Below are 110,502 nucleotides of genomic sequence, written 5' to 3'. Positions count from 1 at the left end.
TGCGTCGCAATCCTGCGCCTACCGCTCATCGCTCCTCCAGATCATCACCACCGATGCAGTGATCATCTGAAACCGCCATATAGGCATAGCGGCACGCCATGCGCCATCACCTGACCACATGCGGCACGCACCCGCGGCGGGACGATGCCGGGGCGGCCGTGGACCGTCTCAGATCTCGATCTCGCGCCCGTCCTCGGTGCGCAGCTGCAGCACGAAGCGGGAGCCGGGGCCCTCGTGGACCGGGGCGACGCCGTCGCCGAGGTCGAGCGCGGCCAGCGCCTTCTGCAGCGGCTCGGGCCTCACCTCGATGCGCTCGAAGGAGACCAGCTCGATCGTGGGCAGGTCGGTGAGGCCGGGCTGCTCGGTGGTGCCCCAGTCGATGAGGAAGGGCACGCCGTAGTTGCGCGGGGCGCGCGCCTGCGTGAGCCGCCACTGCAAGAGCTCGCCGTCGGCGGTGGTGCGGGAGAGGTCCTCGATGGGGCCGGGATCGACGCCGGCGGCACGGGAGCGCTCGGCGACCTGGTCGATGCCCTCGGGGTGCACGGCGTAGGTGATCAGGGTGGGGCGCTTCAGGCGGTTGATGCTGAAGGTCTTCGGCAGCTCCTCCCCCTCGCGCTCCGGGTCGGGGCCGATCAGCTCGAGGTAGTGCGGGCGTCGCTCGCCGCCGACGGTGAGGGCGACCAGGGCGTTCGCAGTGCCGGTGGGGTGGCTGCCACCGGGGGCGGGCGTGACGCCGGTGAGCTCGCGGAACCACTCGACGGTCTCGGCGAGATCGGGGCCGGCGATGACGATGTGGTCGAGCAGGTGGGGAACGGACATGGTGCTCCTTCGTCCGGGGTGTGGCGGGTGTGCCCAGCCTGCCACCTCGCGCGGACGGGAGGAGCATCGGCCGCGTCGGCGCGGTCATAGGCGTCGACGTGTCCGGGCACCACGAGGGGGAGGCCCGTTGCCCTCCTCCTCGCCGCGCAGTACGGTCGGATCAGCTCCACCCGCCTGCCGACGGGCGGCCCGCCCGCTGGTCAGGCACAGTCCGCGGAGGGTGCCCGGACGGTGCGGCCCGGCACTCTTCCTTGGTCGTGGGCGGCCTGTTCGCCCACCATTCCAGGAGGTCGCCAGGCCATGACATGGAAGACGGGCGAGGATCCGATCCCGGAATCGCGCGCGGCCCTGGACCGGCTGCGCGACCGGGTCGCGGGCGAGGTGGTGGTGCCCGGCCATCCGGACTACGACGCGGCGCGGGCGGTGTGGAACGGGCGCGAGGACCGCTTCCCCTACCTGGTGGTGCGCGCCGCGACGATCGACGACGTGCTGCCCGTGCTGGAGGCGGTGCGCGAGACGGGCCTGCCGCTCGCAGTGCGCGGCGGCGGGCACTCCGTCGCAGGGCTCGGCACCGTCGACGACGGGATCGTGCTGGATCTCGGCGCGCTCCGCGAGGTCACCGTGGACCCCGCGGCCCACCTGGTCACGGCCGCGCCCGGGGCGAGGGTCGGCGATGTCGACGCCGCGACCGCACCGCACCGGCTCGCCGTGCCGCTGGGCACCGTCCCCTCCCCCGGCATCGCCGGGATGACGCTCGGCGGCGGGGTGGGCTGGCTGTCGCGGAAGGCCGGGCTCAGCCTGGACCGCCTCGAGGCCGCCGACGTGCTCCTCGCCGACGGCCGACGGGTGCGCGCGAGCGAGGAGGAGCACCGGGACCTGTTCTGGGCCCTGCGCGGCGGGGGCGGGAACTTCGGCGTGGTCACCGCGTTCACCTACCGGGCCGTGCCGATGCCGGAGACGGTGCTCGGAGCGAGCCTGTACTACCGACGGGCGCAGTGGCGGCGGGCGCTCGGCGCCTTCGAGCGCTGGAGCCGCGACCTGCCCGACCAGCTCGCCGCGGAGGTCTCGATCGCCTCGCCGCCGCCCGAGGACGGACTCGGGGACGCCCCATGGCTCGCGATCCACATCGTCTGGATCGACGAGGACCACGCCCGCGGCGAGACTCTGATCGGCGCGCTGCGCCGCGCGCTGCCTCCGGACCGCGAGCTCAGCGGGCCGGTCAGCTGGGAGGCCTGGCAGGGGGCGCGCAGCGAGGCGGTGCCGACGGGGGCGCGCGGGCTCTGGCGCAACGCGAGCTTCCGCAGCCTGGACGAGGAGGTGCTCGACGCTCTCGCCGCCGTCGCCGAGGCGCTGCCCGGGCCGGGCGCGAGCCTGGACCTGCACCTGCTCGGTGGGGCGTTCGCCCGCGTCCCGGAGGGGGCGACCGCCTTCCCTCACCGCGGCGGACGACTCATGGTCTCGATCCATCTCGCCTGGCAGGACCCCGGGGAGGACGCCCGCTTCCGCGCCTTCGCCGAGCGGGCCGCGGCCGAGCTCGCCCGGCTGCGGGAGCGCGGCGAGTACGTCAACTTCCGATCCATCGAGCGGACCCGGCCCGTGCCCGAGGTGACCCGCGAGGCGTACGGGGCGGAGACCTACCGGCGCCTGCAGCGGGTCAAGCAGGTCTACGACCCGGGGAACATGTTCCGCCGCACCCTCAACGTGGCGCCGTAGCGGTCAGGAGAGCCGCAGGCCCCGCCACCGGTTCACCGCGGCGTGGATCTCGAGCGCGCGGGGCCGGGCGAGATGGCCGGGATGGCCGCGGTGGGGCGAGAGGGTCTCGAGGCCGCTGTTCTCGATCCGGTCGACGAGCAGCTGGACCGCGTCCTCGAGCGGGAGCGGGCCGTCCTCGGCGAGCAGGTCCGCGAGGCGGTCCAGGGCGTGGGCGACGGCCTGGGTCTGCGCGGGATCGAGCAGCTGGGAGACGGCGGAGAGGTCGAGGTGATCGCGGCCGAGCCGGATCGTGTCGCGGCCGCGGGCGGAGGCGGGTTTGCGGGCGTCCGGCGGCCGGAGGGAGGCCGGGTCCGGGATCCTCGGCCGCGGCGCAGTGAACACCGGACCGGTCGCGCGCGGTGCCTCCTCGGCGAGGGCGCGGGCCTCGGCGGTGACGTCGCAGGGGGCGTAGGAGTCCATCGCGATCACGTGGTCGGCGACGTCGAAGAAGGCACCGGAACCGCCCGCGACCAGCACGGTGGAGACCCCGCGCTCGGTGAGCAGGGGACGGACGCGATCCACGAACGGGGTGATCGGCTCGCGGTCGGCGGGGATCAGCGCGCGCATCCGCGCGTCGCGGAGCATGAAGTTCGTGGCGGAGGTGTCCTCGTCGATCAGCAGCGCCGACGCGCCGGCGTCGGCCGCCTCGATCAGCGAGGCAGCCTGCGAGGTGGAACCCGAGGCGTTCGAGGTGGTGAAGGAGCGGGTGTCGGTCCCCGAGGGCAGCCCGCTGATGAACGCGGAGATGTCGACGCCGGTCACGGCGCGGCCGTCCTCGGCGCGGATCGCCGCGGCATCGGCCCGGGTGATCACCCACTCGCGGCCGTCGCCCGCGCGATGCGGGTGGATGCCGCGCTCGAGGGCGCGCAGCAGCGTGGACTTGCCGTGGAAACCGCCGCCGACGATCACGGTCACCCCCTCGGGGACGCCCATGCCGCTGACCCGTCGGCCTGTGGGCAGCTCGATCTCGACGCGCAGCGAGGCCGGGCTCTCGAAGGGGATCGCGCCCTCGGTGAGCGGCAGGTCGGAGTCTCCGGAGCGGCGGGGCAGGATCGCGCCGTCGCGGACGAAGGCGACGAGCCCCCGTGCGGCGAGCTGCTCGCGCAGCGCCTCCTGGTCGCGGTGGAGGGCGACATGGGCGCGCAGCGCCTCCGCGTCGTGGCGGGCGTGGAACAGGACGGCCTCGGCGATCCGGGGCAGGTCCTCGGTGAGCAGGCGCGCGGCGCGTCGGCCCTGGATGCGACGGCCGGAGGCGGGCAGCTCGGCGGCGAGGCGCGCCTCGATCGAACCGTCGGCGACGGCGATGGTGGTGCGCTCGAGCACCTCCTGGCCCGGGGCGCCGACGTCGACCCGCTCCCCGCTGTGCGAGGCGGCCTCGGTGAGCGCCCGCGCCAGGAAGTCGGAGGTCGCGACGCGTCCGCGCCGGTCGGCCAGCAGGTCCTCCGGGAAGCCCGCCGCGGCCCGGTCCACGACCAGGCGCATCAGCGACGGCGGCGCGAAGGGGTCGGCCTGCACATGGTCGATCACGAGACGGCACGATCCCAGGTCGTAGCTGCCGCGCAGCTGCTTGTAGGAGCCGTAGCCGCGGCCGTCGAGCGAGGCGAGGAGCTGGGAGAGGCGGGCGGAGTCGGAGGTCATCGCCGGCCATGCTAGGGGTGCGCATGCCCCGCCGACGGCCGTCGTCACGAGAACAACGTCGCGACGTACTCGACGCTCACCGACCAGGTCCGGGCCGAGGAGGAGAAAGTGCTCGTCCTCGACGGCGGCGACCTGTTCCTCCGCGGCGAGTTCGAGCAGCTCAAGGACTATCAGCGCACCCTGAACTTCTCGTTCCTGTGCGGGAATTTGGTGCACGAGGAGACCGGGACGCTGCTGCCTCTCGAGACGGCTGCGTCTCCGGCCCGGGGGCCGTCACTTCTTCGCGGACTTGGCGTCCTCGTCGAGTTCGGTGACGTAGGCGGCGAAGATGTCCTGGCGCAGCGAGTCGATCTGCTTCTTCAGGGTCTTGCGCTGCTTGGCGGTCGAGCCCGGAGCGGCCAGGAGCTGCGCAGCGCGCGAGGCCGAGTCGAGCTTCGCGGACCAAGCGGCCGCCTTCGCGGCCTCCTGCTCGTCATCGGCCGACTCGGTCAGCAGCGTGACCTGCTCGCGGAGGCCATCGAGCGTCGCGAGCATCGCCTCGGGCGTGGCCTTGTCGTGGCGCCTCAGCTTCTCGAGCTGCTCCTTCACGTAGTCCCAGACCTCGGGGTTGTCCCTCAGCATCTGAACCAGCCGGATCACGAACGGCGTGGCCATGCCGAGGAAGGAGATCGCCTTCTTCAGCCCGCCGCCCTTGGTCTCCACCTGTGCGCTCTTCTTCGCCGCCATCGCTGCTCCCCTCGTCGAGTACAGCGTCACGATACGGCGTGGGACCGACGGGATCCGGGAGGCCGGCGACGGGCTGTACAAACGCCGCGCATCGCTCGTGGTCACTCGTACGTGGCGACGAACTGACTCAGCGTACGGATCGTCGACGGTGGCGTCCCGCCCGCGCCGACGAACTCCTGCCAGAGCGCCTTCGCCTCTTCCATCGTGACGAGGCCCCTCCTGCGAGCCAGACGGAGCAGACGCCATGTTCCGACGCACTCGATCGGCTTCGCCCAGGACATGGCCGCGCGGTCGTCCGTCACGAATACCGCGCGGAGCCTCCGTTTCTGGATGAGCGTGATCGACTCGGCCTCGCCCAGATGCTGTTGGGGGTGGTCTCCCGGCGATGCCATCTGGCGGCGGAGCTGCCGGATCGAGAGGTGCTCGGAGGGTTCAGGCAGGAGCGGCTCTCCCAGGAGGCGATCCGCAGCGTCGACCAGTCCGGGCAGCTCCAGCTGTTGCTCCTTCCTCGCACACTCGGCGCGGATCGACCCCGTCCAGCGGACGTTCTCGCGCAGGAGCGGTCCGAGCACAGGGATCAGCCCTGGGCGATGGAAGTTCACGAGGACCGACGTGTCGTGGAAGAACAGCAGGGGCGCGTCGGTCACCGGTGATCAGCCGATCAGCTCGGCGAGCGCGTCGTCGGAGAGCTCCTCGGCGGCCGCCGGTTCGTCCACCTCGAGGGACGTCACGGGGACGCCGAGCATCCACGCGAGCGTCCCCTTGCCGACAGCACCCTCCGCGATCTGCTCGAGGTGCGCCTCCTGGAGCCAGGTCGGGAAGCGTCGCTCCCCCGCGTCCCGCATGCGCCGGGTGATGGGATCGCCGACCTTCGCACCGGTCCAATGTCGGCGCAGCAGCTTCTGCGTGCTCCACGTCAGGACCTCGGCAACCTCGGCCGACGGGGTGAGCTCCAGCTTCTTCAGCCTCCGTGACAGAGCACCGGTGGAGATGCCCCAGGTCCAGACGAGCTCGGCGACCTCTGCAGGACGGATCTCTGCCCAGTCGATCTGTTGCAGTGTGACGGCAGGCAGCAGCAGCTCGGCGGCGAAGGCGTTCGCCTCACGCTCCTTCACATCGGCGAGCGCGGTGCCCGGGACGACGCCCTCGTGCCTGAGCGCGAGATGTCCCAGCTCATGGGCGAGCGACCAGTTCTCGTGGAACCAGTTGCCGCTCTCAGGCAGCAGAATGACCGGCCGCTCCTCGACGAGGAACGAATAGGCGGTACTGGGGCCATCGATCCGGACCACGTCGACCTCGATCTCCGCCAGACGATCGACGAACGGCCGCACGAAATCGGGATGGAGAAGGCGCCGGATCCCCTCGACGTCCGACGGGAGCTCGAGAGGCGCTCGCACCGGCGAGATTTGCGCGTAGGCGAGCCGCACGTCGGCGAGCAGGGAGTGGTCCTCGTCGAGGCCGGCGACGCTGCGCGCCCCCGTGTCGTGGTCGAAGGAATGGCGCGCGGCGAGCACAAGGCGATGAGGATCCGGCGCCCCGGTGATCAGCTCGTGCACGTCCGCATCCAGCACCTCTGCGATGGCGGCGAGCTCGACAGCAGCGAAGCCTCGCTGGTCGCGGAGCGCACGGGAGAGCGCGTCGGGAGTCATCCCGACGCGCTGGGCGAGCTCCTTCTGCTGCATCCCTGCGCCGTGCATCGCCGCACCGACACGGCCGCCGATCGTCGTCATGCCTCTACCGTACGCCCCGATTGGGATTATCCCAATCGCTATGTGGACGAGGCCACGCGGGGGGTCAGAGGTTCCCGTCCCGGTACAGCGCCAGAAGAAGCTCCTGCACCTGCGCCGAGTACTCGATGACGGTGTACGTCTCCCCGGAACCCCTGGTGCGCTCGACCTCGACCACTCCCAGCAGCTCTCGCGCCAGCGACGGCGTTCCCTTCGGCGGGCGGCGAGCCGGGCCTCGACCCACCGACCGTCCCGCCGCGCTCAGGACGAGCGCAGCACCGCGTTCGCGATCAGCAGGTCGAGTCGGCGCACGTCGATGTGCTTGCCGACGGCGATCTTGATCCGGCCCGCGCGCGTCCACAGCTCGACCTCAGCGTTGAGGTCGAGGGTGCCGGCGTTCTCCGAGGACCACATGTTGATCGCGGAGTAGGGCAGCGAGTAGATCTCGACCTTCTTGCCGCGGATCCCCTGGGCGTCGCGCACGATCAGTCGCTTCGTGGTGAACACGGCCGAGTCGCGGAACGTCTTGTACGCCGCGATCGCCCGCTCCTCGGGCACCAGCAGGGCGGTGACGTCCTGCGGGATCGGGCACTCCTCGACGAAGGTCCACGACGTGATCGCCGATACCGATGCGTCCAACTTCTTCTCCTCATCTCCCCCGGCGGCGCCGGTGCGCCGCAGTGACGAGATCGTAGATAGCGCCAGGTGGGGACGGACGAATCATCGATGGTCCCCTCGCGGACAGCGCCTCCTCTGTCCCCGCTCCCTGAGATGATCGAGCGATCACCACCCCTGCCCGGAGAGGATCCTCGTGGGACTGCTCGATCGCTTCCGCGGCCGCGCCTCGGCGCCGTCCGCGACGCCGCCTCCCGCTCCGTCGGGGGCTCCTCGTTTCGCGGTGATCGACGTGGAGACGACGGGCCTTGATCCCGAGCGTGAGCGAGTCCTGGAGCTCGCGATCCTGCGGGCCGACGAGGAGGGCCGGCCGATCGACCAGTGGGTGACGCGCTTCCACCCGGGCGGGCCGGTGCGCGCCACGCACATCCACGGCATCACCGACGCGGACGTCGCCGGCGCCCCGCGCTTCGCGGACCTCGCCGTCCAGATCGGCACCGCACTGCAGGGACTGGTGCTCGTCGCGCACAACGCCGAGTTCGACCTCGCCTTCCTCCAGGCGGAGTTCGCCCGGGCCTCGTTGCCGATGCCGCAGGTGTCCACCTACTGCACGCTGCAGGGCAGCACCGTCTACCTTCCCCACCTGCGGCGGCGCACGCTCGCCGAGTGCTGCGCGGCGCTCGGGGTGACGCATCAGCAGGCGCACTCCGCGCTCGGTGACGCCTATGCGGCGGCCGGGCTGCTCGAGCGGTATCTCGCGATGGACCGGCAGACGGGGTACGACGCCCCGCTGACCGCGTCGCGGGCGCTGCGGGGTGGAGTGGCGGGCCGGACGCCCCCGGCGCCGGCTCCTCCGCAGGGGCCGACGCGGACTGCGATGCCGCAGTCTGCGCGCCCGGCTCCCGCAGCGCAGGCCTCCCCGCCGGTCCCGTCATCGCCCAGCAGTGCGCTCAGGCCCACGTCATCGTCTGCGGCGATGCCGCGCCGAGCGGTGCCGGCTGCCCCGGAGGTGGACCTATCCCCCACCGCGATCCGGGCGTGGGCGCGCGAGCAGGGCATCCCCGTCGGCGACCGTGGGCGGTTGAAGGCCGAGCTCGTGGCGCAGTACCGAGCGGCGATGGGGCTGGAGGCCGAGGCATCGGCGGCACCCTGCGCTTCGTCGGCCCGGCCCGCGCCCTCCGCGGCACCGGCCCCTCCCATTATCACTGAGCCGCCGGCGCAGCCCGCGCCCGCTACCCCGTCGGCAGCCTCCGCATCCGCCGAGACGTCGTCGCCCCCGCTGGTGATCACCGACGAGTTCGCCGCCGCGCTCGAACACCTGCACGCCGGCCATCACCTGTTCCTCACCGGCAAGGCCGGCACCGGCAAGTCGACGCTGATCAGGCACTATCTCGAGCAGACCAACCGCTCCACGATCACCGTCGCACCCACCGGCATCGCGGCGCTGAACGTGGACGGGTACACGATCCACCGCCTGTTCTCCTTCCCGCTCGGGGTCACCGAGGAGCAGGTGCGCGGCGGCTCCTACTACCCGGGACGCTTCGCGGGCGCGCTGAAGGAGCTGGACACGCTGATCATCGACGAGGCGTCGATGGTGCGAGCGGACCTCTTCGACGCGCTCACCGCCGCGCTCGAGCAGTACGGCCCCCGGCCCGGCACGCCCTTCGGCGGGGTGCAGCTGGTGCTCGTCGGCGACCTGTACCAGCTGCCGCCGGTGGTGACCGATCACGAAGCGGGCTGGATCGAGGAGCGCTACGGCACGCCGTTCTTCTTCTCCGCCCGCTCCTTCGACGAGGGCACGTTCCCGGTGGTGGAGCTGTCCACGGTGTTCCGCCAGCAGGGCGATGACCGGCTCGTGGACCTGCTGAACGCGGTGCGGGAAGGGACGCTGCTGGAGGAGGCGCGGGCCGAGCTGAACCGTCGGACGGATCCCGGCTTCGAGCCCGGCTTGGACGAGTTCTGGCTGACGCTCGCCACCACCAACCGGATCGTCGGCGCGCGGAACCGTCAGATGCTCGAGCGCCTGCCCGATCCGGTGCAGTCCTTCACCGCGCAGATCAGCGGGGACACCGACGGATTCGAGAGGCCCACCGAGGAGACGCTGCGGATCGCGGTGGGCGCGCAGGTGATGCTGCTGAACAACGACCCTCTCGATCGCTGGGTCAACGGGACGCTCGGCCGGATCACCGCGATCGGCGCCGACTCCGACGGGCCGGTCGTCACTGTGCTGCTGCGTGACGGCCGCACCGAGCAGGTGCGCGAGCACACCTGGGAGATCACGCGCCCGAGCGTCGAGGGCGGCTCGCTGGTGCATCAGGTGATCGGCACGTTCACGCAGCTGCCGATGAAGCTGGCCTGGGCGATCACGATCCACAAGTCGCAGGGGCAGACCCTGGACCGGGTGGTCGTGGACCTCACCGGCGGCACCTTCGCCAACGGCCAGCTGTACGTGGCGCTGTCGCGGTGCACGAGCCTCGAGGGGCTGGTGCTGAGGCGCGAGGTGCTGCCGCGGGACCTCAAGACCGACCAGCGGGTGCGGCGGTATCTCGCGAGCGGCACGTCCGCGACCGAGACGCTCGGCGAGGCGTACCTGTCGGTGCTGACGGTCGGCACGACCGGGGACCGCTGGCGGCCGCGGCCGGTGGAGATCGCGGTGGTCACCGACGACGGCGACGAGGTCTCCACCGTCGTGAACCCCACCTCCGACCTGTTCTCCGCACGGGACGAGTTCGGGATCACCACGCGGGACGTGCAGCTCGCGCCGCTGCTGACGGAGGCGTGGCCGGCGCTGTCGGCGCTGCTGGCCGGGCGGGTGCCCGTCGGCGTGGACATCGACCGTCAGCTCGCCCACATCGACTTCGAGCTCAAGCGCAACGGGATCGTCGAGCCGGTGCCGCTCGGGCTCGAAGTCCCGGGCAGGCTGCTCGGCGCCGGCGAGCGCGCCCGGTTGAACGCGCCGACAGCGCTCGAGCGGGCCCGGGCGGTGCGCGACGCGGTGCGGCGCGTGCGGGCCGCGGGAGAGGAGCTGCCCGGCAGCGGGATGGCGTTCCGGCAGGTCGTGGCGGGGCACGGCTATCTGCTCGCCCGCACGACGGGGCCGACGGGGACCAGCGCCCCGACGGGCTTCGTCGTCGGCGGGAACCTCGGCGCGCAGGACGACGCCGCCGAGGTGCTCGCCAACCTGCTCGAGGGGACCTGGCAGCGGGTCCTCTCCCCCGATCAGGAGGTCCTCGAGCGCCTGCGCGGGGTCGAGGAGCATTTCGGGGTGCGGGTGCTGCCCGAGGGCTTCGAGGCGACAGGCCCGATCAGCGCGGCCGACGTGCTCGTGCCGGGGGCGCGGGTGTGCTTCTCCGGCACCGTCCACTCGCCCCGGCACGGCTGGCTGGAGAAGGAGCAGCTGCACGCCATGGCCGAGGCGCGCGGGCTCCGGGCCGTCCCGACCCTCACCAAGACCCGGACGGATGTGCTGGTCGTCGCCGAGGCCGGCTCGCAGTCGAGCAAGGCGAAGAACGCGGCGAGGTGGGAGAAGCCGGTGATCACGGCGGAGGAGTTCCTGGAGTGGGTGGGATGAACCGCAGCGACGAGGCGAGGCCTGACGTGGACGATACGGAGGACGACGACCGTTACCTGGTCATCCGGGGACGGAGATGGCGGCGCACGGACCCGGCGCTGGAGGCCGACGTGGTCCGGGCGCTGAAGAGTCATCTGGGCAGAGCCCGCTCCCAGGTCGGGCGCGCCGGCCGCGACGACGACCCGGCGAGCGTCCGCTCCGCTCGAGACCGCGTCCAGCTCGCGAAGGAAGGCCTCGGAGAGCGCGGCCCCGCATGGTGGGAGCGCCCCGAGGACGAGCGCCGCCGTCAGGCCGCGGATCGACTCGCTCGGCTCGAGCGGCTGGACCCCTCAGCCCGCGATGCCGACACGGACGACGACGGCGGGGAACAGTCCCACCATGGTGAGCGTCCAGAGGGCGTGGACGAAGAGCGCCCCGGCGAGTGAGCCGGAGGTCTCGCGGGCCCACATCGCCACCGGTCCCAGCAGGAGGGCCATCACCGCGAGAGCAGGGCTGCCGGTGCACAGCGTGACGAGGGCGTACACCGCGGTGGGGACCACCCAGCGGGCCGGGCCGGTGAGCAGCCGAGGCAGCGCGCCGCGGAAGAACACCTCTTCGGCGGCGCCCGCCACCAGCGCGACTGCGAGCACACCCCAGCGTCCGTCGGCCGCTGCGGCGACGGGGCCGGCCACCCACGGGGCAGTGGCCGGGATACCGGCCAGGACCAGACCGCCCGCCAGCGAGGCCGCGGCCAGGCCGACGCCCGCGGCGGCCACCGCGAGCTTCGGTGCGCGCCCCGGGGCCCGGCCGGCGAGATCCGAAGGTGCCAGGCGCATGATCAGCAGCCCGCCGACGGTCCAGGTCAGGGCGATTCCCAGTGCCCAGCCGGCGACGCTCCCCGGCCCCCCGCCCTCGGCGCGCAGCGACGCGGCCAGGAGCGGCGCAGCCACCACGACGGCGAGGCCGGCCACCCACCACGCGCCGGGACGGGAGGCGGGAGGTTCGGGGCTCATACGCCTAGCGTACGAGGCCGCTCGCCGCGCCGGGGCGAGACGGGTCTTGCTCGAGGGCGCCGGCTCGTATAGACCTGAGGCACGGCTCGCGGCACGGGAGCACGGACACGGAGGTAGATCATGCGCGTTCTCGTCATCGGAGCCGGGGGGTATGTGGGGAGCCGGCTGATCCCCGCACTGCTGGAGGACGGGCACCAGGTGGTCGCCGGGGCCCGGGATCTCCACAAGCTCGACGCCTTCTGGTGGGGCGACGCCGTCGACAGGGTCGAGCTGGATGCGACCGGGGACGACTCCGTGCGTGCCGCGATCGCCGCGGACCCGTCGCTGGAGGCAGTGGTCTACCTGGTCCACGGCATGGGAGGAGAGGATTTCCGGGAGGTGGATCGCGCCGCCGCCCGGCGCGTGCGCGCCGCCGTCGACGCGTCCGAGGTGAAGGCCCTCGTCTACCTCTCGGGCATCATCCCGGACGTCCCCCGCGAGGAGCTCTCCGAGCACCTGGCCTCCCGTCTCGAGGTCGAGGAGGAGCTCTCCGCGGCGCGATGCCGCTTCGTGGTCCTGCGCGCCGCAGTGGTGCTCGGCGCGGCCTCGACCAGCTTCGAGCTGATGACCCAGCTGGCCCACCGACTCCCGGTGACCGTGTTCCCGGACTGGATGGACCATCTGGTCGAGCCGATCGCCGTGGTCGACGCCGTCGCCGCGATCCGGGCCGCTGTGACCACCGAGAGCGCCCACGGCGTGTACGACATCGGTGGGGGCGAGGTCATCGCCTATCCGCAGCTCGTCCAGAAGGTCCTCGAGCTCACGGACCAGGAACGGCCAGGGTTCTCGGTCCCGGTGATGCCCCAGGCCCTGGTCACGGCGGTGGGATCGTGGCTCTCCGACATCCCCGCCCCCACGGTCACCGCGCTGATGGAGAGCCTGCGCGAGGACATGGTCGCGCGGGACGAGCGGTGGCTCTCCGAGCTGCTGCCGGACGGCCATGCGGCGCGGGTGACGATCGACGAGGCCCTGCGCCGCAGCCTGGCCGCACCGGACGTGAGCCGCAGCCCCCGGGAACGGGATCCGCTCGCGGTCATGCCCGGCGATCCCTCCTGGGCGACCAACGGCGAGGGTCAGGAGCGGGTGCTGGAGTTCAAGCAGGACTGATGTGCACGGGACGGCTCGCGACGACCCCGGCGACGAGCTGCCCCACCAGCACCACGCACAGCACGATCAGCGGCACGGCCCAGCTGTCGGCCGCGGCGTGGAGCGCGCCGATGCCGAGCGGGCCGAACCCGGCGACCAGGTACCCGAAGCCCTGCGACACCGTCGAGAGCTGGCCGGTGAGGTGCGTGGTCGGCGAGCGCCACACGATGTACGTCAGCGAGAGGCTGATCGAGGCGCCGAGCCCGAGGCCCAGCACCGTCATCCACGCCACGGCGCCGCTCGCGGGCGCGATGATCAGCCCGAGATAGGCGGCGCCGAGGAGCAGCACGGCCACGACGGGCGGCAGCCACGTCGGCCGCATCCGCGCGGCGACGGCCGGGGCGAGCAGGGCGGCGAGCGCTGCCGGGAACGCGGAGAAGGCGATCATGCCGCCGGCGGCGGTCACGTCCATCCCGGCGTCCTGCAGGATGGTCGGCACCCAGGTCACCGTCGTGTAGTAGCTGACGCTCTGCAGCCCCATGAACCCGGTGACGGCGATGGCGGTGGGGTCGGTGAGGATCGCCCGCAGCGGCGAGCGGCCGTGGTCGACCGGGGCATCGGCAACCGCACTGCCGGAGCGCAGGCGTCCGGGCGAGCGGAGCAGCTGCGGCAGCCACACGAGAAGGGCCAGCCCGGCCGGGAGCGCCCAGATCGCCAGCGCGGAGCGCCAGCTGCCGCCGAGGACCGGCAGCAGCGGCGCGGTCAGCCCGGAGGCGAAGGCCGCGCCGACGAACAGCGACATCGTGTACAGGCCCATCATCAGCCCGGCGCGGTGGGCGAAGTCCTGCTTGATCGCCGCGGGCATCACGACGTTCCCCACCGCGATCGCGATGCCGACGAGCACGGTGCCGGCGAAAAGGGCGGTCATGCTCGGCTCGTGCCGCAGCAGGTTCCCCGTCGCGAGGACCAGCAGCACGATCCCGAGCAGTCGGTGCATGCCGAGCCGCCGGGTCAGGCCCGGGGTGAGGAACGCGAACGCCCCGAACACGAACACGGGGATCGTGGTCAGCAGGCTCACGACGGTCGCCGACAGGCCCAGCGAGGCACGGATCTCGCCGATCACCGGTCCGATCGCGGCGACGCCGATGCGCAGGTTCAGCCCGATCAGGATCAGTCCGACGCCGAACAGCAGCAGGGCTCCGCGGCCGCGGGGCCTCTCGGCGGGCTCGCGCACCTCCGCGGGGGCGGGCGGCGCGCCGGCGGGGACGGGGAACGTCTCCGCCGCGGCGGTGTCCGTGGAGCCGGTCGTCATGGGGGCCTTGCCGATCACGAGGGGATGAGAGGGATGCCGGCCCCGGCGGGCCGCTGCACGGCGGGGCGCCGGGAGTCCATCACCCGTTGCAATCTACGCCCCTTGGTTGGCGGATATGCAGCCCTCGTCCGGAATCGTGCGGGCCACGGTGTGGCACGCCATGTTCCCGGTCTTCAGCGGGAAGTGCGCCGGTCGGGCAGGGGACGATGATCTGTCGGACCCCCGCCCTACTCTCACTCCATGATCATGATCCTCGGCGACGAGCCGCCGGAGCCGTACGACGAGCCGCGCGGCACCTGCCCCGTGTGCGGTTCGCCCCAGGTGATCCACCATCCGCTCGGCGGTCCGGACCCGCGCCTCGACGAGGAGGATCCGCCGTGGGTCCAGTGGCAGGGGTGCGTCCTGGCCTTCAGCGACCGGACGTGCGAGGACTGCGGTGCCGGGTGGAACGTGGAGAGCGACGAGGACGAGGAGGAGTGAGCGAGGGCTGATCCCGGCATCCGGCTCCGGTCCGGCCGGTGGATCTGCTGGTCAACAGCGCCGGCTTCGGGCTGCCGCTCGACTTCGAGCGCAATGACATCGAGGACGAGGCCCGGCATCTGCGCCTGCACGTCGAGGTGCCGATGCGGCTGATGCACGCGGCGCTGCCGGGCATGCTCGAGCGCCGCTTCGACACGATCCTGAACATCGCCTCCGTCTCCGCGGTGATGCCGCGCTCCACCTACGGCGCGGTGAAGTCCTGGCAGGTGCAGTTCTTCCGCTGGGCCAACGGCGCCTACAGGGGTCGCGGCGTGACGGTGTCCGCCGTCTGCCCCGGCTCCACGCACACCGACTTCCACGCCCGGCTGGGCCTGCCGCGCGGCGAGGAGGGGATCCCGGACTGGCTGTGGCTGGAGGCGCCGCGGGTGGTCGAGGAGTCGCTGCGCGATGCCGAGCGGGGCAAGGCCGTCTCCGTCCCGAGTCGGCGCTACACCGCGATCTGGACCGCCGCCCGTCTCGCCCCCTCAGGGCTCATGGCACGGCTCGCCGCGCGGGGGCGATGAGCGAGGCAGCTCCCGGGGAGTGCCCGTCGGCCGCCGCTCCCAAACACGGCGCTCCGAGCCGATGTCGGCACCCGTCGCCGCGAGAGAACGGCGAGGCGAGCCCGGAGTGTCTGCTGATGGGGCGTCGGGGGGCGTCGGGCTGCACCCCGCCTCTCATGCGAGCGTGAGGAACAGCTTCTCGAGCTCCTTGCGGTCCAGGTCCTTCTCCGGGCTGGTCATGCACTGCTCCATTCCGCTGGCGATGATCGCGAAACCGGCGCGGTCCAGCGCCTTGGAAACGGCGGAGAGCTGCGTGACGACGGCCTTGCAGTCCTTGCCCTCCTCGATCATCCGGGTGACGGCCGCGAGCTGTCCCTGGGCGCGCTTGAGGCGGTTGACCACAGGGGTCATGTCGTCGGGGTTCAGGTCCATGGCGCTCTCCTCGGGTCGGTCCGCACGCCCCAGACTATACCCCCAGGGGTGTCTTGCATACCCCCTGGGGTATGTGGCAGGCTCGGCGGCGGAGGCGGTCGCGCCGCGAGCCTCCGACCCACCTCTCGAAAGGCCCCTCGTGACACCCACCCTCGCGCTCACCCTGCTGCTGGCTGCGCTCGTCGGAGTCTCCCTGGGACTGCTCGGCGGCGGGGGCTCGATCCTGACGGTTCCGACCCTCGCCTACGTGGCGGGACTTCCGGCCAAGGAGGCGATCGCCGCCTCGCTCGTCGTGGTCGGCGTGACCTCGGCCGTCGCCGCCGTCAGCCACGCCCGCGCCGGCCGGGTGCGGTGGCGCACCGGGGTGAGCTTCGGGGCCGCCGGGATGGCCGGGGCCTTCCTGGGCGGGCTCCTCGGAGGACACATCCCGAGCACGGTGCTGATGGTCGCGTTCGCACTGATGATGATCGCGACGTCGGTCGCGATGCTCCGGAGCCGACGGGGCGCGCCCGCGGAGGAGGGGCCAAGCCGGGAGCCGTCCGCGAGCAGGATCGTGCTCGAGGGGCTCGCGGTGGGCCTGGTCACCGGACTCGTCGGCGCGGGCGGCGGCTTCCTGGTGGTGCCCGCGCTGGCGCTGCTGGCCGGACTGCCGATGCCGGTCGCCGTGGGCACGTCGCTGGTGGTCATCGCGATGAAGTCATTCGCAGGTCTCGCCGGCTATCTCGCCTCCGTCTCGCTGGACTGGGCCCTGGTGGGCGGGGTGACGCTGGCGGCCGTGCTCGGCTCCCTGCTCGGCGCGCGAGCGGCAGGCCACCTCCCCGAGCGGGCGCTGCGCACGGGCTTCGGGGTGTTCGTCCTCAACATGGGGGCTCTCGTCCTCGTGCAGGAGCTCCCGGGCGCCGCCGGCGCCGTCGTCGGCGGAGTCGTGGCGCTTCTCGCCCTGCTCGCCGCCGGATGCTGGATGCTGGTGTCGTCCTGCCCGCTGCGCACCGCCCGACCCACCTCGCATACCCCCCGGGGTACCTGATACCCTCGGGGGTATCCCATCCGCTGTCCATCCCGCACACCTACTGGAGGAACGATGCTTCTCGAACGGATCTATGACGAGGACCTGTCCCAGGCCGGCTACTTCATCGGCTGTCAGGCGCAGAAGGAAGCGCTGGTGGTCGATCCGCGGCGCGACATCCAGGTCTACCTCGACCTCGCCGCCCACCACGGCATGACGATCACCGCCGTGGCAGAGACCCACATCCACGCCGACTTCCTCTCCGGCACCCGCGAGCTCGCCGCCGCCACCGACGCCACGGCGTACGTCTCCGGCGAGGGCGGCGAGGACTGGCAGTACGGCTTCGAGGCCGAGCGCCTGCACGACGGCGAGTCGATCCAGCTGGGCAACATCACCGTCACCGCCCGCCACACCCCGGGCCACACCCCCGAGCACCTCAGCTACCTGGTCACCGACGGCGCCTTCGCCGACGAGCCCGGCTACTTCCTCACCGGCGACTTCGTGTTCTCCGGGGACCTGGGCCGCCCGGACCTGCTGGACGAGGCCGTGGGCATGGAGGACACCCGCTTCGCCGGCGCGAAGCAGCTGTTCGCCTCCCTGAAGAACGCGTTCCTCACCCTCCCCGATCACGTGCAGGTGTTCCCCGGCCACGGCGCCGGCTCCGCCTGCGGGAAGGCGCTGGGCGCGCTGCCCTCCACCACGGTGGGCTACGAGCGGAGGTTCGCCTGGTGGGGCCCGTTCCTGGAGAACGACGACGAGCAGGGCTTCATCGACGAGCTGCTGGACGGCCAGCCCGACGCCCACGCCTACTTCGCCCGCATGAAGCGGCAGAACACCGACGGCCCCGCCCTGCTGGGCGAGCGCCCCGCCCCGCGCGAGGTGGCGACCGAGGAGCTCTCCGGCGGCCTCGCCGACGGCTCCCTCGCCCTGGTGGACACCCGGCCCGTGGCCGAGGTGCATGCGGGCACGGTGCCCGGCGCGCTGTCGATCCCCTCCCTCGGCAAGGCCGCCACCCACATCGGCTGGGCCTTCGACCCCGAGGCCGACGACGCCCAGCTGGTGGTGCTCGCGCCCGACGCGGCCACCGCCGCCGCCTACGGCGACCACTTCGTGCGGGTGGGCGTGGACGCGCTCACCGGCTACATCCCCTCCCTGGACGGACTGGAGCTGTCCGCCCCCGCCACCGTGGCCCCGGCGGACCTCGCCGCGCTGCGCGCGCAGGAGCCGGATGCGCACCTGCTGGACGTGCGCACGCGCACCGAGCACGCCGCCGGCACGGTGGACGACGCCGACCAGCTCTCCGCCGGCAAGGTGCTCTTCCACCCCGACGACCTGCCCGCGAAGGACGCCGGGCGCCTGATCACCTTCTGCCAGTCCGGGCTGCGCAACTCCGTGGCCGCGGCCGCTCTGCGCCGCGCCGGCTACGACGTGGTGGAGCTGGAGGGCAGCTACGCCGGCTGGTCCCGCTGGGCCGCCGCACAGAACGACCTGGCGACCGCCGGAGAGGACGCCCGATGACCGCCACCCCCACCACTCGCACCGTGACCCCTGCCGAGCTCGCCCACCGCCTCAGCACGGACCCCGAGCTGATGGTGATCGACGTGCGCACCCCCGGCGAGTTCGAGACCGTCCACATCCCCGGCTCCCACAACGTGCCGCTGGACCTGCTCACCGCCCACACCGACACGCTCGCCGGCCGCATGGGCGAGCACGTGGTGCTGGTGTGCCGCTCCGGCGCCCGCGCCGGGAAGGCCTGCGAGGCGCTGCAGCAGTCCGGCCTGGAGGGCATCGACGTGCTCGACGGCGGCATCGCCGCCTACCAGGACGCCGTGGGCGGCGTGAACCGCAGCGGCGGCCGCTGGGCGATGGACCGCCAGGTGCGGATGACGGCGGGCACCCTGGTGCTCGCCGGTACCCTCGCCGGGCAGCTGGTCCACCGACGCCTGGGCCTGGCCGCAGGCGCGATCGGCGCAGGGCTCACCTACTCGGCGCTCAGCGACACCTGCGCCATGGCCGCGGTGCTCGCCAGGATGCCGTGGAACCGCACGGCCGACTCCCCCACCGTCGAGACCGCCCTGGTGCCCGGCGGCGTCGCGGCGCGCTGAGGCCACCCGCCGAGGTCCCCCGCCCCGCGCCGGAGCCCGCCGCTCCGGCGCCGGTCGGCCTCCCCCTCCACGGGGCGCGCCGGACCGTGCCCCGCACCCCGCTCACACCTCTCCTCTCTCACCTCTCACTGAAGGAGCACGCCATGTGCCGAGCCACCACCTGCAACACCTGCGGCAAGACCACCTGGGCCGGCTGCGGCCAGCACGTCGACCAGGTCATGAAGGACGTCCGCCCCGCCGACCGCTGCCCCGGCCACGCCGAGGAGGCCCCGGAGAAGGGCTTCTTCGCCCGGCTGCTGGGTCGCTGAGGCCGCCACCGCTTCGCCCTGCTGCAGGGCGACCGCGGCCTGGCCGTTGACCTGCATCCACACGATCTGTGTGGCGGTCCAGAAGTAGCTCGCGAAGGCGGCGACGAACCGCGCCCTCACCTTCGGCGGTCACCACGTCGGCCTCGACATCAAGACCGACGCCGGCCCCCGGGACTGGTGCAACGATTGGTGACAGCTAGGGAATCTCGACCACCATCGAGGTGGCAAGGTCCCTCAGCCCAATGCACTCCTCGGTCTGCAATAGGCCGCGAACGGCGTCCTCGCCTTCGAGGCCTGTGATCCGTTCCGCGTCCTCCTGCGATACGCCCTGGCGCGTCGGGGGAGCAGGAGGGGCCCTTGTGCTTCCGCAGGATCCCGGCGCGCTGCAGGGAGGTGCGGAACATCTGCAGCGGGACGGCGTGGACCTCGCGGTTGTTCATGCCGATCCAGTCCGCCCTCTGGGGCAGGACCGCACTCGCGGCCTCGACATCGGCAGGACGGAGGTAGCCGGCGCCGGTCAGCGGGATGCCGCCTTCGGCGTCGGCTCGCTCGAGGAACCAGGTCAGGGCGCGCAGGGCCGACTCGACTGCGCTGTCCGGGAGCGGGGCGAGCGGGGCGCCGAGCAGCAGAGCTCGGTCCATCAGGTCCTGGCCTGCGCGGGCGCGGCCGATCAACGTCAACGGCTCGACGAGGAGCGCGGGCACGACGTCGTCCTCCGGGACGGTCAGCACCGTCGTGCCCGACCACAGTTCCAGGTCCAGGGCCGCGACGTCGAAGAACGCCGGGTCCTCCAGGAGGGTCTTCAAGTCCTCCTCGTCCCGCAGCCCGCCACAGTCCTCGGGCGGGGCCGCGCGCCGCCCTCCGGCAGCCCGAGCAGGGGCGTCGTCCCCCTCCGCCTCCCGCACGGACTCGACGACGATCCCGAGGTCCCAGCCGTCGCCGTAGTCGTAGAGGTACTCCAGAGTGTCACCCTCCGCCTGGAGCAGCTCGCCGAGCCGCACCTCACCGGCGGGGACGCCGTCCGGGTCCTCACCCTCCTCGACGTCGAACTCGCACACGAACTGCTGCGCCCCTTCCTCGAACGGTTCGCCGCCCGCGGCGAAGCGCCACAAGTGGTAGCCCGCCCAGTCGAAGGCGGTCTGGAGCACGGCGTGCAGGTCCTCGACGGAGAGGTCGCTACGCAGCTCGAGACGGCGCCAGATCGGCGGGGTCGAGCGGTGGAGGTCGACGCGGACGGTGAGGACCTGGAGCGTTGCCGGTTGCGGGCGGCGTCGGTCGGCGGATTCCGTCCTGTCGCCGAACACCTCGTGGTTCAGGCCTGCGGTGATGTCGCGGAAACGGGCGAGGATCTCGTCCTCGGCGTCACCGGTGGAGGGCATGGGGTGATCGTAAGGGCCCGGCACCCGTCAGCGGGGCCGGCAGGACTCGACCGCTGCGCTCCAGGTGCCGAATCGGTCGGTGACGGTGGAGAGCGAGGGAGCGGCGTTCCGCGGGGCCCACTGTGCATAGTCGACGGTCGTCGCCGACGGGTGATCGATGAGGAAGCGGGTCACGTACTCCCCGACGTCGGCGCGGCTGCGATTCTTGATCTTCGACGCGTTGGGGGTGCCGCCTGCTTCGGTCAGGAGCTCGCGCCAGAGCTTGCCGGTGCGGCGCTGCAGAGTGGCCGTCGTGGGACGCCCCTCGGCGCGCGTCCAGGTGGCGTACTGGGAGGTGGTGATCCGCGGCCCGAGGGCATCGATCGCGGCACGCACGTGGTCGAGGGGGTCCGGCTCGTCAGCGGGTGTGTTCCAGTCGCGCGGCGCGGTGACAGCCTCAACCCAAGCCGAGTCGAACTGCTCGGGGGTGCGGAGCACGGAGAGCGCGGTGGTGACGGTCTGGACCCAGCTGCCTCCGTCGTGGCCGATCAGGCGCTGTCTGATGAGCGCTCCGGATGGCGCGGCGGGGCGCGCTGCGAGCCAGTCGGAGACGCCCTGGAAGGTGGTGCTGCCGTCCTCAGCTCGCACCGCGGAGATCACCGCGGCCCAGAGATCCTCGTCGCGGAAGGCGCTGCGCTTCGCGCCCTTCTCCGTGCCGATCCCGGCGGCCTTCAGGGCTTCGTTCCAGGTGCCGAAGCGGATCGCGGCGGTCTGGTGACCGGGGACGTCGTGCTCACGCGCCCAGGTGGTGAAGGCCTGGCAGGTGGTGCGGCCGGTCTCGGCATGGAAGGCGCGGAGGTCCTCGATGATCTCCGCCTCAGTGCGTCGGGTCGCCTCCCGGGGCGCGTCGAAGGCGGGCTCGTGCCGGGAGCGTCGGCGGCCCAGTAGCTGACGCATCTGCTCGACGGAGAGGCCGAGCGCTGCCGGTGCCTCGTCGAGCGGGGCCGCGGGATGGGTGAGCGACCAGTGCTCCGCGGCCTCGGCGTGCTCGAAGCGGCGCGCCCCCGCGAGTACCTTCGCGGCGGCGCTGAGGTCGGTGCTGGGCCAGGGGGTGTCCCGGGAGAGGATCTGACGGATCCGCTCGCGGGTGACGCCGAAGAGGTCGCCGATCTCCTGGAGGGTCGCGCCGAAGGCGTAGAGGCGGGCGCTGCGGCTCGCACGGAGGTCCTTGCATCCGGTGCCGGCGAGGACCGTGTCGAGGTACCCCGGCTCCCCTGGTGCGACGACGCCGAGCTCACGGTCGCGCGGCACGCGCACCAGGCGAAGCACATGCGCGTGCGGGATGCCGAACACCGCTTCCGCCTCCCACCAGGCACTGTCCTCGTGATCGCGTCGCCAGGCGCGGAGCCGACGACGCAGCGCCGCGGCGATCACGGCAGACCCGCCCGGCACGGCGTCCTCGATCGCGGTCTCCACCGAATCGGGGCACACATCGAGGAGCTCCCCGATCTCGCTGGGGACGAATCCCTGCTGGGCGAGGTCGAGCGCGCGGTGGGCCTCCGCCTCGGTGAGAGACGGGTGCGGAGTGTCGCTCGCGGGGGCGAGCAGGACGTGAAGCGCTGCGATGGACATCGGATCCCCTTCCGGTGGCACTGCACGAGGTGGTACGACGAGTGTGTCGGCGGGGTGTGACAGCCAGAGGTACCTCAGCCGGGGAGTCACCGTCCGTCAGATATGTACTCTCCTGCGAGTTCGCGCAGTGCTTCCTCAGGCAGTCTGTGCGCAGCACCAGCACGATTGCCCGCGAACACCACCCCCTCGGCTTCGAGCGCTTCCTGCTGGGTCCGCTGTTCTGTCCCGTCGTTCCATCGGAAGCCGGTCCGCGTCTGACCACTGGCGTCGAGCACTCGATATGCGTTGACGCACTCCGGGCAGTTCGTCATATGCCCGCCGAGCGGCTGTGGCGCCGTACCGACCACGTCAGCAAGGTCGCCATATGTCGTCCACCGCCCCTTCGGCATCGAGTTGAGGATCGTGTGCAGGGTGCTCCAGTCGAATCCTGACGGTGTCGTCTCTTCAGCCAACTCGGTGAGTGACTTTCCCTCAGGCGTGAACCACCACGATGGGCCGCGAATACTTCGTTCGATGCCTGCGGCCTCACGGAGAGCTGTCTGCGCAATCGACGAGGGCCGGTAGTCATTACCGTCGTATTCCCAGCGCAACGGATACCGGGAGTTGTTCGACCAGATCGCTCGACCTCGACGCGGGTCTTCTGCAATCCACTCATCAATTGCCGCCAGGGCTTCGGCGTCAATCGCAACGGGTTGCATGGTGAGTGCTGTGCCATCCGGGATGGTTGCCGCCTGCGCGAGACGGACAACTGTTGACCCCTCGCGCTTTCGACGACGTCGTGTCTGGGAAGCGGCGGCTTCTGCCCGTTGCGGGGAGATGGTGAACTCCTCCACGTCGGGGACGGGGAAGAGCTGTGAGACAGTCACGATGACGTCATCTGCGGCGGTGCGATAGGCCTGGACTCGCTGGAGTGTGACGTCGAGCCCCATCTCCGAGAGCCAGACAACGGTCGCACTGGTAGACGGCACGAAGGAACCCGCAACGAGGACTATACGAGGCTGCCTGAGCTGGTCAGGGTCCAACTCTCCGGCGTGTTCCTGGAGAGCGTCACGTGCCGCATCCTCAGAGACGGTGGCTCCGGCACGGTTACTGAGGAAGCGCGCGTGATAGCTGACAAGGTCGGTCTCAGTGAAACGGGAGGCCATCGCCGCGTACTTGATCGCCTGCATCTCCACGGTGTCCGGGGCCTTGTCGCGTTTCAGCTCAGCAAGCACGAGCCGCCCGTCAGAGTCGAGGCCGAGCACGTCAAGTCGATCACGCTGGCGGTCGCCACGGGAGTCCTGCCAGCGGTCGAACTCGAAGGCAACGACCATGACGTCTGGACCAAGGATTTCGGGGCGGGCCAGAACCCATTCCTGGAGGTCGTCCCGCTCACGGAAGCCAGCCTCTGCCAGGCTGACGGCTGGGAGCGGGAAGGCTGAGCCGCCTTTGATGCTGTACACGCGCTCCCCGCTCATTCTCCACCTCTCGAGTTATTGGACCGCCGTGGTTCACGCCGCGCTGTATTCACTGAAGACTCACAGACTTCCATCCGCCGGTGGGGTTATAACGTATTCACCTTGCTCGTCTTTCGTCACCCGATGTGCAAGGTGGTAGAGGCTCAGGTCGATGTCTCGTGGAGTGAAGGCATGGGATCCGCCTGCCCGCTCAGTGACGTCCGAGGCGAGCTCCTCCACGATCTCCAAGTACCTTTGGTAGCGGCCGTTTCCCGGACTGGGCTCTCGCCCATACGCCCGGAGGGATTCGCGGGCACGACGGTCCCAGACCGCCATGCGTCCAGGGCTGAGCGCAACGAGAATCGCAGACGCCACGGCACCGCTGCCGCCACACCCCGGAAGCTGCCAGAGCTCCTCTTGCGCGGCTCGCCCGGCTCTAGGAATCGACAGTGATTCGTCGTTGGCGAGAACCCATGCGTCGTGGGTAACCTGTCGTACACGTGAGTCGGGAGTTTCCATCAAGGATTTCGCCCATTTAGTATCCGCCCGCAAACGCTTCCAGACGACGAGCGCACCGAAATCCGCCTTACTGAGACTGTGCGCGTGCTCCGCACGAGCGGCTACCTCGCGCAGTACCTCGTCGTACGTCGTCGCCGCAGGTGACTTCGTGACTGCAGTCCAGGTCTCGAGCAGATCACCCGCGATGTCCAACGTCATCTTGCCTCTCCAGTTGCCAGCAGGGCACTCGCTGTCCCGGCCCACGCCACAGCCAGCTGATCTCTCGCCCGTGTCGCCCCCACATACAACAGCGACCGCTCCTGTAGCTCAGCCGCCTCCCGCGTCTGTTCGTCATAGGCGCTCCGCGCCACGTCGACGCTCGAGGAGTCGTCCACGCCGAACAGCACCACGTGGGTGAACTCCATGCCTTTGGCGCGGTGGAAGGTCATCACGAGCGGTGCGCCGCCGCGGTAGTTGGTGTTGCGGTCTACGGAGACGACGCGCAGGCCGCGGTGGTCGAGGGCGCGCACCAGGGTGTCGCGGGTCTTGTTGAACCGGGTGAGCACACCGATGGTCGAGGGGTCCCCTCCCTCCCCGATGATCTCTTCGGTCCACTGCCTGATGAGGCCCGCGACCTTTTCGATCTCGTCCGCGAGGTCCACAGCCGGCAGGAACGTCACCTCCGGTCCGGTGCGGATGGAGCGGAACGTGCCGCGGTCCGCGCCGTGGGCGACTTCGCTGCTCGGCAGGTCGTCGTCCTCCATCGCGGCGATGTCGAAGTCGCCGCCGCGCAGGATCGAGACGGCGAAGTCGAGGTTCTGCGCAGTGGTGCGGTAGTTGAGCTTGAGCCGCCGTGAGCGGCCTCGGATCGCGATGCCGTACCGGCCGAGCTTCACGGGGTTGGAGTAGATGCGCTGATGGGAGTCCTCAGCGATGAACATGTCGTCCTCGCCTTCGGCGACCAGAGCGCGGAGCATCTGCCATTGCGTGGGGCGCAGGTCCTGGCCCTCGTCCACCAGCACGTGGTCGGCGAGCCGCTCCCCCGTCGCTGCGGCGCGGGCGTCGAGGATCGCGGCGGCGACGGCGGAGGTCTCATCCCAGTCGAGCGCCGACTCCCGCTGACCGCCTTCGCGGTAGGCGGCGATGACCGACCACGCCTCACGCCGCTGTGCACGGCCCAGCCGGGTCCCGCGGCCGGTGCGGGAGACCCGCAGGTAGTCGGCCTCGGTCAGGATCCGATGGGGCAGCACGACCTCGCGGTACTCGTCGATGAGGAAGGCGGCGGTGACATGCGGCTGCGAGCGGTCCCGGAGAGCGCCGGCAGCGGCCGCGGCCTGGATCGCCGCATCCCATTCGCGGGCGTGACGGGAGAACTTCGGGGTCCTCGTGGTCCAGCCGAGCACGTCGGCCATCGGCGTGAGGTCCTGGGCGGAGGTCACGGCGCCGTGGGCGATGCGGTCCACGCCGGTGACATGGATGCCGGGCGCGCCGAGGGCATCCGGGCGCGGGATGCCGGGCGCGAGGGCGCGGACCTGCTGCGCGAGCGCGTCGGCGAGGGTGCGCGTGTAGGTCGTCAGGACGATCCGGGCGCGGCCGCCGTTCTCCGCAGCCTTGCGCGCGAGGCGCACGGCGCGATGGACCAGGACCACGGTCTTGCCGGTGCCCGCGCCGCCGGTGACGCGGTAGGGCCCCCGGGTGTTCACCTCGACGTAGGTCTTCTGCTCGGGGTGGAGGAAGATCCGCCACTTCTCGAAGCTGCCGGAGGCGAGCACCTCGGCGAGCGCCGTGTCGTCTTCGATGAGGCGATAGCTGGCCTGGGACTTCTCGGCGCTGAGTGACTGGAGGACGTCCTCGGTTCCCGAGGGGGTGCCCACTGCGCTGCCGCCGGTGACGCCGGTGAAGTACGCGGCGCGCACGTCTTCGAGGCTGGTGCCGGTGGCGAGGTCGAGCAGGGCGGTGCCCTGCCAGTTCTTTGTCTTCTCTGCGAGTGCGTAGAGGGTGGTGTCGTCGGCGCCCGCGGCCTGTTCTGCGAGGTGGGGGTCGAGGCCGAGGTCGTCGATGAGTTGCTGGGCGGTCACCGCGAGTACCGGGCCTGTCAGCACCTCGGGCTCCGGCCGACGGGGTTCTTCGAGATCGAGTGCGAGTTCGGTCTGTGCGGCGGTGCCGGCCGACGGCTGAGCCGTCTCTGGCTGCTCTTCCCCGGGCAGTTCCGCCGTTTCGGTGTCTGCCTCGCCGCCTGTCTCCGACGTCGATCCGGCCTCTGCCGCCTTCTCGGCCTCGGCGGCCTGCTGCTCGGCGAGCCGCTCAGCCTCGAGCTGTGCGGCGAGCGCGGCGGCGCGGGAGCGGACCTCCTCTTCGCTGTATCCGCCTCCGGTCTGCACGGCGTCGTCGTCGGAGCGGATCTCGGTGGTGCCGGAGATCGGGTTCATGCGCAGGTAGAGGGTGGGTGCCTTGGCGTAGGCGGCGTCGTGGTTGTAGACGCCCTCGACCAGCCAGACGTTCTGCCCTGACGAGTTCAGGCGGAACACCAGCACCCGGTACTTGCGGTTCACGCGGACGGACCGGATCCGGTCGTCCTTCACGTTCTGGAGCGGCTCGACGTGCAGCCCCGGGGACTCGGGCGTGGTCCGCAGCATCTCGAGGGTGGAGGTGACCTGCCCGGCCACCTCACGGGGCACCTGCTGCAGGGTGGGCAGGAAGGTGTCCGAGATGGCGATGATGCCGTCGCTCATGAGTCTCCTCCGTCGGTCAGCACCAGTGCCGCGAGAACAGTCTCGGGGTCGGGTCCGACAATCTCCCACCCCTCCTGCTCGAGGGCGGCGCGTTCACGGGCCTCGAGCTCCGAGGTGGTGACGCCGACCTTGCGCTCCGGCCAGGCGATCTCCAGCGGCGTGCCGGCGCCGTACTCGTCGCCGATGACCGGCGGTTCGATGTCGTAGCGGGCGAGGACGCCGATGAGCTGCTGCTCGACCTCCCCCTCGGCGTCGTCCATGGCAGCCTGCCAGGCCGGGGACAGCGGTTCCTCCACCTCGCGCCCACGCGCCGGAACGGCGACGTAGTCAGCGGGGAGCGCGGTCGCCTCCGGCACGGCCGGCTTGTCCTTCCGCCCAGCGTCCGGGGCGGGGTCCGTCCGTGACGGCATCCCTGCGACGGACGCGGTCGGTTCCTCGGCCGACGGGACGCGCGGGGCGCGCGCCTCGTCCGGTCCCACGTCGATGCCCGCCTCGACAAGGCTCTTCGTGGTCAGTCGCAGGGAGCTGCCGTGCGGTTCACCCTGGGCGAGGTTCGCCAGGTGCAGCCAGGCCCGCCACGACTCGGCAGAGCTCTCGCGGCGCAGCGTCTCCTCGCGGTCGTCGAGGACGAGGGTGAGGCTCCGACGCGGCGGACCGAGCAGGCCGACGACCGCGAGCTGTCGCGGCCACGCACTACGGCAAGGCGCATCGGATCGGTGAACGGGTCGGGCATTCTCCCGTCGAGCAGGTTCGCGCCGAGGCGCTCGGCCGAGTCCTCGCCGGGGGTGGTGAGCGCGGAGCGGTCCGTCGTCGGGACGAGCAGGTACGGCAGCTCCTCGCCGAGTCGCCGCAGGCGGTCGGTCTTCGCCCGACGGACGACCCGAACCAGGATCTCGAGCGGGGTCGCGCGCAGCATCGGTTCGAGCTCGCGGTACTGGACACCGCCGTCGGCCCACTGCCGGACCATGCCCTCGTCGACGAAGGGCGGCAGGTCACCGTTGGATCGCGCGCCCTCCGGGGCGACCTCGCGGGCAGCGTCCTCGTCGAGGTCGGCATTGGTGATCGAGAGGACCATGAATCCGGCGCGACGCACCCGCATTCGCTTGACCGCGTCGTCGGCGACGTTGTTATTCGCGGCGGTGGCGTGAAAGGCGCGGCCGTCGGTGAAGATCGCGATGCCTTGAACGTCGCTGCTCGGCCAGGTGAGGACGAAGTCGGGGCGGGATCCTGCAATGTCGACCTGCGAGGCGAGGGTGAAGTTCTGCCCGCCGTGCCGCACGCTGATGTCCGTGCCGCGAGTGGTGACGTCGGCGCCGTCGATGCCCTGCATCGCTTGGATGAAGGCGTTGCGGAAACGTCGTTCGAGGGGGGACTCGGTGACGGCGGCCAGCTCGACGTCGCGCTCCTCGACGGTCCACTGCATCGCTCCGGGCTGTGGGCCCTCGCTTCCGAGCAGGATGTGCAGCGCCTCGATCGCGGTGGTGCGGCGCATCTGCTCATAGGCGATGGGGCGCACGTACGGCAGCAGGCAGCGGTGGCAGGCGGTGAGGCCCTCGTCCTGGCAGGGGCACGCTTCCAGTGCGCGCAGCCCGGCGATCAGGACGTCCCAGGCCGACGGCGCGGAGGCGAGCTCGAAGAGGTATCCGGTGCCGCCGACGATGGTGTCGGAGAGCAGCACGGCCTGGTGTCCCGCCTGGTTCGGGTGGGCGATGACGTCCACCTCCAGGTTGCCGATGCTGCCGCCGAAGCGGGTCTCGATGCCGAGCTGGAGCGCGGCGACGAGGTTGACGAGCAGGTCACCGGCGGCGGAGTCGAGGATCTCCGGTGGAAGGGTGATCAGCACGGTCTCGGTCTGCAGGGTGCGGGAGAGGAGCGCGGGGCGGTTGTCACCGTCGCGCGCATAGCGCAGGTCGCACCAGGCCTGGTGGTCCTGCGGTCTGTTCCCGCCGGTGTCGGAGTCGTGGTGCCCGCAGCGGGAGCACAGCAGGAATCCGGGAGCGGTGCGCTCCTCACCGGAGATGCGGATCGTCTCGGTGCCGGACTGGGGCTTGCCCAGGTTCAGCCGGGTGAGGGTGGCGCCCCGATCCAGGCGCATCCCGAATCCGGTGCCGACGACGTTCCAGCGGTGGACGGTGCGGGCCTCGTGGTAGGAGACCGACAGCGCCTGTTCGAACTGCACCTTCTCCCGGTCGTCCTTGGCGTCGCCGATGCGGGTGCGGCTGCGGCTCATGGTGGAGTAGACGCGGGTGAGGTCGATGACGTCGCGGTGCTGGCCGGCGTCGGCGATCTCGGCGCTCTGGCAGCTGGGGCAGGCCTGGGGCGGCTGGTCCTGCTCGAACTGGTGGGCCAGGCCGCAGCGGGGGCAGAACGCGGTGGGGCGCAGCGCGGCGCCGTCGATCCCGATGTCGACCGCGTCAACGACGAGTTCACGGCCATGGGCGTAGAAGTGCGCGCCGGGGGCCAGCTCGGTCAGCGCCGCGGCGCCGGAGCGGGAGTAGCTGACGGGCTCGTGCTTCCAAGTCTCGTCCTCGTCCTTCCAGATGACGGTCGCCTCGAGCTGGACTGCGTCATCGACGAGGGTGAAGTTGGGCAGCAGGCCGTAGCGTTCGAGCACGCCGATCCAGTGGGCGCTGTCGAGAGCGGAGACCTCGGCGCTGAGCTGGCCGGCGCGGCCGCGCAGCCGGCGGCGCTCCTTGTCCTGCTCCTCGGCCGACATGCCGGGCTCGGCGCCGATCTCCTCCTGCTCGGCGGAGATCAGGAGGTCCTCGGCGCGGAGAGCGGCCATCGCCTCGGCGCGCTCGTCGGTGACGGGCTGGTTCTCGAGCTGCTCGATGTTGTCCTGGATCCTGGCCCGACGGCGCCGCAGCTCCTCCCGGCTGAGGTTCCACTCTTCGACCTTGCTGCGCAGCGCGGTCTCGAGACCGCTCGGTGCCTCGCCCTGCGGCAGAGCCCAGGTGCGCAGTTCGGTGCGGGCGTCCTCGGTGAGGCCGTCCCAGGAGTGGGTGCCGCTGGTGAAGCGGTCGAGGAACCGTTCGAGGTGCCGTTCGCCGTTGCGCTGGAGCTCCTCGATCACGTGGCCGAGGAAGGTGCCGGGCGCGGCGGAGGCGAGCACCGGGGTGCTGCGCACGGGCGGCGGCACACGGTCGTCCCCGGCGAGGGTGTCGAGGACGGAGGCGAGCAGCTGGCGGCGCAGGATCTCCTGGGCGGAGAGGTAGGCGCCGGGGGCGCGGACGGTGCCGTTGAGGAGGTCGAGGGGGTCGTAGTAGAGCCCGGCGGCGCGGCCGCGGCCGGCGACGAAGGTGACGTCCAGGGCGTTGCCGGTCTGGCGCCCGGCGCGGCCCACGCGCTGGAGATAGCTGGCGACGGTCTTCGGGACGGAGGCGAGCAGCACGGTGGAGAGGTCGCCGATGTCGATGCCCATCTCGAGGGTGGGGGTGGCGACGAGGACGTTCGGGGTGCCGGGCGTCTGGGCGCTGTTCTTGAAGCTCGTCTCGTAGGCGAGGCGGTCGTCGGTGTCCAGCAGGGAGGTGTGTTCGCGGGCGACGACGCGGCGCATGTCGCCCTGGTAGAGGCTGCGGTAGTAGGTGGCGCTCAAGCTGCTGGGGCGGAGCGTGCCGGGGCAGCGGTGGCGCAGGCACGGCCCGTCCTGCAACGGAGCGAGGACGGCGCCGGTGCCGGTGACGGTCTCGCGGCATTCGTCGCAGACGAGCATCGGGGTCGCATCCTCGGCGGTGCCGGTGGGGAGGCAGGCCTCGATGCGCTCCCGGACCAGCGCGAAGCTGCGCAGGCCGCTGGTGGTCTCGACCATGTCGAGCAGGCCGAGCTCGGTGAGCGCGTCGAAGAGGGGGCGTAGGAAGGTCGAGGCGGTGCCGCGGTCGCGGGCGAGCGCCCGGGCGGTCCAGTCGGCGTACCAGCCGGAGCGGGCGGCAGCGTCCTCGAGCTCGCTGCTTGCACCCAGTCGTCCGAAGCTGGGGAGCTTTGGGAGGCTTCGCCCCCTGGGGAACGCAGGCATTAGGTCACGGTCTGGCCGACCTGTCCAGAGGAAGTGGATCGTCCCTCCCTCGCGGCGGAAGGGCGCGAGCCAGTCGTGAGCGATCGCGCCGTGGGTGCGGAGGCGTTCGAGGATCCCGCGCACCCAGCGGCGGCGCACGGCCGTGTCGTCCCCGTCGAGCTGGCGGACACTCGCACCGAGGGCGCGTTCGGCGGCCTGGTCGAGCTCGTCGTCGCTCGCGCGCACCTGGGCGAGGGCGGAGCCGGTGAGTAACAGGGTGCGGCCCACCTGGCCGGTGAGCCCCAGCTCGAGGCCGACATCGAAGGTGAGGCGCTTGATGACGCGGGCCGTGGCGCGCTCTCGATCGCGGGTGCGGTATCCGCGGCGCCGGTCCGCGTCCTGGTGCCAGTAGGCGGTGAGCTTGTCGGAGTCGGTGATGGTGGGGTGCAGCAGCCGGTAACGCTGCTCGTCGGTGGTGGCCTTCGCGAGCATCCGCTCGACGACGGTGCTGATCGGAGCGGGCTCGGCGGTGAGCGCCTCGTGGACGACCGAGCGCATCGTGAGGCTGTAGGAGCGGGCTTCGACGAAGCCGGCGCGGTGGGCGGCGTCCTGCACGGAGTCGGTGAAGACGAGCGCCTTCTTCTCCCGCAGGTCCAGGCCCGGCGTGCCGAAGAGGCTGGTGAGGGAGACGGAGAGCAGGGTCGCGAGCCGCGTCCCGAGGAAGCGGATGCCGTCCTTCTCGCCGCAGGCGGGGCAGGTCTGGTCGTTGGCGTGCTTGTCCGCGTCGAGCCCGGCATGGACCAGCACGCGGAGCACGGCGGCGTCGAGGTCGCCCTCGAGGGGGCCGTGCCGGTCAAGGGTGGCGGAGTCGAGGTTGAGGTAGCGGCGCCGGGACGTCTCGGTGGAGACCTCGGGGTCCTCGTCGGTAGCGGTGACGTCGAGCAGGAGGGCGCGGAAGCGACCGGTGCGTTCGACAGAGTCCTTGCGGATGGTGTCGGGGCGCAGGTCGAGGTCGTCGCCGACGGCGCGGGTGGTGGCACCCCAGCCGGAGCGGCCGCAATGGCGGCAGTAGATGGCGGGCAGGGCGAGGTCCTCGTCCTCGTCCAGCGCGCCGGACCAGCGGAAAGCAGGGGCCGTGGTCACGGCGCGGTCCACGCGGGCGATTTCTCGCAGCCACAGGTGCGCCTCGAGGTTCGGGAAGGAGTTACGGGGTGCTCCTTCGCGGGCGCGCTCGTGGGAGAGCACGGCAAGCAGGGCGGTGGTGAAGTCCTCGGCAACCCGTGCCTGGGTCACCCACGGGAGCACGGTCGCGGCGAGCTCGCGCAGCCCGGTGGCGCGGGAGGTCTCGCGGAGGATCTGGCCTACGAGAGGGTGGGCCAGGAGGAGATCGCGCGGGGCGAGGCCACGCTGCGCGGCGACGGTGCTCGCGCGCTCCTCGCCGTCGGCGGTCCAGAGCACATCGAGGACGTCCGCGGCGAGCGCGTCAGCATCCAGCGGGGTGCCGGGTTCGAGATGGGGGCCGGCAGCGGTGGCCATCGAGGGCGCGGCGGGGAACTGCGCGGGCTTGAGCGAAGGCCCCTCCCCCGCCGGATCGCCGGCGTGGCCGGCGGTGAGCTCGCGGGAGGGGCGCACGAACTCTTCGAGGTCCACGCGGGTCTCGGTGATCACGGCGTCCTCGCCGATGTCGGTGCCGAAGACGGTGCGGGCGAAGTCGAGCATGGCGGTCGCGGCGTCGGCCCCGTCGCCGAGGGTGGCGGAGGTGGCGACGGGGGTGAGGTGCACGCGGCCGGGTGCGATCTGGTCGAGGACCAGTCGCAAGCGGCGCAGCAGCATGCCGACGTCGGTGCCCTGCGCGCCGTCGTAGGTGTGGAACTCGTCGAGCACCAGGTAGCGCAGCGAGGCGGCGGAGGCCTCCCAGAGGGGGCGGTCGGCGCAGCGCAGCAGCAGCTGGTCGAGCATCTTGTAGTTCGTCAGCAGCACGTCTGGCGCGCTGCCGCGGATCATCTCGCGGTCGGTGATGAGCGAGTCCGCGGTGACAATAGTGGAGGGCTCGTGGGAGGCCTCCCCGGTATAGAGCGCGGCGGTGAGGCCCTGGTAGGCGGGGGTGTCGGTGAGTAGCTTCGCGAGGCGCCCGGCCTGATCGTTCGCGAGCGCGTTCATCGGGTAGAGGATGAGCGCCTTGATCCCGCCGATCCCGGCCTTCTTCGCGCGGGCGGCGTGGTCGAGAACGGGGTAGAGGAAGGACTCGGTCTTGCCGGAGCCGGTGCCGGTGGTGACGATCGTGGGCTGCGGGAGACGGAACCCGGCCTCATCCTGCTCCCCCGGCGCCTGGGGGCTGGTGGTGAGGCGGGAGAAGGCGGCGGCCTGGTGAGCGTAGGGCTCGAACCACTCCGGCAGGCTCGGCACCAGTTCGCGTGCAGCAGCGGCGTCGCTGCCGCCGGCGAAGGGCAGGCGGGTGCGCAGGTAGGGGCCGAGGAAGATCCCGGAGCGCTCATCGATGAGGAACGCGTCCAGCGCGCTCGCGACCGACGGATCCGCCAGCGAGATCGCCGTGGTCACGTAGTCGATGACCGCGCGGCGCAGGTCCGCAGCCTGCCGGGTGGGCAGCAGCTCCGTCATGATCCGCTCTCCTCCATCCGCCGCGTGAACTCGGCGTAGGCCTGGCGCATGTCCGCTTCCCGGTCGAGGATCCGGAACGGCTGTTCGTAGACGATGGTGCGGCCCGTGCCGGTGGCACTGGGGTGCACAGCGGTGCGGTCCTCAGGCGACATATCAGCTCCTGAACACTTTCCTTTCATCCACTTCGCACGAATCGCAGATGGAACCAACTTTCCGCCCCTGTCATATACGAGCGCATTAGCCCCGAAGCCGTGATCATATTTCCAAAGGGTGCCGAAGTGCTGCCTATACATTGCGACAAGAAGATCGATGTCAATGCCGAGCATTAGCGCCATAAGTGAATCAATCTCAACTTGAGCCCTACGTCGTTGCTCCGCCCCAAGAAGCGGGCTATCGGAACTCCACGCGCTATCAACTCGGGGGAGCATTCCATCAGCACCTTCACTATTACTCGTGGCCCACTCGACCTCCTGCGTGAACGACGACGTCACAGACCTCCAAAGGTCAGCAAAGTCAGGGTGGATGCAATTTAGTGCGACAACTCGAGCGCGAAACTCGTCTATTAGCGCATGACCCGCACTTGGTACGGGGAGTCGATCGAACAGCTCGCCATAAACATTGCCCACCGCGAGCGATCGAATGAAGAAGTCTGCAATCAGGCTCGAAGCGCTTCCGGCCACGTCAACAAGATCAAGCGTCCCCAAGCCATGAATTGAATGCATATATGACACATGGGTCACCCCGGGGGGAAGTATTGCTGCCTGCAAGGTCCGGGATGTCGTAGGATCAACTCTTCGGCGCCAAACCAACGAATATCCACCCTTCAGAGCCCCGATATCCCCTCGGCGCACATCGCCATTAAGGCCCGGAGGCATGGAGGCGCCCCTTGCGCGCTTGTATTCGGTAGCGGGAACCCTCTCTCGGAGGGGCTCCTGCAGGTCAACCGCGACATAGTCGCGATGACTACCCATAGTCCGCCCCCGATCCTGGAACGCCGGATTGAGAATATCAACATTCGGCCCTTGAAGGACAACGCTTTGCCAGCGATTCACGACACCCCACCGGCGGACTATTTCCCCCGACACAATAGCCGCTTCCTCTGAAAGTCCCCCGCTGTACTCGGGGCCGAGCCCCTCGACACGTGCAGCACCCTCAATCGCCGAGAAGAATTCAAAAATCACTGAATCCATACTCGAAGGAAGCCTCGGGACTAGCGGGGCCTGAGCACCCTCCGCACCCCCGGTTGCGGACTGTACCGCCCGAAGGTCGTCGGGAGTAACCAGGTGAACTCGCTGGCGGTGCGGCGCGACGTTCCGAACCCCCTCGGCATCGACGGCAGGGGGGAGCGGACCGGAGCCATCGTGAGCCAGAGATTGCAGTGCCGTAGCTGGATCAAACAACGGATACGCAAATAGAAACCCGTCGAAGCTGGGTTCGCCGTAGACATTTACCGCGAAGGGCCTGGTGTTTCCAATCTCCTTAAACAGCTTCTTCTCGTTTCGGAAGCTCCACAGCCGCTTCAAGCGCAGGTATGACCCTCGCTTCAGACCACTCAGGCCCTTTGCTGAAAGATGGCCAGGAGGATGAACTAGGGCCAAAATTCCCCCTCTCTGGACATTCATCCAACCGAGGGCAATAAATGCGTGATAGAGGTCGGGCACCTTGCCGTCAGCGTCAGGGTATTGCGAGCTGGCGGAAAGAAAACGACTCTCAGCCGCTCCGCGCGACCTGGAACACAACGCTAGATGGAGCCATTCCGCTCGGGTGGATATTACCGCGTAAGCTTCTGCCTTTGGCGCGGATGAAAGGTATGCGGTTGGATCGAGTTCAATCGCGATAGCTGTCACCGGCTCCCCCGGGTACACCCACGGCGGGTTCCCTACCTGGAGATCGAAGCCGCCGCGGTCGAAGGCGGCGGCGAAGTCGAGCTCCCAGTGGAAGAACCGTTGCTCTGTCGCGATCTCAGTGCAGCGCTTGAGCCACTCCGTGTCCTTCACGAGTTGGTCGATGTTCGCGGCGCCGCCCACGCCGAACATCATCTCGACCATGTCGAGCTCGTCCCAGTCCCTCGCGCTGCCGAAGGCACGCTGGTCAGCCCCGGGATCGTTGTGCTTGTTCTTGTGCTTCACGACCTCGAGAGAAGTGCCGAGGATCTTCTGCACCGTCTCGAGCCACTGGTGGAACGTCGGCGGGGCGACGTCGTCATCGGTGAGGACGGGCCAGAACCACAGCGCGCACCAGGCATCCATGACGAGCCGCAGGCGCTGGTAGGCGGAGTTCGAGTCCGCCAGCGTCTCTTCGATCTGCGTGCGGGTGACCTCGCCGCCCTCGGTGGTCTCCGCGCCCCACACGGGGACCGCGCGGCGGGACTGCTCCTCCGCGGCGCGGATGCGGCGCAGCGCCAGGCCCCACAGCTCCTCGACACGCTGTGAAAGCTTCTCGAGCTGCGCGATCTGGGGCTTCGTGAGTTTGCCGGCCCAGCCCTTCGCGTGATCCCGCAGCTCCTTCGCGGCGTCCGGGGCGAGCTTCTTGATCTCCCCGTCCGAGGCGGCGGCAAGCCACCCTTCCCCCGGAAGCAGGAAGTGGAAGATCTTCCCGTCGACGCCGGCGCGGATGCCGTTGGCGTCGGGCTGGTCGTGGACGGTGGTGACCGGCAGGTTCTCCGGCGCGGTCTCGATGACGGCCTTCAGGCGTGCCTGCGCGAGGGTGTCGGCGGAGTAGACGGCGTGACGGGCACCAATGAGGGAGTTACCGGCGCGCAGGCGCAGCCCGAACCAGGGTGCCTTCAGACCCGGCGCCATGGTGTCCAGCCATAGCGACACCTCGGCGAGCTCGACTGCAGTGGAGTTCAGGTCCACCCCGTACACGTTGTGCAGGGCGATGTAGGCCTTGACCCGCTGGAGCTCCTCTGCGTACTCCTCGGGGTCGATGCGCTCGTCGAGCTCGTGCTGGCGGCGGGTGAGGTACTCGGCGGCGAGCTGGCGCACGGCCTCGATCGCGAACGCGCCGGAGCCGAGGGCCGGCTCGCAGATCGACATGTTCAGGATCTCGGCGGCGGTGGTGCGACGTCGGCGGATGGGCGCGTGGTCGAAGTTCTCGTCGTCGAACACGACCGTGCCCTCGGGGAGCTCGGTCTCGTCGGTGATGACGGGGTCGAGGAGCTCGGCGAGGCCCTGGGAGACGGTGAAGGAGGTGATGACTTCCGGGGAGTAGTAGCTCGCGGACTGCTGGCGGGCGCGGCCCGAGAGGCGGAACACGAATTCGTCGTGGCGGTAGGTGCGGGGCACCTTGCGGCCGGTCTCGTCCTCGACCATGACGAGGTGCTGGGTCATGGAGTCGTCGATGACGTCCTCCGGTACCACCCAGGAGCCGTCCTTCGGGTCGCCGCCCTTGGCGACCTCCACGAGGTCCTGCTCCGCGAAGGAACCGGTGTAGCTCATGAGGGACTCGTAGACGGCGCCGAGCTGGTTGATGCCGAGGGCGACGTAGCTGATGAAGCCGCGGTTCTTGCCCTTCTTCACGCGGGAGAGGAGCAGGTTCTCGAGCACGGCCTGGAGGGCCTGGTTGCCGAGCTTCACCTCGTCGATTAGGGCGGTGCGGTCCTTGCGGAAGAGGTCCGCGTCGAGGTTCTCGAAGACGAGGGCGCCGCTGCCGTGCTCGGCCGTGCCGTCGGCCTGTGCGTCCGTGGGGTGGTGGCCCTTGTTGATGAGGTCGAAGAGGATCTGGAGGGAGCTGTAGAGGTAGGTGCCGTGGGCGGCGTCGAGCGGGACCTCGCGCTGGGTGAGGTCGCGCAGACGGTCCACCGAGTAGCCGGCCTGGTACTCCGGCGCGCCGACGGGCAGCACGCCCAGCTCGGGGCTCGCCTCCGCGTACAGCAGGAACAGGATCCGGTAGAGGTAGCGCAGGGACTGAAGGGCGAGGGGCTGCGCCTGGTCCTGCGGGAGGGGGTCGAGGCCCTTCGCCTCACGGCGGCGGATCACCTCGTTGGCGATGATCTCGATGCTCTCGCGCACCCCGTCACGGAGGTCCTCGGAGACGCCCACGGCATTGTCGATCGACTCCTGGACGGTGGCGGCCCACCAGATCTGCGAGTTCGCATCCGGGGCGAGGGAGTCGGCGCTGAGCGCGGCGAGCATGCGCTCCACCTCGCCGCCGCGCCTGACGTCGTTACGCTCGGCGATGGTCTGGAGATCGGCGACGAGATACCGGCCCTGCGGCCACAGCTGCGCGGAGGTGAGCACGGCGAAGCGGCCGGCGAGCACGAGCAGGAACTCCGGGGCGTCCTTGCTGATCGCGAGTGCGGAGAGCACCTGCGGGACCGTGGTGAGGCGCTGCTCGTCCTCGGTGCCCTCATCGAGGATCACCTCGGCCGGGAGGTGGCCCGCCTGCTTGGCGAGGACGTCCTGGACGTCGTCGGCCGCGAGCGCGTCGAGCATCGCCAGCGGTGCCTCGTCCACGCCGCGGGTCGCGAAGCGGCGCAGCGGGCCGGTGGTGGTCACGTCCCAGCGGCCCGGGGCCGCTTCGTCGCCTGTGTCGTCTGTGTAGCCGAGGATCGCGCGGAGCTCGTCGGCGAGCGCGACGGACCGGGACGCCAGCAGCTCGCGCCGCTGGTCGGGGTGGGCGGTCTCCGGCAGCGCGGCAGCGTCGGCCTGCAGTTCGAGCAGACGGCTCACCAGGCCGGTGCGGGCAGAGGTGAAGCGCTCGCGCGGGCTGCGCCAGTCCGGATCGTCCTCGCCCGTGCTGCGCCACTCCTGCATCAGCGCCTTGGTGCGGGCGGTGAAGGTCTTCGACGCGTCGTCGGAGGTGAAGTAGTGCTCGCTGATCCAGTCCTCGACCACGTACAGGGCATCGCTGATCGCCACAGGGGAACTCCTCAGGCCTGGGGACGGGGGACGACGACGAGCAGCGGACGCACGAAGATGCGGGCCGGGAGCATGTCGTGGACGAGCTTCTTCTCCACCTCGAGGGCGTCGCGGGTGGCGAGCATGAGGGCGGAGGTGCCGCAGGTGCCCGCGGCGTCGGATTCCCAGCGCAGCTGCTCGGCCTTCCAGCGCTCGACCCGCGCGTTCGCGGCAGCGGTGATGCCAGGGGCGACCTGCTGCTCCATGAACTCACGGGCGACCGGCACAGCGGCGCACAGGAGGTCCTGGTACTGGCCGGGATCCTCCACAGCGGTGCCGATCGCGTTCGGGTCCAGGCCGATCTCCTGGAACAGGGTCGAGGGGGCGACGTGCGGTTGGGCGCGCGGGGTTCCGTCGTCGTTGGCGATGCCGAGCACGGTCGAGGAGACGATCTGGCCACGGGCGGTGGTGAGGGTGCCCTGGAAGATCACCCAGGGGCGGTCCACCTGGCCATGGATCGCGAACACCTCGTCGCTCGGGACGCCGGCGAGGACGCGATCGCTCATCCAGTCCAGGACCGGGTGGAGTGGGCCGAGGAAGTGGACGTCGGGCCAGTTGGTGCCCGAGTCGTCGTCGAGCGCCGCGCGGAGGCGGCTGCTGGCGACGTCGGTCCGGGAGGTCAGTCGCAGGGTCTCCTTGACCCGGCGGTCCTTCAGATAGGTCTGCGGGAGGTGGTCGAGTCGGCGGCCGAGGTCCTCGCCGGGGGTGAACTGGATCAGCCCCGTCGACGCATCGAGCACGAGATCTACCCCGCCCTGGGGGACGGGTCGGCCCGGCTGGGTGTGCAGCTCGGTGAGGCCGGAGACGAGGAAATCGGCGTCGGAATCGAACAGACCGGTCTCGAAGGAGGTCTCCTGGGCGGCGCGGTGGCCGTCGCGGCGCCGCCGCTGCGGGGCGGAGTCCTGGGCAAGAGTGGCCTGAATGAACGCTCCAAGGGGATGGATGTTTGCTACTTCAGGGATCACCTCGTCCAGCTCCTTTTTTCCGCGAAGGACATCGGTTATCGAGCTCTGTTCCGAGACAGGGTCGTACTTCTGCATGAGAGAAGCAGCGTCGCCCAGTTGACGGTGAGCTTCCTCTTCCTTCTCCAAGACACGCCGGAAAACGTAGATGTCGCCGTCGAAGCCCTCGACCTCGGAGAGGTCCAGGAGCAGTGCGGTGATCTGCGGGGGCGTGCGCTGGCCGTAGCGGTCGATACGGCCGTTGCGCTGCTCGATCCGGATCAGGGACCACGGGACGTCGAAGTGGATCAGCTCATGACACTGGGCGTGCAGGTTCACGCCCTCCGAAGCGATGTCGCCGGTGATCAGCACGCGGATCGGCGAGGAGCTCTGCTTGAAGGACTCCACCACGCGCTGCTGCTCGACGTCGGTCAGGCCACCGTGGAGGACCGCGATCTGGTCGTCCTTGAGCTTCAGATCGGTGAGCAGATGCTCGCGCAGCCAGGAGAGGGTCGCGACGCGCTCGGCGAAGACGACCACCCGCTCCGGGGAGGTGCGGGCAACACCCTTGTCCTGCAGGAGCTCGACGAGGCGGCGGTACTTGCCCGAGCGGGGCTCGCCGCCTGCGGGGATGCACGCGTCGTTCAGCGCCGTGAGGCGGAGCAGGGCGTCGGCCTCTGCGGCGTGAGCGTTGGTGGGCGGGACCTCGGCCAGGTGGTCCACCTCCACCTTCCCCAGCACGTCCCGGGCGCGGTTGCGGAGCGTCTCCTTCAGCGCGACCGGGGAGGAAAGGAACGCCTTGGCGAGCGTCCACGGGAACAGCTGCGAGCCCCTGCCGGACATCGGTCCGTGGCCGACGGGCGGATGGGTCCAGGTCTGCGCGATCTCCCGGGCGACCGCGAGCTCCTCCTCGGAGGCTTCCACCGGCAACATCTCCGGCGGGCGTCGCTCGGCCCAGTTCTCCCCGACCTCGTCCTTCACCGAGTCCGAGTAGCGGTGGCGGCGGATCATCAGGCGCTGCGTCGCGCCGTCGGCGATCTCCCGCGTCGGGGACACGGCCGTCGGCTCCAGCAGGCTGATCAGCTGGGCGAAGGAGTCGTTGGAGCCGTTGTGCGGGGTAGCCGAGGCGAGGACCAGCGCGTCCGTGTTCGGCGCCAGCACGTGGGCGAGCTGGTTGTTCTGCGTGGACTGGTTCGTGACGTTGTGGGACTCGTCGATCACCACCGCGTCCCAGCGGTGATGGCGCAGGTCGTGGACGAAGCGGTCCTGCTTGAGGGTGTCCATCGAGATGATCACCTTCTCGAAGAAGGTGAACGGGTTCCGGGACGCGGGAAGCTGCTGCTTCACCTGCTGCACGCCATCGGAGTCCAGGCGCACGAATGGGATCGCGAAGCGGGTCCACAGCTCGTGCTGCATCTGCTCGAGGACGTGGCGGGGGCAGACGATGAGGATCCGCCGTCCGCGGCCGCGCCGGATCAGCTCCGAGAGGATCATGCCGATCTCGAGCGTCTTGCCCAGGCCCACCGCGTCCGCGATGAGCAGGCGCGGGCGGATCCTTTCGGGGTCCAGCGCCTTCTCCACCGCTTCGCGCTGGTACGGGAGGTCGTCGGCGAGCATCTGCGTGGAGACGGTGAGCTCGGCGTGGTCGACCGGGACCGGGGTCTTGCGGAGCGTCGACTCGATCCACAGGCGCGTGCGGCGGTAGCGGGGCGAGGTGTCCGCGACGACGGTCGAGTCCTCGGGGTTCTGGGGCGTGATCGTGTCGAGGGAGGCGTAAAAGGAGGCGGTGGTGTCCTTGACGAAGTCGCTCACGCCGCGGACCGCGTAGAGGGGGCCGTCAGGGGTGTCCTCGACGGAGGTGACCAGCCATGTCTCGTCACGGACGGTGACCAGGGAGCCTGGGGAGATCACTCCGGTGTCGGGCGCCTGAACTACCTGCGACTCCACTGCGCTCCTTCCCCCATGGGCGATACCGTGACGACTCTACGACAACTGTCGTCCTGTGCGCTGGTCAGAGCGGGATACCGAGGGCACCGGGGTTCTGCGAGGAGCATCACCGACTACTGCCTTGCACTTACAAGTGCAACACCCCTACTGTGGGAGTCCATGCACGACCCGGCGCCGCGCCCCGGCGCACCGAGAGGACTGATCATGTCTGCGACCGCCCTGGCTACCGAGCGGATCACCATCAGCGACCACATCATCGACGAAGCCCGCGACACTCCTGTCACGACCGGCTCCAGCCTCATTCTGCGCTCTGCCGAGGGTGCGGACATCGAGCTTCCCGCCGATCTGCAGCAGATCCTCCTGCATACGCTCGCCTCCATCGCCGGCGACAACCAGGTCACCATTGGCCGCATGCCCGAGGAGCTGACCAGCACGGTCGCCGCAGAGCTGCTCGGGGTCTCCCGCCCCACCCTCATGAAGTGGGCGCACGCGGGCGAGATCGAGTCGTTCACGGTGGGCAGCCACACCCGGTTCCAGCGTGACGAGGTGCTGCGGGTGCGAGCACTACGCGCCTCCCAGCGTGCCGCGGCGCACGAGGCGCTGCGCGAGTTCGACGCGGAGCACGAAGAGCTGTTCGACGACTGACCTCTCGAGCGGGCGGTGTCCGGACTGTGACGCACATCGCCCGCTCCAGGGCGGTCACGGATAGCCTTCGCCCATGACGCAGCGTGTGTTTGTGGACGCCAACATCTTCGTCAGCCGAACGATCATGGACTGGCTGTTCCATCTGCGCCGTCTCAACGACGGAATGTTCCAGCTGCACGCCACCGAGGACGTGTTCGTCGAGGCCTTGCGTGCGACACGGAAGCGGAACCCTCGAGCGCCCGGAAACCTCGTGTCCGATCGGATGGAGAAGATCCGAGACTGCGTCGACGAAGTGCTCCCCACCTTTCCGGGCACTCTCGAGTTCACCGGCTCCGACGAAGGCGACTATCACGTCCACGCCGCCGCGATCTCCTCACGAGCGGACATCATCCTCACGCAGAACAGCGCCGACGACATCACCACGACGCCGGACGAGGAGCCGTACGAGATCTACACCGCGGACGACTTCTTCATGCTGGTCGTTCAGTCGAATCCGGGATGCCTGGTCCCCTGCACCGAGGGCCAGCTCGCCTACTGGGGCAGGCGCGGCGACCCCCAGCTTGACGACCACCTCATGAAGTCCGACTGCCCTCAGTTCGCCGATGCCGTTCGACGAGCGCTTCGAACTCTGGCGATGGCGCCCTGACGCAACTCCCTCCCCTGTGCGCCAGCACTTCTCCTCCTCCCTCTCCCTCGCGACTCCCATCCGTCAGGGCCACGGCATATCGTGATTTCACGACCACGATGGAGGGAGCCGACGATGCCCAGTCCTGCCCAGCTCGCCCAGCGAACCCCCGTGCCGAGCCCCCGGGAGCCTCGCTCCTCGCACCTGGACTACGAGTCCTTCTGGACGACCTCGGAACCCCAGGGATGGCTGGATCGAGCTCTCGACCAGGGAGCGGTTTGGCTTCGCGAGAGCCTTCAGCTGGACCTCGACCTCACCGTCGACGCCAGCGAACGAAGTCCTGACGGCATGAAACGGGTCCAGGTGCTCCACCGCAGCGCCAGCCGGAGCCGAGGCGTCCGGCTACGTGTGTGGAACACCAACAGCGGGGGTACCTTCATCGTCACGGTTCTAGCAGTGGAAGGTGCCCGTGACGGATGGCTGCGGATCACCGTCACGTGCGACGACCCTACAACGGTCGCGAAGAAACCCAAGCTTGCCGACAAGATCCTCGACGTCGTCGAATTCGACGACGTCATGTCCCTCCACTCACGCGCCGAGTACACCAACGCCTCCGGCCTCGACGACCTCGACGCTCTCATCGACGCCCCGGAGCGGCGACTGCCCGTGATCGTCGCCGCCCCGCTCGACGGGGACTCCTTCGATTCCTGGAACAAGCTGGTGAATCGCTGGACCCAGCAGACCGTGGGCATCGCCCACGTCATCTCCCTGGACCCGCACGCCGCGGAGGGCTTCCGGACCCGGCACGGGCAGCATGCCGTCCGCCCCGGTACTCTTCGCACCTACCCGGCCGGGGCCGACCTCTCAGATCCCGTGACCGGACGGACTGCTAGGTGGCTGAGCCATAAGTCGCTCGCCGGTGCCGATCACCTGGTGACGCGGACGATCGAGAGCTTCGTCCGTCAGCACGCCGCAGCGCAGCCGCTCCCCCTCCCCCGAGCCTCTCGCGAGTGGGCGAGAGCCTTCGATCGCATCGCGAGCGGGAAGCTCCGCGAGGCCGTCACTCCGCCGCACCTCCCCTTGGACGAACGCAGGGAGCGCTTCGCGGCGCGGCGGCGGGAGCACGCGACGCTCCAGCCCACCGCTCAGGTCGCCTCTGAGGTCACCGTCGTGGAGCCTGATCTCGCTCCTTCGACAACGGACGAGACGACACGCGAGGTGGAGCGCCTCCGACGCGAGCTCGCCGCCGCACAGTCGGCACTGCAGGACGCGACCCGGCGCCTCAACCACGTGCAGGAGACCCTGATGGTCGACAACCTATCCGAGGCGTCGCTCCTGGAGTTGGTCGACCTGGCGACCAGGGACGTCCCCGACCAGTCCGCGATCAACACGCTCCTCGAGTCCAACGACTCGCTCGAGCGCCGACTCGACGGCCTCGAAGCAGATCTGGAGGAGGCGCAAACCGAGCGCGCCGAAGCCCGAAAGGACCTGGCTCGCCTCGAGGAGGACCACGCTCGCGGGCAGCGGCAGATCTCCTACCTGCAGAAGGCGCTCTCAGAGCACTCCCCGCAAGCGGCATACGCCTTCGCCGACCAGGATGCCCCGCAGAACCCCCTCGGGGAGTGCCCTGCCACGTGGGAGCTGCTCGCGCAGAGTACGGCCCTCGAAGCGCACAAGATCATACTCACCGCCCCGCCGAAGAAGGTCGCCGCGCTCACGGCCCTCGACGCCGACGGAGCGGCGCTCACCGCGGCATGGGAGGCGCTCGGAACCCTCGCCGCGTATCGCGAGGCGGTCGAGGCCGGCACATGGGATCAGGACGTCCACGCCTACTGCGAGTCCGCCCCCGTGGAGTGCTTCCACGTCGCGCCCAGCAAGCACTCCCGCGGCGAGACGAAGGCGACGAAGAAGGACTCGCGGTTTCAGAAGGCGCGCCTGCTCCCGGTGCCGAAGAGCGTCGACGCGCGCGGGAAGACACACATGTGGGCACACTTCAAACCCCACACCTGGGCTGCGGAGAAGCGCCTCAGGATCCATTACCTCGACCAGGTCCCGACCGAGGGGAAGATCTACATCGGCCACATCGGGGAGCACCTCCCCTCGGCATCGACGACGAAGGTACGCCGGTGACCCGAGGCGGTTCACCCGTCACCACTCCCACGTACCCTGTCCCTGCCACCGCGCATTGCGCCGATTCCGTCGCATGGTCCGACGGTCAGGAGAGGAGGCGATCCCATGTCCGGTCTCTCTCGCTCCGTGGAGAACCGCGAGCTCATGGCCGGAGAAGGACCGCTCCAGCTACTACGCCGGGACCATGCGCCATACATCCTCGGGACGCTCGCAGAGCACCTCGGCGGTGTCGAGCGCACCCGGCTGGCCGCGGATCTCTACGACCTCGTCGACGCCGATCTCGAAGAGCTCCGCCTCCACGAAGTGGACCTCCCTCGCAGCGCCCAGCACTACTGCGCGACCTGGGTCGAGCAGGGATTCCTCACCCGGCGGGCCGCGCGTGCCGAGCGCACCGAGGAGTTCTCTCTGACGGAGCACGCCCACGCCGCGCTGCGCATCCTCGACCAGGTCCACCGCCCGCGGGAGGCCGTGACCCGGTCGCGCCTGGCCCTGCTCACGGACCGGCTGCGCACCCTCGCGCAGGACACGGACCCAGACAGCACGCGCCGCATCGCCGAGCTGGAGGCGGAGCGATCCCGGATCAGTGCCCTCATCGACATGATCCGCGAGCACGGCGCAGAGCCGATGCCGGCGGACCAGGCGCTCGAGGCCGCGGAGGAGCTGTTCTCCCTCGCGCTCGACGTCCCCTCGGACTTCACAAGAGTGCGCGGTGCACTGGAGGACCTGCACCGGCAGCTGCGGCTCGGGCTCGTCGAGCACGACGGCCCGCAGGGCGAGATCCTCGATCAGCTGTTCCTCGGTGTCGACGCGATCGAGGGCTCCGAGGCCGGCCGGTCGTTCTCGGCCTTCCACGCGATGCTCATCGACCCCGTGCAGGAGGCACGGTTCCACGAGGCGGTCGATGCGCTCGCCTCCCGACCGTTCGCCGCCGCGCTCGGCACCGAACGCGTGCTCTACCTGCAGTCCTACCTCTCCCGGCTGCAGCGGGACTCGCACCAGGTGCGGCACGCGATGATCGACCTGTCCCGCTCCCTGCGGGAGTTCGTGCGCTCACGCCAGTTCGAGGAGTTCCGCGCCCTGGCGGACAGGCTGCGCCGTCCGCAGCGGCTCGGGCTCGAGATCGCGCCGCATGTCCGCCCGCACACGCGGCTCGAGGTGGAGCTGACGCTGTCCACCTTCACACCGCGTTCGGTGGGTCAGTTCCGGCTCCTCTCCCCCGGCGAGGCGACCGCCGACGACCCGCTCAAGACCACAGAGGCGGGCACCCTCGATCTCGACGCGCTACGCGCCACCATCCGGGAGTCCGAGATCGACCTCGCCGAGCTCGAGACCGCGGTCGACGCGGTGCTGGCCACCCAGCCCACGGCCACGATCGGGGAGGTGCTCACCGCGTTCCCTGCCACGCAGGGACTCGCCTCCGTCGTGGGCCTGGTGGTCCTCGCCCAGCGGCACGAGCAACCCGGGCGCGAGGACGTCGCGGAGGAGCTGGTGCGCTGGGAGACCCAGCATGGTGTGCGCTCGGCCCGCCTCCCCATGTTGACCTTCACCAGCCCGCCAAGGGAGAGCTTCCATGTCTGACATCCACCGCGCCGACTCTCCCGTCATCCTCTCTGCGGACTCCGCGGAGGATCATGCGCGGCTGTGGCCCGGCGACCCGGGCACCCTGCCGCTGGATGTGCGGCGTGTGCTCGTGGCCCTGCTCCGCGGCCCGTACGTGTCGCATCAGAAGGATCCGCTGCTGTGGTCCGCACTGCTCGCGCACGAGGAGGTGGTGCGTCGGCGGCTGGGCGATCTGCTGCTAGACCTGGCGATCGACGCCGATGCGGAGGTCGCCTTCTCCCGCAACCTGATCCCCGACCCGGACTTCCCCTCTCCCGTACCGAGCGTGCTGCGCACCGCACCGCTGAGCTTCATCGACTCGGCGCTGCTGCTGCATCTGCGCCACCTCCTGCTCCAGGGCGCGGCCCGGCAGGAGCGCGTGGTGGTGGGTCGGGACGAGATCGATGCGCACATGCAGGCCTATGTCGCCTCCAGCGGGAACGACGAGGCGCAGTTCCGCAAGCGCCTGAACGCCAGCATCAAACGGATGTACGACTACTCGATCCTGCTGCGCACCGACACGGAGGACCGCTGGGAGGTCTCCTCGATCCTCGCGCTGATCCTCACGGCCGACGAGATCGGCGGGATCGAGGAAGAGTACCAGCGTCTGCGTGATTCCGCCGGCGCTACGGCCGACGGCGGGGCTTCCGCCCCGGACCCCGCCGACTCCGATGATGATGCCGATGCCGATGCCGATGCCGATGCCGACGATGTTGACGACGACGTCAACGCCGAGAAGGAGAAGGCATGACCCAGCCCGCATTCGCCGTCGAGGTCGCCGATGCGCCGATCGACGAGCCCCTGTACCTCGGCCAGATGCGCCTGTCCCGCGTGCAGTTGCACAACTGGGGCACCTTCCAGGGCGGGCACGTGCTGCCGGTCCCGCGCGCAGGCCTGCTGCTCACGGGAGAGTCCGGCTCGGGGAAGTCCTCGGTGCTCGATGCGCTCAGCGCCGTGCTGATGCGCCCGGGCGAGACCCGCTTCAACGCGGCCGCGCAGGACGGTCCCGTCGGCGACCGTGACCGGACCCCGATGAGCTACGTGCGCGGCGCGTTCCGCAAGCAGTCCGATGACGACACAGGCGAGGTCACCTCCGGGTATCTGCGCTCGGCAACCACGGTCTCCGGCATCGCGCTGAGATTCGAGGACGGGAGGGGGCGCGTCGTCACGGCGATGCGGATCCTGCACGTCACGGGGCGTTCCTCTGCCGCGACCGATCTGCGATCGGCGTTCGTGCTGTTCGACCGCGCTGTGGACCTCGCCGAGCCGCTGGCGCTGAGTAAGCAGGGGATCGATCGTCGCAAGCTCAAGCGGGCGCTGTCCCCGCTGGTCGCAGAGGACACATACACGAAGTTCGGCCTCCAGCTGCGCCGGCAGACGGGCATCGGCACGGAAGGGGCGCAGCGACTGTTGCACCGCACCCAGGCGGCGAAGTCCCTCAGCTCCCTCGACGAGCTGCTGCGCGACTTCATGCTCGAGGTGCCGGAGACCTTCGGCCTCGCCGAGCAGGCGGTCGAGCAGTTCCGGGCGCTGCAGGATGCCCACGCCACGGTGCTCGATGCGCGCGAGCAGGTGGAGACCCTGCTGCCGCAGCGGGAGCAGTGGCGTCTGCATTCCGAGGCCAGAGGCGGCCAGGCGACGCTGGAGCGGCTGCGCTCGGCGGTCACCCCGTTCCAGCACACCGTGCTCGCCCGCCTCGCCGGTGAGGATCTCGCACGTGCCATGGCGGAGCTCGAGGTGGCGCGAAGCGACGAGGCCACCGCAGAGGTCGCCGAGCGAGACGCCGCCCAGCGGGAGCAGGAGGTGCGGGCGCAGCGTGATGACCGCGGCGGCGTCGAGCTCCGGCTGCTGGAGCGCGACCTCGAGGAGGCGGGCGCTCATGCCCGTCGAGTGCAGGAGACCGTGGAGCGGTTCCGTCCCGTGCTCGCGCGCCTGGATGCGGCGCTGCCCACAAGCCCCGAGGAGCTGGCGGCCGCGCATGCGCTGGCCGGGAGGGAGCAGGAGCGGGTCGAAGCCACGATGACTGAGCTCGCCGCAGGCGCGACCCCGCACCATGTCGCGCTCGACGGGGCGCGCCGCCGCGCCCTCGAGCTGGACGCGGAGATTCGGTCCCTGCGCACGCGCAGGTCACGGGTGCCGGGCCCGATGGTGAAGGTGAGGGACACGCTCGCGGACCTCGCTGGGGAGGCGCCCAGCGCTCTGCCCTTCGTCGCGGAGCTGATGGATGTGCACGACCCCGCATGGCAGGGCGCGGCGGAGCGCCTGCTGCACTCCCTGGCGGTGACAATCCTGGTCCCGGAGCGGCTGTACTCGCAGGTTTCCCGCGCAGTGGAGGGCCGGCACTGGGGTACCCGGATCTCCTACGAGCGGGTGCGCGACATGGCCCCGCACGGGGACTCCCCCGAGCGCGCCGGTGACGGCTACCGCGATGTGCTGTCGGTGCTGCGCCTGGCGAAGTCCCCCTTCCAGGGCTGGCTGCGGCGGCGGATCTCCCGTTCGTACCCACACGTCCTGGTTGAGGACATCGCGGACCTGTCCCGTCACCAGCGGGCCCTCACCCGCGCCGGGCAGATCAAGAACCGCGACCACCACCTCAAGGACGATCGCTTCCGGATCGAAGACCGGTCCCGCTGGATCATCGGCACCGACAACGCCGAGCTGATCGAGCTGCGCCGGGTGGAGCTCCAGGAGGCGAAGGCGGCTCTCGGGCAGGAGGAGGCGGCGCTCGGAGGTCTCGAGCGGGAACGTCGCGGGCTCGAGGAGCGGCAGCGGGCGCTCGTGAGGCTGCTGGAGACGCGCTGGACCGACGTCGATGTAGCCGGAGCCGCGCAACGGATCAAGGATCTCGAGGAACGACGCAGCGCGCTGCTGGCCCACACCGACCTCGAAGCCCTCGACCTGGCTCTCGCCGAGGCTGTCCGGGAGCACGCCGTCGCACGCGAGGCGCATCTCACAGCGCAGCTCGCCGTGAAATCGCTCCAGCAGGAGGCGAAGGAGGCGCAGGCAGATCTGGAGCGGGCACGCTCGGTGCTGGAGGGCCAGCGCCTGGATCCGGCCGACGAGACCGAGCTGCAGCGCCGGCTGCTCACTCATCGGCGCACGGCGCTGAAGAGGGCGAGACTCGCGGACACTATCCGCCAGCTGGACGGGGAGATCCGTGATGATCTCGAGACCACGCGGGAGACGCTGCGCAGAACGGCCTCGGCGCTCGAGGGGGCGCGGCGGGAGTACTTGCGGCGGTGGGCAGAGCGGTCCGTGAACCTGGTCGACGACATCGACGCGACCGAAGACTTCCTGCGGATCCTCGCGCGATTGGAGAGGGACCGGCTGCCCGAGTTCGAACACCGGTTCCGGAACCTGCTGCGCAACCAGTCGCAGAACAACATCGGGCAGCTCCGCGCCGTGATCAGCCACGCGATCCGGGACGTGCATCAGCGGCTCGCACCCGTGAACCTCTCCCTGGAGGCCACGGAGTTCGACACCGAGCGCCGCACCTGGCTCACCCTGGTGGCGAAGAAGAAGCACACCGAGGAGGTGCGGGACTTCCTCACCGCGCTGCTGGACATCACGCAGGGCGCCTTCGGGCAGGGTGAGGAGACGATCGCGCAGGCGGAGCAGCGTTACGCGCGGATGGACGCACTGCTGAGACGGCTGGGCAGCGCGGAGACCAGCGACATCTCGTGGAAGAAGCGTGTGCTCGACACGCGCCGGCACGTCGAGTTCGAGGCACGCGAGCACGACGAGTCCGGTGCTGTGGTGGACGTGTACCGGGGCGCGGGCGGCCGCTCCGGCGGACAGCGGCAGCGCCTGGTGACCTTCTGCCTGGCGGCGGCGCTGCGCTACCAGCTCACGGACTCTGCCGACGGGGAACCGCCCTACGGCCTGGTCGTGCTCGACGAGGCCTTCGGCAACTCCGACATGCACTACACACGCGCAGGCCTGGAGGTGTTCCGCTCCTTCGGCTTCCAGATGCTGCTGGCCACGCCGCTGAAGATGCTGCAGACCATCGAGGAGTACGTGGGCGGCGCAGCCGTCGTCTCCAAGGGCGCCGACAGCACCTCCCGCCTCGCGGCGGTCACGTTCGCCGAGCAGGAGGCGTGATGCGCTCCCCCGCTCAGGTGCGGGAGCACCTGCGGAAGGCCTGGGCGCGGAGCACCGCGGCCTGGCTCGCCGATCCGTCGGCCGCGCGCATCGCGCTGCCGCTGCACCCGCCGACGGGGGCCGAAGTGCTCGTCGACCCGTCCGCCGCCCACGCCTGGATCGCGGCATGGCAGGGCGCGGGACGGCTCGAGGAGCACGTGGTGTGGGAAGGACGGCGATGGGCGCAACTCGGCACCCAGCGGGTTCCGGTGCGCTTCGCGGCCAACGGGGCGGGAACGCTGTGCAACCTCGCCGGCTCCCCGGCGGAGGAGGAGTGGACGCTGCTCGCGGCGCGGCGGGACGCGGCCGTCGCGGCGCTGGAGGTGCCGACGATCGACGCCCCGGGAGGAGGCCCGACCCCTCGTCGAGGCCCCGCGGTGGAGGAGCCCGGCAGCGACCCTTCGCTCCCGTGGGTCCACGGCGAGCTGGTCGCCCGGGTCGCCGCGGCTCTCGCCCGCCGGCGCACGCAGTGGCTGGCGATGCCGCAGGTCGATGCCGAGCTGAGCATCCGGGCGGCGGCATGGCTGCTCGCGCATCCGGGCAACGGGCTCCGGATCCGTCAGGTGCCGCTGCCGGGCATGCACACGAAGTGGCTGAAGAACCATCGCGCCGTGGTCGAAGGTCTGGTGGGTGCCGTCCGCAGCGACGGCTCCACCGACCTGGGACTCCGGCCGGATCCCGTGTTCCACGATCTCGTCATCCTCGACCCCGTGGCACGGGCGGAGCGTCCCGGACTGCCGCGTGCCAGCCGAATGGCCCCGGAGGCGCTCGCGGCCACCGGGCTCCACCCGCAGGTCGTGATCGTGTGCGAGAACTCCGAGACCGTGCAGGTGCTGCCGGACCTGCCCGGTGCCGTCGCCGTGGGCGGCGCGGGCTACAACCTGCCGGACCTCTTCGCCGTGCCGTGGATCCAACAGTCAACGGTGTTGTACTGGGGCGACATCGACGCCGACGGTCTAAGGATCCTCGACCGGGCCCGCCACCACCACTCCCGCGTTACGAGCGTGCTGATGGACCGTGCCACACTCGAGGCCCACAGGTCGCTGACCGGAGCAGGCGGCGAGCGTCCGCAGGTCGAGCTGACGCGTCTCATGCCGGAGGAGGCCGAGCTCCAGCGCGAGCTGCGCCGGACAGGGCTGCGCCTCGAACAGGAGCGGATCGAGATCGGATACGCGGTGCGGAGACTCCGGGAGGCGATCGAGGCAGCCTTCGGCCTACCCTGACGCCACGGCCGCGCCGCTGACCCTGCTACCGTTCGAGGACCCCTCCGCCGGTTCCGCCCCGGCGACGGCCGCCCCCGCACCCCTGCTGGATTTCGCGATTCGGGCGGTGAACCACTGCACTCGCCCCCACAAGGACGCCGCCTTCGCAGGGATCGCGGGCGTGAACGTGGTGGAGCTCGGTGCCGGCGGCAGCGCGAACCTCCCCTGGCTCCCCGCAGGGACGCGGCTGTACGCGGTCGAACCGAATCGGGCGCTGCACGACCCGCTGCGGGCTCGCTGCGAGCGCGCGGGGATCGGCCCGGTCGCGCTGCCGGTCCCCGCGGAGTCGCTGCCGCCGCCGGACGCGTGCGTGGACGAGGTGATCTGCTCGCTGGCGCTGTGCACGATCCCGGACGCCGAGGCGGCGCTTGCGGGGGTGGTGCGGGCGCTGCGCCAGGGCGGGTGTTTCCGCTTCGTCGAGCACGTCGCCGGGTCGGAAGACGATGCCCGCGACCGGGTCCAGCAGGTGCTGCGGTACCCTACCCCGACCGCATCACCCCTTACCTGTGAACACCCCGCATACACAGACAAGCTGACAGGCCCACCGTCGGGCTGCCGCTCGTGGACGGAGCAGGGCTTCCACCTCACCTACGCCCGGCCGCAGGACGTCGATCTGGTCCGCATGCCCGGCGATCCCGCCGGGTGAGGACAATGTCCTCACCCGCGGATGCGCGATCCGCCCCGGTCCCCTGACACCTCGTTCGCGCCAGGAGCTCGCATGTCCACCAGGCGACGGGACATCTCCCTCACCCAGCTGACCTACTTCGCTGCGGCCGCGGAGCATGGGAGCATGACGGCCGCAGCGGACGAACTCTTCATCGCGCAGTCCGCGATCTCCGCCGCGATCACCCACCTGGAGCACCAGCTGGGGGTGCAGCTCCTCATCCGCCAGCGCGCCAAGGGTCTGCAGCTCACCGCTGCGGGCGAGCACTTCCTGCAGCGCGCCCGGCAGATCCTCGCCGAGCTGGACGACGCCGTCGCCTCGGTGCACTCCGAGTCGCTCACGGGACGGGTGGGCGTGGGCTGCTTCCGCACGCTCGCGCCATTCTTCCTCCCCATGCTCGTGCGGGACCTGGGAGAGCGAGCGCCGGGGCTGTACGTGGACGTCACCGAGCTGACCGCGGATGAGGTGGCCCCAGCGCTCGCCGCGCACCGGATCGAGGTAGCGCTGACGTACGACCTCGGATTGGAGGCGACGGTACGCCTCGAACGGCTGGCGACGGTGTCGCTCTACGCGGCGGTCGCGCAGCACCACCGCCTCGCGGGCCGGGAGTCGGTGAGCCTCGCCGAGCTCGCGGAAGAGCCGCTGGTGCTGCTGGACCTGCCGCTCAGCCGAGACTACTTCCTGCGCACGTTCACCGATCACGGCCTCCAGCCGTCGATCCGCTACCGCTTCGAGAGCTACGAGGCGGTGCGGGCAATGGTCGCGATGGGGCTCGGGTTCACGCTCCTCAACCAGCAGCCGAAGATCGAATCCACATATGCGGGCGGGAGCTTGTACCACATACCGATCCTCGAGCCGACGCCTTCGCTCGATATCGTCCTCGCGTGGAATGATGACGGCGCTCTTCCCACCCGCCGGGCCCGCGCCTTCGCTGACACATGCCGCGCCGCGATCGGTGGCGCCGACGCCGCCACCGAGAGCACATCGCACGCCTGACCAGTACGAAGATCGAGCGCACACTCACCGCCCGGCTTTGCGACCTCCCCACCGAACCGCCGCTCCCGAGACGGAAAATCACGCTTCGGTCACGACAACTTCCTGTCCTCTACATCTGCATAACAGAGGAACTTCCCCGCATTCCGCTATTTGCAAGATCCCTTGGCGGTCCCGATTCTGGTCGGACCCATCACCCCAAGGAAGGGGAATCACCATGACCGCCCCCACCGTCCCGGACACACGCGCTGCCCAGGCGGATCGCCGCGCCGTCCGCACCAGCACCATCGCCGGTTCGATCGGCGTGCTCGTCCACTGGTTCGACTGGGCGGTCTACGCCTACATGGCGACCACGATCTCCGCCGTCTTCTTCCCCGAGGCGAGCAAGACCGCCGGTCTCCTCGCCACCTTCGGGGTCTTCGCGATCTCGTTCCTGGTCCGCCCGATCGGCGCGGTCATATTCGGCCGCCTCGGCGACAAGCTCGGCCGCACCACAACTCTCACCGTCGTCATCCTCTCGATGGCCCTGTCCACGCTCGTGCTCGGGATCCTCCCCGGCTACGCGACCATCGGCATCGTCGCGCCGATCCTCCTCATCGCCACCCGAGTGGTGCAGGGTCTCGCCGCCGGCGGTGAGTTCGGCAGCGCAGCCGCGTTCCTCGGCGAGTTCTCTCCCGCACACCGCCGCGGGTTCGGCTGCAGCTGGCTCGAGTTCGGCAGCCTTCTCGGATTCCTGCTCGCCTCCTTCGTCGTGCTCGTCCTGGAGACCGTGTTCACCGGTGACCAGATCACCGGCTGGGCGTGGCGCATCCCGTTCCTCGTGACCGTCCCGCTGGGCCTCATCGGGTTCTACATCCGCCGCCGCATCGAGGACACCCCAGAGTTCCGCGCCCTACAGGAGCTCGAGACCGTCGCCTCCTCCCCCGTGCGCGAGGTGTTCCGCTCCAACTGGCGCGAGTTCCTCAAGACCTGCGGCATGGAGACCTTCATGAACGTGACCTTCTACGTCGTGCTGGTCTACCTGCTGACCTACCAGGAGGTGAGCCTCGGGTTCGACGCCGGCCGCGCCGCGCTCCTGTCCACCCTCGGCTCCGCCCTCGCGCTCGTCGTCGTGCCGCTCGCCGGCGCCGCCTCGGACAAGGTGGGCCGCCGCCCTGTGCTGTTCACTGCTGCGATTGCGCTGACCGTCCTCTCGGTGCCGCTGTTCGCCCTCATGCGCACAGGAACCACCGGGGCCGCGCTCATCTCGACCATGGGACTCGCGCTGATCCTCGCGATCATCCTGGGCACCCACGCAGTGACCGTCGTCGAACTGTTCCCGACCCGCACCCGGCAGACGGGCCTCTCGATCGCCTACGCCGTGACCGCCGCACTCTTCGCCGGCACGGCTCCGTACCTGCTGACCTGGCTGATCGACGCGACGGGCAACACCATGATGCCCGGCTACTTCCTTGCATTCGTCGGCGTCATCGGCATCATCACCGTCGCCACGATCCGCGAGTCCCGCGGCATCGACCTCATGAAGGACGAGGACCTGGGGCGCGCCGCGCCCGCCCCTGCACCGGGGACCGTGACGGTCCCACCCGCGGCGCCGCGCGTCTAATCACCGACAACCGCCCCCTCACCGCACTCCCCCATCAGGAAGGTCAGCACCATGCTCACCTCGTCACCGGACGACGTCCCGACCACCGTCGAGTCCACCGAGGTCGTCGTCGTCGGCGCCGGACAGTCCGGCCTCGCCGCGAGCGCCCACCTCACCCGACAGGGCATCGACCACCTCGTTCTCGAGAAGGCGGACATCGCCGACCGCTGGCGCCACGGGCGCTGGGACTCCCTGGTCGCCAACGGCCCCGCCTGGCACGACCGCTTCCCCGACATGGAGATCCCCGGGGTCGGTCCGGACGAGTTCGCCACCAAGGACCAGATGGCCGACTACTTCGCCGCCTTCGCCCGCAGCGTCGACGCCCCGGTCCGCACCGGCATCGAGGTGCGCTCCGTGACGCCGCGGGACGGCGCGGCCGGCTTCACCGTCGAGACCAGCGCCGGCACGCTCACCGCAGGCAGCGTCATCGCCGCGACCGGCCCCTTCCAGGTCCCCGTCGCGCCGCGCATCATCGGCGAGGACCTGGTGCCCCATCAGATCCACTCGGCGGAGTACCGCAACCCCGAGCAGCTGCCCGAGGGCGGCGTGCTCGTCGTCGGCGCCGGCTCCTCGGGCGCCCAGATCGCCGAGGAGCTCCGGGCGAGCGGCCGACGGGTGCACCTGTCCGTCGGCCCGCACGACCGGCCCCCGCGCAGCTACCGCGGCCGTGACTTCGTGTGGTGGCTCGGGGTGCTGGGCAAGTGGGACGCCACCGCCCCGGACTCCGACCACGTCACCATCGCCGTCAGCGGCGCCCGCGGCGGACACACCGTCGACTTCCGGGAGCTCGCCGCCTCCGGCATCACCCTGGTGGGACGCACCGAGCCGGCCGAGGGCGGCACGCTCCGCTTCGCCGGCGACCTCGAGCGGAACATCCTCGCCGGGGACGCGAACCTGCTGGGGCTGCTGGCCGAGGCCGACGCCTACTGCGCGGCGAACGGGCTGGACCTGCCCGAGGAGCGGGAGGCCCATGAGCTCGGCCCCCTGCCGGACTGCGTCACCGAGCCGGTGCGCGAGCTGGACCCGCGCGCGGCCGGCATCACCTCCATCATCTGGGCGACCGGCTACCGGCAGGACTTCTCCTGGCTGCAGGTCGGCGCCTTCGACGAGACCGGCCGCCCCGCCCACCAGCGCGGCGTCTCCGCCGAGCCCGGCATCTACTTCCTGGGCCTGCCGTGGCTGTCCCGCCGCGGCTCCAGCTTCATCTGGGGCACCTGGCACGACGCGCTGCACGTCGTCGACCACATCGAGACCCGGCGCCGGTACGCGCAGTACTCGCCCGACCTGCCGGCGTCCGCGCCCCTGTCCGAGCCCGCTCCGCGTCTTCTGGAGGAGATCGCCCGATGACCACCCACACCCACACCCGCATCCGCCCCTTCAACACGAAGGACACCTACCCCGAGCAGAACCTCGACAACGACCTGTGCCAGGCCGTCGTCGCCGGCGGCGTCGTCTACCTGCGCGGCCAGATCGGCCAGGACCTCGACACCCGGGAGTCCGTGGGCATCGGGGACGTGGAGGCTCAGACGGAGAAGGCGATGGCCAACATCGACATGCTGCTGCAGGAGTCCGGCAGCCGCCTCGCGGACATCGTGAAGGTGACCGTGTACCTCACCGACATCCGCTTCCGCGAGACCGTGTACCGGGTGATGGGGCGCTGGCTGCAGGGCGTGCACCCCGTCTCCACCGGCCTCGTCGTCGACGCGCTCGCCCGCCCGGAATGGCTCGTCGAGATCGATGCGACCGCGGTGATCAGCGACCCGGCGGACGATCACGAGGCGGTGACCCGGTGACCTTCTCCCTCGTCGCCCGCGACGCCCGCACCGGCGCGCTCGGCATGGTGGTGAGCTCCTCGAGCCCCGCCGTCGCCGCCCGCTGCCTGCACCTGCGCGCCGGCGTCGGCGCCGTCGCCTCCCAGAACGTCACGAACCCGGCGCTCGGCGCCGCTGTCCTGGACCGGCTCGAGGCCGGCGAGGCGGCCGGTGCCGCTCTCGCCGCCGTGCTCGGGACCGAGCAGCACGCCGCCTACCGACAGCTCACCGTGGTCGACGCGGCCGGCCGCACCGCCGAGCACTCCGGCGAGAACGCGCTGGGCACGCGCGCCGCCGCGCTCGGCGACCAGTGCGTCGCCGCCGGCAACCTGCTGGCCGACGAGGCGGTGATCCCCGCGATGGTCGCCGCCTTCGAGGCCGCCGACGGCGAGGAGCTCGAGCACCGGCTGCTGGCCGCCTTCCGCGCCGCGGTCGCGGCCGGCGGCGAGGCGGGAGAGATCCGCTCCGCCGGTCTCGCCGTCGTCGACGACGTGCCCTGGCGCACCACCGACCTGCGCGTCGACGACGCCGCGGACCCGCTCGGCGAGATCGAGCGGCTGCTCGCGCTGTGGATGCCGCAGAAGGCGGACTACCGCATCCGCGCGCTCGACCCGACGGCGGCGCCGTCCTACGGCGTCCCGGGGGACGAGTGATGACGTCCGAGGCGGTGACGACCGAGCTGCTGGGTGCCGTCGAGACCGACGTCGACGCCCTGCGCGAGACGCTGGTGGGGATCAGCCACCACCTCCACGCCCGCCCGGAGACCGCCTGGGCCGAGCACGCCTCCGCCGACTTCCTGGCCGGGCACCTCGAGGCCTGGGGCTTCGACGTCACCGCGGGAGCGGCCGGGCTGCCCACCGCCTTCGTGGCCGAGCACGGCACCGGGTCACGGACGATAGGCCTGGTCGCCGAGTACGACGCGCTGCCCGGGCTCGGCCACGCCTGCGGCCACAACGTCATCGCCGCCGCCGCGCTCGGCGCCGCCCACGCCCTGCAGGCCGTGGCGGACGAGCTCGATCTGCGGATCCGTGTGCTCGGCACCCCGGCGGAGGAGGGCGGCGGCGGGAAGATCCCGATGCTCGAGGCCGGCTGCTTCGACGGGCTCGAGGCGGCGCTGATGATCCATCCCGGCCCGGCCGACGCCGTCCTCGCCCGCCCCCGCGCCGTGGCGCACTTCGACGTCGAGTACCGGGGCACCGCCTCCCACGCGGGCGCGTACCCACACCTCGGCGTGAACGCCGCCGACGCCTTCACCATCGCCCAGGTCGCCATCGGCCTGCTGCGCCAGCAGCTGCCCGACTCCCTGCGCGTCCACGGCATCGTGCAGGAGGCGGGCACGGCCCCGAACGCCATCCCCGGCAGCGCCCGCGGGTCCTGGTACGTCCGGGCGGACACCCTCGAGGAGCTCGATGTCGCCTTCGAGCGGGTGCGCGCCTGCTTCGAGGCCGGTGCGATCGCGACCGGCTGCACCTGGGAGCTCACGGAGACCAGCCCCCGCTACGCCGAGTTCCGCAACGACCACGAGCTCGCCGAGATCTTCACCCACCTCGCCGCCGCACAGGGCCGGGACATGGACCTCGCCGAGGACGGGCCGCGCGGCATGGCGACCGCCTCGACCGACATGGGCAACGTGTCCCAGCAGGTCCGGGCGCTCCACCCGTACCTCGGCATCGACTCGCTGCCCGCCGTGAACCACCAGCCCGAGTTCGCGGCGGCCGCCGCGACGCCGGCGGCGGACCGGGCCGTGCGGGACGGGGCGGTGCTGCTCGCGCAGACCGTGGTCGAGCTGCTCGCGGGCGGGGTGCAGAAGGGCTGACAGCGGTGGACGAGCGTCGACCGCCTCGTCCAGAGTACCAACTCCTGGTACTTTGACGGCATGGCCAGGAACACCTCCATCAGCTTGGACGAGCACTACGCGGATTTCCTCGCCGAGGAGGTCGCCTCCGGGCGCTATCGCACCTCGAGCGAAGTGATCCGGGCCGGGCTGCGCCTTCTCGAGGAGCAGGAGCTCCAGATGCGTGCGCTGCGCGACGCGCTCGCCGCCGGAGAGGAGAGCGGGCCCGCCGAGCCGCTCGACATCGATGCCTTCCTCGCCGACAAGCGGCGATGAGGACCCCGCTCTTCACTCCGGCCGCCCGTTCCGATCTCTCCTCGATCTGGGACTTCACGGCCGAGCGCTGGGACGCGGCACAGGCCGACGCCTACGTCCATGAGCTCGTCGCGGCCGCCCAGCGCGTCGCCGAGCAGCCGGAGCGCGGCCACCTCGCCGACCACATCCGAGCCGGGTACCGGCGGTACAGCATCGGCAGCCATCTGCTGTTCTTCCTGGTCGCCGAGGGCGAGGTCACCATCGTGCGCATTCTGCACCAACGCATGGACCCCACGCGCCACCTCTGATCGCCGCACGGTCCACCCCGCTAACCTCGAGCGGTGCCCTCTTCCCGCCGCTCCACCACCACCCGCCGCCGCAGGTCCTCGCGCCGCCGCTCCGGGAGCTCCTCCCGCCACGCCCCGCGCGAGCTCCCCTTCGTCGGCCCGGGCGAGCGGCTGTGGATCCTCGATGTCCCCTACGGCACGCAGGTCGAGGGCGCCTCCTGGCACCCGGCGGTGAAGATGCACGTCCACGTCGGACGCACGTTGCCGGACCACCTCAAGCCCTACTCCCCCGGTCCGCACACACTCGGCCGCTTCCTGGAGAACCTCCACAACCCCGGCTCCCCCGCGCCCGTCCCCGAGCCGACCGACGGCTTCGAGCCGCGGCAGAACCAGTACGAGGCGGCCGATGCGATAGCGGCCCGCGCGGAGGCGGGCGGGCGGATGTTCCTGCTGGCCGACGAGCCGGGCGTCGGGAAGACGATCTCCGCCGTGCTCGGCGCGAGCGCCGTCGGCGACCTGCGCGGCGCCGAGCGGGTGCTGGTGGTCGCGGACCGACCCGCGGCGATCACGATCGGGCACTGGTGCCGCACCATCACCGCCCTCGGCGACAGCGGCCTGGAGTGGGTGGTGATCACCTGGGACCGGCTGGAGAAGGTCGCCGGCCACGACTGGGACGTGATCATCGCCGACGAGGCGCATGCCCTGCGCCGCACCACCACGAAGCGGTGGAAGCTCTGGTCGCGCATCTCCGGGCACACCCGGTCGCACGATGCGGCGCCGTTCGTCATCGCGACCACCGCCACCCCGGGCCACACCCCGCTCGAGCTGCCCTATCTCGCCCCCGCCTACGCGCAGTCGCACGGGGAGCCGATGACCGCCTGGGCCTCGGCCAAGGAGCCCGCGAACACCTTCACCTCCGCGCTGGAGCGGCACGGGATCGGCCTGGAGAAGGGCCGCTACGGCGCGACCTGGACGACGGATCCGGCCCGTCGGGCGGAGGATCTCGCGCGGGTGCGCAGCTGGCTCACGGACGACGAGCCCGCCGCGATGCTGCACCGCGCGGCACCGTGGGGGCCGGTCCCGATCTCCGGGATGCCGGTCGCGCTCACCCCGGCCGAGCGCGAGGCCTACGAGGCGGAGTGGGGCGAGTTCTGCCGCGAGATGGACCTCGCGCGCCGCGGGCGCAGCACCGCGAAGGGGCGGGCGGCGCTGCTGCGCTTCCGGCAGAAGGCGGGGCTGCTCCGCGTCGACTCGACGGCGCAGTGGATCGCGCAGCAGGTCGAGGCGGAGCGGCAGGTGGCCTGTTCGGTCGAGTTCGTGACCACCGCCGCGGACCCGATCACCGAACGTCTGCGGGACGCGGGGATCGAGGTCGCGACGATCTACGGCCGGGACCGCTTCGACGTCGAGGCCGAGCGGCTGCGCTTCCAGACCGGGGAGGCGCCGGTGTGCGTATTCACCACCGTCGCCTCGATCAGCCTCCACGCCGGGGAGACCCTCCCCGGCGGCAGGCAGGCGAGCACGGAGCCGCGGGTGGGGATCTTCCACCAGGCCCGCTTCTCCGGCATCGCGGGCCGACAGGTCACCGGCCGCACCCACCGCGACCACCAGGTCTCCCCCTGGCACATCGCCTACGCCGAGGACACGGTCGAGGAGCAGGTCAGCAAGGTGATGGTGGAGCGGATCGCCGCCGCCTCCGACACCGTCGGCGGAGACACCGAGGGCCTCACCGACGTCGCGCAGCTGCTCGGCGCGGACTGGCTGCCGACGGCGAGCCTCACGGAGGGCAGCGCCTGACGGGCGGGCCCGCTGTGCGCACTACCCCGCGACTCTGCGCGCTCAACTGAACAGGCGCAGGATCAGTAACGGCAGGCGCCACAGGAGCTGTGCCACGCCCGCGATGAGGTCGAACAGCTCCAGGAACAGGGACGCCCCTTCGCTCCGGGAGAATCGTGCTCGTCCCTTGCTTCGCCGTCTCATCGCTGCTCCGCTCCCCCACGACGCATCGGTGCCGCCGGACACGGCACCATGGTGCGGACCACCCTATGTCGGGAGCAGTTCTACGGTGGAGAACGCACACCGTCCCCGCGCCCCAGGAGCCACCCGCCCATGCCCTGCACCACCCTCCTCGTCGGCCGCCGTGCGAGCGCCGACGGCTCCCCGCTCGTCGCCCGCACCGAGGACTCCTCAGCCGGCAGCTTCGATCCGAAGCGCGCCGTGGTGGTGCGTCCCGAGGACCAGCCGCGCAGCTACACCTCCGTGCTCGGCGGGCGCACGATCGAGCTGCCCGAGAACCCGCTGCGCTACACCGCGATCCCGAACGCACTGCCGGACGAGGGGATCTGGGGCTGCGCCGGGATCAACGCGGCGAACGTCGCGATGAGCGCGACCGAGACGATCACCTCGAACCCGCGCGTGCTCGGCGCGGACCCGCTGGTCGAGCGCAGCGGGGGCCAGCCTGGCGGCTTCGGCGAGGAGGACTTCGTGACCCTCGTGCTGCCCTACATCCGCTCGGCCCGCGAGGGCGTGGAGCGGCTCGGCGCCCTGCTCGAGGAGCACGGCACCTACGAGATGAACGGGATCGCGTTCAGCGACGCCGAGGACATCTGGTGGCTGGAGACCGTCGGCGGGCACCACTGGATCGCGCGGCGCGTGCCCGAGGACCACTACGTGACGATGCCGAACCAGCTGGGCATCGACTCCTTCGACCTCGCCGACGCCGAGGGGCCCGGCCGCAACCACCTCGCGAGCCCCGACCTGCGAGCCTTCCTGCGCGAGCACCACCTCGACCTCACCCTGCGCGAGGACGGGCAGCGCGAGGACGTGTTCAACCCGCGCGAGGCCTTCGGCTCCCACACCGAGCACGACCACGTCTACAACTCGCCCCGCGCCTGGTACATGCAGCGCACCCTCAGCCCGCACGCCGAGGACTGGGACGCCGGGCGCCCCGGGGCGAGCCCCGACTCCGACGACCTCGCCTGGAGCCGCAGGCCTGAGCGCCTGCTCACCGTCGAGGACGTCAAGGACGTGCTCTCCTCCCACTACCAGGGCACCGTCTTCGATCCCTACTCCTCGCGCGGCACCGAGGCGGAGCGGCGCGCCTTCCGCCCCATCGGCATCAACCGCCACAACGCGCTCGCGATCCTGCAGATCCGCCCTGAGCTGCCGGAGTCGCACCGAGCCGTGCAGTGGATCGCCTACGCCTCGCTTCCGTTCACGACGCCGATCCCGATGTTCACGAACGTCGAGGAGGCGCCGGCCTATCTCTCGACCACCAAGGAGACGGTCTCCACCGACAGCTTCTACTGGACCTCACGCATGATCGCGGCGCTGGCCGATCCGCACTTCCACGAGACAATCCCGCTCATCGAGCGCTACCAGCAGCGCACCATGGCGCTCGGCCGCAGCGCCGTCCACACGGCCGACGGGGAGGCCGCCGGGGCCGGTACGGCGGGCGAGGTGCCGGCCCTGCTCGCCGCAGCGAACACCCGGATCGCCGAGCGGATCCGCACGGAGACCGAGGCGCTGCTCGGCCAGGTGCTGTTCACGGCGAGCGAGGGGATGACCAACCGGTTCTCGCGGTCGGACGGGTGAGTGGCGCATCACGGACTCGCGCCCCTCGGCTCGGCGATGCAGACGTCCGGGGACTGATCTGACCGATCGACGGATAGACCCCGCACTGCCGTGATCGCACCGCACTGAAGTGCAGCGAGCCTCCTATCCTGGCCGAGTCCTGCCCTGTGACCTCGAGGAGACCGCCCGTCATGCCCAGCTACGATCGCCCGTTCATCGATTCCCTGCCGAAGGCAGAGCTCCACCTGCACATCGAGGGCACCCTCGAGCCTGAGCTGAAGCTCGAGCTGGCCCGCCGCAACGGTGTCGACATCGGGCAGAGCACGGTGGAGCAGGTGCGTGCGACGTACGACTTCACCGATCTCACCAGCTTCCTGGCCGTCTACTACCCGGCCATGGAGGTGCTGGTCACCGAGCAGGACTTCCATGACCTGGCCATGGCGTACTTCGAACGCGCCGCCGCCGACGGAGTGGTGCGCGCGGAGATCTTCTTCGACCCGCAGGCCCACACCAGCCGCGGCGTGCCCTTCGCCGCCGTGGTCGACGGGCTCTGGTCGGCTGTGCAGGAGGCACGGGGCCTCGGCGTGGAGGCCGCGCTGATCATGTGCTTCCTGCGTGATCACAGCGTCGAGTCGGCCGAGGAGACGCTCGCAGCCTCGCTGCCCTATCGCGACCGGATCCTCGGGGTGGGGCTGGACTCCGATGAGGGCGGCAACCCGCCCGAGAAGTTCGCCGCGGTCTTCGCCGCCGCGAAGCAGGCCGGCTACCGCCTGACCATGCACTGCGACATCGACCAGGAGCAGTCGATCGCCAATATCGCCACAGTGCTCCATCGGATCGGCGTGGAGCGCATCGATCACGGGACGAACATCCTCGAGGACGGCTCCCTGGTCGCCGAGGCGAAGGAGCGCGGGATCGGGTTCACCTGCTGCCCGCTGTCGAACTCCTTCGTCACCGAGCAGATGAAGGGTCAGGAGATCACCGACCTCCTGCGTCAGGGGCTGAAGATCTCGGTCGCCTCGGACGATCCCGCTTACTTCGGCGGGTACGTGGGCGACAACCTCGAGGCGCTGGCCATCGCCCAGGAGCTCAGCCGCGAGGAGGTCGTGCAGCTGGCCCGCAACTCGCTCGAGATCAGCTGGGCCGACCCTCAGCGCGTCGACGCGTGGGTTGCTCAGCTCGAGGAGATCGCCGCTCGATGAGAGGAAGGAGGGGCGCGGCCGGTCCGGCCGCGCCGCTCACCCCCACCCCTTCTTCGCCGACGTCTCCCCCACCCCGGCGTTGAACATGTTCAGCGGGTCGAGCTCACGGTAGTGGGCGACCAGCTGCTCAGGGGCCGGGTAGATCCGGCCGTAATTGTGCTCGGCCGGGACCGCAGCCCCGCGGTCCACCAGCAGCTGCGTCATCCGCTTCTTCAACGCGACCGGGTCCACGCCCTTCTTCGCCACATGGTCCTGGTGCAGGACGTGGCAGAAGAAATGTCCGAAGTAGGCGCTCTCGAGCAGCTGGTCGGAGATCTCCTCGGGCAGGCGCTCCAGCCAGTCCTCGTCGTCGCGGCGCAGTGCCACGTCGAAGGTGACCATCTCCGAGGCCTCGGCGCGGCGCATGACGAAGCAGCGGCTCGCGGCGCTGGCGACGCCGAAGCGGATCAGGGTCGCGCTCTGGGCCTCGTCGGCGTCGCACTCGAAGAAAGCACCCTCGTGCTCCGGCTCCGCGAAGAACTCGCGCAGGAGCTGCTGCGTCGCCTCGCGCTCGCTGCCGCTGACCACCAGCAGCAGGTGGTGGTCGAAGCGGTCGCGGAAGTCGGTCAGTCGCCGCGGGATCCTCTCCGGCACCAGGGAGAAGAGCTTCTGGGAGATCGCATCGGCGGTGGAGGGTCCGAAGCCGGGCAGCTTCGCGAACACGCCGTTGGCCCAGGCCTTCAGCGCGAACATGCGCACCAGGGTGGCGGAGCCGGCGTGCTTGAGGGAGACGTAGGTGTCCTTGCCGTACTCGGTCGCGAGGTCGAAGGCGTGCGCGCTCATGTACTCGCCGGAGATCGGCAGCGGGCCCTCGGCGGCGAGCATGCGGCGGCGCAGCGCCTCGAGATCGGAAGGGCGGTCGGTGCCGATGTAGAAGGGGACCTTGTCCTTCTCGAGCGGGAAGGTGCGGGTGCGCACGGCGAACACCATGATCTTGCCGGCGCTGCCGGAGGCCTCGTGGAGGAAGGTCGGGTCGGCGTTGAAGCGCGCCGGGGTGTCGACCAGCTGGCGCACGTGGTCCGCGTAGTCGGTGCTGGTGGAGTCGGGCGGCGGCGGGGTGACGTCGGCGGCGTCCCAGTCCCCGCGCTCGAGCCGGTCGAGGATGTGCGTGGGGTCGGTGCCGAGATCGATCCCGAGGTGGTTCACCAGGTGGATCCGGCCGTCCTCATCGACGCGCGCGAAGATCGCCTGCTCCGTATAGGCGGGGCCCTTGCGGATCTGGGAGCCGCCGGAGTTGTTCGCGATGCCGCCGACGACGGTCGCGCCGATGGAGCTCGAGCCGATCACCGAGTGAGGCTCGCGGTCGTGCGCGGCGAGCTTCTCCTCGAGCGAGAACAGGGTGGCGCCGGCCAGGCTGATCGCCTCGCGGGCATCGTTGATGAGGTGGATCCCGTCGATCCGCAGCGTGGAGAGGATGACGACGTCGCGGTCGTAGTCCTGGTCGCCGGGGCCGGAGCCGCCGGTGAGACCCGTGTTCGCGGCCTGGGTGATGACGATCAGATCGTGGTCCACGCATACCTGCAGCGCCCGCCACATGTCCACCAGCGAGCCGGGCCGCAGCACGGCGAGCACGTCACCGGCGCCGAAGCGGTCGCCCGTGGTGTACGGCGCGGTGGCACGCGCCGAGGTGAGCACGTGCTTGCGCCCCATGATCCGGGTGAAGGCCTCGACGGCCTCGGCCGATCGCTGGTTCCTCGGTGTGCGCATTTCCGGCTGCTCCTTCGCCTCGGGTGCTGCGAGCACGCTGCGGTGCTCGGGGCCGTCGCGACCCCTCGACAGCGTAGTCACCTGCGAGCGTCGCACGCGGGGCGGGCGTGACGACAGCGGCGTTCTCGGGCGGTGAGAGGCGCGGACGGCTGCTCAGCTCATGATGCCGTGCCGTCGGCCTCGGCGTTCGCGGCGCGCACGGCCTCGAGGTGGACGGACTTCACCCGGTCCACGGAGTCCGCGAAGTCGTCGTGGCCGCGGACCCAGCGAGCGACGTACGGGCAGACGGGCACGATCCGCTTGCCCTGCTCGACGCTCGCGGCGAGCGCGCCGCGGGTGAGCACGCCGGCGAGCCCGCGTCCTCCGAAGGCGTCGTCGATGACGGTGTGGTAGAAGATCCGCTGGTCATCGGGGTTCTCCGCCGGGGTGGTGAACGTCGCGAAGCCTGCCTGGCGGCCACCGACGAGGATGTCGAAGCGCTGCCGCTCGGGGTTCTCCCGCACCTCGACGGTCTGGTCGGCCGGGTCGACGGTCTCTGCGGGGGTGGTGTCCTCGGTCATCGGGGGTCCTTCCTGAGGAGGGCGCGGCGGTCAGCGGGCGCCGGGCACGGGGTGGTGGGAGAGCACGGACAGACGGTTGTACGTGGTCATCAGCACCGCGGACCACTCCAGCGCCGCGAAGGCCTGCTCTCCGAGCACGTCGCGGGCGGTCATCAGGTCGCGGTCGCGGACCATCGGCTCGGGCAGGGTCGTGACCGTCTCGCCCAGCAGCAGCGCGGCGCGCTCGACGGCATCGAAGCTGGGCGAGTCGCGCCAGACGGGCAGCTGCGCGACCTGGTCGTCCGGCGCGCCGGCGCGCACGGCGCGGCGGTGGTGGAGGTCCACGCAGAAGGCGCAGCCGTTGAGCTGGGAGATGCGCAGGTACATGAGCTCGAGCGTCGTCGTCGCGATCCCGGCGGACTCGTTCTGCTCCGCGACGGCGCGGCGCACCTCGCCGAGCAGGTCCCAGGCCTCGGGCGCGGTCCTGTCCAGGAACGGCAGCGGCCGTCTCATCACGCGCTCCCTTCGTCGGGTCCGTGCTCGCACACTAGTTCACCGGCACCCGGGCGCGGGGCGGTTCCGCAGGACGACCGAGAGGACGGACCAGTAGGTCAGGGCCGCCCGGACGATCCCGCCAGACGGTCCGCGACGGCGTCTCTGGCCCGGGCGTGGATCCGGTAGATGCAGGTGCTCGCGCAGATGTACAGAGTCGTACCGTCGGCGCCGCCGAAGGCGCAGTTCGCGGCCTTCTCCGGCACGGGGTTCTCGCCGAGCTTCTCGCCGGAGGGGGTGAACACCTGGATCCCGGAGAGGGAGGAGGACCAGAGGTTCCCCTCAGCGTCCACGCGGAAGCCGTCGGGCAGTCCCGGGCTCACCTCGACCAGCTCCCGGCCGTTCTTCGCATGGCGCCCCGCGATCACGTCGTAGGCGTGGATCGAGTGGCCGCGGGGTCGCCCAGCGGGCGGGTCCGCCTCGGCCGGGGAGAGGGAGGAGTCCGAGACGTACAGGACTCCCTCGTCCGGGGAGAAGGCGAGGCCGTTGGACGCCTCCACGTCGATCACGACCGGGGTCAGCGACCCGTCCGCAGGATCGAGGCGGTCCACGAGGATCTCGGGGGCGTAGTCGGCGCCGGGCTCGGAGGCGGAGCGATCGATCTGCACGGTGCGCCGGCCGTGGGAGCACTCGATGACGGAGCCGTCGCGGGCGAGGGTGCGGCCGTTGGTGAACTCGGCGTCGTCGCTGATCACGGTCGTGGTGCCGTCGGCCTCGGAGAACTCCACCACCCGATTGCCGGGGATGTCGCTGAAGCGCAGCACGCCGCGGGCGGGGATCCAGGCGGGTCCCTCGACCCAGGTGAAGCCGCTCACGACCTTCTCGAGGCTGGCGTCGGGGGCGAGCAGGTGGTCGAGGGTCATGAGGTGCCCCCTGTCCGGGGCGACGAGGGCGCCCGACTCTCGGGGAGATGGTGGGACCGAGCCTAATGAGGTGCGGGAGGCGCTGTGCCCGCACGGCCGCCTCCGTCCGCCTCGGCACGTGGGTTCAGCTGGGTCGCCGCGGTATTCATGGCGCCTCGCTCTCCCTCACCCCACGGCGAGCATTCCCGCGACGGCCACCATCGTCACCGCGACGACCCCGTCCAGCACCTGCCAGGAGCGCGGGCTGGAGAGGAATCGCCCCAGATAGCGCGCCCCGAACCCGAGCGCGGTGAACCACAGCGTGCTGCCGAGCAGCGCGCCGAGCACGAACTGCCAGGCCTGCGTGCCGTGGGTCGAGGCGATCGAGCCCAGCAGCAGCACGGTGTCGAGGTAAACGTGGGGGTTCAGCCAGGTCAGCGCCAGCGCCGTGGTCACCGCAGCGGCGCGGCCGGTGCCGCGGGGGCGAGCCGGCCGCGCGGTCCCGTCGGCCGTGAGCGCCTCCCCGCCGCGCAGCGCCCGACGGGCGGCGAGCGCCGCATAGCCGAGCAGGAACGCGACCCCGGCCCAGCGCGCGACCTCCACCACCTCTGGCATCGCCCTCACCAGCGCGCCGAGCCCGCCGGCGCCCGCGCTGATCAGCACGACGTCGGAGGCGATGCACACGGCGATCACAGCGCCCACGTGCTCGCGGCGGATCCCCTGACGCAGCACGAACACGTTCTGGGAGCCGATGGCGATGATGAGGGTGAGGCCGGCGAGGAGGCCGTGCAGTGCGATGGTCACCTGCTCGACGGTAGGCACAGCGGACGTGAAGCACCAGCGAGGATTCCTTCACTGTCTGAAGCACAGCTTCATCTAGGATCCGGGAATGCGCATCGACCCCTCCCTCGCCGAGACGCTCCGGATCGTCGCCGAGCAGGGCACCCTCGAGGTCGCGGCACGGCACCTGCACATGACCCCGTCGGCCGTGAGCCAGCGGCTGAAGCTGCTCGAGCAGCAGCTGGGCCAGCGGCTCCTGGTGCGGGCGAAGCCGGTGCGGCTCACCGCGCCCGGCGAGGTGGTGGTGCGCTTCGCGCGGGGGCAGGCGCTGCTCGAGCAGGAGGCGAGCGCCGCGCTCGGGCTCGACGTCCAGGGCGAGCTGCCGCGCCTCGGCATCGCCGTGAACTCCGATTCCCTGGCCACCTGGTTCCTGCCGGCCCTGGCCGACTTCGCCCGGGAGCACGACGCCCAGCTGGAGCTGCAGCGAGAGGACCAGGACGAGACGGCGCGGCTGCTCACCACGGGCGCCGCCCTCGCGGCCGTGACCTCGTCGCCGACGGCGCCGCCGGGGTTCCGCTCCGTGCCGCTGGGGATGATCGTCTACGTCGCGGTCGCCTCCCCCGCATGGCGGGAGCGCTGGGCCGGACGGGCGGAAGAGGTCGATGCCGATGTGCTCGCCCGCGCCCCGCGGATCGACTACGACGCGCACGACGACCTCCAGTCCGCCTGGCTGCGCCGACAGGGAGTGGATCCCGCACTCGCCCCGCACCATCTCGTCCCCTCCACCCATGAGCTCGCCGATGCGGTCGTCGCCGGGCTCGGCTGGGGGATGCTGCTGACCATGCAGGCCGAGCCGCTGCTGGCGACCGGGGATCTGGTCGCACTCGGTGGCGAGCCCGTCACCTCGGCGCTGTACTGGCAGGTGGCGAAGACTCCGTCGTCCCTGCTCGAGGGGCTGACGGAGGCGGTGCTGGCGGCGGCGCGGCGGGAACTGGTGCAGGGGTGAGTGGTGCACGCAAGAGCGGAATGCAGGGCACCGCAGCGTGGAACCGCCTTGCCAGCCCCAGCGACCGCAGTCACCCACATCTTGCCTGTAGAACCTACAGGTTCTAGGGTGAGGTGATGTGGCAGGTGGACATCGCTGCGATCGCCGACTGGCTGCGGGCATTGGACGACGACTCCCGTGAGCAGGTCGTCGCCGCGGTGGAACTCCTCGAGGAGCACGGTCCTCATCTGGGGCGGCCGCTCGTCGATACGGTGTCCGGGTCACGGCACAGGAGGATGAAGGAGCTCAGACCGGGTTCGTCAGGCAGGAGCGAGCTGCGCATCCTGTTCGCCTTCGATCCCGGCCGACAGGCGATCCTCCTGGTCGCGGGCGACAAGTCCGGGAACTGGAAGAGTTGGTATCGGCGAAACATCCCCCTCGCCGACGACCTGTTCGGTGAACATCTGCGAACGCTGGAAGGAGAGTGACCGAGATGGCGATGTCGATGAAGGAATTCCTCGCAGAGAACCCGGTGGACCGCACGAAGGTCGACCAGCACAAGGAGCGGATGCTCTCCGAGGTCCGCGCCCACAGACTGCGGGAGCTGCGCGAGGCGGCCGGCCTCACCCAGCAGCAGCTCGCCGACCTCATCGGGGTCACGCAGCGCCAGGTGTCCAAGATCGAGCATGGCGACCTGGAGAGCACCAAGGTCGGGACGATCCGGGGCTACCTCGAGGCCGTCGGCGGGGAGCTCTCCCTGGAGTACGTCACTGGAGATGCCCGCGTCCAAGTCGCCTGATCACACGACGCTGGGCCACATCCGGCACACGCTCGCCGCGCTCTGCTCCCAGCATCTCGCCCCTTCACGTCTGGCTGGACGCAGGGTGGATCGGCCGTCCAGGCGGTGCGCGGAGATCAGCATCGGCCCAGTCCCCGCGCGCCTGCAGAGAAGCTGGGGCTCACGGCACCTGCGGGCAGGGCGCTGACCTCACGCGGACTCGGACGGATTCGGGGGCCACCCCTCGAATCGCCCGGTGCTCGAGATCTGCAGACGCTGCTCTCGCGTGAGGTGACCGTTGAACCAGGCCGTGAACTTCGCCAGCGACGCGGCGTCGTCGACGCGGACGCCGAGGGAAGCGGCGTAGGCGCAGATGTTCTCCGGTGTCGAGGGGCGTGAGGGGTCTTCGACCGCTTCGAGAGCCGGGAGAACCAGCTCGCCGAGAAGCGCCCGTGCCGCTCCGACCACCATGTTGTTGATGGCAGCGTCGATGCGCCGCGAGGACCGCGAAGAACCTCGGTCCACCGGACCTTGGGGGCCCCGTGGGAGCCTACGAGGAAGACGAACAGCGGCTTGACATGGCCAGCTTCATCGACCGCCTGCTCCGGGGATGCCGCGGAGCGGCAGATCACGAAGTCGTCCAACATGCTGTCGATGGCTGAGCGGGTGTCCGAGGCCGCAGCTCTCGGTCGCGACGGGGACGTTGAGCGGAGCTCGCAGCGACTCTTCTTCTTCGGCATACGGCCACCATCGTCTCCGCACAGCCGCCGCGAATGGCGCTGTGGACAGCCCGGTGCAGTGCAGGAAAGCTCGGTGCCGAGAACCTGGTGCGAACGGCAGAAATATTCATGCGCTGTGCCCAGTCACGGAACTGTCACGCCCCGTTCCGATGTCTGATCGCCGCCATACGATCTAGACATACCACCGTGCATAGATGAGATGCCATTTCCATGACCCACGCTTCCCAGCCGCAGGCCCAGCCCGCGCTCGGCGCTCTCGACAAATTCCTCCTCACTCCGAAGGCGCAAGAACTCCTGGGCTGGCAGAGCAAGCAGATCGACCTTCTCGAGTCACGCCTCGATGCCGGCAGCCGTGCATACGCGTCGATGGATCGCTGGGTCAAGGAGCACGGCGGGCCCGAGATCGTCGAGAACGAGGAAGCACTTGCGAAGTCGCGGAACCAGCTCAACAAGGCTAGGAGAGACCTTCAGACAGTCCGGGCCGAGGTAGCACAGTTCAACGTCGACCTCACGATGGACAGTGCTGGAGATTTCGACCGTACGCATCCGGCGCAGGACTCCATCGCACTCGGCGGCGAGCTGCGCGATCTGCGCACCGAGATCAAGTCCGCCGTCAAGGACGGTTCTGCGATCACGATTGCCAAGGAGGCCGACACGACCGGCCTCACCCCCGCGAAGCGACGTCGAGCTGCCACCAGGATGGCCACCCTCGCCTTGCGCGCGTTCAACGCAGAGGCCGACGCAGTGATCGCGGCCGCGACAGCGAACAACGAGGACGCCAGCGCTCAGAAGATCGCCCGCTCGGCAGATGCGATCGGAAAGCTCCTCGACTCCTTCGACGGCGAAATCTCCTCCAGCTACATCGAGCTGAAGGTCCGCGAGCTGCGGCTCGCAGTCCGGCATGCGAAGGCAAAGGCGTTCGAGCGTGAGCTCGAGAAGGAGCGCCGTGCCGAGCTGCGCGAGCAGGCGAAGGCGGAGCGGGAGCTCGAGGCCGAACGCGATCGTCTGCGCAAGGAGCTCGCGCACTACGAGAACATCCGCCAGGCGATGCACGACAAGGGCGATGACGAAGGGCTCGCGCGTATGGAGGCCAAGCTCGCGGAGATCCAGCAGGGCATCGAGGACGTCGACCAACGCGCCGCCAATATCCGCGCCGGGTATGTCTACGTCATCTCGAACGTCGGAGCGTTCGGCCAGCGGATGGTGAAGATCGGTCTGACCCGCCGCCTCGACCCCATGGACCGCGTGCGGGAGCTAGGGGACGCGTCAGTGCCCTTCGGCTTCGATGTCCATGCGCTGTTCTTCGCCGATGATGCGGTAGGAGTGGAAGCAGAGCTGCATCGTCGCTTCGCCGACAAGCGAGTGAACCGTGTGAACCTGCGTCGCGAGTTCTTCTATGCCACCCCCGCTGAGGTCCGCGAGCACCTTGCTGAAGTTGCTGGGGACCTGATCGAGTTCCGCGAAGACCCTGAAGCGGCACAGTTCCGAGAGAGCCAGCAGCTCGCCACGCAGGGCCTGACCGAGTCGGCTCACCCCGATTCCAGCGCCTTCGCCGATGGCTTCGGGGACGAAGACCTCGAACTGGCGGCAAGGCTTTCACGATGATCTGAACTGGAAGTAATCGCGCCCGTCGCCCGAACCCAGCTGGCAGCCGAGCACTGACGGCGGCTCCGCCATCTCTGCGCAGTCTCATCGGGTGGCAGATCCGCCGTCGGCGTCGGTCGAGAGTCTCGAGCGGTCGCGCCGTCGGCCATGCGGCAGGAGCTGTCGGTGCTTGCGCGCTGAGGAGCCTCACTCGATCCCCGTGCTCGCGATCCCCTGCACGAACTGCCGCTGGAACGCCAGGAACACCGCCAGGATCGGCAGCACCATGTTGGTCGCGCCCGCCATCACCGCACCCCAGGGGGATGCGAAGGCCGGATTGTTAGTGAGCGTGGACAGGGCAACCGGGACGGTGAGGCTCTCGTTGCCCTGCAGCACGACCATCGGTCAGAGGAAGTCGTTCCAGCTCGCCACGAACGCGAGGATGTTCCGCCGCACCGTCGGCGTGACCCTCGGGCAGTACGTGACCATGTGCCGTGTCGCCGAGGCGCAGCGCCTGCTGCTGACCACGTCGCTGCGCGTCACCGAGATCGCCGAGGCGGCCGGGTTCGGGTCCCTGTCGAGCTTCTACGAGCACGTGAGCGCGGCGTGCGGGATGACGCCGCGGGAGTACCGACGACAGGGGCGGTGACGCGCCCGCCCCGGCGCGCTCACCCGTCGGCCGGGCTCGTCTGCCGGACCCGTCCGTCGCCGAGCGGGTCCAGACGCGGCAGCGCGGGCTCGCGCCGGCCGAGGAGCAGCAGTCCCCCGGCCGCGGCCATGAGGAGCACGCCGGCGATCCCGAGGGGACCGTCGAGGAAGTGCGAGTAGTGCGCCATCGTCTGGGTGGTGGCGGCGATCCCGAGGAGCACGCCGGAGAGGGTGTTGATACCGGCGTGCGCGAGCGCTGCGGGCAGCGGGCTGCCGCCGGCGCGGTCGGTGAGGGCTCCGAACAGCAGCGTCATCGCGATGCAGGGAAGCAGGAACATCGCCACCGCCGCCACCGGGTCCGCGCCGGGGTAGTTGTAGCCGATGAGCACGACGGGCAGGTGCCACAGCGACCAGAAGACACCGCGGACGAGCGCGGCGGGGATCCGGCCCAGCGGCGTCAGCGCCGGCCACAGCCAGCCGCGCCAGCCGATCTCCTCGCCGAGGGTCGCGAGCATCGTCACGACCAGGCCGGCGACGACGGTGGCGGCAGTGATCAGCACGAGGGCGATCGCCGGGATCTCCTGCCCGGTCTGCTCGGCGACCTGGGCCATGCCGGTCTCGAGCCAGGTGCGACCGGTGAGATCCACCGGGACGCCGCGCACGGCGGCGACCAGCTCGCCGAGCAGCAGGATCCCGACGACCAGCACGAGCCCGAGCGGCATCCACGCGAGGATCCGCGTCCAGCGTCCGCGGAACCGCAGGCCGACGCGGGTGCGCCAGGAGACCCGCTCGACGCCCTTGGCCATGATCAGGGAGGCCGCGGCGGGCGCCCACATCCCGACCGCGATCACGGGGGTGAAGGCAGGGTGGGCGATGCCGTCGGGCAGGAACCAGAACGGCGCGGCGGCCAGCGCGAACAGGCCGTAGGAGATCAGCATGAACAGGCCGATGCGCCGCCACGGGACCCGGGAATATGGAGGCGGGGCCGTTGCGGAGCCGGCCCAGCAGGAGGGCGTTGCGGGTCTCCATCCACAGCGACGCGCTGTCGGTGGAGGCGGAGCCGTCGCAGCCGAGCCCCACTGCCATCCCGAGCTCCTTCCAGCGCAGGGCGTCCATCGTGCCGTGGCCGATCATCATGTTGGAGCTCGGGCACTGGGCGGCGGAGACGCCCGCGCGGCCGAGCCGCGCGACCTCGGTTTCGCTCGGGTAGATGAAGTGGGCGAGCCAGGTGCGCTCCCCCGCCCAGCCCACCCGCTCGAGGTACTCGACGGGGCGGCAGCCGTACACCTCGGCGCAGTAGTCGTCCTCGTCGTGGTCCTCGGCGAGGTGGGTGTGCAGGCGCACGCCGGTGCGCGCGGACAGCTCGGCGGAGGAGACCATGATCCGCTCGGACACGGAGAACGGCGAGCAGGGCGCGAGCGCGACCCGGACCATCGCACCGGGACTCGGGTCGTGGTGGGCGGCGATGACCGCTTCGGCGTCGGCCATGATCGCGTCGTGGTCCTGGACGACGGACGCCGGGGGCAGGCCCTCGTCCTCGACGGAGCGGGTCATGGATCCGCGGGTGGCGACGAACCGCATCCCCACCTCGCGGGCGGCGCGCACCTGCGCGTCGACGAAGCCCGGGCGGGGGTGGACGTAGAGGTGGTCGGAGCTGGTGGTGCAGCCGCCCATCAGCAGCTCGATCATCGCGACGCAGGTGGAGATCTCGATGTCGTCGACGTCCAGCTGCGCCCACACCGGATACAGGGCGGTCAGCCAGTCGAACAGGGACCCGTTGATCGCCGGGGCGTAGGCGCGGGTGAGGTTCTGGTACATGTGGTGGTGGGTGTTGATGAGCCCCGGGGTGACCAGGCGCCCGCCGGCGTCGATCCGCTCGGCCGCCTCGGGCGTCGGCTCATCGGCCGCGCCGACGGCGGCGACCCGCCCGCCGGTGAGCGCGATCCAGCCGCCGGGCAGCTCGCGCCCGCGGTCCACGACCAGGTGCGCGGAGTGGATCAGGGTGTCGCACGGGGCGTGGGGCATGAGGGGTCTCCTGGAGGTCGGGTCATCGGGGGTCGGCCGACGGGGTCGTGCGGGGCCGGGGCGGCGCGGGACGATGCGTATCGAGGTGCCTCGGGCGCAGACCCGCTCAGCGCAGGTGCCCGCCCGCGCCCTCGAGCGGATGCGCCGCCTCCCGCACCGGGCCGGGAGGGGCGCTGAGCTCGGCGACGATCTCCTGGGCGAGCAGCACGGACATGTCGCGCCGCCACTCGGGCAGGCCGTGGATGTCGTCGTGGACGAGCCGGGCCGGCAGCGCCGCCTCCACCCGCCGAGCCACCTCCGCGTCCCCGGCGCCGAGCGGCACCTCGAGCTGCACGGGCCGCACGGTCGCGGCGGTGATCGTCAGGCGCAGGCGCCCATCGCCCAGGTCGCGGCCGATGAGCAGTGCACCGGAGCGGCCCAGGTTCGACAGGGACAGCCGCCGGAACGCCGCCCGGGACTCCAGCGACGCGCGCGGGATGAGGAAGGAGCGGATCAGCTCCCCGCGACCGAGCACGGTGCGGCCGTCGCCGAGCACGAGCTGCGCGACCGGGACGCGACGCTTCCCGCCGCCCGGCGCCCACAGCAGCGCGTCGGCGTCCAGGCCCGCGAGCAGGGAGGTCATGGGCCCGGCGGGCAGGGCGGTGGCGACATTGCCGCCCACGGTGGAGGTGTTCCAGATCTTGAAGGAGGCGACGAACGCGTCGCAGCACGGGCGGATGAGCGCGGTCGCGGGCCACTCCTCGACGCTCGGGAACCCGCCTGCCCGCGCCTGCCGGGCCGTGCCGGGGCGGAGCACGCCATAGGGCGCCTCACTGCCGGGGAGGGCGTAGAGCTGCGCGATGGTGCAGGTCGAGGCGATCTCGAGACCGCTCTCCCACAGCTCCCACGGCTCCCAGCCGGCCGAGCGCAGATCGAGCAGGCGGCGCAGGCGGTCGCTGCCGTACGAGAACAGGACCGTGCCGCCGCCGAGCCAGGCGTCCCCAGCCCGGAAGTCGTCGGGGTCGGCGGTGGCGAGCACCTCCTCGACGGTCGAGAGGTCCACGGGCTCAGACCGTCTGGCCCATGCGGCGCAGCACGAGCCGCTCGAGCACGGAGACGATGCCGTAGAGGAGCAGGGACGCGGCGGTGACAACCACGACCGACGCCCACACGCTCTCGTAGCGGGCGCGGGAGACGTCCGAGACGATCTGGTAGCCGATGCCCTGACCGGTGGCGAGCCATTCCGCCAGCAGCGCCCCGGTGAGCGCGCCCGGGATGGAGATGCGCAGCGCGGTGAAGAAGGCGGGCAGCGAGGCGGGCAGGGCGACCTTGCGGAACGCGGCGACCTTGGAGCCGCCGAACACGGAGACCACGTCCACCATCGCCGGGGACGCGGAGCGCAGCCCGAGCACGATGGTGACCAGTGCCGGGAACAGCACCACGATCCCGCCCATCGCGGCGACGGTGGCGGTGCCGCGCCCGAAGATGAGGATGAGGATCGGGGCCATGGCGACCAGCGGCACGGAGCGCAGCAGCATCGCGATGGGCAGCAGCGCATCCTCCACGCCGCGGATCAGGGTGAACGCGGCGGCGACGACGAGTGCGAGGGCGAGCCCGGCGACGAAGCCGATCGCCGCATCGGCGAGGGTGATGGTGAGGTTCTCGGTGACGGCGGCGCGGTGGGCGGCGGCGTCCTCGTCCAGCGCGAGGTAGCCGAACACGTCCAGCGGGCCCTTGCCGATGAAGCTGGAGACGTCCAGGATCCGCAGGCCGCCGGCCCAGATCGCGAGGACCACGGCGAGGGAGATCGCCACGCCGAGGGTGGAGCGGGAGAGGGACTTCAGGGCGTGGGTCATCAGGACCTGCCTCCTTCGGTGCCGGCGGACCAGGGGGTGGCGAAGCGGGCGATGAGCGCGAGGACGGCGAAGGCGCCGCCGGCGAGGAGCCCGCACACGATGGCCACGCCCCACACGCGCTCGATCTCGAGGGACTGCTGGGCGTTGACCATCGCGGGTCCGAGCCCGCGGTCCACGCCGCCGACGTACTCGCCGAGCACCGCGCCGAGCAGCGCGCCGGGCGCGGCGATCTTCAGGGAGTTCAGGACGCTGGGCAGGGCGGAGATGATCTGGACCTTGCGCAGCTGGGTGAGGCGGGTGCCGCCGTACACGGTGATGACGTCCAGCGCGGCCTTGTCGGCACTGCGGAGGCCCAGGATGGAGCCGACCAGGGTCGTGAAGAACACCGACAGGGCGGCGAGGACGACGGCGGTGCCGGAGGGGGCGCCGGAGGTGGGCGGGCCGAGGACGATGAAGATGATCGGGCCGATCGCGACCAGCGGCAGGCAGTAGCTGATCACTCCCAGCTGGGTGATGATCCGCTCGAGCGCGGGCACCACCATCACCACCCCGGCGAGCAGCAGGGCCAGCGCGTTCCCGGCCAGGTAGCCGAGGCCGGCCTCGGCGAGGGTGACGGAGGCGTTGCGGGAGTAGTAGCTCCATCCGTCGGCCGCGAACTGGGCGACGATGGCGCCGGGCGTGGGGATCGCGCCGCCCGGGGCGGCGCCCGCCCCGGACAGGACGGTCGCGGCGAGCAGCCACCACACGGCGATGACGCCGAGCGTGCCGAGCGCGCCGAGCGCCCAGCGGGGCAGGGGCTCGCGCGGCCGACGGGGCGCGGCGGCGGGGGCGGGCATCTTCTCCGCGGCGGCGGTCGAGGTGGTCATGGGATGCGTCTCCGTCCCGTCTCAGGCGCTCTCGGGGAGCGCGGCGGTCGGGGTGCCGAAGAGGACCTCGGAGGCGTGGTCGCACAGGGCGTGGAACTCGGGGGTGCGCATCATCTCGGGGGTGCGGGGGCGGGGCAGGTCCACGTCGAACACCTCGACGATCCGGCCGGGCCGTGCGCTCATGACGGCGACCTGGTCGGAGAGGAACACGGCCTCGGAGATGCCGTGGGTGACCATGAGGGTGGTGGCGGGCTTCTCGGTCCAGATGCGCAGCAGCTCGAGGTTCAGGCGCTGGCGGGTCATGTCGTCCAGCGCGCCGAAGGGCTCGTCCAGCAGCAGCACCTCGGGCTTGACCACGAGCGCGCGGGCGATGGACACGCGCTGGCGCATGCCGCCTGAGAGCTGGCCGGGCTTGGCGTTCTCGAAGGCGCGCAGGCCCACGAGGTCCAGGAGGTCGTCGATGTAGGGCTCGTTCTCGAGCTTCCCGGCGACCTCGAGGGCGAGGCGGATGTTGCCGCGCACGGTGCGCCAGGGCAGCAGGGCCGAGTCCTGGAAGGCGATGCCGAGGCGGGAGCTGGCCCGCAGCTCGGCGGGACTCATCCCGTCCACGAGCGCGGTGCCGGCGGTGGGGGTCTCGAGACCGGCGAGGATCCGCAGGATCGTGGACTTGCCGCAGCCCGACGGGCCCAGCAGCGACAGGAACGCGCCGCGGTCGGCCTCGAGGTCGGTGTCGGTGAAGGCCGTGACGGGCTTCCGGCCGGAGGTGTAGGTCTTGCTGAGGCCCTGGAGGTCGATGCCGGTGGCGCCGGCCCGGGGCAGCTCGGTGGTGGGGCGGTGCGTGCTCTGCGCGGTCATTCTGGTGCCCTTTCGGGGTGCCGGATCAGGGGTGGCGGTGCTGGCGGGGCAGTGCGTGGGTGGGGTCAGGCGGGGAGCAGGTCGGGGTTCTCCTCGTAGACCTCCTGCAGCAGGGTCGGGTCGAAGAAGGCGTCCTGGTCGACCTCGTGCCCGGCCAGGGCCAGGAGCTCGATGTTCTTCGCGGCGAGCTCGTCGGAGATGGTGAACAGGCCGTTCGCGTCGGTCTCGTCGCTGACCACGAGCTGGTTCTGGGCCTCGGCCTGGCGCTGCTCCTTCTCGGGGTCGAGCCCGAGGTCCGCGCCGTACTCCTCGTAGGCCAGGCGCGCGGATTCCTCGGGGTCGGCGAGGGCGTCCTTCCAGCCGCGCACGGTGGCGGCGAGGAAGCCCTTCAGCTCCTCGCGCCGCTCGGCGACGTTCTGGACAGTGGTGACGAAGGCGCCGGAGACGAAGGGCAGGCCGTTGTCGGCCAGCGGCAGGTTCACGGCCTCGAGCCCGGCGAGGGAGACGGTGATCGCCTCGTTGGTCAGGGTGCAGATCTGGCCGTCGACCTCGCCGTTGATCAGCGGCTGGGGGTCGAACTGGACGGTGACCCGCTCGACGTCGGCCGGGTCGATGCCGTTGACCTCGAGGAGCGCGTCGAAGAGGACCTCGTTGGTGCCGGTGGCGACGCCGATCCGCTTGCCGACGAGGTCGGCGGGGGTGGTGATGGGGGTGGCGGAGGTGGAGCAGATGGTGAAGGGGTTGCGCTGGAACTTCGCACCGAGCAGCACCAGCGGCGCCTCCTCCCCCGCGACCATCGACCCGGCCGCCAGCGGGGTCGTCATCCCGACCAGTGCCGAGTCGGACAGCACCATCGCCTCCGAGGAGGTGCCGGAGGGGCCGCCGGGGATGAGGGTGACCTCCGTGAAGCCGGCGTCGGTGTAATAGCCGCGGGAGTCGGCGAAGTACTCGCCGGCGAACTCGGTGGTGCGGATCCAGTTCTGGTTCACCTCGAGGGTGCCGAGGCTGCCGCCCGCGCTCGCGCCGTCGGCCGACCCGGAGCAGCCCGCGAGGGCGAGGGCGGGGGCGGCGAGCGCACCGGCCAGCAGCAGACGGCGGGAGGGCTCGGCGGTGACTCCGGGGAGCGCGGCGGGGGCGGCAGGACGGCGGTGCATCGAGGGCGCTTCTTTCCACTGGTTCTCGTCCGCGCGGTGGTCCTGCGCGGTATCGGGGACCGTGCGGCGCGTGGGGTCCGGGGCGGCCGACGGGGGCCGGGACCGGGCTGCGCAGGAACTCCTGCGGAGCAGGTGCTCCGCAACAGGTCATCCGATGGCGGCCACGCTATGGAACGGCTGTTTCGTGAGGGGTGCGCTCCTGTTTCGGGGGCGTAACACGGGGCCCGGGCAGGTCTCGCCAGGTCTCGGACGGGTCTCGGCGCGGTCGCGGGATTGACGTCGCGGGAGTGACTCGGGATCGACCTGGGCGGAACTCGCCACGAGCGCGTGCTTCACCGAAACACCGTCGACACATCCCGCGCCTAGCCTGGCCGCGGTCGGAGGGACGGATCGGTTCCCGTCACTCCCGCCACCCCACGCACCCACTCACCGGGCCGTCATCGCAACGGCCCGCGCTCCGCCGGGAGGCACCCATGGCCCCGCAGCACCGTTCCGACACCATCTCTCCTGTCACCTCCTTCGGTGCGTCGATGCCGGTGTGGGTGGACGAGGAGGTCGCCGCGCTCGGGCACGGCCCGGTCGGGGACGGGCAGGAGGCGTGCACGGTGCTGATGCGGCTGCTGAACAGGCTCGCGGACCGCAACATGCGCGAGGGCGGCGGCGGGCCCTTCGCCGCGCTCGTGCGCGACCCCGCCAGCGGCGAGATCGTCACCGCCGGCGTGAACCGGGTGCTGGCATCGGGCCTCTCCTCCATGCACGCCGAGGTCACCACCCTGTCCCTCGCCCAGGCGCGGCGCGGGACCTGGGATCTGGGCGCAGCGGGGGCGGCGCCGCTGGAGCTGTGGGTCAACGCCCGCCCGTGCGTCATGTGCTACGGCGCGACCATGTGGTCCGGGGTGAAGCGTCTGGTCATCGCCGTGGACGGGCCCGAGGTGGAGGAGCTGACCGGCTTCGACGAGGGCCCCATGCCCGAGGACTGGATCGGCCGCTTCGCCGAGCGCGGCATCGAGGTGGAGACCGGGGTGCTGCGCGAGGAGGCGGTCCAGGTCCTCGCCGACTACCGCGACCTCGTCGCCGGCGGCGGCGCGACCCTCTACAACGCCCGCGGCACCGGAGTGCACGCGAGCTGACCGCTCGAGCCAGGTCCACGACGGGCCGACGGGCCGGCCGACGAGGCCGTGCGCGTCGGCCCGTCGGCCGGTCCGGGCTCGCTCAGGCGACGCGGCCGGGGACGACGCCCGCGGCCTTCATCGCGAGGTAGAGCCGGTCGCGGCTCATGGGCAGCGAGGTCATCCGCACGCCCACCGCGTCGCGCACCGCGTTGGTGAGGGCGGGGGCGACCGGGGTGTAGGGGCTCTCGCTCATGGACTTCGCGCCGAGCGGGCCGAGGCGGTCGCTGGTGGTCGCGAAGAGCACCTCGGTGCGGGGCACGTCCGCGTAGGTGGGCACGTGGTACTGGCGCAGGATGTCGGTGGTGACCTTCCCGGCGTCGTCCACGATCACCTCCTCGTGCAGCGCCGCGCCGAGGGCCTGCGCGGCCCCGCCCTGCACCTGGCCGCGGCACTGCAGGGGGTTCACGACGAAGCCTGCATCGGCCGCCTGCACGCTCTGCAGGATCCGCAGCTCGCCGGTGCGGCGGTGCACCGCGACCCGCACCCCGTGGACGTTGAAGGCGACGGAGCGGGGCGAGCCGTCCCAGTGCGCCTCGGCCTCGAGAGGCGAGTCCTCGGTGCTGCTCGCGGCGAGGTCCTCCCAGGTGACGAGGGTGTCGGTCGGGCTGTGGCGGAGGCCCGCGGCCTCACCCGCCCAGTCGCCTGCGCGGTCGCCGCCGAATTCGCGGCCACCGCCGGGAGCGTGCTCACCGGCAGGCGCGAGGCCACCGGCGGCAGCGCTCTCGTCGGCCGTCGCCACCCCGGCGAGCGCCGACGCCCGCTGGGCGAGCAGCCCGAACAGCCTCTGCGCCGCGTGGAGCGTCGCCTTGCCGGCGACGACGGTGCCCGCGGAGCCGTACGCCCCGGTGTCGTGACCGATCAGCGACGTGTCCGACTGCAGGATCGTGAGCCGGTCGGGGGCGCAGCCGAGCGCGGCGGCGGCGAGCTGGACGTGGACGGTGGTGGTGCCGTTGCCGAACTCGGCCGTGCCCACGCGCACCTCGATCGTGCCGTCGGGGCGGAGCGCCAGGCGGCTGTGGGAGAAGTGGCCGCGCGGCGGGACGGTGTCCAGCATCGACAGCGCCATCCCGGTGCCGACGGCCCAGTCGGGCCCCGGCGCGCCCGCGCCGGCAGCCTCGTCGGCCGCCCGGCCGGCCCCGCCAGGAGACCCGTCGGCCGACTCCCCCAGCCCCTCACCAGACGCGGCGAGCGCCTCCTCGACCAGGTCAAGGCACTGGTCCAGCCCGTAGGAGCCGTACTCGACGTCGGCCGTGGGGGTGGGCGAGGTGGAGATCATGGGGTCGCCCTCGCGGATCACGTTCAGGCGGCGGAAGGCGAAGGGGTCCATGCCGAGCTCGCGGGCGAGGTCGTCCATCGTGGACTCGACGGCGAAGACGGTCTGGCTGAGGCCGTAGCCGCGGAACGCGCCGGAGGGGACGGTGTTGGTGTACACCACCTCGGCGTCCACAGCTTTGACCGGGCTGTTGTAGACGGCGAGGCATTCGCCGGTGCCGTGGAACATGGTGCCGGGGCCGTGGTTGCCGTAGGCGCCGGTGTTGGACAGCAGGGTGAGGTGCAGGGCGGTGAGTCGGCCATCGGTGCCGGCGCCGGCGCGGACCTTCAACCGCATGGGGTGGCGCACGGAGGTGGAGGTGAACTGCTCGGTGCGGGTGTGCTCGAGCTGCACGGGCCGCCCGGTGCGCAGGGTCGCGAGCGCCACGAGGTCCTCGGTGAACACCTCCTGCTTCCCGCCGAAGCCGCCGCCGACGCGCGGCGCGATCACCCGCACCTTCTCCTCGTCCAGGTCGAACAGGCGCACCAGGGTGCGCTTTGCCAGATAGGGCACCTGGGTGCTCGAGCGGACCACGAGCGTCCCGTCCTCGTCGAGGGTCGCGATGGCGGCGTGGGGCTCGAGGCTGACGTGCTGGACGCGCTGGGTCTCGAACTCGCGCTCTACGACCACGGCGGCGCGGGCGAGCCCGTCGTCGAGATCGCCGACGCGGGTGTGCAGGGCGGTGACAAGGTTCGTCGCAGGATCCGCGATGCCGGAGGCGCCGGTCTTCTCGCCGTGCAGGGCCGGGCCGAAGCGGGCGAGGGCCGGGTCGGTGACCGCTTCGAGCGCCTCGTAGTCGACCTGCAGGGCGCGCACCCCGGCCTCGGCGGCGGCGACGGTGTCGGCGAGGACGGCGGCGACGCGCTGGCCGACGAAGCGGACCGTGTCGTCCAGGACGCGGGTGTCCAGCGGGTCGTCGGCGAGGTGCTCGTGCTGGCCGGTGGAGAACAGGGTGGCCGGGGCGTCCTCGTGGGTGAGGACGGTGTGCACGCCGGGGATCGCGAGCGCCGCGGCGGTGTCGATGCTGCGGATCCGCGCGTGGGCGTGCGGGGAGCGGAGGATCTTCAGGTGCAGCAGCCCCGGCAGGGTCGCCGGGTCCACGTCGAGCGTGTACGGCTCGGTGCCGGTGACGACGCGGCGCGCGGCCGGGGCGCCCAGGCTGCGGCCGGCGGCGGCACCGTCCTCGACGTGGACGTGTCCGCCGATCGCGTCCTCGATCGCGGAGTAGCCGGTGCAGCGGCACAGGTTGCCCTTCAGGGAGCGGGGCAGGTCGGCGCGGTCCCCGTCGGTCAGCGCCGCGGCGGTCATGATCATGCCGGGGGTGCAGAACCCGCACTGGAAGCCCTGCGCCGTGCGGAACGCGCACTGGACGGGGTGCTCGGGCGGGGTGGCAGGGCCCGCCGGGGCGGGCGGGATCGCGTCGGCCGACGGGGCTGCGCCGGCCGACGGGGCTGCGGCGGCCGACGGGGCTGCGCCACCTGCCGGGATCTCGGTGGGTGCGGGGGCGGTCGCGGCGAGGCCGTTGATGGTGGTGACGGCGGAGCCGGCGGCGCGCACGGCGGGGACGACGCAGCTGTGCACGAGCTTGCCGTCCAGGTGCACGGTGCAGGCGCCGCAGTCGCCTCCGTCGCAGCCCTTCTTCACGCCGAGCCGGCCGAGGTCGCGCAGGTAGGTGCGCAGGCACTGGCCGGGGCGGGGCGGGGTCGCGGCGGGGGTGCCGTCGACGATCACGGGGGCTCCGGCCGGGGGTGCGGGGCGGGAGGTCTGCGGGGTGGTGGTCATGCGGGGATGCTTCCGTGCAGGGGACCGGTGGTGGTGCGCAGCGGTCTCGCGGCGGCGCGGCCGGTGCGCTCGGCGACGACCTCCGCCATGACGGAGAGCGCGAACTCGGCGGGGGTGGAGCCGCCGAGGTCCAGGCCGATCGGCGAGTGCAGGGCCTGGAGCTGGGTGGTGGTGACGCCCCGTTCGAGGAGGCGGCGGATCCGCTCGTGGTGGGTGCGTCGAGAGCCCATCGCGCCGACGTAGGCGACCGGGAGGGAGAGCGCGGTCTCGACCAGGGGGTCGTCGATCTTCGGATCATGCCCCAGGCACGCGATGACGGTGCGGTGGTCGAGCCGCCCGGCCTCGTCCTCCTCGCGGAGGTAGCGGTCGGGGCGGGCGACGACGATCCGGTCCGCGGCGGGGAACCGCTCGCTGGTGAGGAAGGTGCTGCGCGGGTCCACGACCGTGGTGTCGTAGCCGAGGGTGCGGCCCTGGGCGAGCAGCGCCGCGGCGAGGTCGGTGGTGCCGTTGACGATCAGGCGCGGGGCGGGACGCCGCACGAGGAGGAACAGCTCGGGGGCATCGGGGGCGGGCAGGCCCGGGATGCCCTCGGCGGGCAGACCGCAGTCGAAGGGCAGGGCGATGATGCCGGTCTCGCCGGCGGAGGTGCGGGCGGCGAGCTGTGCGGCGAGGCGGCGCACGAGCGCGGGGTCGACGGAGTGCACGGGCCCGCCGGTCGCGCCGGGCCCGCCGGTCGCGTCGCCCTCGTCGGTCGCGCCGGGCCCGTCGGCCCCGCCGAGCAGCGCCGCGAGCGGGCCCTCCCACTCCCCCGCCTCGTCGGCGAGCGGGACGGGCAGGGCGAGGCGGCGGCTCGGCTCGTCGAGGCTCCACAGCAGGGCTCCCGGTGCACCGTCGAGCAGCGCGTCGAGTCCCGCGGCGGGGTGCGGGGCGGCGAGGGGCTGGACGAGCACGTCGATGCCGCCGCCGCACATGAGCCCCACCTCCCAGGCGGCGGCGTCGGTGTAGCCGTAGGTGCGGCGCTCGGGCACGCCGGTGGCGAGCACCTCGAGGCCCTGCTCGATGAGGTCCGACTCGACGCAGCCGCCGGAGAGGGAGCCGCGCACCAGCCCGCCCTCCCCGATCACCATCGTGGTGCCGAGCGGCCGGGGCGCGGAGCCCTCGGTCGCGACGATGGTGGCGAGCGCGAGGGGCTTGCCGGCCTCGAGCCAGCGGGTGCAGGCCGCGGCGAGGCCACCCGGGAGCGGCGCGGCGAGGGTGTCGCTCATGCGCCCGCTCCCGCCTGCTCCGCGCCGGGCGCCGTCGCCCCGGGCCCCCTGAGGAACCGGCCGCGCGGGGACGCGTCCTCGCCGGCCGCGAGGATCTGCCCTCGCAGCACTGCATCGACCACCGCGCCCTGGAGCGCGAGGCCGTCGTAGGCGGAGAGCGGGTGACGGTGGGCGAAGCGGTCCGCGCGCAGGGTCTGGGGGCGGGCCGGGTCGTAGAGGATCAGGTCCGCGTCGGCGCCCACCTCGAGGCGGCCCTTGTGGGCGAGGCCCACGAGGTCGGCGGTCGCCCGCGCCATCCAGCCGCTCACCTGGGCGATGTCGATGCCGCGGGTGCGGGCCTCGGCGGCGATGGCGGTGAATCCGGCCTGGAGTCCGGAGATCCCGCCCCAGGCCTGCTGGAGGTCGGGGGCGCCGCGGTGCTTCTCCGCCGGGGAGGACGGCGAGTGGTCGGTGACGATCATGTCGATGAGCCCGGCCTCGAGGCCCTGCCAGAGGGCGTCGCGGTTGCCGGCGTCGCGGATCGGCGGGCAGCACTTGTACTCCGGCGACGCATCCGGCACGGCCTCCGCGGCGAAGCACAGGTAGTGCGGGCAGGTCTCGACCGTGAGCGGCAGACCCTCCGCCTTGGCCTGCTGGATGAGGTCCAGGGCGCGGGCGCTGGAGAGGTGGAGCAGGTGGGTGCGGGCCCCGGTCTCGCGCACCGCCTCGATGAGCCCCGCGATCGCGGTGACCTCGGCGGACTCGGGCCGGGAGGCGACGAAGTCGGTGTACGTCGCGGACGGCACCGCCGGGGCGGCGTCGATGGTGGAGGCGTCCTCGGCGTGGACGATCACGAGCCCGTCGAAGGTGGCGACCTCATGCATCGCCGCGCGCAGCTGGGCGGCGTCGACCGGCGGGAACTCGTCCACCCCCGACGGCAGCAGGAAGCACTTGAAGCCCATCACGCCCGCCTCCCACAGCGGGCGCAGCTGGGCGGTGTTGCCGGGGACGATCCCGCCCCAGAACCCGAGGTCCACCGCGAGCGCGTCACGGGCGGCGGACTGCTTCACGCGCAAGGACGCCACGTCGATCGTGGGCGGGATGGAGTTCAGCGGCATGTCCACGAGGGTCGTGACCCCGCCGAGCGCGGCGGCCCGGGTGGCGGTCGCGAAACCCTCCCATTCGGTGCGGCCGGGCTCGTTGATGTGCACGTGGGTGTCCACGTTCCCGGGCAGCACCTGCAGACCGTCGGGGACGACGAGGGTGCCGGGCAGGCGCGGTGCCTCGTCCGGGAGCGGGCGGATCGCGGTGATCCGGCCGTCCTCGATGTCGAGCTCGGCCGCGACGAGCCGGTCCCCGAGCAGCATCTCGTGGGCGCGGACGGTGTGCAGCTCGCCGGAGCTCGTCCCGGCTTTCGTCGCGGCCGTCGTCCCTGGTCCTGGCATGGTCCGGGGCCTCAGCAGAATCCGCCGAGCCACTCCCAGGCGGCCGGCTGGTCGGGCTCGCCGGGGCGGGTGACCGCGGCCTGCATGAGGCCGTAGGGGCGGTCCCCGGCGAGGAACACCTCGTTGTCGTTGCCGAGCTCGAAGGGGCTGAGGTCCACGAGGTAGTGGTGCTTGTTGGGCATGACCATGCGGATCTCGGCCAGCTCCGGACGGGCGGCGAGCACGGCCTCGCCGATCGCGAAGAGGGTCTGCTGCAGGGACAGGGAGTGCGTGGTCGCGAAGGTCTCCAGCAGCACCGCGCGCACCGCCGCGAAGGTCTCGTCCGGGTCGACGCCGGAGGTCCCGTCGGCCGTGATGGGCTCACGGAAGCGCCAGCGGGCGGTGACCTCGGTGGCGAGGATGCGGTCGGTGGTCTCGGGCAGGGTCGTGTACCGGTCCCGCGGGAAGCCGTGGAACTCGCTGCCGGTCGACTTCAGGACCACGAGGTCCTTGATCCCGCCGATCACGTGGGTGGCGCCGTCCTGGACGGTGACGGCGGCGGTGCGGACCTCGGGGCCGGTGCGCACGAAGGAGTGGTCGTGCCCCTCACCTGCGGCGATGATGCGCGCCCAGCCGAACTGCTCGGCCTCCCAGCGCCCGCCGGTCAGCCACGTCCCCTCGGCCATGAAGTGCTCGGCCAGGCGCAGCAGGAACCGCTCGGGACCGGCGACGCCGTACTGCTTCGCGAAGGCGTAGACGGTGTTCTTCTGCGTGTCGGTGGCGATGACGCGCGCGTTGTCGCCGGTGCGGTAGCAGTCCTCGAAGTCGCCGCGCAGCATCGAGGTGACGTTCAGGTCCGTCAGCGCATGGCGCGGGGTGGAGCGGTCCACGTGGACGAGCCGCACCTCGGCCTTGCCGTACTGGTTCCGGCCCAGCACGGCGGTGGGGGCGGAGCCGGCGGGCGCGGAGCCCGCGGGGGCGGCCGACGGGGCGGGGGTCTGACCGGCGGGGGTCTGACCGGCGGGGGTCTGCGGGGTGGTGGTCTCGAGCATGTCAGCTGCCTCGGTAGGTGGAGTGGGCGAAGGGGCTCAGCAGGAGCGGCACATGGGCGTGGCCCTCGTCGAGGGAGAAGGCCACCTCGACCTCGGGGAAGAACGTGACCTGGCGGCGTTCGGCGTAGTAGGCGCCGGTCGCGAAGCGGAGGCGGTAGGCGCCCGGCACGAGCGCGATCGGGCCGAGGTCGCGCACGCGCCCGTCGGCGTCGGTGACCCCGGTCGCGACCTCGGAGCCGCCTGCATCCAGGAGAGTCACGGCGACGCCGACGGCGGGCCGGCCGGTGCCGGTGTCGAGCACGTGGGTGGTGACGTGGCTGATGACGGCGTCCTTCCTCCGGCGGTCGGCGGGCCCCCCGCGCCGCCTGCGACAGGCTGCGCGGCCGGGTCCCGCCCTGGTTCCTCCACGCTAGGAATCGGGTGCGGCCGGACCGTTTCTCCCGTGTAAAACATGTGTTTCGCGGGTCTGCTCTGCAGATGTAACCGCCGTGAAACAGGCCCAGGCGCCCGCTGAAACACACGATCCCTAGCGTCGGACTCGCCGCCACTGCCCCGAGGCGCTGCACCCCTTGAGAAGAAGGCGAACGCCATGAAGACCCCTCGCACCTCTGCCTCCGCCCCGACCCGACGCGTCGTGATCGGCACGTCCCTCGCCGCGCTCGGCGCCCTGTCGCTGGCCGCCTGCGGCGGGGCCGATGCCGAGTCCGCCTCCGGCGGCTCCTCCGACGGCGGGGAGGCCGCGGCCGACTACGGCACGCTCGACATCAACCTCTCGTGGATCAAGAACGCGGAGTTCGCCGGCGAGTACATGGCCATCGACCGCGGCTACTTCGAGGAGGCCGGGTTCTCCGAGGTGAACCTCATCGCCGGCGGCCCGTCCGGCACCTCGAGCGAGACGATGGTCCTCTCGGGCTCGGCGATCATGGGCACCACCTCGCCGCTCGGCGTGGCGCCGCTGATCCAGGACGAGGAGGCGCCGCTGAAGATCATCGGCACCACCTACCAGAAGAACCCCTTCACGATCATCTCCCTCGGCGACGCCGCCCCGATCGCCACCCCGGCGGACCTCGTCGGCAAGAGGATCGGCGTGCAGACCGGCGTGAACGAGACCCTGTTCGACGGGTTCCTCTCCGCCAACGGCATCGACGCGACCGAGCTGCAGAAGGTGCCGGTGCAGTACGATCCGCAGCCGCTCCTGAACGGCGAGGTCGACGGGTTCTTCGGCTACCTCACCAACGAGGCGCTGACCCTGGAGCTCGCCGGCGAGGACGTGGTGAACCTGCCGCTGGCGGACAACGGCCTGCCGTTCATGGCCGAGAGCATCGTGGTCACCCAGGAGTCCATCGAGACCCAGCGCGACCTGCTGAAGGCGGCGCTGGTGGCGCTCATCCGCGGCTGGAAGGACGCGATCGCCGAGCCCGAGGAGGGCGCGCGCCTCGCGGTCGAGGACTACGGCCAGGACCTGGGCCTGGACATGGAGAAGGAGACCCGCCAGGCCGAGGAGCAGGTGGCGCTGGTCAGCACCGACGAGACCGACGCGGACGGTCTGCTGACCATGTCCGACGAGCTCATGCAGCAGAACGTGGATGCGCTGGTCGCGGCCGGCTACGACCTCGCCGTGGAGGACTACTTCGACACCAGCCTGCTCGAGGAGGTCTACGCGGAGAACCCTGACCTGATCTGACCCGGGGGAACCGAGGAAGGGGCGAGCCTGCGGGCTCGCCCCTTCTGCTGTGCGGGGTCGATGTGCTGAGTGTGCTGTGCTGTGCGCGCTGCGCTCTGTGCGGTGAGGCGCTGTGCGGTGAGCGCTGGGCTCAGCTGTCCTCGAGCTCGCCGAGGAGGTCGTAGGCGGCGGTGATCCGGCTGATGCGGCGCACCCCGTCGGCGCCGCGCCGGTTCAGCACGCCGTTGGCGAGCAGGGACACCAGCGCCATGGCGGTGGAGTAGCTGTCGAAGGCGCCGTCGGAGTCGATGGGGCACTCGAGCCAGCGGTCGGCCGCGGCGGCGTAGGGGCGGGCGGTGCCGTCCCCGACCAGCAGGCAGCGCGCGGGCGATTGCGCGATCGCGTCGGCGAGGGCGGGGAAGGTCCTCGGCCGACGGCGGAAGCCGATCAGCACCACCGCGTCCTCGTCGGTGAGCCCGGCGAGCTCCTCCCCCACCGCCTGGCCGGGCTGAGGGGCGAGGCGCACCTCGTCGCGGGCCTGGATGAGCTGCTGGTGCAGGTGCAGGGCGACGGGGTAGCTGTTGCGCAGACCCACCACGAGGATCCGACGGGCGCCGGTGAGCAGGGCGGTCGCCTCCTCGAGCGCCCCGCCGGAGAGGACGGTGAGCAGCCGGTCGTGGTTCTCCCGCTCGGCGCGGACGTGCGCCTCGAGGCTCGGCCTGAGGCCCGGCACGCCGGTGCGGGTCGGTGCCGCGAGCGGTGTCCCGGCGCGGCGCATGGCGCGGGTGTGCTCCTTGACCTCGCGGAAGTCGGCGAAGTCGAGCTTGCGGAACAGGCGGCTGACGGTCGCCTTGGACACCCCGGTCTCGCGGGAGATGTCCGCGGCGCTGAACACGGCGAGGTCGCCGAGGTGCTCGAGCAGGAAGTCGCAGATCCGGCGCTCCTGCGGGGTGAGCTCGGCATACTTCGCGTCGATGCGGGCGTCGATGCGCACCTCGCGGCGCGGCATCTCGCGCAGGCCGGCCGACGGGAGCACGCGGATCGCGGCGTTCATCGGATCCCCGCGGCGGCGAGGGTCGCGGCCTCGAAGGCGTCGAGCGCTGCGGCGACGTCCTCGGTGGTCACGGCTTCGTCGGGGTGGTGGCTGATCCCGTCGGCGCAGCGGACGAAGAGCATGCCGATGTCGGTGAGGGCCGCCATGGCCATCGCGTCGTGTCCGGCGCGGGAGAACAGCTCGAGCGGCGCATCATCGCCGCCGGCACCATCGCCGACCGAGCGGATCCCGGTGCGGACGGCGTCCATGAGGTGCGGTGCGCAGCGCACGGCGGAGGCCTCGTGGATCTGCTCGACCTCGAGGGTGAGGCCGCGCTCGGTGCAGAAGCCGCGGATCGTCCCGAGGGTCTCCTCGAGCACCGCGTCGCGCAGCTCGTCGGTCTCGGCGCGCAGGTCCAAGGACATCTCCACGCATCCCGGTACCACGTTCACGCCGCCCGGGTAGGCCTGCACCCGGCCGACGGTGGCGATCGCGCCGCGCTCGCGGGCGATCTGCTCGATGTCGAGGACGGCGCGGCTCGCCCCGATGAGGGCGTCGCGTCGGCGGTCGTAGGGGGTGCCGCCGGCGTGGCGGGCCTCGCCGAGAACGGTGAGGGTGAAGCGTCGGGCACCGGCGATCGAGGTGACGACGCCCAGGGGCCGGTCCGCGGCCTCGAGGTAGGGGCCCTGTTCGATGTGGACCTCGAGGTAGCCGGCGACCTCGTCGGGGCCGAGGGCCGCGTCGGCGATGCGGGCGGGGTCGAGGCCGAAGCGGGTGAACGCCTCGGCCATGGTGATCCCGTCCTTGTCCTCGAGGGCGAACCAGTCCTGCTCCCAGGTGCCGGCGAGCGCGCGGCTGCCCAGCAGGGTCGCGCCGAAGCGGGTGCCCTCCTCGTCGGCGAAGGCGACGACCTCGAGGGCGACGGGAAGCTCGCTCGCGCGGTCCTTCAGCCTCGCGACGGTCTCGATGGCGAGGAGCACCCCGAGGATCCCGTCGTAGCGGCCGGCGTCGGGGACGGTGTCGAGGTGGGAGGCGAGGACCAGGGCGGGCAGGCCCGGGCGGGAGCCCTCGAGGCGTCCGCGCTGGTTCCCGGCGGCGTCCTGCCAGGTGCGCATCCCGGCGGCGGTCATGAGCTCGGCGGCGACCTGGTTGTGGGCCGCGTGCTCGGGGGTGAGGTAGGTGCGCTCGATGCCGTCCTCGAGGGCGGAGATCGCGGCGAGCCGGTCGCAGTCGGCCATGATGCGCGCGGCCGCCTCGAGGGTCGCAGCGGAGAGCGCGGGGGTGGTGGGGCTCGCAGGGGTGGCGGCGTCGGCGGTCATCGCGCGGCCCCCGCGACGGCCGCGGCAGCCCCGTCGGCCGCACCCTCCCTCGCGCCCTCGTAGTGCTCGCGGGCCGCGCCGACGCCGCCACCGGCGACGACGTCCGCCCCGCCGGCGCGGAGCACCTGCTCCAGCGCCGCGAGGGTGAGGAGCACGGCGTCGCGGCGGGCGTTGTAGCCCATGGTCCCGATCCGCCAGACCTTCCCGTGCAGGGGCCCGAAGCTGGTGCCGATCTCGATGCCGTAGTCGTCCAGCATCGCGGCGCGTGCGGCGTCGCCGTCGATGCCGTCCGGGATCTCGACGGCGAGGACGTTGTGCATGCGGTGGGCCTGGTCGCCGAAGAGGGTGAGTCCCAGGCCCTCGATGCCGGCGGCCATGGCGGCGCCGTGGAGGCGGTGGCGGGCGACGACGGCATCCATCCCCTCCTCGACCAGCAGGCTCGCGCACTCGCGGGCGGCGTAGAGCATGCTCGTCGCCTCGGTGTGGTGGTTCAGGCGCTGCTCGCCCCAGTAGTCCAGGATCATCGCGAGGTCGAAGTAGTTCGAGCGGATGCGGGTGCCGCGCCCGGCGGTGCCGTCGGCGATCCCGGCCTCGACGTGGCGTCGCGCCCCGATCACCTCGACCGCGCGACCGGAGAGGGTCAGCGGTGAGCTGCCGGAGGGGCCGGCGAGGCACTTCTGCAGGCCCGCGGTCGCGGCGTCGATCCCCCACTCGTCGACCTGCAGGTCATTGCCGCCGAGGGAGGCGGTCGCATCGGTGAACAGCAGCGCGCCGTGCCTGGCGGCGATCTCTCCGAGCTCCTCGAGGGGCTGGTTCATGGTGGTGGAGGTGTCGCCCTGGACGACGGCGAGGAGCTTCGGGCGGACCGTCCGGACCGCGTCCTCGATGGCGGAGGCGGGGAAGACCTGCCCCCATTCGGTCTCGAGCGTGTGGACCTCGGCGCCGCAGCGCTCGGCGATCTCGACCAGGAGGTGGCCGAAGCGGCCGAAGATCGGGACGAGCACCTTGTCGCCGGGTTCGAGGAGGGAGACGAGCACGGCCTCGATGCCGGCGCGGGAGGTGCCGTCGATCAGGAGCGTCGCCTCGTTGCCGGTGCGGAACACCTCGCGGAAGAGGCCCTGGGTCTCGGTCATCAGCGCCGTCATCGCGGGGTCGAACTGGCCCAGCAGCGAGGCGGACATGGCCCGCAGCACGCGGGGGTCGGCGCTGATGGGGCCGGGGCCCATCAGCAGCCGCGGCGGCGGGGCGATCTGCGAGGTGCGCATCAAGGAGTTTCCGTTCTGGGGACGTGCAAGCAGTGCTGGGACATTCAGAGGTTCTGGTCCCAGTGAATGCAACAGACGTTTCAGGGGTGTTTCCGTCGCGGATCGAGGGCGGGAAGCCTGCGAGGTGGCGGGTCAGTCCGCGAGCAGGGCCTCGAGGCGGCGCAGGGCGATCTGGCGCAGCTGCTCGGCGCGCTCCTTCTGCTCGTCCTCGTCGCTGAGGAGCAGGCGCCGCTCCAGCTCGGCGAGCATCTCGGGCTGGGTGCGGCCGGCGGCGCGGATGAGGAACACGGTCCCGAACCGCTCCTCGTAGCGGGCGTTCGCGCGCACCCACTCCCCCGGGTCCTCCACCCCCGCCTGCTCGGCGGCGGAGTGCGCGGTCTCCGCAGCCCCCAGGCCCTTCGCCTTCTCCCCGATGCGGGGATGGTGGGCGAGCGCCCCGTGGACCTCATCGGGGGTCCAGCGTCGGGCGCGGTCCGAGGCCTCGGCGAGCAACGACTCGGCGCAGGGGTAGGGGCGGGCGGTGATGAGGTGGCGCACCCAGGACTCGATCGGGGCGCAGGCGCGCAGCTGCTCGGCGAGCGCGGCGGGCGGTGCGGTGTTCAGGCGCTGGAGGGCGGGCGGGGTGCTCATGCGGGGATCCTCCCCGGCGCAGCGCCGATGGTGGGCGCGGCGTCCGTGGTGGCAGCCGTGCCCGGCGCGGGGCCGACGGGAGGGGCGGTGGCCTCCTCGAGCCGGGTGGCGAGGTCGATGAGGGCGAGGTCGCTGCCGGGCGGGCCCACGAGGGTCACGGCCGTCGGCAGACCGCTCGCGGTCACGAGCGGCACCGCCACCGCCGGCAGCCCGGCCAGGCCCGCCAGGCACGTCAGCCGCATGGTCCGTGCGCGCTGGGCCTCGATCGCGGGGCCGCCTGCGGCCGCGTCCCGCACGAGCGGCGCGATGGACGAGGCTGCGGGGACCACGAGCACCCCCTCGCCGAGGCGGCGTCGGATCCGGCCGACGGCGCGGGTGCGGGCCTGCTGCGCGTCGGCGGCCTCGTCGGCCGTGACCTGGGCAGCCGCGTCGAAGCGGGCACCGACGTCGGGCGCGAGCTCGCTGCGGTGCGCGCTCACCCACTCGCCGTGGGCGGCCCAGGCCTCGCGGGCCTGGAGGAGGCGGAAGGTCTCGGCGAAGCCGGTGAGCTCGTCGGCGTCCAGCGGGTCCGCCTCCTCGATCTCGATCGCGGTGCGCCAGCGCGCGAGGGCGGTGCCGAGGGCGTCTGCGACCTCGGGGTCCAGCAGCGTCTCGAGCCCGGGGACGGTGTGCAGCGCGGGGTCCTCGAGCCCTTCCTGCTCCTCGGGCAGGAGCACGGCGGCGGCGCGGGCGAGGAGGTCCGGCGTGCGGGTGAGCAGGCCGACCGTGTCGAAGCTCGGCGCGAGGGGCAGCACCCCGACGCACGGCACGGCGTCGTGGGTGGGGCGCAGCGCCCACAGTCCCTGGTAGGCGGCGGGGACCCGGAGGGAGCCGCCGGTGTCGGTGCCGAGCCCGATGCTCGCGTGCCCCAGCGACACGGCCGACGCGGGGCCGGAGGTGGAGCCGCCGCTGATCCGGTGCGGGGCGCGGGGGTTCGGTGGGGTGCCGTAGTGGGTGTTGGTGCCGGCGAGGCTGTAGGCGAGCTCGTCGGTCGCGGCGATGCCGGTGATCTCGGCGCCCGCGTCCAGCAGCAGCTCAAGCGCGTCGGCGTGACGGGGCTCGGGGCGGGCGCCCGCGAGCAGGGCGGGGCTGCCGCCGCCGATCCTCTGCCCGGCCACCGCGATCACGTCCTTGACCGCGATCCTCTCCCCGGCGAGGGGGCCCGGTGCCTCGTCGGCCGATCCCCCGCCGGCGGGGACAGAGGCCGGGACGAGCGGTGCGCCGAGGACCCGCCAGATCCGGCGGTCCATCGCGGGCGGGGCCACGGCGACGTGGGCGACGGCGACCTTCCAGCCGTCCTCGCCGCGCCGCCACACCTGGGTCTGCTGGCCGCGGCCGCCGCGCAGCAGCTCGGTGATCGCGACGACCGCAGCGTGGTCCTCGCCGAGCGCCCGCACCTCGACCTCGACGATGCGGCGCTTCGGGGCGCCGCCGCGCCCGCCGCGGAAGGTGCTGATCGCGTCGTGTCCGCGCAGCAGCCCCGCCGCGTCGCCGCGCAGGGTGTCCGGGCCGGGGGCGAACAGGGCGTCGAGCGCCGGGAGGTCGTCGGCCATGAGCGCACGCTCGTACTCCCAGAACGCCTCGAGCAGCCCGGGGATCTCGGGGCCGTTCGCGACGGGACGGGCGCGGTCCGCGAGGACGTCGGCCGGCGACACCGAGGAAGACGTGGTGCTCATGGGCGGACCTCCGCGAAGTCGGCCGTGCGGATGCGGGCGTGGACGCCCTTGACGACGTCGACGACCTGGGAGATGTCGAAGTCGGTGGCGGCGCTGAGGTAGGCGAGCGCATGCTCGGGATCCAGGCCCCAGCGGGCCTGGAGCAGCGCGATCGCGTGACGCACGCAGTCCTTCACCGCGAGGTCGAGGTCCTCGTCCATTCCGGTGGGGATGAGGTACTCGGTGGTCTCGGCGAGGGGACCGGCCACCTCGCCGAACTGCGCGATCGCGTCCTCGCGGGCGATCACGTCGAACCGGAGCCGGCTGCGCAGGCTCGCCTCCATCGCGGTCAGCGCCACCTCCCCGTCGCCCTGGGCGAAGTGCGGGTCACCGACGTAGGCGAGGGCGCCCTCGACCTGGACGGGCAGGTAGAGGGAGGTCCCGGCGGTGAGGAGGTTGATGTCGATGTTGCCGCCGTGTCGGCCGGGCGGCACCGAGTGGGGGCGCTCCGCGCCGGGCACGGCCACACCCATGATCCCGAGGAACGGGCGCAGCGGGAAGCGGAGCGTCCGCTCGGCGCCGGCGCGCGGGGCCATGGTGCCGACGGGCCCGTTCGGAGTGTGCTCGACCCCGGCGAAGACGCTTACGGTGCCGGGACCGGCCGGGTACTCACCGGGCAGGGCGCCGCGGCCGTGGCGGTTGGAGACCACGCCGTAGGGCACACGCATCTCGTGCTCGAGGATCGTCACCTTCAGCAGGTCGCCGGGGCGGGCACCGGCGACGTGGATCGGGCCGGTGACCACATGGGGACCGTCGGTCGCCCGGTCGCGACCGGGATGGCCCGCGGCGAGCGCGATCGCGTCGGGCAGCACCTGCTCAGGATCGACGCCGTGGGCGCCGAAGAAGGCGCGCGGGTCCCGGCCCTGGTCCTCGAGGATCCCCTCGTGGCTGAGGGTGTCGATGACCGCCTCGTCGCCGGGCTCGAGGCGCAGCACAGGGGCGTCGGCCGCGCAGGGCAGTCGGCCCCACAGGCTCGTCCCCTCCTCCACGGGGAGGTGGGCGACTCCGGCCGGCACCTTCTCGCCCGCTCGCAGGATGTCCGTCAGCATGGTCCTCCTCAGCTCACGCTCCACGCTAGGGGCGGGGTTTTACGCCCTTGTTACACGGCTGTGCCGCCCGGGTTTCAGGAGGTCCGTAGCCTCCCGGCCATGACCGGAACCCCTGCCGCCGACACCGCCTCCGCCACCGCGAGCGACCCTGCCGCCCCGGAGACGAGCGCCGCGCCCGCGGCCGACCTGCGCCCGCGGCACCTGCGCCTCATGCTCGCCCTCACCTTCGCCACCGGCATCGTCGACGCGGTCGGCTACCTGGGACTGGACCGGGTGTTCACCGCGAACATGACCGGCAACGTCGTCATCCTCGGCATGGCACTGACCGGCGCGGACGACCTGCCCGTGGTCGGCCCGGTGCTGGCGCTGGCAGGCTTCGTGCTCGGTGCGATCCTCGCCGGCCGCGCCCTCGGCGGGCGCACCGGGGCCTGGACCGGCGCGACCACCGCCCTGCTCTGTGCGGTCGCGGCCGTGGTGATCGCCGCCGGCGCGATGCTGCTGGTGTGGGAGGACGCCCCGCACACGGCGCTGCTCGGCGTGACCGGAGCGCTGGGCCTGGCGATGGGGGCGCAGGCCGCGAGCGCCCGCGCCCTCGCCGTGAAGGACGTGACGACCGTGGTCATCACCTCCACCATCACGGGCCTGGCGATGGACTCGCGACTGGCCGGCGGGACCGGGGCGCTGTGGCCGCGCCGACTGCTCGCGGTGCTGCTCATGCTCACCGGCGCCGCCGTCGGCGCGCTGCTGCTGCAGGTGCACGCGGGGGCGGGGCTGCTGCTCGCCGGGGCGCTCTGCGCGGCGGTCGCGCTGGTCGGGCACGCGCGCGCCCGGGGGTGAGGGCGCGGCCGACGGGGCCGGCCTGCGCTCGAGGGTCAGCGGCGGGCGAGGCGGGAGAGGTCGGCGACGGTGTCGAGGTCGCCGCCGTCGTCGAGGGCCCCGCAGTCCACCAGGTCCACACGCTCCAGATTGCGGTGCAGCCAGTCGCGGGCGCCGCGATCGCCATGGGCCTCCGCGGCGGCGGCGCGAGCGTCGGCCGCCTCGAGCAGCACGGGGTGGCGGCGCAGGAGCCGACCGTCGGGCCCCGGGTAGGAGGCGGCGGTCGCGCGGCCGGGCCGGTGCGCGCCGAGCACCCGGCGCACCAGCGCGGGGCTCAGCCCCACGTGGTCGACCAGGGCGAGCATGAGGTGCGGGGCGTCGGCCGCCGCGACCCCGACCCGCAGGGAGACGGCCATGCCGGTGCGCCACAGAGGGCTCTCGGCGACCCGTGCCCCGGCCTCGCGCGCGACCGCGCCGACCTCGTCGGCGTAGGCGCCGGTGACGACCAGGACGTCGCGGCAGCCGCCCTCGAGCAGGCGCCGGGTCAGCACCGCGACCAGGGGCTCCCCGCCGAGCGGCAGCAGCGCCTTCGGGCCGCGGCCCAGGCGCCGCCCCTCCCCCGCGGCGAGGAGGACCGCTGTCGTGTCGGGCAGGACTGCGGTCTCTGGCAGAACCGAGGTCTCGGGCAGGGTGAGGTGCTCCGGCGACGGTGACGGATCGGGCTGGGTCATGACGGGGTTCCTCAGGCGCTCTGCAGCTCCGGGACGGCCTCGGAGACGACGAGGTCGAAGCGGTAGCCGACGTTGCGGACCGTGTGGATCGCGGACTCGATGCCGGCGCCGAGCTTGGCGCGCAGGCGCCGCACGTGCACGTCCACGGTGCGGGTGCCGCCGAAGTAGTCGTAGCCCCACACCTCCTGCAGCAGCTGGGCGCGGGTGAACACGCGGCCCGGGTGCTGGGCGAGGTACTTCAGCAGCTCGAACTCCTTGAAGGTCAGCTCCAGCGCCTGCCCGTGCAGGGTCGCGGTGTAGCTGGACTCGTCGATCACGAGACCGCCCGCGGTGATCAGCTCCGGGCCGAGGTCCGGTGCGGGGGCGAAGCGCAGCGCGAGACGGAGGCGGGCGTCGACCTCCGCGGGGCCGGAGGTGGGCAGGAGGTAGTCCGCGGCGCCCCAGTCCTGGTTCGCGGCGGCCAGTCCGCTCTCGGCCATGATCAGCACCAGCGGCAGGTGCAGGCGCGCCACCTCGAGGCGGGCGGCCATGTGTGGGGCCCAGGTGAGGTCCGAGGTCGCATCGAACACCGCGACGTCGCACTCGGGGGCGCGGCGCAGCTCGGCGAGATCCGCGCCGCTGTAGTGCACGGTGTGCGGGAGGATCGCCAGCGCCCCCAGGGCGGGGCGGCGCAGGGCGAGGGGTGCCGGGGAGATGTGCAGGACGCGGAGCGTGGAGTGCAGGGTTCGGCTCACCGGGGACCACCTTCTTGATCGGGCCGGGATGCGGGGCGGAACGCATCTCGTGGTCCCCCCACCTCACCGCAACACTTGTTTCACGCCTGTGCCAGAGAGGCGTCGTGATCGAAACGAGACCATTGCGTCCAGGGCACGGGACTGGGGCTGGGGCGGGCGGCCCGACGGCGCGGGACAGATGCGAGGACCCCTCAAGCGCTCCGCCGGGTCCGCCTCCTCGATCATCCGGGCCCTACCCCCGGTTCGTGGACACGGGGGTCGCGTTGAAGGACTCCGCCATCGGCGCCGAGGCGCGGTCGCGGCGACCAGACGGCCACCGCGCACAGCCGATCCCGTTCTCGGCGCGCCGGCCCGCTCTGGAATCCCCTACGTCGCCGATGAGCTCCGCAGGCACATCCCCCTCAGGTGACGCGCCGCGCCCCTCACCGCCCGTGCGCCACCGCCGGGATCTGCGTGGCGAGCTTCCCGCCGGAGACGTCCACGAGCGTGCCCGTGATGTATGAGGCCTGGTCGCTGGCGAGGAAGATCAGCAGGTCGGCGACGTCGTCGGGGCTCTCCCAACGGCGCAGCGAGAGGGTGTCCAGCAGTCGGTCCTGCCGCTCGGCGGGCAGGCCGGCGAAGCCGTTCATGGAGGTGGGGACCATGCCGGGGGCGTAGGCGTTGACGGTGATGTCGTGCGGGCCGAGCTCGGAGGCGAGCACGCGGGTCAGCTGCACCACGGCGGCCTTCGAGGCGGCGTAGGCGGCGCTGCCCACGCTCGGCACGATCGCGGCGAACGACGCGGCGTTGAGGATCCGCCCGCGCCCGGCCCTCTGCATGTGCGGGGCCACTTCCCGGCACATGAGGAAGGTGCCGCCGGTGTTCACGTCGAAGCACTTCTGCCAGGTCGCCCAGTCGGTCTCGACCACGGTCGAGTCCGCGACGATCCCGGCGTTGTTCACGAGCACGTCGATCGTGCCGTGGCGCTCCACGACGGCCTCGACCGCGCGGTGCACGGAGTCAGGGTCGGCGACGTCGCAGACCACCTGGTCCACGGTCGGCGCACCCTCCGCCGACTCGTCCGGGAAGGCGAGGTCGAGCGCGACCACGCGCGAGCCCTCCTCGGCGAAGCGTGCGGCGATGGCCGCGCCGATGCCGCGCGCCGCCCCGGTCACGACGACCACCCTGTCCCGCAGATCCAGCTCCATCGCCCTGTCCTCTCCAGCGGCGTCCGTGCCGCGCTCGGTGTGCGGCCCAACGGCCGCGCTCAATAGTCATACTATTGGGTGACGGCGGCCCGTGAGCCCGCGAGCTCGCCGCAGAGGAGCTGATGGCGAGGACGCCCGAGGAGGAGCGAGATGACGACGGACGCGACGACGGCGAGCGGACGAGGCGCGCAGGACGAGCCGACGCACGGCGCGAGCGCGACCGGCCCTCGCGCGGTGTGGATCACCGGCGCGGGCAGCGGCATGGGGCGCGCGACGGCGCTGCGGGCGGCGCGCACGGGCTGGACGGTCGCGCTCAGCGGCCGTCGCCGCGAGGTGCTCGAGGAGCTCGCGGCCGAGATCCGCGAGGAGGGCGGCAGCGTGCTGGTCGCGCCGCTGGACGTCCAGGACCGCGAGGCCGTACGAGGCACCGCCGAGCGGATCGCCGAGCAGCTCGGCGGGATCGACGCGCTGGTGCTCGCGGCCGGCCTGAACGCGCCGAAACGGCGCTGGGACGATCAGGACCTCGCCGAGTTCGACGCGATCGTCGCCACGAACCTCACCGCGGTGGCGAGCACCGTCGACGCCGTCCTCCCCCGCCTGCGCGAGCGCGGCGGGCAGGTCGTGGTGATCTCCTCCTACGCGGGCTGGTCCTTCCAGCCCGGCGCCGGGGTCGCCTACTCGGCGAGCAAGACGGCGCTCGGCTCCCTGGTGCGCACGCTGAACCAGCAGGAGGCCGCGCACGGGGTGCGGGCGTGTCATCTGTGCCCGGGCGATGTCGCGACCGACTTCCTCGACCAGCGCCCCTCCGTGCCGGATGCCGACGCCCGCGCCCGGATGCTCACCGCGGAGGACATCGCCCGCACCGCCTGCTTCGTGCTCGACTCCCCCGCGCACGTGCGCATCGACGAGCTGGTCGTCTCCCCCGTCTCGCAGGCATGACCGCGGGGGCGAGCGCCTTCGAGCGGGCGCTGGACCAGCTCGGCGCCGCGATCGTCGGCGGCGAGCTGGAGGTCGGCGCCGCGGACACGATCGAGGGGTTCATCGCCCGCACCGGCGCCTCCCGCAGCGTGGTCCGCGAGGTCACGCGGGTGCTGGGCGGACTCGGGATGCTGAGCGCCGGCCGACGGGTCGGCCTGCGCATCCTCCCGATCAGCGAGTGGGACCTGCTGGACCCGCGGGTGATCCGCTGGCGCCTCGAGGGCCCGGATCACGCGCGGCAGCTCGCGGAGCTGCGCTCCCTGCGCCATGCGGTCGAGCCCGCGGCAGCAGCGGCCGCGGCCCGGGAGATCCGCGACGGGCGCGGGAGCACCCGCGCACTCGACGCCGCCGCGAACTCGATGGTCGAGGCGGCCGACGGGCCCGAATCCGGCGCCTTCCTCGCCGCGGACCGGGCCTTCCACGCCGAGGTCCTCGCCCTCTCCGGCAACGCGATGCTCGGCCGGCTGCGGGCCGTGATCGAGGAGGGCCTGCGCCACCGGGCAACTGTGGAGCGGGGCGAGCAGGCCCCCGACCGGCACGACCTCGGACTGCATCAGGAGGTCGCGGCCGCGATCGGCGCCGGCGACGAGGCGCGGGCCGCGGCGAGGATGCGGGAGATCATCGAGCGGGCGACGGCGGCACGCTGAGCAGTCCGGCGACGAAGCTGACCGCGGCGGAGCCTGCGGTCTCGGAGCTGAGCAGCTGCTGCAGGGCGCGGCTGAGCGGAGGGACGCCGTCGATCATGATCTCCATGGTGCGGTCGGCCCGCCGAGCTTCGCATCCGCTCGCGATGCCATTGGGCGGGGGCCGCGGGCGCCCTCCGGTCGGAGTGCCAGGGCCGACTCCGCTCCGCAGACACCTCCCCATCGCCGTCGCCCGCGGGCTACGGTGAGCGTCGGGGTGGGAACGGCGGCGCGGGGGCGCCGACGGCCTCCTCCTCGTCCATCAGATCTCGCAGAAGGAGTCGCACCATGTCGCAGCCGCCCGAGGGCAGCAACCCGCTGGATCCGCAGCACGGACAGGGCTCCGCGCCCGAGCCGTCGAGCAGCGGATTCGGCGCCCAGGACCAGGCCCCCTCCGCGGGCGGGGCCGGGCAGGGGGCCGACCCCTACGCCGCCCCGTCGTCGGACCCCTACGGCCAGCAGCCCGCCGCGGCGCCCGGTCAGCAGGACGCCTGGGGTGCGCAGAGCGCGCCGTCGGCCCCGCAGCCGGGCGCCCAGCAGCAGGCCTGGGGCTCCGCGCAGAGCCCCGCGGCGGCGCCGCACCCCGTCGGCGCCGGCCCCTCCGGCGGGGACGCCTCCGGGGACGGCCGCTTCGGCGAGGCGGGCTTCTTCAAGGCGCTGTTCGACTTCAAGTTCGAGCACTTCATCACCGTGAAGTTCTCGTCGTTCCTCTACGTCATCGCGTTCGTCATCGCGGCGCTGATGTGGCTGAGCAACATCGTCAGCGGGATCATGTTCGGATTCGCCTGGGGAAGCATGAACAGCTACTTCGGCGAGCCGAGCTTCAGCCCGGTCCCGCTGATCCTCTCGATCCTGTTCGGCTGGATCCCCTCGGTGATCGCGCTGATCGCGATGCGCCTCGGCCTCGAGTTCGCGGTCGCGACCGTGCGCACGGCCCAGAACACCGGCCGCATCGCGGAGTCCTCGCAGCGCTGAGCCTTCTCCGGGCCCGCACGTCGTCCTGAACGGGGCGTCCGCCGCTTGGCGGGCGCCCCGTTCGCGATAGGCTCGCGACCATGGGGACGGAGTGGGGACCGCCGCCGGGGTCGACGGCGCAGCACGGCGATGAGCTGGCACGACATCTGCAGGCAGGGCGCCTCGACGCCGCTCGCCGCACGGCCGACGAGCTCCTCGCAGCCGACGGCCAGGACGAAGCGCTCGCTCTCCTCGCCGAGCACGCCGGATCGAGCCCCGCCGCGCTCGAGCTCTTCGTCGAGGTGCTCGACGGCACCGGCGTGGTGCGCCGCTTCGCCGGGGCCGCGCTGCTGGATCCCGGAGCGGTCGAGGACGTCGCCCAGGACTCCCTCATCTCGATCGCGGAGTCGATCCACCGCTTCGACGGCCGCTCCAAGGTCACCACCTGGGTGCACTCCATCGTCCGGCGCCGGGTCGCGGACCATCTGCGCCGCCAGCGGGCCACGGTCGAGCTCGAGGAACAGCACCGCCCCGCCGAGCGGATGAGCTCGCTGATAGCCGAGCGCGTCAGCGTGCGGCAGGTGCTCGCGGATCTCCCCGACCTCTACCGCGTCCCCCTCGAGCTGCGGGACCTCGAGCAGCTGCCCTACGCGCAGATCGCCGCGCAGCTGGACCGCGCCGAGGGCACCGTGAAGTCGCAGGTCAGCCGCGGCCGGGCGATGCTCGCCGGGCGACTGGGCGCGGGCGATCCCGTGCCCGGGGCTCCCGCGTGACGGCGCTCGGCGCGCGCTACCGCCTGGGCGGGGTGATCGGCGCGGGCTCCTTCGCGACCGTGCATCGGGCACGGGACGAGCGGCTGGACGCGGACGTCGCGGTGAAGGTGCTCGCGGAGAACCACAGCCTGAACCCGGAGATCCGCGAGCGGTTCATCGCCGAGGGCCGCAGCCTGCGCCGCGTCGGCGGGCGCCACCTCGTCTCCGTCCACGACATCGACCAGAACGAGCGCCAGCAGCCCTATCTGGTGCTCGAGCTCGCCGACCGCGGCTCCCTGCGCCGCCGCGTCGAGGAGCTGCGTGCAGGCGGCTGGCGCGCCACCGACGCCGACGTGCTCGCCGTGGCGAGGCCCCTCGCCGCCGCGGTCGCCGCCGTGCACCGCGCCCAGCTCGTCCACCGCGACCTCAGCCCCGGGAACCTGCTGCTGACCAGTACCAGCGGCGAGGCGGCGCGCGCCGCCGGCATCGAGTCCTCACCGTCGGCCGTGGTGCGCGCCGATGAGCGGCTCCTCGTCGCCGACCTCGGGATGTGCAAGGACCTCGCCCGCAGCTCGGGCCTGACCGTCGCGGCCGGCACCGACGGGTTCCGCCCGCCGGAGCAGTCGAGGCCCGGCACCGTCGACATCCGCGCCGACATCTGGGCGATGTCCGCACTGCTGCGCTGGCTGATCGACGACGCCGAGATGCCGCAGGCGCTCCAGGACGTCCTCGCCCGGGGCCTCTCCGAGGATCCCGCCGCGCGCCAGGCCGAGGCGACGGAGTGGCTCGCCGAGGTCGAGGAGGCGCTCGCTCCTCCGCCGCCTGCTCGTCCGGCGGGCGGCGCCGGCCCCGAGACGGTCGGCACCTCGGCCGCGAACGGCACGGCCGGAGCTGTCGACGGCTCGCCGGGTGCCGACGGTGATGCGGGCGCTTGCTCCAGCGCGGCCGACGGGACCACCGCGCACGACCCCGACGGCTCCGGCGCGAACACTCCCACCCGCAGCCCGCGCCGCCGCGCTCTCCTCGTCGCGCTGCCGGCTCTCGCGCTCGGCGTCGGCCTCGGGGCCGGTGCGCTGCTGGGGCTGGATGCCGCCGTCCCGTCGGCCGGCGGCGGCTCCTCCCTCGCGATCTCCGGGCCCGAGGAGATCCGCGTGGGCGAGCAGGCGGTGTTCACCGCCGACGTGGCGGGCGTGGACTCGTGGGTGTGGACGCTGCCCACCGGCGAGCATCTCGTCGATGCCGAGCAGGCGACGCTGACCGCCTCGGGACCGGGACGCGCCGAACTGGTGCTGCGCGCCCGCACCGCGGAGGGCCAGGAGCTGGAGGCACGGCGCGTGGTGAGGGTCCTCGCATGACCGCTCGAAGAAATCGTCGAGATCCGATGCAACCGATCCGTTCCGGCCGACGACATACATCGTGAGAGAACATCCCCGGCGGCCGCGCAGCCGCCCGAGAGAAGGAGTCCGACCATGACCGCTCACCGCCTCCGTCCCACCACCCGGCGCGGGGCCCTCCTGGCCCTCGCCTCGCTCGGCACGTTCTCGCTCGCGGCCTGCTCCACCGGCGGCGACGCCGAGTTCGAGGAGTCCGGCGGGAACGGTGCCGGCGACGGCGGCTCCGACAGCGGCTCGGACGGCAAGGAGCAGCCGGCCGCGTCCGACGGCGGCGGGGAGGAGGGCTCCGCGGGCGGTGCGGACGATGCGCAGGCGGCCTCCTCGGTCGACCCGGCCGACGCGATCGACGAGCTCGAGTACCCCATCGCGTCCGACGAGGCGGAGGGGACGATGACCGTGGGTCTGCACCACCTGCGCCGACGCGGCGAGACCCTCGAGCTTCTGCTCACGTACACCCCCGAGTTCACCGAGCCCGGCGCCTTCACGCTCTGGGACCTGCACGGCGACGACCACTCCGTGGTGGCGCCGGCCCTCGTGGATCGTGCGAACCTCACCCGCTACGACATCCTGACCACCAACGGGTCCTATGACGGTCCGACGATGTGGAACAGCAAGCAGGCCGCGGTCGAGCTCGCCTCCGGCGACACGCAGGCGTACTGGGCGAACTTCGCCGCCCCGATCGACGACATCTCTGCGATCGACGTCGTGATGGGCGCGGGCCCCTCCTTCGAGGACGTGCAGATCGAGGCCGAGGAGGGATGAGGATGCACCGCACCGCACTGCGCCGCTCCACCGCCGCCGCCTCGCTCGCGGCGTCCGCCCTGCTGCTGGCCCTCGGAGCGCCCGCGGCGCTGGCCGAGGGCGAGACGGAGGGCCCGCCCGAGCAGCCCTTCGAGATCACCGACGAGATCCTTCAGCGCTCGATCACGGTCTACGACCCGGCACGCTCGATCACCGAGCTCGGCGGCAGCGAGCCCGCCGAGGACGAGGTGATCGTGCTCGAGGCCGACATCCTCTTCCCCTCCAACGCCTGGGACCTCTCCGACGGGGCCGCCGCCCGCATCGTCGAGCTCGCCGCGGAGATCCCCGAAGGTGCGACCGTGCAGGTGGGCGGACACACCGACTCCCTGCCCGTGGACCGCTCGAAGTACGACTTCGACAACCAGCAGCTCTCGGAGAACCGCGCCCAGGCGGTCGCCGACGCGCTCACCGCGGAGCGCCCCGATCTCACCCTCGAGGTCACCGGGCACGGCGATGCGAAGCCCGCCGCCGCCGGAGGCGGAGGCGACGACGCGGGCAATGCGGCGGACCGCCGCGTCGAGCTGCGCTACGGGGACTGAGCGGATCGGCTGAGGGGACGACAGGATCCGAACGCCCGACGGGCCCCGCCGCGAGAACTCTCGCAGCAGGGCCCGTCGGAGGCGTCGGCCGGGCTCTCAGGCGCCCTTGCGGACCGTGATCGTCCAGCCGGCCTCGCCGGTGCGGTCGAAGGCGACGACCTCGTGGCCGTCCTTCGCCGCCCACTGGGGCAGGGAGTCGGTGGCCTGGGTGCAGTCGAAGTCGATGATCAGGTCATCGCCCGTGCTCAGCTGCTGCATCGCGTTCTTCGCGTCGATCAGCGGGAACGGGCAGACGGAGCCGTTGGTCTGGAGGGTGTAGGCGGCCATGGGAGGGGTCCTTCCGTGGGAGGGTCGGGGCAGTTCTGGGGCTGTGCGGTGAGCGGGACGATCAGGAGGCGGGGGTGAGCACCGGCGCGGGGCGGTTGGCCTCGGCGGCGCGCTGGGGGCGCTGCAGGAAGAACCAGGCCGCACCCCAGGTGCCGAGCATGATCGCGACCAGCGAGACCCAGCCCTGGTAGCTGAACAGGCTGGTCTCCACCAGGGAGTTGCCGATGGTGCAGCCGCCGGCGAGCGCGGCGCCGACGCCCATCGCGACGCCGCCGCCGGCGCTGCGCAGCATGGTCTGGGCGTCCGGGACGCGCCAGCGGAACTCGCCGGAGAGCTTCGCGGCGAGGAAGGAGCCGACGAGGATCCCGAGCACGAGCATCACCGACCAGTCCACGAGGGTCACGTCGCCCGTGGTCAGGAAGGTGACGATCTTGGCCGACGGGGTGGTGATGCCGAGCCCGCCGTTGCGGCCCGCGGCGGTGGACAGCAGCCACGCGGCGATCGCGATCAGGCCCAGCAGCACGCCGCCCACCCAGGGGCTCCAGGGGATGTCGGCGAGGTAGTGGCCGAGGCCGGTGCGACGCGCCGGCAGCGTCACGGAGGGACGGCCGGAGGCGGCACGCGCCTTGGCGGCGCGATACCGGCGCACGACGAGCACGGCGACGATCGCGCTGAAGACGAGGGTGGGGACCCAGACGCTCACGCCGAGGGTCTCGTGGATCGTGGCGTCGGCGACGGTGCGGGCGCGGGCGGCCTCGGTGAAGCCGCCGAGCGGGCCGTACTTCATCACGGCCGCGAACAGGGCGTAGAAGATCAGCGCGACCCAGGAGCCGATGAGGCCCTCGCCCGCGCGGTAGTAGGTGCCGGTCGCGCAGCCGCCGGCCATGATGATGCCGACGCCGAAGATCAGTCCCCCGCCGATCACGGCGAGCGGGGCGAAGGAGGCGGGCTCGGGGGCGAGCATGCCCATGCCGGTCAGCGCGGCGACGCCGACGGCCTGTATCGCGATGGCGAGCAGGAAGGGGGTGAAGTAGCGGGTGGAGCGGGTGAGGTAGAGGTCGCGGAACGCGCCGGTCACGCAGAACCGGGAGCGCTGCAGGACATAGCCGAGCACGGCGCCGAGGAGGAGGCCGGTGAGGATCATGCGGGCCAGGCTAGCTAATGGGCGCCATAAGCGAAACCGCGGGGTGGGGGTGAGGCGCGGGCCCTGCCGGCCACCGAGCGTCAGCCGATGCGGCCGCCGTAGCCGCGCTGGGCGGCCCTGTCCTTCAGATCGGCGAAGACCTTGCCGAGTCCGGTGGGCTCGGGCTCGTCCTCCGAGGGCAGCTCGATGTACTCCACGATCGAGCGCATCGTCGCCACGTCGATGCTGGGCATCCCGCCGGCGAGCAGAGTGCCGATCCGCTCGCCGACCAGGTTCTCGAGTGTGTCGGCCGCGTCGGCGCCGCGCTTCTCGCGGGTCTCCTCCAGGCGCTCGCGCAGCATGCGCGCGGCGACGGGCGAGGCAGGGATCGGCTCGGGGTGTCCGGCGACGGTGATCTGTTCCATGGCGCTCCGCATCGGATCGAGAGGCCGGGCGGCTGCGACCGGCTCCGAGCAGGGTACCGGGCGGCGCGGGGAGCGCTCCGGGGAGTCTGCAGAGCAGCGGCCGCAGCAGGCCGCGCCCTCTCAGCCACGCGGCCCGTCCACGGGGTAGTCCACGAACGCGATGGACCTCCCGTCCGGGGACCAGCTGTGCACGTTCATCGTGCCCTGCCCGCCGAACACCTGGGCGAGGTCGCGGATCCCGCTCCCATCGGCGGCGCACAGCCGCACGATCACGTCCTTGTCCGCGGGATGCCCCTCGGTGCCGGGCGGGAAGCTGACGTAGGCGAGGCGGCTGGAGTCGGGCGAGACGTGCGGGAACCAGTTCACGCGCTCGTCGGAGGTGAGCTGCTCGATGCCGGTGCCGTCGGGGCACATGCGGAACAGCTGCGCGTGGCCGGGGACGGTCCGCGCCCGCTCGGAGTTGAAATAGATCCACCGCCCGTCGGGCGAGAACTCGGAGCCGTCGTCGGAGAACTCGTCGTCGGTGAGCTGCACGTCCCCGCCGCCCGCGGCGGGAATCGTGAAGACGTTCGGCGGGGCCCAGTTCCCCTCCGCATCGGCGGTCAGCCCGATGTAGGCGAGGGTCGTGCCGTCGGGACTGACGCCGTGGAGGAAATGGAGCCGGCCGTCGTCGTTCGTGATCCGTCGGGCGGTGCCGCCCGCGAGCGGGGCGCGGTAGATGTGCCAGTCCATGCAGGAGACGAAGACGTGCTCACCGTCGGGATCCAGGACGTGGTCGTTGTTGAGCTCGGGAAGGTCGCCGAGGGCGATCCGCTCCGGCGCAAAGCCCGGGCCGACGGGGAGGCGGAACAGGTGGCCGTCGCCGTTGACGTACAGCGAGGAGCCGTCCAGGGACCAGTTCGGGGCCTCATAGAGCGTCTCGGCGGACTCGTGGACCAGCGTCCGCTCGCCGTTGTCGACGTCGAGGGTCCAGATGCGGGAGCGCTGGCCGGGGGCGAGAGTGCGTGCCATGGAGGGATTCTGCCCGACCCCGTTCCATCCCTCACCCCGCCCTGGCCCCGGCCCCTCCCCCGCCCTTAGGATCGATGGGTCCCCCTCCGCTTCCAGCGTCGGCAGCGAGTCCCCACCCCGTCCCGCCGCTGGAGGTCCCACGATGACGCAGCCGCACGCTCCCCAGGCGCCGCTCTCCCCCGGACGTCTGCGCCTGGTGATCCTCGCGATGGCGCTCGGCGCCTTCGCGATCGGCACCACCGAGTTCGCCTCGATGGGGCTCCTGCCGCAGATCGCGCGGGACCTCGAGGTCTCCACCCCGCAGGCCGGGATGCTCATCACCCTGTACGCGCTGGGCGTCGTGATCGGCGCACCGCTGGTGACGATCGCGGCGGTGAGGATGCCGCGCGCGAAGCTGCTGGTGCTGCTCATCGCGCTGATCGGGCTGGGCAACCTGCTCTCCGCCATGGCGCCGACGTTCTCGGTGCTGGCCTCCGCACGCTTCGTCGCCGGCCTCCCCCACGGCGCGTTCTTCGGCGTCGCCTCGCTGGTCGCGGCGCGCCTGTCCCCGCCCGGACGCCGTGCCCGCTCCGTCTCGCTGGTGATGCTGGGCCTGACGATCGCGACGATGCTGGGCGTGCCCGCCTCCACCGCCTTCGGGCAGGTCGTCGGCTGGCGCTCCGCCTACGTGATCGTGGTGGTCGTCGCCGCTCTCAGCACGATCGCGATCTGGCGACTGGTGCCCGAGCCCGAGGGCGCCGGAGTCACCGGCTCGATCCGCGGCGAGCTGCGGGCGCTGCGCCGGGCGCAGGTGTGGTTCGCGCTCGGCATCGGCTCGATCGGCTTCGGCGGCATGTTCGCGGTGTACAGCTACATCGGCGAGATCGTGCCCGGGGTGATGGGCCTCGGCGAGCGGGCCGTGCCGATGGCGCTGTTCGTGTTCGGCGTGGGCATGACGGCCGGGAACATCCTCGCCGGCCGCCTCGCCGACCGCTCGATCTACGGCACGATCTTCGCGGGTCTGCTCGGCATGGCGGCCTCGCTCGCCGTGTTCGCGCTGGTGGCGCCGCACGCGATCGCGGGGATGGTGCTGCTGTTCGCGATCGCGATCACCTCGCAGCTCATGGGCCCCTCGCTGCAGCTGTTCCTGCTGGACGCCTCCCCCGACGCGCCGTCGCTCGCCGCCGCGCTGCACCACTCGGCGCTGAACATCGGCAACTCCCTCGGCGCGGCGCTCGGCGCGGCCGTGCTCGCGGCCGGCTGGGGCCTGCTCGCCCCGGCCTGGACCGGCGTGGCGCTCGCGATCGCCGGTCTCGGCATCGCCGGCTGGTCCTTCGCCGTGCACCGTCGTCAGCAGGCGCGCGCCGCCGTCGAGGCGCCCACGACGACCGACGGGGTCCCCGCGGTCTGCTGACTCGGCACGGGCCGGGGAGACAGGGCTCCTGTCGTTGGCCATCCGTGCGCATCGAGTGGCAGATCTCGACCGGCATCGGATAGGCCGCTTCAATGGGTGAGTGCGACTCCCGAGGAGGGAGTTGCCGATGTTGTCTGCGTCGTTTCGAGCGGAGGTCAT

The 110,502-nt window shown here is 71.7% G+C and carries 95 protein-coding genes and 1 pseudogene; 44 read left to right on the top strand and 52 right to left on the bottom strand.

Annotated features, from left to right (window positions below):
• Window positions 1-168: 168 nt before the first annotated feature.
• Window positions 169-819 carry a VOC family protein gene (locus L3K22_RS07680; RefSeq protein ID WP_010549899.1) on the bottom strand — a complete coding sequence of 217 codons (651 nt, stop codon included), beginning with the start codon at window positions 817-819 and terminating at the stop codon, window positions 169-171.
• Window positions 820-1,119: 300 nt separating this feature from the next.
• On the opposite strand from L3K22_RS07680, the gene L3K22_RS07675 reads away from it, so the two are divergent.
• Window positions 1,120-2,532, top strand: coding sequence for an FAD-binding oxidoreductase (locus L3K22_RS07675; RefSeq protein ID WP_263310848.1), 1,413 nt, complete (start codon window positions 1,120-1,122; stop codon window positions 2,530-2,532).
• A 3-nt stretch (window positions 2,533-2,535) separates the two neighbouring features.
• On the opposite strand, the gene L3K22_RS07670 is transcribed toward L3K22_RS07675, so the two are convergent.
• From L3K22_RS07670 to L3K22_RS07650, 5 genes are all read right to left on the bottom strand, one after another.
• The gene (locus tag L3K22_RS07670) at window positions 2,536-4,209 is read right to left on the bottom strand and encodes an ABC-ATPase domain-containing protein (RefSeq protein ID WP_263310847.1); all 1,674 of its coding nucleotides are present in this window, start codon (window positions 4,207-4,209) and stop codon (window positions 2,536-2,538) included.
• Window positions 4,210-4,482: 273 nt separating this feature from the next.
• Window positions 4,483-4,935 carry a hypothetical protein gene (locus tag L3K22_RS07665; RefSeq protein WP_263310846.1) on the bottom strand — a complete coding sequence of 151 codons (453 nt, stop codon included), beginning with the start codon at window positions 4,933-4,935 and terminating at the stop codon, window positions 4,483-4,485.
• Between the two features lie 101 nt (window positions 4,936-5,036).
• Window positions 5,037-5,582 carry a hypothetical protein gene (locus L3K22_RS07660; protein WP_263310845.1) on the bottom strand — a complete coding sequence of 182 codons (546 nt, stop codon included), beginning with the start codon at window positions 5,580-5,582 and terminating at the stop codon, window positions 5,037-5,039.
• A gap of 6 nt (window positions 5,583-5,588) precedes the next feature.
• Entirely contained in the window at window positions 5,589-6,665 is a 1,077-nt protein-coding gene (locus L3K22_RS07655; protein ID WP_126985019.1) for a helix-turn-helix domain-containing protein, read from the bottom strand.
• 258 nt (window positions 6,666-6,923) lie between these two features.
• Entirely contained in the window at window positions 6,924-7,301 is a 378-nt protein-coding gene (locus tag L3K22_RS07650; RefSeq protein ID WP_263310844.1) for a PH domain-containing protein, read from the bottom strand.
• Window positions 7,302-7,473: 172 nt separating this feature from the next.
• Here L3K22_RS07650 and L3K22_RS07640 point away from each other — a divergent pair, with 172 nt between their 5' ends.
• Window positions 7,474-10,848, top strand: a complete 3,375-nt coding sequence (locus L3K22_RS07640; RefSeq protein ID WP_308445915.1) for an exonuclease domain-containing protein — start codon at window positions 7,474-7,476, stop codon at window positions 10,846-10,848.
• Window positions 10,849-11,177: 329 nt separating this feature from the next.
• On the opposite strand, the gene L3K22_RS07630 is transcribed toward L3K22_RS07640, so the two are convergent.
• Window positions 11,178-11,840, bottom strand: a complete 663-nt coding sequence (locus L3K22_RS07630; protein ID WP_263310843.1) for a CPBP family intramembrane glutamic endopeptidase — start codon at window positions 11,838-11,840, stop codon at window positions 11,178-11,180.
• Window positions 11,841-11,960: 120 nt separating this feature from the next.
• Here L3K22_RS07630 and L3K22_RS07625 point away from each other — a divergent pair, with 120 nt between their 5' ends.
• Window positions 11,961-12,986: an NAD(P)H-binding protein gene (locus tag L3K22_RS07625; protein ID WP_263310842.1), complete on the top strand. Its 1,026-nt coding sequence runs from the start codon at window positions 11,961-11,963 to the stop codon at window positions 12,984-12,986.
• Here L3K22_RS07625 and L3K22_RS07620 read toward each other — a convergent pair.
• The gene (locus L3K22_RS07620) at window positions 12,973-14,295 is read right to left on the bottom strand and encodes an MFS transporter (RefSeq protein WP_263310841.1); all 1,323 of its coding nucleotides are present in this window, start codon (window positions 14,293-14,295) and stop codon (window positions 12,973-12,975) included. The two genes, L3K22_RS07625 and L3K22_RS07620, sit on opposite strands and share 14 nt — an antisense overlap.
• Before the next feature lie 222 nt (window positions 14,296-14,517).
• On the opposite strand from L3K22_RS07620, the gene L3K22_RS07615 reads away from it, so the two are divergent.
• Both L3K22_RS07615 and L3K22_RS07610 read left to right on the top strand, forming a co-directional pair.
• Window positions 14,518-14,757, top strand: a complete 240-nt coding sequence (locus L3K22_RS07615) for a formate dehydrogenase accessory protein FdhE (protein WP_263310840.1) — start codon at window positions 14,518-14,520, stop codon at window positions 14,755-14,757.
• A 38-nt stretch (window positions 14,758-14,795) separates the two neighbouring features.
• Window positions 14,796-15,320 carry an SDR family NAD(P)-dependent oxidoreductase gene (locus L3K22_RS07610; RefSeq protein ID WP_263310839.1) on the top strand — a complete coding sequence of 175 codons (525 nt, stop codon included), beginning with the start codon at window positions 14,796-14,798 and terminating at the stop codon, window positions 15,318-15,320.
• 153 nt (window positions 15,321-15,473) lie between these two features.
• Here L3K22_RS07610 and L3K22_RS07605 read toward each other — a convergent pair whose 3' ends face one another.
• Complete coding sequence (locus L3K22_RS07605; protein WP_010549885.1) at window positions 15,474-15,731, bottom strand: metal-sensitive transcriptional regulator; 258 nt, start codon at window positions 15,729-15,731, stop codon at window positions 15,474-15,476.
• 139 nt (window positions 15,732-15,870) lie between these two features.
• Between L3K22_RS07605 and L3K22_RS07600 the strand changes: the two genes are divergently transcribed.
• The 4 genes from L3K22_RS07600 to L3K22_RS07585 all read left to right on the top strand — a co-directional run bounded on the left by L3K22_RS07600 (window position 15,871) and on the right by L3K22_RS07585 (window position 19,150).
• Window positions 15,871-16,758 carry a sulfite exporter TauE/SafE family protein gene (locus L3K22_RS07600; RefSeq protein WP_263310838.1) on the top strand — a complete coding sequence of 296 codons (888 nt, stop codon included), beginning with the start codon at window positions 15,871-15,873 and terminating at the stop codon, window positions 16,756-16,758.
• Between the two features lie 54 nt (window positions 16,759-16,812).
• Window positions 16,813-18,255 (top strand): MBL fold metallo-hydrolase, encoded by a 1,443-nt coding sequence (locus L3K22_RS07595; protein WP_263310837.1) that lies wholly within the window; start codon window positions 16,813-16,815, stop codon window positions 18,253-18,255.
• On the top strand, window positions 18,252-18,842 hold the full coding sequence (locus tag L3K22_RS07590; RefSeq protein ID WP_263310836.1) for a rhodanese-like domain-containing protein: 591 nt from the start codon (window positions 18,252-18,254) through the stop codon (window positions 18,840-18,842). The genes L3K22_RS07595 and L3K22_RS07590 overlap by 4 nt, the downstream gene beginning before the upstream one ends.
• Window positions 18,843-18,985: 143 nt before the next feature.
• Window positions 18,986-19,150, top strand: coding sequence for a DUF8730 family Cys-rich protein (locus tag L3K22_RS07585; protein ID WP_263310835.1), 165 nt, complete (start codon window positions 18,986-18,988; stop codon window positions 19,148-19,150).
• Between the two features lie 149 nt (window positions 19,151-19,299).
• On the opposite strand, the gene L3K22_RS07580 is transcribed toward L3K22_RS07585, so the two are convergent.
• The 9 genes from L3K22_RS07580 to L3K22_RS07540 form a co-directional block, all read right to left on the bottom strand.
• Window positions 19,300-20,529: a plasmid pRiA4b ORF-3 family protein gene (locus L3K22_RS07580; protein WP_263310834.1), complete on the bottom strand. Its 1,230-nt coding sequence runs from the start codon at window positions 20,527-20,529 to the stop codon at window positions 19,300-19,302.
• Between the two features lie 27 nt (window positions 20,530-20,556).
• Window positions 20,557-22,140: a homing endonuclease associated repeat-containing protein gene (locus L3K22_RS07575; protein ID WP_263310833.1), complete on the bottom strand. Its 1,584-nt coding sequence runs from the start codon at window positions 22,138-22,140 to the stop codon at window positions 20,557-20,559.
• A gap of 86 nt (window positions 22,141-22,226) precedes the next feature.
• Window positions 22,227-23,597, bottom strand: a complete 1,371-nt coding sequence (locus tag L3K22_RS07570) for an MGMT family protein (protein ID WP_263310832.1) — start codon at window positions 23,595-23,597, stop codon at window positions 22,227-22,229.
• Between the two features lie 60 nt (window positions 23,598-23,657).
• Window positions 23,658-24,293 carry a hypothetical protein gene (locus tag L3K22_RS07565; RefSeq protein ID WP_263310831.1) on the bottom strand — a complete coding sequence of 212 codons (636 nt, stop codon included), beginning with the start codon at window positions 24,291-24,293 and terminating at the stop codon, window positions 23,658-23,660.
• Window positions 24,290-26,806 carry a UvrD-helicase domain-containing protein gene (locus tag L3K22_RS07560; protein ID WP_263310830.1) on the bottom strand — a complete coding sequence of 839 codons (2,517 nt, stop codon included), beginning with the start codon at window positions 26,804-26,806 and terminating at the stop codon, window positions 24,290-24,292. The genes L3K22_RS07565 and L3K22_RS07560 overlap by 4 nt, the downstream gene beginning before the upstream one ends.
• Window positions 26,803-27,162: a hypothetical protein gene (locus L3K22_RS07555; RefSeq protein WP_263310829.1), complete on the bottom strand. Its 360-nt coding sequence runs from the start codon at window positions 27,160-27,162 to the stop codon at window positions 26,803-26,805. The genes L3K22_RS07560 and L3K22_RS07555 overlap by 4 nt, the downstream gene beginning before the upstream one ends.
• 155 nt (window positions 27,163-27,317) lie before the next feature.
• On the bottom strand, window positions 27,318-33,416 hold the full coding sequence (locus L3K22_RS07550) for a DEAD/DEAH box helicase (protein WP_263310828.1): 6,099 nt from the start codon (window positions 33,414-33,416) through the stop codon (window positions 27,318-27,320).
• Window positions 33,413-38,278, bottom strand: a complete 4,866-nt coding sequence (locus tag L3K22_RS07545) for a DNA methyltransferase (protein WP_263310827.1) — start codon at window positions 38,276-38,278, stop codon at window positions 33,413-33,415. Before L3K22_RS07545 ends, L3K22_RS07550 begins: the two co-directional genes overlap by 4 nt.
• 11 nt (window positions 38,279-38,289) lie before the next feature.
• Complete coding sequence (locus L3K22_RS07540; RefSeq protein WP_263310826.1) at window positions 38,290-41,205, bottom strand: DEAD/DEAH box helicase; 2,916 nt, start codon at window positions 41,203-41,205, stop codon at window positions 38,290-38,292.
• 204 nt (window positions 41,206-41,409) lie between these two features.
• Here L3K22_RS07540 and L3K22_RS07535 point away from each other — a divergent pair, with 204 nt between their 5' ends.
• The 17 genes from L3K22_RS07535 (at window position 41,410) to L3K22_RS07455 (ending at window position 60,889) form a co-directional block, all read left to right on the top strand.
• Entirely contained in the window at window positions 41,410-41,850 is a 441-nt protein-coding gene (locus tag L3K22_RS07535) for a helix-turn-helix domain-containing protein (protein WP_263310825.1), read from the top strand.
• A 73-nt stretch (window positions 41,851-41,923) separates the two neighbouring features.
• A complete protein-coding gene (locus L3K22_RS07530; protein WP_263310824.1) occupies window positions 41,924-42,496 on the top strand; it encodes a PIN domain-containing protein in 573 nt (190 codons plus the stop codon).
• 342 nt (window positions 42,497-42,838) lie between these two features.
• Window positions 42,839-44,605: a hypothetical protein gene (locus tag L3K22_RS07525; protein ID WP_263310823.1), complete on the top strand. Its 1,767-nt coding sequence runs from the start codon at window positions 42,839-42,841 to the stop codon at window positions 44,603-44,605.
• Window positions 44,606-44,710: 105 nt separating this feature from the next.
• The gene (locus L3K22_RS07520) at window positions 44,711-46,183 is read left to right on the top strand and encodes a DUF3375 domain-containing protein (protein WP_263310822.1); all 1,473 of its coding nucleotides are present in this window, start codon (window positions 44,711-44,713) and stop codon (window positions 46,181-46,183) included.
• Window positions 46,176-46,955, top strand: coding sequence for a DUF4194 domain-containing protein (locus tag L3K22_RS07515; protein WP_263310821.1), 780 nt, complete (start codon window positions 46,176-46,178; stop codon window positions 46,953-46,955). Before L3K22_RS07520 ends, L3K22_RS07515 begins: the two co-directional genes overlap by 8 nt.
• Entirely contained in the window at window positions 46,952-50,305 is a 3,354-nt protein-coding gene (locus L3K22_RS07510) for an ATP-binding protein (RefSeq protein WP_263310820.1), read from the top strand. Before L3K22_RS07515 ends, L3K22_RS07510 begins: the two co-directional genes overlap by 4 nt.
• Window positions 50,305-51,567 (top strand): Wadjet anti-phage system protein JetD domain-containing protein, encoded by a 1,263-nt coding sequence (locus tag L3K22_RS07505; protein ID WP_263310819.1) that lies wholly within the window; start codon window positions 50,305-50,307, stop codon window positions 51,565-51,567. The genes L3K22_RS07510 and L3K22_RS07505 overlap by 1 nt, the downstream gene beginning before the upstream one ends.
• A gap of 106 nt (window positions 51,568-51,673) precedes the next feature.
• Window positions 51,674-52,252 (top strand): class I SAM-dependent methyltransferase, encoded by a 579-nt coding sequence (locus L3K22_RS07500; RefSeq protein WP_263310818.1) that lies wholly within the window; start codon window positions 51,674-51,676, stop codon window positions 52,250-52,252.
• Between the two features lie 21 nt (window positions 52,253-52,273).
• Window positions 52,274-53,266, top strand: coding sequence for a LysR family transcriptional regulator (locus L3K22_RS07495; RefSeq protein WP_308445914.1), 993 nt, complete (start codon window positions 52,274-52,276; stop codon window positions 53,264-53,266).
• 214 nt (window positions 53,267-53,480) lie between these two features.
• Window positions 53,481-54,866 carry an MFS transporter gene (locus tag L3K22_RS07490; protein WP_263310817.1) on the top strand — a complete coding sequence of 462 codons (1,386 nt, stop codon included), beginning with the start codon at window positions 53,481-53,483 and terminating at the stop codon, window positions 54,864-54,866.
• A 51-nt stretch (window positions 54,867-54,917) separates the two neighbouring features.
• Complete coding sequence (locus tag L3K22_RS07485; RefSeq protein ID WP_263310816.1) at window positions 54,918-56,252, top strand: flavin-containing monooxygenase; 1,335 nt, start codon at window positions 54,918-54,920, stop codon at window positions 56,250-56,252.
• The gene (locus L3K22_RS07480) at window positions 56,249-56,698 is read left to right on the top strand and encodes a RidA family protein (RefSeq protein ID WP_263310815.1); all 450 of its coding nucleotides are present in this window, start codon (window positions 56,249-56,251) and stop codon (window positions 56,696-56,698) included. Before L3K22_RS07485 ends, L3K22_RS07480 begins: the two co-directional genes overlap by 4 nt.
• Window positions 56,695-57,369, top strand: coding sequence for a DUF1028 domain-containing protein (locus L3K22_RS07475; RefSeq protein WP_263310814.1), 675 nt, complete (start codon window positions 56,695-56,697; stop codon window positions 57,367-57,369). Before L3K22_RS07480 ends, L3K22_RS07475 begins: the two co-directional genes overlap by 4 nt.
• A complete protein-coding gene (locus tag L3K22_RS07470) occupies window positions 57,369-58,532 on the top strand; it encodes a M20 family metallopeptidase (RefSeq protein ID WP_263310813.1) in 1,164 nt (387 codons plus the stop codon). Before L3K22_RS07475 ends, L3K22_RS07470 begins: the two co-directional genes overlap by 1 nt.
• A gap of 60 nt (window positions 58,533-58,592) precedes the next feature.
• Window positions 58,593-58,826 (top strand): type II toxin-antitoxin system ParD family antitoxin, encoded by a 234-nt coding sequence (locus L3K22_RS07465; protein ID WP_263310812.1) that lies wholly within the window; start codon window positions 58,593-58,595, stop codon window positions 58,824-58,826.
• Window positions 58,823-59,113: a type II toxin-antitoxin system RelE/ParE family toxin gene (locus L3K22_RS07460; RefSeq protein WP_263310811.1), complete on the top strand. Its 291-nt coding sequence runs from the start codon at window positions 58,823-58,825 to the stop codon at window positions 59,111-59,113. The genes L3K22_RS07465 and L3K22_RS07460 overlap by 4 nt, the downstream gene beginning before the upstream one ends.
• Window positions 59,114-59,146: 33 nt before the next feature.
• Window positions 59,147-60,889 carry a DEAD/DEAH box helicase gene (locus L3K22_RS07455; RefSeq protein ID WP_263310810.1) on the top strand — a complete coding sequence of 581 codons (1,743 nt, stop codon included), beginning with the start codon at window positions 59,147-59,149 and terminating at the stop codon, window positions 60,887-60,889.
• 42 nt (window positions 60,890-60,931) lie between these two features.
• Here the strand turns inward: L3K22_RS07455 and L3K22_RS07450 are convergent, their stop codons facing one another.
• Window positions 60,932-61,072: a hypothetical protein gene (locus L3K22_RS07450; RefSeq protein ID WP_263310809.1), complete on the bottom strand. Its 141-nt coding sequence runs from the start codon at window positions 61,070-61,072 to the stop codon at window positions 60,932-60,934.
• Window positions 61,073-61,201: 129 nt separating this feature from the next.
• On the opposite strand from L3K22_RS07450, the gene L3K22_RS07445 reads away from it, so the two are divergent.
• Entirely contained in the window at window positions 61,202-62,686 is a 1,485-nt protein-coding gene (locus L3K22_RS07445) for a C69 family dipeptidase (RefSeq protein WP_263310808.1), read from the top strand.
• A gap of 170 nt (window positions 62,687-62,856) precedes the next feature.
• Window positions 62,857-63,867, top strand: coding sequence for an adenosine deaminase (gene add, locus L3K22_RS07440; protein WP_263310807.1), 1,011 nt, complete (start codon window positions 62,857-62,859; stop codon window positions 63,865-63,867).
• Window positions 63,868-63,903: 36 nt separating this feature from the next.
• On the opposite strand, the gene dld is transcribed toward add, so the two are convergent.
• The 5 genes from dld to L3K22_RS07415 form a co-directional block, all read right to left on the bottom strand.
• Complete coding sequence (dld, locus tag L3K22_RS07435; RefSeq protein ID WP_263310806.1) at window positions 63,904-65,613, bottom strand: D-lactate dehydrogenase; 1,710 nt, start codon at window positions 65,611-65,613, stop codon at window positions 63,904-63,906.
• A gap of 158 nt (window positions 65,614-65,771) precedes the next feature.
• Window positions 65,772-66,173, bottom strand: a complete 402-nt coding sequence (locus L3K22_RS07430; protein ID WP_263310805.1) for a GNAT family N-acetyltransferase — start codon at window positions 66,171-66,173, stop codon at window positions 65,772-65,774.
• A 30-nt stretch (window positions 66,174-66,203) separates the two neighbouring features.
• Window positions 66,204-66,665, bottom strand: a complete 462-nt coding sequence (locus tag L3K22_RS07425; RefSeq protein WP_062948223.1) for a carboxymuconolactone decarboxylase family protein — start codon at window positions 66,663-66,665, stop codon at window positions 66,204-66,206.
• 98 nt (window positions 66,666-66,763) lie between these two features.
• Window positions 66,764-67,567 carry an SMP-30/gluconolactonase/LRE family protein gene (locus L3K22_RS07420; protein WP_263310804.1) on the bottom strand — a complete coding sequence of 268 codons (804 nt, stop codon included), beginning with the start codon at window positions 67,565-67,567 and terminating at the stop codon, window positions 66,764-66,766.
• A gap of 165 nt (window positions 67,568-67,732) precedes the next feature.
• Window positions 67,733-68,350 (bottom strand): LysE/ArgO family amino acid transporter, encoded by a 618-nt coding sequence (locus tag L3K22_RS07415; protein ID WP_010552191.1) that lies wholly within the window; start codon window positions 68,348-68,350, stop codon window positions 67,733-67,735.
• Window positions 68,351-68,435: 85 nt separating this feature from the next.
• Between L3K22_RS07415 and L3K22_RS07410 the strand changes: the two genes are divergently transcribed.
• From L3K22_RS07410 to L3K22_RS07400, 3 genes are all read left to right on the top strand, one after another.
• The gene (locus L3K22_RS07410) at window positions 68,436-69,332 is read left to right on the top strand and encodes an ArgP/LysG family DNA-binding transcriptional regulator (protein WP_263310803.1); all 897 of its coding nucleotides are present in this window, start codon (window positions 68,436-68,438) and stop codon (window positions 69,330-69,332) included.
• A gap of 116 nt (window positions 69,333-69,448) precedes the next feature.
• Window positions 69,449-69,799, top strand: a complete 351-nt coding sequence (locus L3K22_RS07405; protein ID WP_263310802.1) for a type II toxin-antitoxin system RelE/ParE family toxin — start codon at window positions 69,449-69,451, stop codon at window positions 69,797-69,799.
• A 5-nt stretch (window positions 69,800-69,804) separates the two neighbouring features.
• Window positions 69,805-70,110 (top strand): helix-turn-helix transcriptional regulator, encoded by a 306-nt coding sequence (locus L3K22_RS07400; RefSeq protein ID WP_133677896.1) that lies wholly within the window; start codon window positions 69,805-69,807, stop codon window positions 70,108-70,110.
• 189 nt (window positions 70,111-70,299) lie between these two features.
• Here the strand turns inward: L3K22_RS07400 and L3K22_RS07395 are convergent, their stop codons facing one another.
• Window positions 70,300-70,560: a hypothetical protein gene (locus tag L3K22_RS07395; RefSeq protein WP_259880780.1), complete on the bottom strand. Its 261-nt coding sequence runs from the start codon at window positions 70,558-70,560 to the stop codon at window positions 70,300-70,302.
• 479 nt (window positions 70,561-71,039) lie between these two features.
• On the opposite strand from L3K22_RS07395, the gene L3K22_RS07390 reads away from it, so the two are divergent.
• Window positions 71,040-72,434 carry an SNIPE associated domain-containing protein gene (locus L3K22_RS07390; RefSeq protein WP_263310801.1) on the top strand — a complete coding sequence of 465 codons (1,395 nt, stop codon included), beginning with the start codon at window positions 71,040-71,042 and terminating at the stop codon, window positions 72,432-72,434.
• A gap of 186 nt (window positions 72,435-72,620) precedes the next feature.
• Here the strand turns inward: L3K22_RS07390 and L3K22_RS07385 are convergent, their stop codons facing one another.
• Window positions 72,621-72,815: an ABC transporter permease family protein gene (locus L3K22_RS07385; protein ID WP_263310800.1), complete on the bottom strand. Its 195-nt coding sequence runs from the start codon at window positions 72,813-72,815 to the stop codon at window positions 72,621-72,623.
• A 40-nt stretch (window positions 72,816-72,855) separates the two neighbouring features.
• On the opposite strand from L3K22_RS07385, the gene L3K22_RS07380 reads away from it, so the two are divergent.
• On the top strand, window positions 72,856-73,062 hold the full coding sequence (locus tag L3K22_RS07380) for a helix-turn-helix transcriptional regulator (protein ID WP_259880777.1): 207 nt from the start codon (window positions 72,856-72,858) through the stop codon (window positions 73,060-73,062).
• A 19-nt stretch (window positions 73,063-73,081) separates the two neighbouring features.
• On the opposite strand, the gene L3K22_RS07375 is transcribed toward L3K22_RS07380, so the two are convergent.
• From L3K22_RS07375 to L3K22_RS07350, 7 genes and pseudogenes are all read right to left on the bottom strand, one after another.
• Window positions 73,082-73,999 carry a CPBP family intramembrane glutamic endopeptidase gene (locus tag L3K22_RS07375; protein WP_263310799.1) on the bottom strand — a complete coding sequence of 306 codons (918 nt, stop codon included), beginning with the start codon at window positions 73,997-73,999 and terminating at the stop codon, window positions 73,082-73,084.
• A 118-nt stretch (window positions 74,000-74,117) separates the two neighbouring features.
• Window positions 74,118-74,879, bottom strand: a pseudogene (locus L3K22_RS16730) (amidohydrolase family protein); the annotation flags it as partial.
• A 313-nt stretch (window positions 74,880-75,192) separates the two neighbouring features.
• Window positions 75,193-76,128: an FAD binding domain-containing protein gene (locus tag L3K22_RS07370; RefSeq protein ID WP_263310798.1), complete on the bottom strand. Its 936-nt coding sequence runs from the start codon at window positions 76,126-76,128 to the stop codon at window positions 75,193-75,195.
• Window positions 76,129-76,132: 4 nt separating this feature from the next.
• The gene (locus L3K22_RS07365; protein ID WP_133677887.1) at window positions 76,133-76,921 is read right to left on the bottom strand and encodes an ABC transporter permease; all 789 of its coding nucleotides are present in this window, start codon (window positions 76,919-76,921) and stop codon (window positions 76,133-76,135) included.
• Window positions 76,921-77,787: an ABC transporter permease gene (locus L3K22_RS07360; protein WP_263310797.1), complete on the bottom strand. Its 867-nt coding sequence runs from the start codon at window positions 77,785-77,787 to the stop codon at window positions 76,921-76,923. The genes L3K22_RS07365 and L3K22_RS07360 overlap by 1 nt, the downstream gene beginning before the upstream one ends.
• A 21-nt stretch (window positions 77,788-77,808) precedes the next feature.
• The gene (locus L3K22_RS07355; protein ID WP_263310796.1) at window positions 77,809-78,642 is read right to left on the bottom strand and encodes an ABC transporter ATP-binding protein; all 834 of its coding nucleotides are present in this window, start codon (window positions 78,640-78,642) and stop codon (window positions 77,809-77,811) included.
• A gap of 65 nt (window positions 78,643-78,707) precedes the next feature.
• Window positions 78,708-79,796, bottom strand: a complete 1,089-nt coding sequence (locus tag L3K22_RS07350; RefSeq protein WP_263310795.1) for an ABC transporter substrate-binding protein — start codon at window positions 79,794-79,796, stop codon at window positions 78,708-78,710.
• A 473-nt stretch (window positions 79,797-80,269) separates the two neighbouring features.
• Between L3K22_RS07350 and L3K22_RS07345 the strand changes: the two genes are divergently transcribed.
• A complete protein-coding gene (locus tag L3K22_RS07345) occupies window positions 80,270-80,926 on the top strand; it encodes a nucleoside deaminase (protein ID WP_263310794.1) in 657 nt (218 codons plus the stop codon).
• Between the two features lie 82 nt (window positions 80,927-81,008).
• Here the strand turns inward: L3K22_RS07345 and L3K22_RS07340 are convergent, their stop codons facing one another.
• The 5 genes from L3K22_RS07340 to uraH are packed head-to-tail and all read right to left on the bottom strand — an operon-like array spanning window position 81,009 to window position 88,104.
• A complete protein-coding gene (locus tag L3K22_RS07340) occupies window positions 81,009-84,062 on the bottom strand; it encodes a molybdopterin-dependent oxidoreductase (RefSeq protein WP_263310793.1) in 3,054 nt (1,017 codons plus the stop codon).
• Entirely contained in the window at window positions 84,059-85,327 is a 1,269-nt protein-coding gene (locus L3K22_RS07335) for an XdhC family protein (RefSeq protein ID WP_263310792.1), read from the bottom strand. Before L3K22_RS07335 ends, L3K22_RS07340 begins: the two co-directional genes overlap by 4 nt.
• Window positions 85,324-86,751 carry an allantoinase AllB gene (gene allB, locus L3K22_RS07330; RefSeq protein ID WP_263310791.1) on the bottom strand — a complete coding sequence of 476 codons (1,428 nt, stop codon included), beginning with the start codon at window positions 86,749-86,751 and terminating at the stop codon, window positions 85,324-85,326. Before allB ends, L3K22_RS07335 begins: the two co-directional genes overlap by 4 nt.
• An 11-nt stretch (window positions 86,752-86,762) precedes the next feature.
• The gene (pucL, locus tag L3K22_RS07325; protein ID WP_263310790.1) at window positions 86,763-87,782 is read right to left on the bottom strand and encodes a factor-independent urate hydroxylase; all 1,020 of its coding nucleotides are present in this window, start codon (window positions 87,780-87,782) and stop codon (window positions 86,763-86,765) included.
• Window position 87,783: 1 nt separating this feature from the next.
• A complete protein-coding gene (gene uraH / locus L3K22_RS07320; RefSeq protein WP_263310849.1) occupies window positions 87,784-88,104 on the bottom strand; it encodes a hydroxyisourate hydrolase in 321 nt (106 codons plus the stop codon).
• A gap of 267 nt (window positions 88,105-88,371) precedes the next feature.
• On the opposite strand from uraH, the gene L3K22_RS07315 reads away from it, so the two are divergent.
• Window positions 88,372-89,466 (top strand): ABC transporter substrate-binding protein, encoded by a 1,095-nt coding sequence (locus L3K22_RS07315; protein ID WP_263310789.1) that lies wholly within the window; start codon window positions 88,372-88,374, stop codon window positions 89,464-89,466.
• A gap of 130 nt (window positions 89,467-89,596) precedes the next feature.
• Here the strand turns inward: L3K22_RS07315 and L3K22_RS07310 are convergent, their stop codons facing one another.
• The 6 genes from L3K22_RS07310 to L3K22_RS07285 form a co-directional block, all read right to left on the bottom strand.
• Window positions 89,597-90,499: a MurR/RpiR family transcriptional regulator gene (locus L3K22_RS07310; RefSeq protein WP_263310788.1), complete on the bottom strand. Its 903-nt coding sequence runs from the start codon at window positions 90,497-90,499 to the stop codon at window positions 89,597-89,599.
• Entirely contained in the window at window positions 90,496-91,797 is a 1,302-nt protein-coding gene (locus tag L3K22_RS07305; RefSeq protein ID WP_263310787.1) for an allantoate amidohydrolase, read from the bottom strand. Before L3K22_RS07305 ends, L3K22_RS07310 begins: the two co-directional genes overlap by 4 nt.
• The gene (locus tag L3K22_RS07300; RefSeq protein ID WP_263310786.1) at window positions 91,794-93,062 is read right to left on the bottom strand and encodes a pyridoxal-phosphate-dependent aminotransferase family protein; all 1,269 of its coding nucleotides are present in this window, start codon (window positions 93,060-93,062) and stop codon (window positions 91,794-91,796) included. Before L3K22_RS07300 ends, L3K22_RS07305 begins: the two co-directional genes overlap by 4 nt.
• Before the next feature lie 132 nt (window positions 93,063-93,194).
• Window positions 93,195-93,692 carry a 2-oxo-4-hydroxy-4-carboxy-5-ureidoimidazoline decarboxylase gene (locus L3K22_RS07295; RefSeq protein ID WP_263310785.1) on the bottom strand — a complete coding sequence of 166 codons (498 nt, stop codon included), beginning with the start codon at window positions 93,690-93,692 and terminating at the stop codon, window positions 93,195-93,197.
• A complete protein-coding gene (locus tag L3K22_RS07290; protein ID WP_263310784.1) occupies window positions 93,689-95,407 on the bottom strand; it encodes an AtzH-like domain-containing protein in 1,719 nt (572 codons plus the stop codon). The genes L3K22_RS07295 and L3K22_RS07290 overlap by 4 nt, the downstream gene beginning before the upstream one ends.
• Window positions 95,404-96,495 (bottom strand): acetamidase/formamidase family protein, encoded by a 1,092-nt coding sequence (locus L3K22_RS07285; protein ID WP_263310783.1) that lies wholly within the window; start codon window positions 96,493-96,495, stop codon window positions 95,404-95,406. Before L3K22_RS07285 ends, L3K22_RS07290 begins: the two co-directional genes overlap by 4 nt.
• 99 nt (window positions 96,496-96,594) lie before the next feature.
• On the opposite strand from L3K22_RS07285, the gene L3K22_RS07280 reads away from it, so the two are divergent.
• Window positions 96,595-97,332, top strand: coding sequence for a DUF1275 family protein (locus L3K22_RS07280; RefSeq protein ID WP_263310782.1), 738 nt, complete (start codon window positions 96,595-96,597; stop codon window positions 97,330-97,332).
• 35 nt (window positions 97,333-97,367) lie between these two features.
• On the opposite strand, the gene L3K22_RS07275 is transcribed toward L3K22_RS07280, so the two are convergent.
• The 3 genes from L3K22_RS07275 to L3K22_RS07265 form a co-directional block, all read right to left on the bottom strand.
• A complete protein-coding gene (locus L3K22_RS07275) occupies window positions 97,368-98,042 on the bottom strand; it encodes a nucleotidyltransferase family protein (protein ID WP_263310781.1) in 675 nt (224 codons plus the stop codon).
• An 11-nt stretch (window positions 98,043-98,053) separates the two neighbouring features.
• On the bottom strand, window positions 98,054-98,743 hold the full coding sequence (locus tag L3K22_RS07270) for a winged helix-turn-helix domain-containing protein (RefSeq protein WP_373318009.1): 690 nt from the start codon (window positions 98,741-98,743) through the stop codon (window positions 98,054-98,056).
• A 455-nt stretch (window positions 98,744-99,198) separates the two neighbouring features.
• On the bottom strand, window positions 99,199-99,963 hold the full coding sequence (locus L3K22_RS07265; protein ID WP_259880420.1) for an SDR family NAD(P)-dependent oxidoreductase: 765 nt from the start codon (window positions 99,961-99,963) through the stop codon (window positions 99,199-99,201).
• Window positions 99,964-100,113: 150 nt separating this feature from the next.
• On the opposite strand from L3K22_RS07265, the gene L3K22_RS07260 reads away from it, so the two are divergent.
• Both L3K22_RS07260 and L3K22_RS07255 read left to right on the top strand, forming a co-directional pair.
• Window positions 100,114-100,902, top strand: coding sequence for an SDR family oxidoreductase (locus tag L3K22_RS07260; RefSeq protein ID WP_263310780.1), 789 nt, complete (start codon window positions 100,114-100,116; stop codon window positions 100,900-100,902).
• Entirely contained in the window at window positions 100,899-101,588 is a 690-nt protein-coding gene (locus tag L3K22_RS07255; RefSeq protein ID WP_263310779.1) for a FadR/GntR family transcriptional regulator, read from the top strand. Before L3K22_RS07260 ends, L3K22_RS07255 begins: the two co-directional genes overlap by 4 nt.
• Here L3K22_RS07255 and L3K22_RS07250 read toward each other — a convergent pair.
• A complete protein-coding gene (locus tag L3K22_RS07250; protein ID WP_255351683.1) occupies window positions 101,560-101,685 on the bottom strand; it encodes a hypothetical protein in 126 nt (41 codons plus the stop codon). The genes L3K22_RS07255 and L3K22_RS07250 overlap by 29 nt on opposite strands.
• Window positions 101,686-101,912: 227 nt before the next feature.
• Here L3K22_RS07250 and L3K22_RS07245 point away from each other — a divergent pair, with 227 nt between their 5' ends.
• The 5 genes from L3K22_RS07245 (at window position 101,913) to L3K22_RS07225 (ending at window position 106,064) form a co-directional block, all read left to right on the top strand.
• Window positions 101,913-102,599 (top strand): DUF4282 domain-containing protein, encoded by a 687-nt coding sequence (locus L3K22_RS07245; protein WP_263310778.1) that lies wholly within the window; start codon window positions 101,913-101,915, stop codon window positions 102,597-102,599.
• 80 nt (window positions 102,600-102,679) lie between these two features.
• The gene (locus L3K22_RS07240) at window positions 102,680-103,351 is read left to right on the top strand and encodes an RNA polymerase sigma factor (protein WP_263310777.1); all 672 of its coding nucleotides are present in this window, start codon (window positions 102,680-102,682) and stop codon (window positions 103,349-103,351) included.
• Window positions 103,348-104,685: a serine/threonine-protein kinase gene (locus tag L3K22_RS07235; protein WP_263310776.1), complete on the top strand. Its 1,338-nt coding sequence runs from the start codon at window positions 103,348-103,350 to the stop codon at window positions 104,683-104,685. The genes L3K22_RS07240 and L3K22_RS07235 overlap by 4 nt, the downstream gene beginning before the upstream one ends.
• Before the next feature lie 114 nt (window positions 104,686-104,799).
• Window positions 104,800-105,486: a hypothetical protein gene (locus tag L3K22_RS07230; RefSeq protein ID WP_263310775.1), complete on the top strand. Its 687-nt coding sequence runs from the start codon at window positions 104,800-104,802 to the stop codon at window positions 105,484-105,486.
• A gap of 2 nt (window positions 105,487-105,488) precedes the next feature.
• Complete coding sequence (locus tag L3K22_RS07225; protein WP_263310774.1) at window positions 105,489-106,064, top strand: OmpA family protein; 576 nt, start codon at window positions 105,489-105,491, stop codon at window positions 106,062-106,064.
• 96 nt (window positions 106,065-106,160) lie between these two features.
• On the opposite strand, the gene L3K22_RS07220 is transcribed toward L3K22_RS07225, so the two are convergent.
• The 4 genes from L3K22_RS07220 to L3K22_RS07205 all read right to left on the bottom strand — a co-directional run bounded on the left by L3K22_RS07220 (window position 106,161) and on the right by L3K22_RS07205 (window position 108,950).
• Window positions 106,161-106,391: a sulfurtransferase TusA family protein gene (locus L3K22_RS07220; RefSeq protein ID WP_263310773.1), complete on the bottom strand. Its 231-nt coding sequence runs from the start codon at window positions 106,389-106,391 to the stop codon at window positions 106,161-106,163.
• 61 nt (window positions 106,392-106,452) lie between these two features.
• A complete protein-coding gene (locus tag L3K22_RS07215) occupies window positions 106,453-107,535 on the bottom strand; it encodes a YeeE/YedE family protein (RefSeq protein WP_259815512.1) in 1,083 nt (360 codons plus the stop codon).
• Between the two features lie 80 nt (window positions 107,536-107,615).
• The gene (locus L3K22_RS07210; protein WP_010552175.1) at window positions 107,616-107,939 is read right to left on the bottom strand and encodes a hypothetical protein; all 324 of its coding nucleotides are present in this window, start codon (window positions 107,937-107,939) and stop codon (window positions 107,616-107,618) included.
• A 120-nt stretch (window positions 107,940-108,059) separates the two neighbouring features.
• Complete coding sequence (locus tag L3K22_RS07205; protein WP_263310772.1) at window positions 108,060-108,950, bottom strand: TolB family protein; 891 nt, start codon at window positions 108,948-108,950, stop codon at window positions 108,060-108,062.
• Between the two features lie 142 nt (window positions 108,951-109,092).
• Here L3K22_RS07205 and L3K22_RS07200 point away from each other — a divergent pair, with 142 nt between their 5' ends.
• Window positions 109,093-110,343: an MFS transporter gene (locus L3K22_RS07200; RefSeq protein ID WP_263310771.1), complete on the top strand. Its 1,251-nt coding sequence runs from the start codon at window positions 109,093-109,095 to the stop codon at window positions 110,341-110,343.
• Window positions 110,344-110,502 lie beyond the last annotated feature (159 nt).

This window comes from Brachybacterium atlanticum (assembly GCF_025669985.1).
Classification (GTDB): domain Bacteria; phylum Actinomycetota; class Actinomycetes; order Actinomycetales; family Dermabacteraceae; genus Brachybacterium; species Brachybacterium conglomeratum.
Note: the sequence above shows the minus strand (reverse complement) of the source record. Positions and strands in the feature narration are given on the sequence as shown.

Excerpts from the sequence above, each read along its gene's own strand:
- L3K22_RS07275 (WP_263310781.1), bottom strand. The coding sequence starts at position 98,042 with ATGACCCAGCCCGATCCGTCACCGTCGCCGGAGCACCTCACCCTGCCC.
- L3K22_RS07590 (WP_263310836.1), top strand. The coding sequence starts at position 18,252 with ATGACCGCCACCCCCACCACTCGCACCGTGACCCCTGCCGAGCTCGCC.
- L3K22_RS07420 (WP_263310804.1), bottom strand. The coding sequence starts at position 67,567 with ATGACCCTCGACCACCTGCTCGCCCCCGACGCCAGCCTCGAGAAGGTC.
- L3K22_RS07245 (WP_263310778.1), top strand. The coding sequence starts at position 101,913 with ATGTCGCAGCCGCCCGAGGGCAGCAACCCGCTGGATCCGCAGCACGGA.
- L3K22_RS07625 (WP_263310842.1), top strand. The coding sequence starts at position 11,961 with ATGCGCGTTCTCGTCATCGGAGCCGGGGGGTATGTGGGGAGCCGGCTG.
- L3K22_RS07315 (WP_263310789.1), top strand. The coding sequence starts at position 88,372 with ATGAAGACCCCTCGCACCTCTGCCTCCGCCCCGACCCGACGCGTCGTG.
- L3K22_RS07425 (WP_062948223.1), bottom strand. The coding sequence starts at position 66,665 with ATGAGACGGCCGCTGCCGTTCCTGGACAGGACCGCGCCCGAGGCCTGG.
- L3K22_RS07355 (WP_263310796.1), bottom strand. The coding sequence starts at position 78,642 with ATGACCGCGCAGAGCACGCACCGCCCCACCACCGAGCTGCCCCGGGCC.
- L3K22_RS07550 (WP_263310828.1), bottom strand. The coding sequence starts at position 33,416 with ATGACGGAGCTGCTGCCCACCCGGCAGGCTGCGGACCTGCGCCGCGCG.
- L3K22_RS07405 (WP_263310802.1), top strand. The coding sequence starts at position 69,449 with ATGTGGCAGGTGGACATCGCTGCGATCGCCGACTGGCTGCGGGCATTG.
- L3K22_RS07205 (WP_263310772.1), bottom strand. The coding sequence starts at position 108,950 with ATGGCACGCACTCTCGCCCCCGGCCAGCGCTCCCGCATCTGGACCCTC.
- L3K22_RS07200 (WP_263310771.1), top strand. The coding sequence starts at position 109,093 with ATGACGCAGCCGCACGCTCCCCAGGCGCCGCTCTCCCCCGGACGTCTG.
- L3K22_RS07575 (WP_263310833.1), bottom strand. The coding sequence starts at position 22,140 with ATGTCCATCGCAGCGCTTCACGTCCTGCTCGCCCCCGCGAGCGACACT.
- L3K22_RS07530 (WP_263310824.1), top strand. The coding sequence starts at position 41,924 with ATGACGCAGCGTGTGTTTGTGGACGCCAACATCTTCGTCAGCCGAACG.
- L3K22_RS07445 (WP_263310808.1), top strand. The coding sequence starts at position 61,202 with ATGCCCTGCACCACCCTCCTCGTCGGCCGCCGTGCGAGCGCCGACGGC.
- L3K22_RS07615 (WP_263310840.1), top strand. The coding sequence starts at position 14,518 with ATGATCATGATCCTCGGCGACGAGCCGCCGGAGCCGTACGACGAGCCG.
- L3K22_RS07225 (WP_263310774.1), top strand. The coding sequence starts at position 105,489 with ATGCACCGCACCGCACTGCGCCGCTCCACCGCCGCCGCCTCGCTCGCG.
- L3K22_RS07265 (WP_259880420.1), bottom strand. The coding sequence starts at position 99,963 with ATGGAGCTGGATCTGCGGGACAGGGTGGTCGTCGTGACCGGGGCGGCG.
- L3K22_RS07335 (WP_263310792.1), bottom strand. The coding sequence starts at position 85,327 with ATGAGCGACACCCTCGCCGCGCCGCTCCCGGGTGGCCTCGCCGCGGCC.
- L3K22_RS07450 (WP_263310809.1), bottom strand. The coding sequence starts at position 61,072 with ATGAGACGGCGAAGCAAGGGACGAGCACGATTCTCCCGGAGCGAAGGG.
- L3K22_RS07360 (WP_263310797.1), bottom strand. The coding sequence starts at position 77,787 with ATGACCACCTCGACCGCCGCCGCGGAGAAGATGCCCGCCCCCGCCGCC.
- L3K22_RS07485 (WP_263310816.1), top strand. The coding sequence starts at position 54,918 with ATGCTCACCTCGTCACCGGACGACGTCCCGACCACCGTCGAGTCCACC.
- L3K22_RS07565 (WP_263310831.1), bottom strand. The coding sequence starts at position 24,293 with ATGACGTTGGACATCGCGGGTGATCTGCTCGAGACCTGGACTGCAGTC.
- add (WP_263310807.1), top strand. The coding sequence starts at position 62,857 with ATGCCCAGCTACGATCGCCCGTTCATCGATTCCCTGCCGAAGGCAGAG.
- L3K22_RS07215 (WP_259815512.1), bottom strand. The coding sequence starts at position 107,535 with ATGATCCTCACCGGCCTCCTCCTCGGCGCCGTGCTCGGCTATGTCCTG.
- L3K22_RS07510 (WP_263310820.1), top strand. The coding sequence starts at position 46,952 with ATGACCCAGCCCGCATTCGCCGTCGAGGTCGCCGATGCGCCGATCGAC.
- L3K22_RS07345 (WP_263310794.1), top strand. The coding sequence starts at position 80,270 with ATGGCCCCGCAGCACCGTTCCGACACCATCTCTCCTGTCACCTCCTTC.
- L3K22_RS07250 (WP_255351683.1), bottom strand. The coding sequence starts at position 101,685 with ATGATCGACGGCGTCCCTCCGCTCAGCCGCGCCCTGCAGCAGCTGCTC.
- L3K22_RS07430 (WP_263310805.1), bottom strand. The coding sequence starts at position 66,173 with ATGACCGAGGACACCACCCCCGCAGAGACCGTCGACCCGGCCGACCAG.
- L3K22_RS07350 (WP_263310795.1), bottom strand. The coding sequence starts at position 79,796 with ATGCACCGCCGTCCTGCCGCCCCCGCCGCGCTCCCCGGAGTCACCGCC.
- L3K22_RS07305 (WP_263310787.1), bottom strand. The coding sequence starts at position 91,797 with ATGACCGCCGACGCCGCCACCCCTGCGAGCCCCACCACCCCCGCGCTC.
- L3K22_RS07570 (WP_263310832.1), bottom strand. The coding sequence starts at position 23,597 with ATGAGCGGGGAGCGCGTGTACAGCATCAAAGGCGGCTCAGCCTTCCCG.
- L3K22_RS07340 (WP_263310793.1), bottom strand. The coding sequence starts at position 84,062 with ATGACCACCACCCCGCAGACCTCCCGCCCCGCACCCCCGGCCGGAGCC.
- L3K22_RS07295 (WP_263310785.1), bottom strand. The coding sequence starts at position 93,692 with ATGAGCACCCCGCCCGCCCTCCAGCGCCTGAACACCGCACCGCCCGCC.
- L3K22_RS07480 (WP_263310815.1), top strand. The coding sequence starts at position 56,249 with ATGACCACCCACACCCACACCCGCATCCGCCCCTTCAACACGAAGGAC.
- L3K22_RS07290 (WP_263310784.1), bottom strand. The coding sequence starts at position 95,407 with ATGAGCACCACGTCTTCCTCGGTGTCGCCGGCCGACGTCCTCGCGGAC.
- L3K22_RS07535 (WP_263310825.1), top strand. The coding sequence starts at position 41,410 with ATGTCTGCGACCGCCCTGGCTACCGAGCGGATCACCATCAGCGACCAC.
- L3K22_RS07605 (WP_010549885.1), bottom strand. The coding sequence starts at position 15,731 with ATGGACCTGAACCCCGACGACATGACCCCTGTGGTCAACCGCCTCAAG.
- L3K22_RS07375 (WP_263310799.1), bottom strand. The coding sequence starts at position 73,999 with ATGCTGATCTCCTACGGCCTGTTCGCGCTGGCCGCCGCGCCGTTCTGG.
- L3K22_RS07665 (WP_263310846.1), bottom strand. The coding sequence starts at position 4,935 with ATGGCGGCGAAGAAGAGCGCACAGGTGGAGACCAAGGGCGGCGGGCTG.
- L3K22_RS07300 (WP_263310786.1), bottom strand. The coding sequence starts at position 93,062 with ATGCGCACCTCGCAGATCGCCCCGCCGCCGCGGCTGCTGATGGGCCCC.
- L3K22_RS07365 (WP_133677887.1), bottom strand. The coding sequence starts at position 76,921 with ATGACCCACGCCCTGAAGTCCCTCTCCCGCTCCACCCTCGGCGTGGCG.
- L3K22_RS07410 (WP_263310803.1), top strand. The coding sequence starts at position 68,436 with ATGCGCATCGACCCCTCCCTCGCCGAGACGCTCCGGATCGTCGCCGAG.
- L3K22_RS07580 (WP_263310834.1), bottom strand. The coding sequence starts at position 20,529 with ATGCCCTCCACCGGTGACGCCGAGGACGAGATCCTCGCCCGTTTCCGC.
- L3K22_RS07585 (WP_263310835.1), top strand. The coding sequence starts at position 18,986 with ATGTGCCGAGCCACCACCTGCAACACCTGCGGCAAGACCACCTGGGCC.
- L3K22_RS07255 (WP_263310779.1), top strand. The coding sequence starts at position 100,899 with ATGACCGCGGGGGCGAGCGCCTTCGAGCGGGCGCTGGACCAGCTCGGC.
- L3K22_RS07460 (WP_263310811.1), top strand. The coding sequence starts at position 58,823 with ATGAGGACCCCGCTCTTCACTCCGGCCGCCCGTTCCGATCTCTCCTCG.
- L3K22_RS07490 (WP_263310817.1), top strand. The coding sequence starts at position 53,481 with ATGACCGCCCCCACCGTCCCGGACACACGCGCTGCCCAGGCGGATCGC.
- L3K22_RS07680 (WP_010549899.1), bottom strand. The coding sequence starts at position 819 with ATGTCCGTTCCCCACCTGCTCGACCACATCGTCATCGCCGGCCCCGAT.
- L3K22_RS07310 (WP_263310788.1), bottom strand. The coding sequence starts at position 90,499 with ATGAACGCCGCGATCCGCGTGCTCCCGTCGGCCGGCCTGCGCGAGATG.
- L3K22_RS07280 (WP_263310782.1), top strand. The coding sequence starts at position 96,595 with ATGACCGGAACCCCTGCCGCCGACACCGCCTCCGCCACCGCGAGCGAC.
- L3K22_RS07515 (WP_263310821.1), top strand. The coding sequence starts at position 46,176 with ATGTCTGACATCCACCGCGCCGACTCTCCCGTCATCCTCTCTGCGGAC.
- L3K22_RS07240 (WP_263310777.1), top strand. The coding sequence starts at position 102,680 with ATGGGGACGGAGTGGGGACCGCCGCCGGGGTCGACGGCGCAGCACGGC.
- L3K22_RS07210 (WP_010552175.1), bottom strand. The coding sequence starts at position 107,939 with ATGGAACAGATCACCGTCGCCGGACACCCCGAGCCGATCCCTGCCTCG.
- L3K22_RS07495 (WP_308445914.1), top strand. The coding sequence starts at position 52,274 with ATGCGCGATCCGCCCCGGTCCCCTGACACCTCGTTCGCGCCAGGAGCT.
- L3K22_RS07675 (WP_263310848.1), top strand. The coding sequence starts at position 1,120 with ATGACATGGAAGACGGGCGAGGATCCGATCCCGGAATCGCGCGCGGCC.
- L3K22_RS07400 (WP_133677896.1), top strand. The coding sequence starts at position 69,805 with ATGGCGATGTCGATGAAGGAATTCCTCGCAGAGAACCCGGTGGACCGC.
- L3K22_RS07505 (WP_263310819.1), top strand. The coding sequence starts at position 50,305 with ATGCGCTCCCCCGCTCAGGTGCGGGAGCACCTGCGGAAGGCCTGGGCG.
- dld (WP_263310806.1), bottom strand. The coding sequence starts at position 65,613 with ATGCGCACACCGAGGAACCAGCGATCGGCCGAGGCCGTCGAGGCCTTC.
- L3K22_RS07595 (WP_263310837.1), top strand. The coding sequence starts at position 16,813 with ATGCTTCTCGAACGGATCTATGACGAGGACCTGTCCCAGGCCGGCTAC.
- L3K22_RS07385 (WP_263310800.1), bottom strand. The coding sequence starts at position 72,815 with ATGGTCGTGCTGCAGGGCAACGAGAGCCTCACCGTCCCGGTTGCCCTG.
- L3K22_RS07520 (WP_263310822.1), top strand. The coding sequence starts at position 44,711 with ATGTCCGGTCTCTCTCGCTCCGTGGAGAACCGCGAGCTCATGGCCGGA.
- L3K22_RS07465 (WP_263310812.1), top strand. The coding sequence starts at position 58,593 with ATGGCCAGGAACACCTCCATCAGCTTGGACGAGCACTACGCGGATTTC.
- L3K22_RS07395 (WP_259880780.1), bottom strand. The coding sequence starts at position 70,560 with ATGGTGGTCGGAGCGGCACGGGCGCTTCTCGGCGAGCTGGTTCTCCCG.
- L3K22_RS07220 (WP_263310773.1), bottom strand. The coding sequence starts at position 106,391 with ATGGCCGCCTACACCCTCCAGACCAACGGCTCCGTCTGCCCGTTCCCG.
- pucL (WP_263310790.1), bottom strand. The coding sequence starts at position 87,782 with ATGCTCGAGACCACCACCCCGCAGACCCCCGCCGGTCAGACCCCCGCC.
- L3K22_RS07285 (WP_263310783.1), bottom strand. The coding sequence starts at position 96,495 with ATGCTGACGGACATCCTGCGAGCGGGCGAGAAGGTGCCGGCCGGAGTC.
- L3K22_RS07560 (WP_263310830.1), bottom strand. The coding sequence starts at position 26,806 with ATGAGCGACGGCATCATCGCCATCTCGGACACCTTCCTGCCCACCCTG.
- L3K22_RS07230 (WP_263310775.1), top strand. The coding sequence starts at position 104,800 with ATGACCGCTCACCGCCTCCGTCCCACCACCCGGCGCGGGGCCCTCCTG.
- L3K22_RS07390 (WP_263310801.1), top strand. The coding sequence starts at position 71,040 with ATGACCCACGCTTCCCAGCCGCAGGCCCAGCCCGCGCTCGGCGCTCTC.
- L3K22_RS07630 (WP_263310843.1), bottom strand. The coding sequence starts at position 11,840 with ATGAGCCCCGAACCTCCCGCCTCCCGTCCCGGCGCGTGGTGGGTGGCC.
- L3K22_RS07470 (WP_263310813.1), top strand. The coding sequence starts at position 57,369 with ATGACGTCCGAGGCGGTGACGACCGAGCTGCTGGGTGCCGTCGAGACC.
- L3K22_RS07260 (WP_263310780.1), top strand. The coding sequence starts at position 100,114 with ATGACGACGGACGCGACGACGGCGAGCGGACGAGGCGCGCAGGACGAG.
- L3K22_RS07655 (WP_126985019.1), bottom strand. The coding sequence starts at position 6,665 with ATGACGACGATCGGCGGCCGTGTCGGTGCGGCGATGCACGGCGCAGGG.
- L3K22_RS07670 (WP_263310847.1), bottom strand. The coding sequence starts at position 4,209 with ATGACCTCCGACTCCGCCCGCCTCTCCCAGCTCCTCGCCTCGCTCGAC.
- L3K22_RS07380 (WP_259880777.1), top strand. The coding sequence starts at position 72,856 with ATGTTCCGCCGCACCGTCGGCGTGACCCTCGGGCAGTACGTGACCATG.
- allB (WP_263310791.1), bottom strand. The coding sequence starts at position 86,751 with ATGCCAGGACCAGGGACGACGGCCGCGACGAAAGCCGGGACGAGCTCC.